Source organism: Streptomyces sp. APSN-46.1, assembly GCF_022815725.1.
In the GTDB taxonomy this organism is placed as follows: Bacteria; Actinomycetota; Actinomycetes; order Streptomycetales; family Streptomycetaceae; genus Streptomyces.
This window is the reverse complement of sequence record NZ_JALGRF010000004.1, coordinates 143416-258758: the sequence shown is the minus strand read 5'-3', so window position 1 is coordinate 258758 and position 115343 is coordinate 143416. Positions and strand designations below refer to the sequence as shown.

The following is a 115343-nucleotide window of genomic DNA, read 5'->3' as shown; positions in this document are numbered from 1 at the left end:
GGCCCGACCAGCTGGCGGCGTGGATCACCGACTTCGTCACCTCGCGGGAGGACCCGGCCACACGGGCACCGGAGCAGAAGGCACCGGGCAAGTACGCCGACCGGTTCGGCGGCCAATTGGTCCTGGTCACCGGCGCCGCCAGCGGCATCGGGCGGGCCACCGCCTTCGCCTTCGCCGAGGCCGGCGCCCGGGTGGTGTGCGTGGACCGGGACGCCGAGGGCGCGGCGCGCACCGCCGACATGGCCCGACTCGTCGGCGCGTCCGAGGCCTGGGGCGAGTACGTCGACGTCAGCGACGAGCAGGCCATGGAGAAGCTCGCGGCGAAGGTCGCCGCCGAGTACGGGATCGTGGACGTGCTGGTCAACAACGCCGGGATCGGGCTGTCGGGGCCGTTCCTGGAAACCACGTCCGAGGACTGGAAGAAGGTCCTCGACGTCAACCTGTGGGGCGTCATCCACGGCTGCCGGATCTTCGGGAAGCAGATGGCCGAGCGCGGTCAGGGCGGGCACATCGTCAACACCGCCTCCGCGGCCGCCTACCTGCCGTCCAGGACCCTGCCCGCGTACAGCACCTCCAAGGCGGCGGTGCTGATGCTGTCCGAGTGCCTGCGCGCCGAGCTGGCGTCGAAGTCGATCGGCGTCTCCGCGATCTGCCCGGGGATCGTCAACACCAACATCACCACCACGTCCCGGTTCGCCGGGGTGGACGCGGCCGAGGAGAAGCGCCGCCAGGACCGCTCGTCGAGGCTCTACGGGCTGCGCAACTTCCCGCCGGAGAAGGTAGCCGACGCGATCGTGCTGGCCGTGGTGAGGAACCAGGCCGTGGTGCCGGTGACGCCGGAGTCCAAGGGCGCGCTGTGGATGTCCCGCTTCACACCGGGCACCCTGCGCCGGCTCGCGAGGCTGGAGCCCAGGCTGTGAGCGGGAGGGCGGCGCGGAGAGAGCTCGGCACGGCCATACCCCGCTCCTTCCGGCGGTCGTACCATCCCTCGCAGGAGGGCTCGCCGCGCAAGGCTGTCGAGTACCTGGCGGCGTCACCTGCCGCCCGGGCCGCGGCGGGCGCGGTCGGCCGAGCCGCCATGTCGTAGGGAGCCGGGATTGTCCGATCAGGCGGTAGCCGAGTACCGGATCGAGGATCTGGCCCACCACAGCGGGGCCACGGTGCGCACGATCCGGGCGTACCAGGACCGCGGTCTGCTGCCGAAGCCCGAGCGGCGGGGCCGCTCCAATGTCTACCGGGACACGCATCTGGCGCGGCTGCGGCAGATCGCGGACCTGCTAGACCGCGGCTACACCCTGGCCTCCATCAAGGAATTGCTGGAGGCCTGGGACGCGGGGCGCGGGCTGGGCGGTGTACTGGGACTGGTCGCGGAGGTGCACGGCCCGTGGACCGACGAGGAGGCCGCCCGGATCAGCCGGGCCGAGCTGAACGAACGGTTCGGCGGCAAGCCCGACGACGGCGCGGTGCGCGAGGCGTGCGAACTGGGGGTGCTGGAGCCGATACCCGGGCGCCCGGACGAGTTCCTGGTGCCCTCGCCGCAGGAACTGGCCGTGGCCGCCGAGCTGTACGCGGCCGGGGTGCCCCTCCCCGCGATCACCGGGCATCTGCGCGAGCTGCGCGGGCAGGTGGAGCACATCGCCTCGCGGTTCCTGGAGTTCACCACCGAGTACGTCTTCGCGCGCTACCTCGGGCATGTCCCGCCGACGGACGCGGACGCGGCGGAGGCGGCGACGATGGTACGGAGACTGCGGCCGCTGGCGCAGCAGACAGTGGACGCCGAGCTCGCCCGGGCGATGCGGCTGTTCGCGACCCGGCATCTGCAGAGGCACCTGGGCGCCGCCGGGGCCCCACAGCCGTCCGGGCCGTCGCCGGTGGCACTGCCGGCCGAGACGGTGCGGGCGGTGCAGGAGCTGGTGGGCCCCGAACATGTGGCGGAGTTCGTCCGGGCGGCGACGGAGCGGGAGCTTCAGGCCCGGACGATGAATGACCTGGCGCGCCGGGGCGGCCGGTAGTGCTCGCTCAGTAGTCCACAGGGCGGATCATGCTTTTGGCGCCAAAACCGACCCAAACGGCTGTGGACAACTCGGGGCTCCTTGTGGGCAACCCACGGGGACGTCTCAACTGATGATCTCGTAGGCCGGTTCGGTGCGCGGTATTTCGGCCACGGGTCCGGACTCAGACGAGGGCGGGGTCTGGGGGGCTGCCCCGTAGAGGAGGCCGGCGAGGAGCAGCCCGACGGCGCCGCCGACCAGCTGGGCCGCCACGAATCCGGGCAGCGACTGCGGGGCGATTCCGGTGAAGGAGTCGCTGAACGCGCGCCCGATGGTGCCGGCCGGATTGGCGAAGGAACCCGAGGACGTGAACCAGATCGCGGCGGCGATGTACGCGGAGACGGCGGCCGGGATCAGCCCCGGCCGCCCGATACGGCCGAGGCCCTGGATGACCAGGACGAGCCCGGCGGTGGCGACGACCTCGCCGACCAGCAGATGGCCGCCCCCGCGCACCTGGGTGGCGAAGGCTCCGGGGACGCGCCCGAACATGACCTCGGCGAGTACGGCTCCGCCGATGGCCCCGAGGGTCTGGGCCGCCGCGTAGACGAGGGCCTCCCGGCCGCCGAGCCCCTCCCCGCCGGTCCGCCGCCCCCACCAGGAGGTGAGGGTGACGACCGGGTTGAGGTGGGCGCCGGACAGCGGGCCGAACAGGGTGATGATCAGCCCGAGGCCGATCGCGGACGCGAGCGAATTGGCGACGAGGGCGACACCGGTGTCACGGCTGAGGGCCGTGGCCTGGATTCCGGATCCGATCACCACCACGAGAAGGCCGGCGGTACCGACGAACTCGGCGGCCGCACGGCGCGGCAGAGATGCTGGGACTGTCATGGTTTCTCCCCCTGGGAAGCAGTTCAGCGGAAAATGTATTCCGTATCTTGGAAGTGCGATAGAGGGGTCCAGCCCTCGGCGACGGGCGAAATTCCCTGCCGGAAGCCCCGGCGACCCGGCACGCTGGGGCCATGGATGAAAGGCGCACCGTGAAGGTGTCCAAATACGTCTCGAAACACCTGCGGCATCAGCCGGAACGCATCGGACTGGTGCTCGACCCGCAGGGCTGGGTGGAGATCGACGACCTGCTGCGGGCAGCCGCCTCCCACGGCTTCCCCTTCAGCCGCGCCGAGCTCGACCACGTCGTCGCCACCAACGACAAGAAGCGGTTCGCCGTCGACGGCACCCGCATCCGGGCCAGCCAGGGGCACACGGTCGCCGTGGACCTGGACCTCCCGGAGGCCGAACCGCCCGCGTACCTGTACCACGGCACCGTCTCCGCCGCCCTGGACGCGATCCGCGCCGAGGGGCTGCGCCCCATGAACCGCCACCATGTGCACCTGTCCCCCGACCGGGAGACCGCGACGCGCGTCGGCGCGCGGCGCGGCCGACCCGTCGTGCTCGGCGTGGACGCGGGGGCGATGCGGGCAGACGGGCACGTCTTCCGGATCAGCGCCAACGGGGTGTGGCTGGTGGATGCCGTACCGCCGGAATTCCTGCGGTTCTCTTAGGTCCGCCGGCGAGCGCCTCCCGCAGCGGAGGAATTCACGGGGAGATTGTCAGATCATCGCCCTACCCTGTCCTCACTCCGGGATCCGTGAGGGGGGGGTACCTCGCGATCGCCGAACCATCCATGCGAGCACGCGAGGTGACGCCCCATGACGTCCACATCCCCGAAGGCGAAGTCCGAGACCTCCGAAGCCGCGGGACGACCGGAAGCCCCCAACAGCTTCCAGGTCGATCTGCGCGGCCTGGTCGATCTGCTCTCCCACCACCTCTACTCCAGCCCGCGCGTCTACGTCCGCGAGCTGCTGCAGAACGCCGTGGACGCCGTCACCGCCCGGCAGGCGCACGAGCCCGGCGCGCCGATCCGCATCCGGCTGTCCGCCTCCGCCGGCCGCGTCACCATCGAGGACTCGGGCATCGGCCTGACCGCCACCGAGGCCCATACCTTCCTGGCCACCATCGGCCGCAGCTCCAAGCGCGGCGGAGACCGTGGCCTGGGAGAACCCGACTTGGGAGACCGTGGCCGGGGAGACGGTGGTGGCCTGGGAAACCGTGGCCTGGGAGACGGCGGCCTGGGAGACCGCTCCCGCGCCCGTGACTTGGCCGAACGTGACGTGGCAGAGCGTGGCCTGGAGACCACCCGCCAGGAGTTCCTCGGCCAGTTCGGCATCGGCCTGCTCGCCTGCTTCGTCGTGGCCCGCCAGATCCGCGTCGTCACCCGCTCCGCCCGCGACCCCCAGGCCCTGCCCGTCGAATGGCTGGCCACGGACGACGGCTCGTACACTGTCCGCGAACTTCCCCACGACGCCCGCCCGGAGCCCGGCACCACCGTCATCCTGGAGGCCCGCCCGGGCGCCGAGGAGTGGAGCGCCCCCGCCAAGGTCGAGCGACTGGCCCGCGACTACGGCTCCCTGCTCCCGTACGACATCACCTTCGACGACGGCGAGGGCGGCGAACCCCGCGCGATCACCGACCGGCCGGCCATATGGGACCGCCCCTACCCCACCCCCGCCGCCCGCCGGGTCGCGCTCGCGGGCCACTGTGCGCAGCTCTTCGGCTTCACCCCGCTCGACAGCATCGACCTCGACCTGCCGGTCGCCGGGGTGCGCGGCGTGGCGTACGTCCTGCCCGAGCCGACGAGCCCCGCCCACCGGGCCGGACACCGCGTCCACCTCAAGGGCATGCTGCTGACCGACCAGGGCGACAACCTGCTGCCGGACTGGGCGTTCTTCGTCCGCGCGGTCCTCGACACCGACACCCTGCGGCCCACCGCCTCCCGCGAGAACCTGTACGACGACGAGACCCTGGCCGCCGTGCGGGAGGCCCTCGGCACCCGCGTCCGGGGCTGGCTCGCCGAGCTCGCCGCGAGCGAACCGGAGCGCCTGGCCGCGTTCCTGAGTGTCCACCACCTCGGGGTGAAGTCGCTGGCCCGGCACGACGCGGAACTGCTCGGCCTGATGCTGCCCTGGCTGCCGTTCGAGACCAGCGACGGCTCGATGAGCCTGCAGGAGTTCGCGGCCGCCCACACCGAGATCCACTTCACGCGCACCGTCGAGGAGTTCCGCCAGATCGCCCCGATCGCGGCGGCCCACGGACTCGGCGTCATCAACGCCGGCTACACCTACGACGCGGACCTGCTGGCACTGCTGCCCGCCGTACGGCCCGACATCAAGGTGGCGGAGCTGGACGCGGGAGCCGTCACCGAGCGCCTCGACCCCGTCCCGAGCTCCGCCGAACTGGCCCTCGCCGCCTTCCTGTCCACCGCGCGCACCCGGCTGGAACCGCAGGGATGCGACGTGGTGCTGCGCGCCTTCCAGCCCGTCTCCGTCCCGGCCCTCTACCTGGACGACCGCCAGGCCCGGCAGGAGCGCGACCGTACCGCCGCACTGGAGAGCGCCGACTCGTTGTGGAGCGGCATCCTCGGCGCGCTGCGCGGCTCGGCACCGCGCGCCCGCCTGGTCCTCAACCACAACAACCCCCTGATCCGGCGGATCGCGAGCCTTCCCGACGAGACACTGACCGGCACCGCCGTCGAATCCCTCTACGGGCAGGCCCTGCTGATGTCCCAGCGGCCGCTGCGCCCGGCCGACTCCGCCCTGCTCAACCGGGCCTTCCTCGGGCTCCTGGAATGGGCGACCCACCCCGCCGGGGCCCAGGAGGACCAGAAGTGACGACGATGACTCGCGAGGAGATCGAGCGGGGCCTGAACGAGAACCGCCAGGCGCCGGGCGGGGCCGCCCGCAACGCCCACGCGGAGGCGCTGGCCTCGGCCGCCGAGGCCGTCGGTGACCGCGCCCTGTTCCGCGCGGCCCTGGACAACCTGATCAACGCCTATCTGTACAGCGCCGAGTCGACGAAGATGCTGGTGCCCTTCGCCCGGCTGCTCCAGGAGTACGACAACGACCCCGGCGCGTTCTCCAAGTGGGACGCGCACTCGTTGTTCTGGCAGTTCAAGTGGGTGGCCACCGCCATCAGCGAGTCCCCCGAGATCCCGCTGGAGTCCGCCACCGGCTGGCTGGACGAGATGGAGCGCCGCTACCGGATCGCGGGCTACAGCGAGCGGCCCGTGCGCGAGTCCGAGCTGTGGTTCGCCGACGTGATCGGCGACGACGAGCGGGCCGAGCGGGCCTTTGAGCGCTGGCTGGCGGCCGACCGCGACGACATGAGCGACTGCCACGCCTGCGAGCTCAACGGGCAGGGCCACTACGCGATGCTGCGCGGCGACGACGCCAGGGCCCTGGAGGTCTGGCAGCCGGTGCTGGCGGGCGACAAGACCTGTGCCGAGGAGCCCCACCGGGTGCTGGCCACCGCGCTGCTTCCGCTGCTGCGGCTCGGCCGGTTCGAGGAGGCCCGTGCGCGGCACCTGCGCGGCTACCGCCTGGCCCGGGGCAAGGAGAGCCTGCTGCCGTCGATCGGCAAGCACATCGAGTTCTGCGCGCTCACCGGCAACGAGCCGCGAGGCCTGGAGATCCTCACCGAGCACGCCGCTCATGTGGGACCGCTCGCCAATGTCGACGACCAGATGGCCTTCCACGGCGGCATCCTCGTACTGCTGCGCCGGCTGAGGGAGCTGGGGCACGGCCACATGCCGGCCGTCCCCTACGAGGGTGTGCCGCGCACCGTGTCCGAGCTGTACGAGGTGCTGCGCGCGGGCTCGCTCGACATCGCCCGGCGGTTCGACGCGCGCAACGGCACGGCCCGGGTCTCGGAGCGGTTCCTCGCCCGGATCGACCGGGCGCCGCTGGTCGGCGTACTTCCGCTGGGGGTGCGCAGCCCGGCCCTGCCGCAGACGGCGCCCGCCGTGCCGGGGGCCGCGGCTGCGGCTGCGGCTGCGGCTGCGGCCGTTCCGGCGCCGGACGGGGTCGGCTTCGCCGAGCTGGTGGAGCGCGCCCGGGCGGCGCGCGACCTGGGGCATCCGGGGTCGGACGCCCTCTGGGAGGAGGTGGCCGTACACCTGGCCGCGCGGCCCGAGGACACGGTGGACCCGCTGGTCTCCGCCGATGTGGCAGACCATCGGGCCCTGGCGGCCGCGCGGGGCGGGGCCGCGGACGCGGCGGCACTGCTGGCGGCGGCCCGCGACGGCTACCGGGCGCTCGGCCGGGCCGAACGAGCCGCTCTGGCGGAACTGCGGCTGGCGAGCGCGGCCGCGCAGGCGGGGGCCGAACCGGGGGAGATCCGGGAGCAGCTGAGGGTGGCCACGCGGGCCGCCGAGGCGCTGGACGCGGGCGAACCGCTGCGGACCCGCCGGATCGCGCTCGCGGAAATGTCGGTGATCCGCCTGGAGTCGTACCTGCGCTCGGTCGAGGCCAACCACGAGCACGGACATGATCACGCGCATGACCACGGCCGTGGGGAGGGGCACGGGGAGGGGCACGGGCACGGGGAGCTGGCGGCCGAACTCACCGCCTTCGTCGCCGCGTACGCGCAGACGGTGCCCGACCTGGTGGCGGAGGCCGAAGAGATGCTCGGCCGGGTGGCCCTGTCGCAGGGCGACCCGGAAGGGGCCGTGCCGCTGCTGGCCTCGGCGGCGGCGCGGGCGATCGCGGCGGGCCGGCCGTGGCAGGCGGTGGACCCCCTGGTGCTGCGGGCCGGTGTGCTCATGTCGCTGGGCCGGCCCGAGGAGGCGGAGGAGGCGGCACGCTCCGGGCTGGAGCATGCCGAGCAGGTGACCGACGCCGAGCAGCAGGCCGTCGTACGGCTCACCCTCGCGGACATCGTGCTGCGTCGGGCCGACGCGGCGGGCGAGGCGGGCGAGGCGGCCGAGCACGCGCTCACGGCGGCGCACTGGTTCGACCAGGCCGGTCTCAGCGCCGACGGCGGAGCGCAGGCGCGGCTGCTGCTGGCGCGGGCGTACGCGCATGAGGGCCGCAACGCGGACGCGGCCGAGGTGCTCCGGTCGACGCTGCCCGATCTGCTGGAACACGGCGAGCAGCAGGCCGTGGCCGTACGGGAGTTCCTCGGAGATCTGCTGCGGGGGCTTCGAGAACCGCGCGAGGCGGCGGAGCAGTATCTGCTGGCCGCAGAGCTGGTCAAGGGCTGGGAGGACCCCCGTCCGCAGGCGAGCCTGGCCCAGTCGGCCGCCGACCAGCTCTTCGACGCGGGGCTGACGCAGGAGGCGGGCGCCGCGTATGAGCGGGCCCTGGAGCTGCACCGGCTGACGGGGGACGCACCGGTCGCCGAGGTACGGATCCTGCGGTCGCTGGCCTGGCTGGCGGTGCGCGACGAGGTCACCAACGCGACGGTGGCGCGGGCCCGGGCCCTGATGGACGAGGCGGCCGGGGTGCTTGAGGAGGCTCTGGCCGAGGCCGGGGGCTCGCCGGAGCTCCGGTCGGAACTCGCACAGACCTGGCATCAGCTGGCGCAGGTCCTGGACCGGCGGGTGGGCGTCGAGGGGCAGGCCTACGACGAGGACGCGGGTGACGACGAGGACGACGGCGAGGATTCCGGGCCCGCCGAGTCGCTGAGCGAGGCGGAGATCGAGGCACTGCGCCGGGAAGAGGTCCTGTTGTGGGACCGGGCGGCCGGCCTATACGCCGACCTCGGCCCGGACCATCTGCGGGACCGGTTCCAGTGCCTGAACAACGCGGCCTGGACCGAGCGTGAGCGGGGCCGTGCCGGGGCGGGCGCCGCCCGGATCTCGGCGCTGATCGACGAGTTCCGGACCTGGCCCGAAGGGACCGTGCCGGAGTGGTTCCTGCCCCGCGCGCAACAGATCGTCGAGAATCTGACGGCCTGATCCGAAAGGCGACCCTTCTTGCCCGGCTTGGTCCCCGCCACCGGACGGTGGCGGGGACCGGTCGTCAGCCGTCAGCCCAGCTGGGCGAGCCCATCGGTGGCGATCTTCTCAAAGACGCTCTCGTCGGCCGCGAACTCGGAGTCCGGGATCGGCGCGTGGATCACCAGCTCGGTGAATCCGAGCTCGCGGTGGCGTCCCGCGAAGTCCACGAAGGCGTCCACGGACTCCAACATGGTGCTGCGCTCCGGGGTGAACCCGGTCAGCAGGATCTTCTCCATGGGCTCGGGATTCCGCCCGATGTCCGCGAATGCCTTGTCGAGCTTGGCGAGCTGGCCGCGCATGGCCTCCAGCGACTGCTCGGGAGTACCGCTCGCGAAGAGCTTCGGGTCGCCGGTGGTCACCCAGGCCTGGCCGTGCGCGGCGGCGAGCTTGAGTCCGCGCGGTCCGTTGGCCGCGACGGCGAACGGCAGGCGCGGCCGCTGCACGCAGCCCGGGATGTTGCGGGCTTCCTCAGCGGAGTAGAACGTGCCCTGGCTGCTCACCGCGCCCTCGGTCAGCAGCCGGTCCAGCAGCGGCACGAACTCGGCGAAGCGGTCGGCCCGCTCGCGCGGGGTCCACGCCTCCTGACCCAGCACGGTCGCGTCCAAGCCGTCACCGCCCGCGCCGATGCCGAGGGTGACACGCCCGCCGGAGATGTCGTCCAGGGTGATGAGGTCCTTGGCGAGCGTCACCGGGTGCCGGAAGTTCGGCGAGGTCACCAGCGTGCCCAGGCGCATCCGCTCGGTGGCGGCGGCCGCGGCGGTGAGGGTCGGCATCGCCCCGAACCACGGGCCGTCGCGGAAGGTCCGCCAGGAGAGGTGGTCGTAGGTGTAGGCGGCGTGGAAGCCGAGCCGCTCGGCCCGCAGCCACTGGTCGCGGCCTCCTTCTCGCCACGGACGTACCGGAAGGATCACAGTGCTCAGACGCAGACTCATGACGTCGAGCGTACGGCGACTCCCGTGTGGACCACGCGTCCCCCTTGCGATGTTTCACGTGAAACGTCCTCCCCGAGGCCGATGTTTCACGTGAAACACGGTCCTCGGGCAGGGATCTTCCCGACACTGGTCCGGGCGCCCCGGGCCCATGGGCGAAGATGGAGCTGTGACCTCGGCTCCTCAGCGCCCGGAAGGGCCACCCCCCGCGCCCCGGCTCATCGCCACCGACCTCGACGGCACCCTGCTCCGCGACGACAAATCCGTCTCGCCCCGCACCGTCGCCGCGCTCGCCGCCGCCGAGGAGGCCGGGATCGAGGTCTTCTTCGTCACCGGTCGCCCGGCGCGCTGGATGGACGTGGTCGCCGACCACGTGCACGGCCACGGCCTCGCGATCTGCGCGAACGGTGCGGCGGTCGTCGATCTGCACGCCGGACGCGAGTTCGTGCAGGTCCGGGCGTTGCCTCGGGACACCGCGCTGACCGTCGTGGCCGCACTGCGGGCGGCGGCCCCGGGTACGTCCTTCGCCGTGGAGCGGACGACCGGCATCAACTACGAGCCGACGTATCCGCCCTTCTTCCTGGATCCGGGCGCCACGGTCGCGACCGCCGAAAAGCTGCTGCGCGAGGAACCCGACGGCAGCGCCGCGCCCGTGCTGAAGCTGCTCGCGCACCACCCCGAGCTGTCCCCGGACGAGTTCCTGACGCTGGCCCGGGCCGCAGCGGGTACGCACGCGTCCATCACCCGGTCCAGCCCGACCGCCCTGCTGGAGATCAGTGGGCTCGGGGTCTCCAAGGCCAGCACCCTGGAGCTGTGCTGTGCCGAGCGCGGTATCTCCCCGGCCGAGGTCGTCGCCTTCGGGGACATGCCGAACGACGTGGAGATGCTCCGCTGGGCGGGCACCTCGTACGCGATGGGCAATGCCCACCCGGACGTGATCGCGGCCGCGTCCGGCCGTACGGTCGCCAACAACGAGGACGGGGTCGCGGTCGTCATCGAGCGCATCATCGCCGAGCGGGCTGCGGCCCGGCAGTAGACGGCCCACGTGAGGCGCCTCCAGAGCGGCACCTTCTAGAGCGGCGCCTCCCACACCACGGTGGTCCCGCCGCCGTTCTCCCCGATGCCGGGGCCGTACGAACTCGCGCCGCCCAGGGACTCCGCCCGTCGGCGCAGATTCCGCAGCCCGCTGCGCCGGCCGCCCTCCATGATGCCCACCCCGTCGTCGGCGACCTCCAGCCGTACTCCCGGCCGCCCGTCGGGCAGGGTGACCGTGGCGTCCAGCACCACCTCGATCCTGGACGCGTCCGCGTGCCGGAACGCGTTCGACAGGGCCTCGCGCAGTGCGGCGATCAGGTTCTTGCCCACCAGCTCGCCGACGACCGCGTCGATCGGCCCGAGGAACCGGTGCGCGGGTTTGAAGCCCAGCGGTACGGCAGCCATGTTGATCTCCCGCAGCACCCGGGTGCGCAGCCCCGACGGGGCTTCCGCCGGTCCCTGCTGAAGCGCGAAGATCGCGGTCCGGATCTCCTGGATCGTCACGTCCAGCTCGTCCACGGCCTTGCCGACCCCTTCGCGGACCTCGGGGACGATGGACCGGCGCTGGGCGCCCTCCAGCATCATGCCGGTGGCGAACAACCGCTGGATGACCAGATCGTGCAGGTCACGGGCGATGCGGTCGCGGTCCTCGAACACCGCGAGCCGCTCCCGGTCGCGCTGTGCCTCGGCCATCATCAGCGCGAGCGCCGCCTGCGAGGCGAACTGCGTGGCCAGGGTCCGCTCGGACTCGCTGAACGGCCGCTCGCCCCGGGCCCGAGGGGTGACGAGCGCGCCCAGCACCCGTCCGCCGCTCTGCAGAGGAAGCATCATGCAGGGCCCGTACTGGCTGGTGAGCCGACTCGCCATGCGGGGGTCCGAGGCGGCATCGTCCACGAAGACCGGCTCGCCCTGGAGCAGCCTTTCCACCACCGGGCTCCCGGCCGGGATCACCACACCCAGGGAGGTGGCCGGGTTGTCGGCGGAGACGGCCACGATTTCCATCCCGCCCTCCTCGGCGGGCAGCATCACGATCCCGGCGGAGGAATCGGCCAGGTGGCGAGCTTGCTCGGCCACGACCGCGAGTGCGTCGTCCGCGTCCCCGCCCGACAGCAGGGCGGTGGTGACGGCCACCGAGCCGTCGATCCACCGCTCGCGCTGGGTGGCGGCCTCGTACAGGCGGGCGTTGCCGATGGCGATGCCGGCCTCAGTGGCCAGCACCCTGACCATGTGGACGTCGTAGTCGTTGAACTCGCCGCCGTTCTTCTCCGCGAGGTAGAGATTGCCGAAGATCTCCCCCTGCACCCGGATGGGGACGCCGAGGAAGGTCTTCATGGGCGGGTGGTGCGCGGGGAAGCCGGCCGAGCGCGGGTCCTTCGTCAGATCGGTGAGCCGCACCGTGTCCGTGTGTGAGATCAACGCGCCGAGCAGGCCCCGCTTCCCGTCGGGCCGGTGACCGATCTTCTCGGCCACCTCGGCGCTGATGCCGTAGGTGACGAAGTCGGAGAGTCCCCGGCCCTCCGTGTCCACGACACCGATCGCCGCGTAGCGGGCGTCCGCGAGCTCGGCCGCGGTCTCGCAGATGCGGTCCAGCGTGGAGTGCAGTTCGAGGCCCGTGCCGACCGACCGCATGGCCTCCAGCAGCTGCGGTACCCGGGCGGTGAGCTCGGTGGACAGCCCGTGCAGGCTGCGGGTGGCCTGACTGACGGCCTCCGGCACCTCCGGGCTATTCGGGGTGTCCGGGATGTCCGGCGCATCCGGGTTGCCCGGTGAGGGCTCCGGCGGTTCCTGCGACTCCTGCACTGGCATGCCCTTGAGCGTAGTTAGTCCCTTTTACCGGGGAAAGTCAGCTTTACCGGGGAAAGTCAGCCAAAGACCTGTCCGCGGCGCGTTCCCGCTCCAGCAGTCGCCGCAGCGGGCCCTCCACGACCGCCAGCTCCCCGTACGCGCCCTGCTGCACTACCTCACCATGATCCAGTACGACCACCTCGTCCACCGCCTCCAGCCCGGCCAGCCGGTGTGTGATCAGTACGGTGGTACGGCCCTCGGTGGCGGCCAGCAGATCCGCCGTCAGAGCGTCGGCAGTGGCCAGCTCCAAGTGCTCGGCCGGCTCGTCCAGGACGAGGACGGGGAAATCGGCGAGCAGCGCCCGGGCCAGGGCCAGACGCTGGCGCTGACCCCCGGAGATGCGTGCGCCGTGTTCGCCGACCAGGGTGTCCAGCCCGTCCGGGAGCCCGTCGGCCCATTCCAGCAGCCGGGCCGCGGCCAGCGCGTCCCGCAGCTGCCGCTCGCTCGCGTCGGGCCGGGCGAGGCGCAGGTTCTCCCGTACCGAGCTGTCGAAGATGTGCGCGTCCTGGGCGCAGAGCCCCACACAGCGGCGTACGTCGTCGCTGTCGAGCTCCCGTGTCTCGGCCCCGCCCAGGCTGTACGTGCCTTCGTGCGGGTCCAGGAAGCGCAGCAGGAGCTGCGCCAGCGTGGTCTTGCCCGAGCCCGAAGGGCCCACGACGGCGATGCGCCGCCCGGCCTCCAGCGTCAGGTCCAGCCCGTGCAGCGCGTCGCGTTCCTGGCCGGGGTGCCGGACGGCGATCCCGCTCAGCCGCAGCGGGAACGGCGTACCGGGCACCTCCCGGGCGTGGTCCGGCTCGGCGACGGGTACCGGGGCGTCGATGACCTCGTAGACCCGCTCGGCGCTGCGGCGCACCCGCTGCCGGTACTGGACGGCCAGCGGAAGCCCGTTGACCGCTTCGAAGGCCGCGAGCGGAGTCAGTACGACCACCGCCATGGCCACCCCGGAGAGCCGGCCGCCGACCACGGCGCCCGCCCCGGCGGCCGCGGCGAGCACCACGGTCAGCCCGCACACCAAGGCGGCGAGTCCGCTGCCGAGCCCGGTCGCGGCGGCCCCGTGCGCGGCGATGGCGGTCAGTGTGCGGTCGCTCTCGCGGGCCCGGCCCTTCCTGTCGTCCAGGGCGCCGGCGACGGTCAGCTCGGCGGTCCCGGTCAGCAGATCGGCCACCCGGGTGGCGAGTTCACCGCGGGCGGGCGCCAGCCTCCGCTCCGCACGTCGGGCGCAGGCCCCGCTGACGAGCGGCACCCCGACGCCTGCGGCGAGCAGCCCGACGGCGAGGACGGCCCCGGCCTCGGGCAGCAGCCAGGTGGTGAAGGCGACCGAGCCGGTTCCGACGATCACCGCGGTACCCACCGGCAACAGCCAGCGGAGCCAGTAGTCCTGGAGGGCGTCGACATCGGCCACCAGCCGGGCCAGCAGATCGCCGCGCCGCTGTTCGCGCAGCCCCGCGGGCGCGATCCGCTCCAGCCGGCGGAACACGGAGACGCGCACGTCGGCGAGCATCCGCAGCACGGCGTCGTGTGAGACGAGCCGCTCGGCGTAGCGGAAGACCGCCCGCCCGATGCCGAAGGTCCGGGTGGCGGTGACCGCCATCATCAGATAGAGCACCGGGGGTTGTTCGGAGGCCCGCGAGATCAGCCACCCGGACACGGCCATCAGTCCGACGCCGCATCCGACGGCCAAAGCCCCGAGCAGCAGTCCGAGCCGGAACCGCCCCTGCCAGGCCCTGGCCACGTCCCTGACCCGCCTGAGCGGATCCCCGGCACCCGAGATGGTCCCGGCGGCCCGCGCCGCCCGCTCCGGCGCCGCCCCGAGAATCCATTCCCCGGGGTCGGAGACGGCATCCGCGCCGGGGGTCCGGGACCCGGTGCCCGGGGTCCGGGACGCGGTGCCGGGGCCGGGAACGGGCGCGGTGCCGGGGCCGGGAACGGGCGCGGTGCCGGGGCCGGGAACGGCTGCGGCGCCGGGGCCGGGAACGGCTGCGGCGCCGGGGCCGGGAACGGGCGCGGCGCCGGGGCCGGGAACGGCTGCGGCGCCGGGGCCGGGAACGGGCGCGGCGGGGAAGAGCCCCGCGGCGGCCACCCCGAATCCGGACAGACCCACCGTCACCACCCGGTCGGCGACGGCCAGCAGCGCCGGCCGGTGTACGACCAGCAGCACGGTCCGCCCCACGGCGAGCCGCCGGACGGCGTCCACCACGCCGGCCTCGGTCTCCCCGTCGAGCGCCGCCGTCGGCTCGTCCAGCAACAGCACGGGCCGGTCCGCGAGGAACGCCCTTGCCAGGGCCAGCCGCTGCCGCTGTCCGGCGGACAGCCCGACGCCGCCCTCACCCAGCGGTGTGTCAACGCCCCCGGGCAGCGCGTCCACGAACTCCCAGGCCCCGGCGTCCTTCAGTGCCTCGACCACGGCGTCCTCGGCCGCCTCGGGCCTGGCCAGCCGTACGTTCTCGGCGATCGTCCCCGCGAAGACGTGCGGCCGCTGCGGCACCCAGGCGATCCGCTCCCGCCACTGCTCCGGCGACAGCTCCGCCAGGTCCACGCCCCCGACCCGGATCCGGCCCGCCGTCGGCGTCACGAACCCCAGCAGCACGTGCAGCAGTGTGGACTTGCCCGCCCCGCTCGGACCCGTCAGTGCCACGCATTCTCCCGGCTCCACCGACAGCGACACCGGCCCGGGCGAGTCCTCCCCGCGACCCGGGTACCGGACGGCGACCCCGTCCAGCTCGATGCTCAGCGGCGTCCCGGCCGGCAGGACGGCGCCGCCGCCCACGCGCCCGACCGGAGTCTCCAGCACCTCGAAGATCTCTTCGGCGGCCGCCAGGCCCTCGGCCGCCGCGTGGTACTGGGCCCCCACCTGCCGCAGCGGCAGATAGGCCTCGGGCGCCAGGATCAGGATGACCAGGCCCGTGTACAGGTCCAGGTCCCCGTGGACGAGCCGCATGCCGATGGTCACCGCCACCAGCGCCACCGACAGGGTGGCCAGCAGTTCCAGCGCGAACGACGACAGGAACGCGATGCGAAGGGTCCGCATCGTGGCCTGCCGGTAGTCATCGGTGATCTTGCGGATCGACTCGGCCTGCGCCTTGGCCCGCCCGAACACCTTCAGCGTCGGCAGCCCGGCCACCACGTCCAGGAAGTGCCCCGACAGCCGCGACAACAGCCGCCACTGCTTGTCCATCCGGGACTGGGTGGCCATGCCGATCAGCGCCATGAACAGGGGAATGAGCGGCAGCGTGACGACGATGATGGCCGCCGACACCCAGTCCTCGGTGACGATCCTGGCGAGTACCGCCAGGGGCACGACCACCGCCAGCCCCAGCTGGGGCAGATAGCGGGAGAAGTAGTCGTCGAGCGCGTCCACACCCCGGGTGGCCAGGGCCACCAGCGATCCAGTCCGCTGCCCGCTCAGCCAGCCGGGCCCCAGCTCCGCGGCCCGGTCGAGCAGCCTGCCCCGTAGCTCCGACTTGACCGCCGCGCCGGCCCGGTGTGCTGCCAGCTCGGTCACCCACGCGACCAGGCCCCGACCCAGCGCCACCGCCGCGAGGAGCAGCAGTGGCGTCCGGAGCGCCGCCCCGTCCAGCCCCTTCTCGAAGGCGCCGACCACGATCTCGGCTATGAGCATCGCCTGGCCGACGACCAGCCCCGCCCCGGCGAGCCCGAGGGCCACCACCGCCCCCAGGAAGAGGCGCGTGGAGCGGGCGTACCGAAGCAGGCGCGGGTCGATCGGTTTCACGTGAAACATCCCCCAAGACAGGGTCAGGCGGGCGAGTGGGGCACGGCCTCAGGCGTGCTCAGTGCGCATCGGCGATGTGCTGCGTCCCGATCCGCTTGCGGAACACCCAGTACGTCCAGCCCTGGTAGAGCATGACGAGCGGGGTCGCCACGCCCGCGCACCAGGTCATGATCTTCAGGGTGTACGGGCTGGACGAGGCGTTGGTGACCGTGAGGCTCCAGGCGTCGTTCAGCGAGGACGGCATGACGTTCGGGAAGAGCGTCAGGAACAGCATCGCGACGGCGGCCGCGATGGTGACCCCGGACAGGGCGAACGACCAGCCCTCACGGCCCGCCAGGTTGAAGCCGAGGGCGCCGAGCAGGGCCAGCACCGCGACGATCATCGCGATCAGGCTCCAGCCGTCGCCGCGCGAGACCTGGGTCCAGATCAGGAAGCCGAGCGCCAGCACCGCGGTGACCACTCCCAGTCGGGTGGCCAGGGTGCGCGAGCGGTCCCGGATCCCACCGACCGTCTTGAGCGAGGTGAACACCGCGCCGTGGAAGGTGAAGAGGGTGAGGGTGACCAGGCCGCCGAGAATCGCGTACGGGTTCAGCAGGTCGAGGAGACTGCCGACGTACTCCTTGTCCGCGTCGATCTTCACACCGCGCGTGATGTTGGCGAAGGCCACGCCCCACATGAACGCGGGGATCAGCGAGGTCCAGAAGATCGCGTGTTCCCAGTTGGTCTGCCACTTGTCCTCGGGCCGCTTGTGCCGGTACTCGAAGGCGACACCGCGGACGATGAGGCAGACCAGGATGAGCAGCAGCGGCAGGTAGAACCCGGAGAAGAGAGTGGCGTACCACTCGGGGAAGGCGGCGAAGGTCGCACCGCCGGCGGTGAGCAGCCAGACCTCGTTGCCGTCCCACACGGGTCCGATCGTGTTGATCAGGACCCGCTTCTCGGTGCGGTCGCGGGCGAGCAGCTTGGTCAGGACTCCGACTCCGAAGTCGAAGCCCTCCAGGAAGAAGTAGCCGATCCACAGGACGGCGATGAGTACGAACCAGACGTCGTGGAGTTGCATGGTGCGGTCTCCTCAGCCTCAGTACGAGAAGGCCATCGGCCGGTCGGCGTTGTTGTCATCGCCGCCGATCTTGGTGGGCGGGTTGAGGTCGGCCTCCGTGAGCTCCGGCGGGCCGGACTTGACGTACTTCACGAGGAGCTTGACCTCGATCACGGCGAGCACGGCGTACAGCAGGGTGAAGACGGCCATCGAGGTGATGACCTCGCCCTGGGTGACGCCGGGCGAGACCGCGTCCCGGGTGCGCAGGACCCCGTAGACGACCCACGGCTGCCGGCCCATCTCAGTGAAGATCCAGCCCCAGGAGTTGGCGATCAGCGGGAAGCCGAGGGTCCAGATCGCGGTCAGCCAGTACAGCCGCGTCAGGCGCGGGCCGAGGGCCGTGCGGAACGGGACCAGGTGCGGCCGTTCGTCCTCACCGGTCCGCAGCGCCCGGGGCAGCAGGAACCTGCGCCGGGTCAGCCACAGCCCGATGGCGCCGATGGTGAAGGACGCCATGCCGAAGCCGATCATCCAGCGGAAGCCCCAGTACGCGACGGGGACGTTGGGCCGGTAGTCGCCGGGACCGAAGGTCTCCTGCTCTGACTCGTTGACGTCGTTGATGCCCGGCACGTACGAGTCGAACGTGTTGTCGGCGAGGAAGGACAGCAGGCCGGGCACCTCTATGGCGACCTTGTTGTGGCCCTTGTCCACGTCCCCGTAGGCGAAGACGGAGAAGGGTGCGCCCTTCTCGCCGTCCCACAGCGCCTCGGCCGCGGCCATCTTCATCGGCTGCTGCTTGTACATGATCTTGGCGAGGGTGTCGCCGCTGATCGCGGTGAGCAGGCCACCGAGGACCACCGCGATCAGGCCCAGCCGCAGCGAGGTCCGCATCACCGGGATGTGCCTCTTGCGCAGCAGGTGGTAGGCGGCGATGCCGACCATGAAGGCACCGCCGGTGAGCAGGGCCGCCGTGAGGGTGTGGAACGCCTGGGCGAGGGCCGTGTTCTGGGTGAGTACGTGCCAGAAGTCGGTCAGCTCGGCGCGCCCGGTCTCCTTGTTGATCCGGTACCCGACCGGGTGCTGCATCCAGGAGTTCGCCGCGAGGATGAAGTACGCGGAGAGGATGGTGCCGATCGAGACCATCCATATGCAGGCCAGGTGGATCTTCTTCGGCAGTTTGTCCCAGCCGAAGATCCACAGCCCGATGAAGGTCGATTCGAAGAAGAACGCGATCAGCGCCTCGAAGGCCAGGGGCGCCCCGAAGATGTCGCCGACGAACCGCGAGTAGTCGGACCAGTTCATGCCGAACTGGAACTCCTGGACGATGCCGGTGACGACACCCATCGCGATGTTGATCAGGAAGAGCTTGCCCCAGAACTTCGTCGCCTTGAGGTACTTCTCCTTCTCGGTCCTCACCCACGCGGTCTGCAAGATCGCGACAAGCGCGGCGAGCGAGATCGTCAAGGGGACGAAGAGGAAGTGATAGACGGTCGTAATGCCGAACTGCCATCGCGCCAGAGTCTCCGGCGCCAAAGCCAGGTCCACGTCGTCGTCTCCTTCGGGTCGCCGTGGTCACAGCCGAAGTTGCCTGTGATGCCCCGCCCATAGCCCGCCCATACGGGTTAAAGCAGGGCACGCTTGTGAACGCGTTCACATTCACAAGGATTATGTCGCACGAGCTTCCGGACCCTTCAGGCGGGGCCCCCCTAGCCAAGAATTTCAACAGATTGTTGAATATGGGCATGCAGATACGAATCTCCTGGCCCTCCGGCCAGCTCACCGCAACTCTCGACGAGACTCCGACCAGTAAGGCCCTGGCCGAAGCACTCCCCCTCTCCGCCTCCGCCAGCACCTGGGGCGAGGAGGTGTACTTCGACACCGGCGTCTCCGTCGCGCTGGAGCACGACGCCCGGCAGGTCGTGGACCCGGGCACGGTCGCGTTCTGGACCGAGGGGGACGCGCTCGCGCTCCCCTACGGCCCGACGCCCATCTCACGCGGAGGCGAGAGCCGCCTGGCGAGCCCCTGCAACGTGCTCGGCTCGTTCGACGGCGACCCCCGCCTGCTGTCCACCGTCCGCGACGGCGACCCCGTCCGCGTGGAGCTGATGTAGCCCTTCCTCCGGGCTGCACCCACGCCCCGCAGGCCCCACGGGTGACACCGCGGGCGCGCTACGGCCGCTCACCGCTCCCTCTCACAGCTCCTTGAAGAACGCCGCCGCCGTGTGCAGGAAGAGGTCGTTCGCCTCGGTCTCACCGATCGTGACCCGCAGGCCCTCACCCGCGAAGGGCCGGACCACCACACCGGCCTTCTCGCAGAGCGCCGCGAACTCGGCGGTCCGCTCCCCCAGCCGCATCCACACGAAGTTCGCCTGCGTGTCGGGAACCACCGTCCAGCCCTGGGTGAGCAGGGTCGCGTGGACCCGCGCGCGCTCACACACCAGCGACCCGACCCGGCCCATCAGCTCGTCCTCGGCACGCAGCGAGGCGACCGCCGCGTCCTGGGCGAGCTGGCTGACGCCGAAGGGAACCGCCGTCTTGCGCAGCGCCGCGGCCACCGGCTCGTGCGCCACCGCGAAACCGACCCGCAGGCCGGCCAGCCCGTACGCCTTGGAGAACGTACGCAGCACGCAGACGTTCGGGCGGGTGCGGTAGAGCTCGATGCCGTCCGGTACGTCGGTGTCGCGGACGAATTCGCGGTACGCCTCGTCCAGCACCACCAGGACGTCCGACGGCACGCGGTCCAGGAACCGCTCCAGCTCGGCGCGGCGCACCGCGGTACCGGTGGGGTTGTTGGGGTTGCAGACGAAGATCAGCCGGGTCCGGTCGGTGATCGCTTCGGCCATCGCGTCCAGGTCGTGCACATCCCCGTCCGTCAGGGGGACCTGAACGGACGTCGCACCCGAGATCTGCGTGATGATCGGGTAAGCCTCAAAAGACCGCCAGGCGTAGATGACCTCGTCGCCCGGGCCGGCCGTCGACTGGATCAGCGACTGGGCCACACCCACCGAACCGGTTCCGGTGGCGATGTGCTCGACCGGCACCCCGAACCGCTCGGCGAGCTCGGTCACCAGACCGGTGCAGGCCATGTCGGGGTAGCGGTTGAAGCGGCCGGCCGCGGCCACCGCGGTCTCCAGCACCCCCGGCAGCGGCGGGTAAGGGTTCTCGTTCGAGGACAGCTTGTATGCCACGGCCCCGCCCGCAGCCGCGGGCTTGCCCGGCTTGTAGGTGGGGATACCGTCCAGCTCGGCGCGCAGCTTCGGGCTCTTCTCGCTCACCGCAGGTCCTCCTCGACCGTCCCGTCCGACGTCGCCGTCGACTCAATACTGCTCACCTTATGAGGATTCCGCCGTTCCGAGAATGGAGGGCGCCAGGAATGCGGGGGAGCGCACGCATATATGCGCACGCCGGTGGCCTGCGCCGTGGCGCGCATCCCTCGTACAGGTGAGTTGAGAACGGCCCGAGACCACTCCGTTTTGGCATGCCCGAACCCGCCGACAAGCGCCCCGATCATCCTGGACCTACCAAACACCTCAGTTTCCAAGGTCATTGGGGGTGGCGAACCATGCAGAAACGTGCCTGTCAACGCGTGCATATGCACACGGACCACCCACCCCCCCGAGCCCTACTATCGGCTCGCCATGACAGCAGCAGGGAAGCATCAGGTGAGCCGGACCGAGACCACCCGGCGGGCCGCCGGCCGACAGGGCCGGGCAGGCATCAGGGACGTGGCCGCCGCAGCGGGCGTCTCGATCACAACCGTCTCCGACGCGCTCAATGGCAAGGGGCGACTGCCGGACGCCACCCGCCGCCACGTTCGCGAGGTCGCCGACCGACTGGGCTACCGCCCGTCCGCCGCGGCCCGCACCCTCCGTACCGGCAAGTCGGGCCTCATCGGCCTGACCGTGACGACGTACGGGGATGAACCTTTCACCTTCACCGAATTCGCGTACTTCGCCGAGATGGCCAGGGCCGCCACCTCGGCGGCACTCGCCCGCGGGTACGCCCTCGTCATCCTCCCCGCCACCTCACGACACGACGTCTGGTCCAACGTGGCCCTCGACGGCACCGTCGTCATCGACCCCTCCGACCATGATCCCGTCGTCACCGAACTGGTCCGCCAAGGCCTGCCCGTGGTCTCCGACGGCCGCCCGGCCGGCTCCCTCCCCGTCACCGCCTGGGTCGACAACGACCACGAGGCCGCCGTTCTCAACCTGCTCGACCACCTCGCCGCCGCCGGCGCCCGCCGCATCGGGCTGCTGACCGGCAATACCACCGACACCTACACCCGGCTCTCCACCACCGCCTACCTCAACTGGTGCGAGCGCGTCGGCCAGGACCCCGTCTACGAGTCCTATCCCGCCCACGACCCGTGCGCGGGCGCCGTCGCCGCCGACCGGCTGCTCGCCCGCCCCGACCGGCCCGACGCCGTCTACGGGCTCTTCGACCCCAACGGCACCGATCTGCTCGCCGCCGCCCGGCGCTACGGCCTGCGCGTCCCCGAGGACTTGCTGCTCGTCTGCTGCAGCGAGTCCACCGTGTACGCCAACACCGAACCGCCCATCACCACCCTCTCCCTCAAACCCCGCCGCATCGGCACCGCCGTCGTCCAACTGCTGATCGACGCCATCGAGGGAGTGGACACCGGACGCCCCGTCGAACAGGTCGTCCCGACCGAGCTGATCATCCGTACCTCCTCCCAGCGCAGGCAGCCCCGTACGACCGTCAGCCCGCCCCGCTCCCCGGCGCAGGACTGACCGCCAGACCGGCCCCTCGGCAGGGCCGACCACCCCGCCGAGGATTTCCGCAATACCGATATCGGGAGAAAAGGGCAGGAACGATCGGCTCCGGCCAGGATTCACCACCCCTGGTGCGTCACAGAGCGCGAGCCGCATTCCTATGATGGGCGCACGACATCACGGACCCTCCGCCCCGGAGGTCAGGAGGGTCCGCAGGTGTACGGCAGCGCGACGGTGGTGGAGGGGTCGATGACTCAGGGGGCCGGTCAGGGACCCGCGATGCGGACGGAGACGCTGCGGGACTTCCGGGTTCCGGTCACCGAACCCGCCCCGTACGCCGTGTCGGCCGGCCTGGACGGGGCTGCTCCCGTGTACGGCGCGTACCCCGCGTACTACGACGAGGGCGCCGCCGTCCCGCCCCGGCCCGACTACGCGCCGGATCCGGAGCCCGAGGAGGAAGACCCCGAGGGCTACACGCCCACCCACCGCGACCTCCCGATCATCGGCCGCAGCGGTCCCGGTGACACCGTCCAGGTCCAGTACGTCCCCCAGGACACCGCGGCGGCCGGCCCCGGCCCGCTCTACGTCGTCGGTGACGTGCACGGCTATCTGGACGAACTCGTCACCGAGCTTCAGGCCCAGAACCTCATCGACGCCGACCACCACTGGTCGGCCGGCAATGCCCGCCTCTGGTTCCTCGGCGACTTCACCGACCGCGGACCCGACGGCATCGGCGTCATCGACCTGGTCATGCGGCTGTCCGCGGAGGCCGCCGCCTCCGGCGGCTACTGCAAGGCCCTCATGGGCAACCACGAGCTGCTCCTCATCGGCGCCAAGCGGTTCGGCGACACACCCGTGTCCTCCGGAGCGGGCACCGCCACCTTCCAGGCCGCCTGGCTCCTCAACGGCGGTCAGCGCACCGACATGGAGCGCCTGGAGGACGTACACCTGCAGTGGATGTCGCGGCTCGACGCGGCCGTACTGGAGGACGGGCACCTGCTGCTGCACTCCGACACCACGGCCTACCTCGACTACGGCGACTCCATCGAGGACGTCAACGACACCGTTCACGAGTTGCTCAACCGCAACGACGCCGACATCACCTGGGACCTGTTCCGCAAGTTCACCAAGCGGTTCGCCTTCCGCGACGAGGAAACCGGCCCGCAGGCCGTACGGGAACTCCTCGACACCTACGGCGGCGGCCGCGTCGTGCACGGCCACAGCCCCATCCCCTACCTGCTGGGCGAAGTGGGCACCGAGGACGGCGACGAGCCGCGCGGGCCGGAGTCCGTGGACGGCCCGCACGTGTACGCGCAGGGCCTCGCCATCGCGATGGACGGCGGCGTGACGATGGCCGGCAAGCTGCTCGTCGTACAACTCCCGCTGAACGACTGAGCGTCACCGGAGCGGGCTATTTCCGGAAAGCCCCTGTCACCTGGTGGCATGGTCGCTCTACCATCGCTCTATCCGTAGCAGGCTCTCCTCCGTTTGTGCCGGCGCCCGGGTTCTACGCGGGCATACCGGCTTCTACGGAGCATCGGGGGATGCACATGACCAGCGCTCCGCACCTGCTGTCCGAAGACCGACCGGAGTTCGATCGGCTCCTCGACGAGGCGCTGCGCACCGCGCAGGACCGGCCCGAGCTCGCCACCCTCGGCGAACACCTGAACGCCGAACAGCTGCGCACCATGGCCTTGAGTGCCCGTGCGCTGCTGACCGCCGCCGCCTCGGCCGAGTACGACCACTACGTGAAGGTCCGCGAGGAACTGCGCGAGGAGGTCCTCTCGACCCCCGGAACGGCGTGGGAGGGGGACTTCGGCCAGGACACCGGCGGCGGCGCGGGCGTCAGCGCCGTGATCGCGGTCCTCGCACCGGTGCTGGCCGGCACCGCCATGCTGATCTTCCTGCTGGTGGGCTACAGCCTGAAGATGATCGACCCCGAACCCGCTTTCGCGCAGACGATGCTGACGGCGGGTTGGCTCTTCGGCGGGCTCACCGTGGCCGCGTTGCTCTTCGCCGTGATCGGGCTGCTGGTGACGGCCGTCCGCAACAGCGCGACCGAGGTCGGACCGGACGAGGCGGTGTCCATACCCGACGAGCTCTCGCGCGCCCGGGAGGCGTGGCGCAACGCCCTGCTGGAGCGCGGCATCATGCCGTTCCTGCGGGACGCGCTCGCCGATCCGGGCGGGGGGCCGGGATACCCGGTTCCGCGTACGCCGAGGGCCGGGCGCATCCCCGATCTGGGATACACCCGGCCCCATTTCACCAGCCCGGGATCCGCGTCGCGGGAGTCCCGGCCCGGCTATACGCCCCCGGACTTCACGAGCCCGGACTTCGGCGGCCCGGAGCACGGTCCGGACCGAGGTCCAGAGCGCGGTCCGGAGTAGTCGCCCGGCCTCGCGTCGTTACTTCAGCGCCTTCGGCAGGTGGTGGTGGTCGACCGGGCGGATCGGCGCGCCGGCAAACCGGCGGAGGTCCGGGTCACCGGCGTCGGGCTGCGGATTCGCCGGGTTCCACAGGCCGTTGCACGTCAGCGTGTTGTTACCCGTGACGACGTCGCAGAAGGTCTCCCAGATGACGCCGCCGACGGTCACGACGTCGATCGCCAGCCGGTTGGCCTGGTGGCCGATGGAGATCGCGCAGGCGTCGGCCGGGAAGCGGCCCCTCGGATTGAGGGTGAGGTCGTACCAGGTGTAGGGCCCCACCGTCGGCAGACCGTTCGTGACCGTGAGCTCACGGATGCCGGCGTACGCGTTGCCGTCGCCCGGGAGCGCCGCCCTGAACTCACGGTCGTTGTTGTCCCGGACGGCGTCGATGTCCGCGCAGACGGCCGGACCGGTGTCGCCCGTGTCACCCTTCGGGCCCCTGTCACCCGTGTCACCCTTCGGGCCTCTGTCGCCCGTGTCACCCTGCGGACCCCTGTCGCCCGTGTCACCCTTCGGGCCCCTGTCACCCGTGTCACCCTTCGGGCCGGTGTCGCCCGTATCGCCCGTGTCGCCCGTGTCACCCTTCGGGCCACGCGGTCCCCTGTCGCCCTTGGGACCCTTCTCGCCCTGACACTTGTCGTGGTCCCCCGCCTTCGCCGCCTTCTCGTGAGGCTTCTTCTTCTGCGTCTTGCACTGGTCGCCCAGGGATGACGACTCCGCCGACACCCTGGGGGCCGGAGCCGCCACGGCAGGGCTGGCGATACCGCCCAGCACCAGCGCGATGGTGGCGAGCGTCCCGCCTGTCAGCCAGGCACTGCGCCTGGGCAGGGGGCCCAGGAGGGATCGGGGGCTGTCCACAGAACTCATACGCCGCTCCTCGTCGAAATGGATCGAACCGTGCTCCGAAGCCCGTAGATACTCCCGAGCGTCCGCAGACATCGTGCGGATCCGACACGACGGGATCGATCTGCCCCGCCCGCATGTCAGCGGAACGGACCAGCCGGAGCCGCCACCCGGGTGTGTGTCCAGCAGCGACTCGGCATGGCTCCGGCGTGCCGCGCCGGGCCCGACGGGAGGGCTCCCTAGGGTCACCCGCCGTGAAGCCGACCATTTGCCTCTGCATGATCGTGAAGAACGAAGCCGCCGTCATCGAGCGGTGCCTCTCCTCCGTACGCGACCTCATCGACACCTGGGTCATCTCCGACACCGGTTCCACTGACGGCACCCAGCAGCTGATCCGCACCGCGCTGGACGGCATCCCGGGCGAGCTCCACGAGGAGCCCTGGGTCAACTTCGGCCACAACCGGAGCCTCAACATCGCCCACGCCCACGGCAAGGCCGACTACCTGCTGCTGCTCGACGCCGATCTGGTACTCCGCCGCGACGCCCCCCTGCCCCGCCTGACCGCGGACGCGTACATGCTGCGCCACGAGGGCGAGACCGAGTACCGCATCAGGCGGCTGGTGCGGGGCAGCCTGCCCTGGCGGTACGAGGGCGTCACGCACGAATACATCACCTGCGACCGTCGCGAGACGGAGAAGCCCTTGGACGCCCTGGTGATCGAGGACCACCGGGACGGCGGCTCCAAGCACGACAAGTTCGAACGGGACGCCCGCCTGCTGAGCGCCGAGATGGAACGGGACCCGTCCAACCCCCGTACGGTCTTCTACCTCGCGCAGACCATGCGCGACATGGACAACCGCGCCGAGGCCATCCGCTTGTACGAGCGGCGCGCGGCCATGGGCGGATGGGCGGAGGAGGTGTACCACTCCCTCCTCCAGGTCGGCATGCTGCACGGCGACAGCGGCGACCCCGACGACTGGCCGGCCGCCATGGACGCCTTCACCCGCGCTTGGGAGTCCCGTCCCCAGCGGCTGGAGGCCTGCTACGAACTGGCCTCACGACTGCGACTGCTGGGCCGGTACCACTCGGCCCACACCATCACCCGGGCCGTGCTGGGCCGGCCGGCCCCGGACGACATCTTGTTCACCCGGCCCTGGGTGTACCGCTGGGGACTGCTCTTCGAGTTCTCGATCACCGCGTACTGGGTCGGCGACACGGTCGGATCACTTGAGGCGTGTGACCGCCTGCTGGCGTTGCCGGACCTGCCGGAGAAGTACCGCCGACAGACCATGGCCAACCGGGAGTTCTCCGTACGACGGCTGTCGACCGTTCCTGTTTCACGTGAAACATCGAAGCGGAAGGCCTCCAGGAACGCCTCCAGGAGGCCTTCCAGGAAGACCTAGCCGGCAGCCCGGTCGCCGAGCGGCCGCCGCCGCTGCACGAGGTCCGTCAGAGCCGGCGGCCGCCACGCCCCGTCCGGGTGGTAGAGGTTCGTGCCGGGCGGCACGATCTCGTCGATGCGATCGAGCACGTCGTCGTCGAGGACCAGGTCGGCGCTCTTGAGCAGCGACTCCAGCTGCTCCATGGTCCGCGGGCCGATGATCACCGAGGTGACGGCGGGGTGGGCCACCGGGAAGGCGACGGCCAGCTCCGGCAGCGTGCGGCCCATGGAGTCGGCGAGTTCGACGAGTTGCTCCACCGCCTCCAGCTTCGCGACGTTGCCCGGAATCGCCGGGTCGAACCGGGCGGGCGTCAGCGCCGCCCGCCCCGAGGTCAGGTCCACGGGCCCGCCGAGCCGGTACCTGCCGCTCAGGAAGCCGGAGGCGAGCGGGCTCCAGGTCAGCACGCCCATCCCGTACCGCCGGGCGACCGGCAGCACACCGGCTTCGATCCCGCGTGCCAGGATCGAGTACGGCGGCTGCTCGGTGCGGAAGCGCGGCAGCGCCCGCCGCTCGGCGACATGGTGTGCCTCGACGATCTCCTCGGCGGGGAAGGTTGAGCACCCGAAGGCGCGTATCTTCCCCTCGCGCACCAGATCACCGAGGACGGAGAGGGTCTCCTCGACGTCGGTCGAGTGGTCCGGCCGGTGCACCTGGTAGAGGTCGATCCACTCGGTGTCCAGCCGCCGCAGGCTGTCTTCGACGGCCCGAACGATCCACCGCCGCGAGTTGCCGCTGCGGTTGCGCCCCTCCCCCATCTGGAAGTGGACCTTGGTCGCGAGGACGACGTCGTCCCGGCGTCCCTTGAGCGCCTTCCCCACGATCTCCTCGGACTCACCGGCGGAGTACATGTCCGCGGTGTCGACGAAGTTGATCCCCTGATCGAGCGCGGCGTGGATGATCCGCGCGCACTCCTCATGGTCCGGGTTTCCCACCGCCCCGAACATCATCGTGCCGAGGCAGTGCGCGCTCACCTCTATGCCGGTCCCGCCGAGACTTCTGTATCGCATGGTCATGGGCCCGCACTCTAGGAGTTGGAGCGCACTCCAGCGCAAGCACCGAAGTACCCACTACCCACGTGCGGAAGCGTCGCTCTGGAGAGGCCCCTCCTCCCCCCAGAGCGACGCGACCGCGGCGGCCGGCGGTCAGTCGGCCAGCGGCAGGTACACCCGGTTCCCGCTCGCCGCGAACTCGGCGGACTTCTCCGCCATGCCGGCCTGGATCTCGTCGGCCTTCAGGTCACCACCGTGCTCACGGCGGATGTCCTGGGAGATCTTCATCGAGCAGAACTTCGGACCGCACATGGAGCAGAAGTGCGCGGTCTTCGCCGGCTCGGCCGGGAGCGTCTCGTCGTGGAACTCACGAGCCGTGTCCGGGTCGAGGGCCAGGTTGAACTGGTCCTCCCAGCGGAACTCGAACCGCGCGTCCGACAGGGCGTCGTCCCACTCCTGCGCGCCCGGGTGGCCCTTGGCCAGGTCCGCCGCGTGGGCCGCGATCTTGTACGTGATGACGCCGGTCTTCACGTCGTCACGGTTGGGCAGGCCCAGGTGCTCCTTGGGCGTGACGTAGCAGAGCATCGCGGTGCCCCACCAGGCGATCATCGCGGCGCCGATCCCCGAGGTGATGTGGTCGTATGCGGGCGCCACGTCCGTGGTCAGCGGGCCGAGCGTGTAGAACGGCGCCTCCTCGCAGATCTCCTGCTGGAGGTCGATGTTCTCCTTGATCTTGTGCATCGGGACGTGGCCCGGGCCCTCGATCATGGTCTGCACGTTGTGCCGCTTGGCGATCGTGTTCAGCTCGCCCAGCGTCTTCAGCTCAGCGAATTGGGCCGCGTCGTTGGCGTCCGCGATGGAACCGGGGCGCAGGCCGTCACCCAGCGAGTAGGTGACGTCGTAGGACGCCAGAATCTCGCAGAGCTCCTCGAAGTTCGTGTAGAGGAAGTTCTCCTTGTGGTGCGCCAGGCACCACGCGGCCATGATCGAGCCACCGCGCGAGACGATGCCGGTCTTGCGGCGGGCGGTCAGCGGCACGTACGGCAGCAGCACGCCGGCGTGGACCGTCATGTAGTCGACGCCCTGCTCGGCCTGCTCGATGACCGTGTCCTTGTAGATCTCCCAGGTCAGCTCCTCGGCACGGCCGTCGACCTTCTCCAGCGCCTGGTACAGCGGCACGGTGCCGATCGGCACGGGAGAGTTGCGCAGTACCCACTCACGCGTGGTGTGGATGTTGCGGCCGGTCGAGAGGTCCATGACCGTGTCGGCGCCCCACTTCGTCGCCCAGGTCATCTTGTCGACCTCCTCCTCGATGGAGGAGGTGACCGCGGAGTTGCCGATGTTGGCGTTGACCTTCACCAGGAAGCGCTTGCCGATGATCATCGGCTCGATCTCCGGGTGGTTCACGTTCGCGGGAAGCACCGCGCGACCTGCGGCGATCTCCTCGCGGACGACCTCGGGAGAGACGTTCTCGCGGATCGCGACGTACTCCATCTCCGGAGTGATCTCACCGCGGCGGGCGTACGCGAGCTGCGTGACGGCGGCGCCGCCACGTCCCCGGCGGGGCTGCCGGGGACGCCCCGGGAAGACCGCGTCGAGGTTCTTGAGGCCACCGCGCGGCGAGGTGTGCTTGATGCCGTCGTCCTCGGGACGCACGGGACGGCCCGCGTACTCCTCGGTGTCGCCGCGGCCGATGATCCAGTTCTCGCGCAGCGGCGCGAGACCGCGGCGCACATCGGTCTCGATCTGCGGGTCGGTGTACGGCCCGGACGTGTCGTAGAGCGTCACGTCCTTGCCGTTGGTGAGGTGGACCTGGCGGACCGGCACCCGGATGTCGGGGCGGGAGCCCGCCACGTACCCCTTGTGCCAGCCCGGCTGGCGCTCGGTCTGGCCGTCGGTGTCCTGGCTGACGGCAGGCGTGCGTGCGTCCTGAATGGTCATGAGACCTATCTCCCTACGCCGGCATTACCCGGTAACAGGTTCGGCGGTCGGCGCAGCCTCTTCCCGTTTGCGTCTTTCGACGCGCGTACGGTGATCAGCGCCCTCTCAGCCCGGTGCTCCGAGCTCCCGCGTTGTGCAAAGGTGCCCCCACGCTAGCGTCATCTATGGCGTGCTGAACAGTGGGCCCCCTCATCTCTTGCGATGATCTGCTAGTGATGTCCTCGCCGCAGCCCCCCAACGAACCCACCGAGCACACCGAGCCCTCCGGTCACTCAGGCCACGCGGACTCGGGTGCGGGACATGGCCACGGGCATTCCCACAGCCACAGCCACGGCCCGGCGGCTCCCGTCTCGAAGCACCTGCGCAAGGTCATCGCGGCCGTGCTGATCCCCTTCGCCACCGCCGTCGTCGTCGGCCTGGTGGTGCTCTGGCCCGGCGGTGTTCCCGCCCACGAGCGCTCCGGGGTGGGTTTCGACCGCCAGACCCAGCAGGGCACGGTCACGGCCCTCGTTCGTGTCGACTGCAAATCCGTGAACGCCGCGCAGGTGCCGCCCACGGGTGACACCTCCACTCCCGAGGGGCGTGAGGCGCAGGCCGCGCAGACCGGCGAGTGCAAGAAGGCCACCGTCGAGGTCGGCACCGGCCCGGACAAGGGCCGCACCTTCTTCGAGATCGTCCAGCCGGGCGCACCACGGCAGTTGGAGGAGGGCCAGGGGGTGGTGGTGGCGTACGCGCCGGACGCGCCCCGGGACCTCCAGTACTCCGTGATCGACCTGAACCGGAAGTTCCCGCTGGCGCTACTGGCCGGCATCTTCGCCATCGCGGTGATCCTGGTCGGCCGGATGCGCGGGCTTTTCGCGCTGATCGCGCTCGTCGTCAGCTTCGGGGTGCTGACCTTCTTCATCCTCCCGGCGATCCTGCAGGGCTCGAATCCGCTGGTCGTCGCGATCGTCGGGGCCAGCGCCATCATGCTGATCGCGCTCTACATGTGCCACGGGCTGACCGCGCGTACGTCGGTCGCCGTCCTCGGCACACTCGTCTCGCTGCTGCTGATCGGCCTGCTGGGCTCGGTGTTCATCGACTGGGCGTTCCTCAGTGGGAACACCGACGACAACACCGGTCTGATCCACGGTCTCTACCCGAACATCGACATGAGCGGTTTGCTGCTCGCGGGTGTGATCATCGGATCTCTGGGTGTCCTCGACGATGTGACGGTCACCCAGACTTCGGCGGTCTGGGAACTTCGCCAGGCCGACCCGTCGATGGGACCGAGCGCCCTGTACCGGGCGGCCATCCGGATCGGCCGGGACCACATCGCGTCGGTGGTCAACACACTGGTACTGGCCTACGCGGGCGCCGCACTGCCCCTGCTACTGCTGTTCTCGATCGCGAACAGCAGCATGGGTTCGGTGGCCAACAGCGAGCTCGTCGCGGAGGAGATCGTACGGACGCTCGTGGGCTCCATCGGTCTGGTGGCCTCGGTCCCGCTGACAACGGCACTGGCCGCACTGGTGGTTTCCGCCGACCGGCCCGGATCCCCGAACGCCGCGCCGGCCTCGGGACCGGTCCGCGGCGGCCGGGGCCGGCGGCGCAAGCGCTGATCAGCCGGCGCCTCAGCGGGTGCGTCAGCGGGTGCGTCAGCGGGTGCGTCAGCGGGTGCCTCAGCCGGCGGCCCCGGCCAGTGCCTCAGCCCGCGTTCTGCTCGTTCTGCCGCGACTCGGCGAGGATCTTGCCGAGCGCCGCGTCCAGCAGCCCCTCGAAGTCTCCGAGGTTGCGCTCCTGACCGAGCGGAACCAACCGGTCGGTGCGGTCGAGGAACGCGACGAGCGGCGCCGCGCTCACACGGAACAACGCCCGGTCGCCGCCCACCTGGAGGCGGATGTGGACATCGGACAGCTCCTCGGGGGTGGTGGGTGCGATGTGCACATCGCCGTCACCACACGGTTTGTTGATGCCGTCGAGGAGAAGCTCCCGGCCGAACGCCCAGGTCACGGGCGCATCTCCGGGAAGGTGGAAGGTAAGACGGACTGCGTAGGGGTCACGAGCGTCGTATCCGAGCTCCACCGGAATCCGGAACGCGAGCTCCTCGGAAACGAGGAAGCTCATCATGACCTCTGCCTGTACCGACTCGCGCATTGCCTACCCCGCTGTAGTGGAAGTGGCCAGGAATGGTCCCCCCAGGCTCTCTTGACAAGAGTGGTGGAACCGCCAGCAGATCACAAGGAGTGAGTTTTCAGATACTGATAGAGAAGGAGAGGGTGTTCAACAGCGCGCCTACTTCACTCCGTAGTCGGTCAACTACACAAAGCAACCGACCTTCCAGGTGCAAGGGTAGAGAAATGGCCATCGTCGCGATGGTGTCCCCGGCGGTGATCGGGATGGCCGCGCACACCGTGCCCAAGGCGTACTCCTGCCGCTCGATCACGGGCTGCATCCGCCTCTTGGCGGCGATGCGTTGCTCCAGGGATCGCAGGTCCGGCACGGTATGGGGCGTGATGGCCTCGACCGGATGACGGTCGTAGTGGTCCTTGCGCGCCTTCTCGTCGAGCTGGCCCAGCAGGCACTGGCCGATGGCGTGCGCGTGGCCGGTCGCGCGGAAATCGGCCCACTCCTCGCAGGCCGGATCGGCCGGAGTGTCCGCGACACCCACGACCTCGATCTCACCCTCGCGGTACACCGCGAAGTAGACGGGGGCCCCGACGGCGTCGCGGAAGTGCGTGAGCGAATCGACGATCATGCTGCGACGTTTCTGCTGGAGTCCCCCGTCGGCCAGTCGCGCCGCCGCGGGGCCCAGCACGAAGACCCCGCCCTGCCGACGCAAGTAGCCCTCGTGCGTCAGGGTGCGCAGCAGGTGGTACGCGGTGGGGAGCGGGAGCCCGGCCTCGCGCGCCAGCTGTTTCGCCGGGGCTCCCCCGCTGTGGGAGCCCGCCGCTTCGAGCAGCCTCAGTGCCCTCTGCACCGAACCGATCAGTGTCGGCACACCGGCATTGTGAACCGAAGACAAGAGCTCACCCCCAGGCGTGGCGGCGGGCCTTGGGGCCCGCCCCGCGGGGGCCGCCCCCGCGTGCGCCGTGGCTCCTGGGGTCGTTCTCGGCAGCTTCTTCGTACAACCGCAGGTCAGGGCGGTGTTACCGACTTCTCCGGTGCCCAGGGAACGGCACAGAATACGACTCTATCCACCGGTTCCCGGCCTGTGAGAGGTTTCGCCGCTCACGTTCCCTCACCTGGGTCAATCCCGCCACCGCTCGCGCGGGGCCGGTCTACCAATCCCCGGAGGAGGACTTCGTGCCGCCGCCGGTGAACTTCTTCACGACGAAGATCAGACCGCCGACGAGGGCGACGAGCAGCAGCAGCTTGAAGAGGAACCCGATCAGGGCGCCGAGGATGCTGGTGATCACGCCGCCGAACACGAAGAGCACGAGCAGCGGAACGGCGACCCACTTCACCCACCAGGGCATGCCTGCGAATGTCTCTCGGATCCCGTCCATGTCCTCAACCTCTTCCTCGTCCGTGACTTCCTGCTCTCGATGCTAGGAGGCCACGGGCCCGAGCGGGGACCCGCGAGCCCCCGGAGTCCCCTGACCCGCCCCCTAGGGGGATCAGGGGCCGGCTCTCAGTCCCAGGTCTGCCCGCTCAGCTCTCCGGCGGGGAGAAGACCACCATCACCTTCAAGTTCTCGGTGATGTGGTGGAACTTGTGGGGCACTCCGGCCGGGACGTAGACCACGCTCCCGTTCGCCACCGTCGTCGTCTCCTCCCCGACCGTGATCGAGGCGCGCCCGCTCACGACGAAGTACACCTCGTCCTGTCCGTGCGGCTGCTGAGGGTCGGTCTGCCCCGCGTCGAGCGCGTACAGCCCGACCGACATGTTCCGCTCCCGCAAGAACTGCAGATAGGCGCCGTCATGGGCGGCCCGCTCCGCTTCGAGTTCGTCCAGCCGGAAGGCTTTCATCGTCGTTTGTGCCCCTTGTGTTCTCTTGCGCGGCGCCATCCGCAGATCTGCTGATGTCCCACCGGGATCTTCTCTGCCACGATCAGACACATGACGAATTTCGTAGTCAAGACGCTCGCCAACGCGGCGGCCCTGGCCGTCGCCATCTGGCTGCTCGCCGGCATCACCCTCGACGACGGCAGCAGCATGGGACGCCGGACCCTCACGCTGATCCTGGTCGCGCTGGTCTTCGGTCTGGTGAACTTCATCGTCAAGCCCGTGGTGAAGCTGCTCTCGCTGCCGCTGTTCATCCTCACCCTCGGGCTGTTCACCCTCGTGGTGAACGCGCTGATGCTGCTCCTGACTTCCTGGCTCGCGACGCAGTTCGACCTCAGCTTCCACGTCGACGGCTTCTGGACCGCGGTCCTCGGCGGCCTGATCATCTCCATCGTCTCCTGGGCCGTGAACATGGTCCTGCCCGAGAAGAACTGAGCGGGTCAACGCATGGACCACACCCCCGAATCAGCCGGGGCAGACCGGATCGGCGACGGCACACGCGCCGTCCGCGCCGGACTGCCCGAGCCCGTCAAGAACGAGCCGCCCCTGCCCGGGCCGGTCTTCGCCGCGCACTTCCACCTCCCGGGCGAGGTCGAAGGCCCGTACACCTACGGCCGCGACACCAACCCGACCTGGACCCTGCTGGAGCGGGCCATCGGCGAGCTGGAGGCCCCCGGCGAGGACGGTGTGGAGACCATCGTCTTCGCCTCCGGGATGGCCGCGATCTCCGCCGTGCTCCTCTCCCAGACGCGCAGCGGCGACACCGTCGTCCTGCCCGACGACGGCTACCAGGCACTGCCCCTGGTCCGGGAGCAACTGGAGGCGTACGGGGTGGTCGTGCGCACCGCCCCGACCGGCGCGGAAGCCCAGCTCGCGGTCCTCGACGGGGCCCGGCTGCTGTGGATCGAAACCCCGTCCAACCCCGGGCTCGACGTGTGCGACGTACGGCGCCTGGTCGAGGCCGCCCACGCCGGCGGCACCCTCGTCGCCGTCGACAACACCCTCGCCACCCCGCTCGGGCAGCGGCCCCTGGCACTCGGAGCCGATTTCTCCGTCGCCAGCGGCACCAAAGGCCTGACCGGCCACGGCGATCTGCTGCTCGGCTACGTCGTCTGCCGCGACCCGGAGCTCGCCGCCGCCGTCCGCCGGTGGCGGAAGGTCGTCGGCGCGATCCCCGGGCCCATGGAGGCCTGGCTCGCCCACCGTTCCCTGGCCACCATCCAGCTTCGCGCCCAGCGCCAGTGGGCCAACGCCCTCGCCGTCGCCGAAGCGCTGGCCGACCGCGCCGAGGTCACCGGGCTGCGCTACCCGGGGCTGCCCTCGGACGCCTCCCACAAGACCGCCGCGCGGCAGATGGCGGGCTTCGGGTCGGTCGTCTCCTTCACCCTGCCCGACCGCGGCCACGCGGAAAGGTTCATGACCGCCCTGCACCTGGTCGAGGACGCCACCAGCTTCGGCGGCGTACGGTCCACCGCGGAGCGGCGCGGGCGGTGGGGCGGCGATGCCGTGCCGGAGGGGTTCATCCGCTTTTCCGCCGGCGTCGAGGACACGGAGGACCTGGTCAGGGACGTGCTGCGGGCCCTGGACACTGCGGGCCCGGCCCTCTGAAGCTGCTGTGCGCCGCCGTGCACTGGTGAGCCCCCCGGATTCCGCGGCCTGACGCGTTTCAGAACCGGAGTCCTGGGCCACTCTTCTCCCATGACCGAACGTCCCGTGGTCAAACGCACCGCCCGCGCGATCTTGCTCGACGGTGACGACCTGATCCTCATCAAGCGCACCAAGCCCGGCGTCGATCCCTACTGGCTCACCCCCGGCGGGGGAGTGGAGCCTTCGGACGCCACCGTCATCGACGCCCTCCACCGGGAGGTCCACGAAGAACTCGGCGCGAAGATCACCGATGTGGTGCCCTGCTTCGTCGATACCGTCGAGCACATCGCCGCCGGCGGAGTGACCGGCGTGAAGGTGCAGCACTTCTTCGTCTGTCACCTGGAATCGATGGACCCCGGCCAACGGCACGGACCCGAAGTGGACCATCCGGAGGGGGAGTACGAGATCGTCCGCGTGCCGTTCAGCCGGGTCGGCATCGCCGCTGTCCATCTCGTCCCGCTGTCGCTGCGCCATTACCTCGACGGCAATATCGAGGGCGTTCGGGCCATGCACGCTCCCGACCTGGGCTGATCCGCGCCCCGTTCGCTGTCCCGGTCGCTGTCCCGATCCCCGTGCGCCTGAGGCCGGCGGAAGCCCGTCGGCCTCAGCCCGCGACGCCCGCCAGCTCTTCCACGGCATCGTGCCGGATCCGGTTCCCGGGGATCCCGATCCGCTTGAGAGCGTCCACGCCGCTACGGATCATCGCCGGCGGCCCCGAGATGAACGCGTCGTACGAGCTCCACGGGCCGTACTCACCGACCGCCTGCGGCAGCTGCCCGGCCAGCCCCTCGCCGATCACCGGCCGCACCGACAGCCACGGATACGAGCGCTGCAACCCCAGCAGGGTGTCCTTGTCGTACAGGTCGTTGTCGCTGCGCGCCCCGAAGAACACCTCCACCGGGCGCCGCTCGCCATGCTCGGCGACATCCTCGATCAGGGCCTTGATCGGGGCGATGCCGGTACCGCCGCCCAGGCAGAGCATCCCGTTGTCGGTGCTGTGGTCCACCACCATCGACCCGGCCGGTGGACCCAGCCGCAGCACGTCGCCCGGCCGGGCATGCCGCACCAGCGCGTTGGAGACCCAGCCGGCCGGGACCGCCTTGACGTGGAAGGACAGCAGTCCGTCGGCGCGCGGCGCCGACGCGAAGGAGTAGTGCCGCCACACGCGCGGCCACCACGGGGTCTCCAGGCTCGTGTACTGGCCCGCGAGAAACGTGTACGGCTGGTCCGGGCGCACCGTCAGCACGGCGATGTCCGGGGTGCGCAGGTCGTGGGAGACCACCTCCGCGCGCCACCACGCCGGGGCCCTGCGGCCGTCTTCCGCCGCGGCGTCGATCATGATCTGGGAGATCGCGGTGTACGCGCGGACCCACGCGGCCTCCGTCTCGGGCCCCCAGGTCAGCTCCGCGTACCGGGCCAGCGCGCCGATCAAGGCCTCACCGACCACCGGATAGTGGCCCGGCACGGTGCCGTACTTGCGGTGGCCGGTGCCCAGTCGGCGCAGATAGGGGACGAGCACGTCCGGGTTGTCGATGTGCTCGGCGGCGGTGAGCAGGGCCTTCAGCAGCCGGTCACGCTGCGCGTCCATGGCCGCCGGGAACATGGCCCGCACTTCGGGGTGCCCGGTGAACACCAGGGCGTAGAAGTACGAGGTCACCTTGTCGGCGACGGGTCCGATCTCCGCCAGGGTCCGGCGGATGAGCAAGGCATCCGGGGAGGGGTCGTCCGCACCGCCCCCGGAGGGTATCCGGCCCGTCCTCGGTCTTGCCGATCTGGGGGGCGGAGCGTCCATGCGGTGCCTCGCTTCGAACATCTCGGTCGGGTCTGCACACGCCACGGCCTCGAATCCGTGGTTCCGGGTTTCACAGCGTGCCAGCCGACCGAGGGGCTTGCGGGGGAATGCGGAAATTCCGGGTTTCGAACCCCCCTTCCCCTTAAGATGCCTCAACTCCCGGGCGCGCCAACCCCAATAGCTGGTATGCCTCTCGAAGGTCGCGTCCTTCGTAGACGTGGGTCGCGCGCTCCGCCAGATACGGCCGCGCGTTGACCGCCACCGACCGCGGAACCGCTTCAAAGAGCACCGCGTCGGTCAGCGAATCCCCGTACGCGACGCAGTCTGACCGGGTCACCCCGAACCGTGCGCACAGCTGGTCCGCCACATCGACCTTGCCCTCTGGCGTCAGGATCCCCGCCACGTCGAGAGGACCGGTGAACGGCACGGCCGGGTAGACCGAGCCGTGGGCGGCGTGCGCCCCCCACTCCATCAGCAGCTCCACGAAGAACGACGGCGACAGCGAGATCACCGCGCAGTAGTCCCCGCGTTCGTGGATCTCTCGCCACACCTCGCGGATCCCCGACAGCCACGGAGCCCCCTCGAACGCCGCCCGGACATGCGCGGGTGTCAGTTCCACCCACAGCGCGTGCGCGGCGATCGAAAACTCCTGCGGCGTGAGCTCCCGCGCGGCGAACGCGCGCTCCAGCTCACCGATCTCGGTGCTCACGCCAAGCTGCCGGGAGATCTCAACCGGCGCCGCCGAGCCGTACATCAGCGTCCCGTCGAGATCAAAGAGGTGCAGGAGAGTCATAGCACTGGAGGCTAGCCCGTTGGTTTCACGTGAAACAGGAGCGCCTCCCCGCTGTTTCACGTGAAACATCCACCCGCAAATCCCTGGACGACCTCCAGCTGGTGATCCACTCTGGGCCCGTGACACGACCACAGCTCACCGACCTGCCGATCCGCACGCTGACCGCGGAGGACCTCCGCCACTGCGCCGACCTCTCCCAAGACCGCGGCTGGCCGCGCGAAGACCACAAATGGGGACTGCTGCTCGCCGCCGGTGACGGCTACGGCATCGACGCCCCCGATGGGCAGGGTCTCGCGGCGGCCTGCGTCGTCACCCGGTACGGGCACCACGAGGGCACGCCGGATCTCGCCGCCATCGGCATGGTCCTCGTCGCCGACCGGTACGCCCGCCAAGGCCTGGGGCGCCGTCTGATGACGCACGTCTGCGACGACGTCCTCAAGGGCATTCCTCTCACCCTGCACGCCACTCCCTACGGCCGGCCCCTCTACGAGGAACTCGGGTTCGACACCACGGGCCGGGCGGAAATGCTCCGAGGCGTGTTCCGCCCCGACCACGGGGCCACCACCCCCGCGCCCGGCCCCGCCCCGGTGCGACCGGCCACCGCGGACGACCTCCCCGGGATCCTCCGCCTGGACGCCGAGGTCTTCGGCGCCGACCGGACCCACATGATCACGCGACTTCCCGCCTTCTCGGACCGTTTCCTCGTCGCCGAGGACGCGACCGGGGAGCTCATCGGCTACGCCGCCATCTGGCCCAACATGGAGACCCATGTCATCGGCCCGTTGATCGCCACCGACACCGCCGGAGCCCAGGCACTCGTGACCGCCCTCGCCGCTCTCACCGAACGGCCCCTGCGCACCGATGTCGATGTACGCCACGAGGAACTCCTCGCCTGGCTCAAGGAACGCGGCCTCGAGTCCGTCGCCTTCAACGCCGTCATGACCCGCGACATCCCCGGCCTCCCCGGTGACTGGACACGCCGCTGGGCGCCACTCACCGTGGCAGCGGGCTGAAAGAGGAACCCCACCATGACCGACACCCTTGAGCCGGCCATCCGACCCGCCACCGAGGACGATCTGCCGGCCATCGTCGCCATGCTCGCCGACGACCCCCTCGGCGCCGCCCGCGAATCCCCGGACGACCTCACCCCGTACCGCGCGGCCTTCAAGCGGCTGGCCGGAGACCCCTGCCAGCACCTGGTCGTCGCCGTCCGAGCGGACCGTGTCGTCGGCACCCTCCAGCTCACGATCGTCCCCGGCCTGTCCCGCAAGGGAGCCACCCGCTCCATCATCGAAGGCGTCCGCGTCCACGCCGATGAACGCGGCAGCGGCCTGGGCACCCGGTTCATCGAATGGGCCATCGACCAGTCCCGGCGGGAGAACTGCCAACTCGTGCAGCTCACTTCGGACGCGACCCGGACCGACGCCCACCGCTTCTACGAGCGGCTCGGGTTCACCGCCTCGCACGTCGGCTTCAAGCTGCAGCTCTGACCACGAGTGCCCGGAGGGCCGGGCCGCTGTCGGCAGCCCGGCCTACGATCAGGAGGATGAGCCCCAGCCTCCCCCTCATCACCGCCGCCGAACGCCGCCACCGGCTCGGGCGCCGACACCGCCTGGCTCCTTCGGCCCGTGCCACCACCGCGGCCCAGGCGGCGGACGCCGTCGTCGGCCTGCACGCCACGGACGCCGCGACCGTCTTCCTCTCCGTACGCGCCCGCCTCACCGAGAGCAGCCCTGCCACCATCGAGCGGGCCCTGTACGAGGACGTCAGCCTCGTCCGGCTGCTCAGCATGCGCAACACGCTCTTCGCCGTCTCCACCGAACTCGCCCCCTACGTGGACGCGTCCACCGCCCGGGGCATCGCCACCAAGGAACGTCGCACCCTCCTCAAACACCTCGCCGAGGACGGCCAGGGCCTCGACGCCGACTGGCTCGCCCAGGCGGAAGCCGCCGCGCTCAAGGCCCTCGACGCCCATGGCGCCTCCACCGGGAGCCAGATCTCCGCCGCCGTACCCGCGCTGCGCCAGAAGATCACCGTGGGCCGCGGCAAGAAGTACGAGACGGAGACGGGCGTCGCCACCCGCGTCATCCGCCTCTTGGCCGCCGACGGCCGGATCCGCCGCGAGCGGCCCCGCGGATCGTGGACCTCCAGCCAGTTCCGCTGGGTCCATACCGAACCCTGGCCCGCCCTGCCGGCCGCGGAAGCCCGCGCCGAGATCGCCCGCCGCTGGCTGTACGCCTACGGCCCCGCCACCGAGGCCGACCTCAAGTGGTGGACCGGTTGGACCCTCACCGACGTACGCAAGGCCCTCGCCGCGGTCGGCCCCGACCAGGTACTCCTCGACGACGGCAGCACCGCGCTCGTGAGCCCCGGGGACACCGCACCCGAAGCCGCCCCCGGGCCCTGGGCCGCTCTCCTGCCCGGCCTCGATCCGAGCGCCATGGGCTGGGCCGATCGCGGCTTCCACCTCGACCCCGCGTACAAGCCAGGCCTCTTCGACTACGCCGGCAACATCGGCCCGACCGTGTGGTGGAACGGCGAAATCGTCGGCGGCTGGGCACAGCGCCCCGACGGCGAGATCGTCTGGCGCCTGCTGGGAGACCCCGGCCGCGACGCCGGGCAGGCGATCGCCGCCGAGGCCGCCCGCCTCGCCCAGTGGGTGGGTGGCGCCCGCATCACCCCGCGCTTCCGTACCCCGCTGGAACGCGAACTCGGCGCCTGAACGGGCGGGGCCGGCTAACCGATGCCCCGCCAGCCCTGCGGGTCCACGCCGCCGGGCAGGGGCGCCTTCGCGTCGTACGGCTCACGCGTGAACATGAACGAGCCCAGGTCGAGATGGCTCACCGAACCGTCCGCCCGCCGCACGGCGCGCAGTGTCTCGCCCGCGTAGTAGCCGGACAGGCCCGTCCAACTGCCGTCCGCCTCCGCGCGGAAGCGGGCCGCTCGACCCGTCGCGCCCATCGGGCCGAGCTCCAGCAGCCCGTCCGCCGTGAGCCGCAGCACGTACGCCGACGTACCCCAGTACCAGGGGCCGCACAGCTCCAGCGCCACGGGATCCGCCTCCCGGAACGGCCGCCACGGTTCCGGGAACCGCGGCTCCGCCTCCGCGACGATCCTCACCAGGTCGGCGGCCAGCGTCGTGGCGGGCAGTCCCGACGTACAGTTCGCCAGCACCACCGCCGCCACATCGTCCGCCTCGCTGAACCAGATTCCCGCGACGAACCCCGGCAGCGAGCCGCTGTGTCCCACGAGCCTGCGCCCGCCGCTGTCCATCAGCTGCATGCCGAGCCCGTAGCCGAGGTCGGCGAAGCCAGGCTCCGGCGGAGCCGCCGGCGTTCGCATCTCCCGTACCGACTCCGCACTCAGCACCCGTTCGTCGCCGCGCGCGAGGAACACCGCGAAGCGCGCCAAGTCCCTCGTCGTGGACCACAGCTGACCTGCCGGGGCCATCAGTCCCAGGTCCTCCAGCGGCTCCGGCATCATCACGTCCGCCCACGGATGCACGGCCCACCCGCCCGCGTGCGGCGCCTGCGGCAGCAGGCTCGTGCGTTCGAGCCCCAGCGGCTCCAGCACCTCGGCCCGCAGCACCTCACCCCACGGCCTCCCGCGCAGGGCTTCGATGAGCGAACCCAGAAGCGTGTACCCGGGATTGGAGTAGTGGTGGCGTCGCCCGGGCTCGTGCCGGAGCGGCCTGTCCCCCAGCACGTCCGAGAGCTCCGGCCGCAGTGACGCCGGGGACCGCTCCCACCACTCGCCCGGCGTCTCCGCCGCCAACCCGGCGGTGTGCGCCAGCAGCTGGGCGATGGTCGCCTCGCCGGCGCCGGTCCCGGGCACGTATTTCTCCAGCGGATCCCCGAGCGCCAGCAGGCCCTCGTCCCGCAGCCGCATCACCAGCACAGCGGTGAAGGTCTTGCTGATCGACCCGATTCGGTACTGAACGTTCCCGTCGGGCCCGTGCCCGTCGACGCAGGTCCGCGAGCCCTCCCAGACCACCTCGGCGCCGCGCACGATGGCCGCGACCACCGAAGGAGCGCGTCCTTCGCTCTGCGCGACGGCGATCCGGTGCCTCAGCGCACGCCGGGTCGCGGGGAGCAGATCCAGATCTTCAGTTACGGCATCCATGATCGGATGCTACGTGTTGGCCATGTCCACGAACCGCGAATAATGGCCCTGGAAGGCCACCGTGATCGTCGCCGTGGGGCCGTTACGGTGCTTCGCCACGATCAGGTCCGCCTCGCCCGCGCGGGGCGACTCCTTCTCGTAGGCGTCCTCACGGTGCAGCAGGATCACCATGTCGGCGTCCTGCTCGATCGATCCGGATTCACGCAGGTCGGAGACCATCGGCTTCTTGTCGGTGCGCTGCTCGGGACCACGGTTCAGCTGGGACAGCGCGATCACCGGGACCTCCAGCTCCTTCGCCAGCAGCTTGAGGTTTCGCGACATGTCCGAGACCTCCTGCTGGCGGCTCTCGGGACGGCGCGAGCCGCCCGACTGCATGAGCTGGAGGTAGTCGATGACGACGAGCGAGAGATCGTTTCGCTGCTTGAGCCGGCGGCACTTCGCCCGGATCTCCATCATCGACAGGTTGGGCGAGTCGTCGATGTACAGCGGGGCCGCGGAGACGTCCGGCATCCGGCGGGCCAGCCGGGTCCAGTCGTCGTCCGTCATCGTGCCGGAGCGCATGTGGTGCAGCGCCACCCGGGCCTCCGCCGACAACAGGCGCATCGCGATCTCGTTGCGGCCCATTTCGAGGGAGAAGATGACGCTCGGCAGGTTGCTCTTGATGGAGCAGGCCCGTGCGAAGTCCAGCGCGAGGGTGGACTTACCCATGGCGGGGCGGGCCGCGATGACGATCATCTGGCCCGGGTGCAGGCCGTTGGTGAGCGAGTCGAGGTCGGTGAACCCGGTCGGAACTCCCGACATCTGGCCGCTGCGCGAGCCGATCGCCTCGATCTCGTCGAGGGCGCCTTCCATGATGTCGCCGAGCGGCAGGTAGTCCTCGGAGGTCCGCTGCTCTGTGACGGCGTAGATCTCGGCCTGGGCGCTGTTGACGATCTCGTCGACGTCGCCGTCCGCCGCGTATCCCATCTGCGTGATCTTCGTGCCGGCCGCGACCAGCCGGCGCAGCACCGCGCGCTCGTGGACGATCTCCGCGTAGTACTCGGCGTTCGCCGCCGTGGGCACCGACTGGACCAGGGTGTGCAGGTACGAAGCCCCGCCGACCTTGCTGATCTCGCCGCGCCGGGTCAGCTCGGCGCCGACCGTGATCGGGTCGGCCGGCTCGCCCTTGGCGTACAGGTCGAGGATGGCCTGGTAGATCGTCTCGTGCGAGGGACGGTAGAAGTCGTGGCCCTTGAGGACCTCGACGACGTCGGCGATCGCGTCCTTCGACAGCAGCATGCCGCCGAGCACGGACTGCTCGGCGTCCAGGTCCTGCGGCGGGACGCGTTCGAAGCCGCCGCCCCCACCGTCCCAGGAGCCTCCCTCGCGGCCCCGGTCCTGCTGGTCGTCCCCGCGGCCCCGGCCTTCACTGTTACGGCGCGGACGGGCGGGCAGACGGTCACCCGGACCGCTGTCGGCCCAGGGGTCGTCCATGGGCTCGGGCATACTCACCGGGCCGCCTCCTCCCGTCCGCAACGCGGACCTCGCCGTGCCACTCTTTCTACGACACGGCTCTGACATTTGGGGCACCCGAATCGGCTCTCGGCACGTCGGGCAACGCCCAACGGTAGGGCCGTATGCGACGTCAGCCAATCTTGTTATCCACAGGCTGTGTGGATGAGATGTGGATGACGGCGCCAATGCTGTGGGTAACTCCCTCGAAGCTGTGCACGGACCGGGGGACGGGGCTGTGGACAAAATCACCTGCCCCACCTCTGCACGGATCTGACCTGCGGTTTCTTCCTCCACCGGCTGTGGGGAAGAAAATTCTTGGGCACCGTTTCGAGATCGCCTCCAACGGGGTGTGACGAACGCCCGAGTCAACGCGACGGTAAGGACCAAAAGACCCTTGTATCTATTACCTGTGGAAGATTAGATTGAGCGCATGACACAGGCCCCCGCAGCACCGAAGGCTGCCCCGAGACGGCACGACCGCGAGATCTTCGCACTCGCCGTCCCCGCCTTCGGCGCCCTCGTCGCCGAACCCCTCTTCGTGATGGCCGACAGCGCCATCGTGGGACATCTCGGCACCCCGCAGCTCGCCGGCCTCGGCATCGCCGCCGCCCTGCTCACCACCGCCGTGAGCGTCTTCGTCTTCCTCGCCTACGCCACCACCGCGGCCGTCGCCCGCCGCGTCGGCGCGGGCGACCTCCAGGCGGCCATCCGGCAGGGCATGGACGGCGTCTGGCTCGCCCTCCTCCTCGGCGTGGCCGTCATCGCCGTCGTCATGCCTGCCGCGCCTTGGCTGATCTCCCTCTTCGGGGCCTCCGACACGGTCGCCCCGCACGCGATCACCTACCTGAGGATCTCCTCCCTCGGGATCCCGGCCATGCTCATGGTGCTCGCCGCCACGGGTGTCATCCGCGGCCTCCAGGACACCCGGACCCCGCTCTACGTCGCCGTCGGCGGCTTCACCCTCAACGGCGCCCTGAACGTCGCCCTGGTCTACGGCGCGGGCCTCGGCATCGCCGGCTCCGCCTGGGGCACCGTCCTCGCCCAGTGCGCCATGGCCGCCGTCTACCTCCTCGTGGTCGTCCGGGGCGCGCGCCGGCACGGTGCCTCGCTGCGCCCGGACGCGGCGGGGATCCGGGCCTGCGCCCAGGCCGGCGTACCGCTCCTGGTCCGGACGTTGTCCCTGCGCGCCGTACTCATCATCGCCACCGCCGTCGCCGCCCGGCTGGGCGATGCCGATATCGCCGCCCACCAGATCCTGCTCTCCCTGTGGAGCCTGCTGGCCTTCGCCCTGGACGCGATCGCCATCGCGGGACAGGCCATCATCGGCCGCTACCTGGGAGCGGGGGACACCGACGGCGCCCGGGCCGTCTGCCGGCGCATGGTGCAGTGGGGGATCGTCGCGGGCATCGTGCTCGGCTTCCTGGTCGTGCTGGCCCGCCCGGTGTTCATCCCGCTGTTCACCAGCGATCCGGTGGTCGAGGACGCCCTGCTGCCCGCCCTGCTGGTCGTGGCGATCTCCCAGCCCGTCTGCGGCGTCGTCTTCGTCCTCGACGGGGTCCTGATGGGCGCCGGCGACGGCCGCTACCTCGCCTGGGCGATGCTGCTCACCCTCGCCGTGTTCACTCCGGCGGCGCTGCTCGTCCCGACCGTGGGCGGCGGCCTGACCACACTCTGGTGGGCCATGACGCTGATGATGCTGGTCAGAATGGCCACGCTCCAGCTGCGCTCCCGCTCGGGCCGCTGGCTCATCGCGGGGGCCACCCGCTGAGGCACTCGTGAAACACGACGGGGGCCCGCTCGTGTTTCACGTGAAACGTCCGGCGTGTTTCACGTGAAACGTCCGGCGTGTTTCACGTGAAACATCCGGAAACGACGAAGGGCCGCACCCCTCGGGGTGCGGCCCTTCACGCGCAGCCCTTAGGCGGCGACGACCTCGATGCCCACGTTCGCGGCGACCTCGGCGTGCAGACGCACGGAGACCTGATACGAACCGAGGGTCTTGATCGGGGAGCCCAGCTCGACGCGGCGCTTGTCGACCTTCGGGCCACCGGACGCCTCGATCGCCGAAGCGATGTCGGACGGCGTCACGGAGCCGAAGAGACGACCGGCGTCACCCGCGCGGGTGGCCAGACGGACCTTGACACCCTCGAGCTTGGCCTTGACCTCGTTGGCCTGCTCGATGGTCGCGATCTCGTGGATCTTGCGGGCGCGGCGGATCTGCGCCACGTCCTTCTCGCCACCCTTGGTCCAGCGGATCGCGAAACCACGCGGGACCAGGTAGTTGCGAGCGTAACCGTCCTTGACGTCGACGACATCGCCGGCGGTGCCGAGGCCAGTGACCTCGTGGGTCAGGATGATCTTCATTAGTCGGTCACCCTTTCCTTATCGCGCGGTGGACGTGTAGGGCAGCAGCGCCATCTCACGGCTGTTCTTCACAGCCGTGGCGACGTCACGCTGGTGCTGCGTGCAGTTGCCGGTAACGCGGCGGGCACGGATCTTGCCGCGGTCGGAAATGAACTTCCGCAGCATGTTCGTGTCCTTGTAGTCCACGTACGCGGTCTTGTCCTTGCAGAACGCGCAGACCTTCTTCTTAGGCTTGCGCACAGGCGGCTTCGCCATTGTGTCTCTCCTGTGTGATCAAGAAGTGGGGATGCGAGCTGCCCTAGAAGGGCGGCTCGTCCGAGTAGCCACCGCCGGAGCCACCGGAGCTTCCGCCCCAGCCTCCCCCGCCGCCGCCCTGCTGCTGGCCACCGGCCGGCGCGCCGGACGCCCACGGGTCGTCGGAGGGAGCTCCGCCGCCCTGGGGAGCGCCACCGCTGGGGGCTCCGCCCCAGCCGCCGCCGCCACCCTGCTGCTGACCGCCGCCGCCGTAGCCACCCTGACCGCCGCGACCGGTGGTCTTGGCGACCTTGGCCGTGGCGTTCTTCAGGCTGGGGCCGACTTCCTCGACGTCCAGCTCGTAGACCGTGCGCTTGACACCCTCACGGTCCTCGTACGACCGCTGCTTCAGCCGGCCCTGCACGATGACGCGCATGCCCCGCTGAAGGGACTCGGCGACGTTCTCCGCCGCCTGACGCCAGACCGAGCAGGTCAGGAACAGGCCTTCGCCGTCCTTCCACTCATTGGTCTGCTTGTCGAAGATGCGGGGAGTGGACGCGACACGGAACTTCGCGACCGCCGCACCCGAGGGGGTGAAGCGCAGCTCGGGGTCGTCGACGAGATTGCCGACGACCGTGATGACGGTCTCGCCTGCCATGGATGAACCTCTCGGCGGGGATTTGCTCTGGGCTGCTGTGCTACTCGATCCCGATTACCGCTGAACCGAAGTTCAGTGGGTCTCGGGGCGAAGGACCTTGGTCCGGAGAACCGACTCGTTCAGGTTCATCTGTCGGTCAAGCTCCTTGACGACCGCAGGCTCGGCCTGAAGGTCGATGACCGAGTAGATGCCCTCGGGCTTCTTCTTGATCTCGTAAGCGAGACGACGACGGCCCCAGGTGTCGACCTTCTCGACCTTTCCGTTGCCCTCACGGACGACAGAAAGGAAGTTCTCGATCAGCGGGGAGACAGCGCGCTCCTCGAGATCGGGGTCGAGGATGACCATCACTTCGTAGTGACGCATGTGGAACCCACCTCCTTTGGACTCAGCGGCCACGGTCGTTCCGTGGCAGGAGGGTCGTGATGCGTGGCACGGCGACTGAGAACAGACACCGCGCAGACCGTACAGACTACCTGCTCGACTCCTTCCGGTTGAAATCCGGCAGCAGGGGGCCACAATCTGTACTCAACGGGTGTGCTCGGTGCTATGCCCCCGGCCCCTTCGGAGGCGGCCCGGCGCACCGCTCTGCTTCAGCCAGGAGGTGCCTTCCGATGGCACAGGCCATGCAACGCCAGCCCATCTCGCTCCTTTCGACCGACGGCAAGCCCCACCCGCTGCAGGACATCCTGGTGGCGGCCACCCTGATCCTCGGCGCCGTGGCGTTCGTCACGGGCTTCTTCGAGAATCTGCACCTGCTGAGCTCGTGGACCGGGCTGGTCGGAATCCTGACCGGCGCGTACGGACAGTTCATCTCCGAGACGACACGCGAGCGCTTCGCACTGATCGTCGGGCTTGGCGCCGCAGCCGTGGGCTTCTACCTCGGCATGTTCTACGGCGGCCTCTTCGGCGGCTGGCTGGGCTGACCGGCGTACCTCCGCGACAGGGCGCCGGCCTCCCACCGGCCCGGGCACGGCCCGTCCCCCAGATGGGTGGCGCCCTTGTCGCAGTAGGCTTCGCGCCATAGCCAGCGAAGCCGCCGGAGGAGACGCCCCGCATGAGCCTGTCCCTGAGGACCATCAGCCGAGAGCAGCATCTGGATTTCCTCCAGAGTCTGCCCTCGGCTAGCCACTGCCAGGTTCCGGCGTGGGCCGACGTGAAGAACGAGTGGCGCTCCGAGAACCTCGGATGGTTCAACGAGTCGGAAGAACTCGTCGGCGCCGCCCTCGTGTTGTACCGCCAGCTGCCCAAGGTGAAGCGCTACCTCGCGTACCTGCCCGAGGGCCCCGTCATCAACTGGTACGCCCCGAATCTGGAGGAGTGGCTCCAGCCGATGCTGGCGCACCTCAAGCACCAGGGCGCCTTCACGGTGAAGATGGGCCCGCCCGTCGTCATCCGCCGCTGGAACTCGGCCGCGATCAAGGCGGGCATCCAGGACCCCAACGTCAAGCGCCTGCGTGACGTGGAGGCTTCGGTCATCGAGCCGCGCGCGTTCGAGGTGTCCGACAAGCTCCGCCGGATGGGCTGGCAGCAGGGCGATGACGGCGGCGCCGGATTCGGCGACGTCCAGCCCCGCTACGTGTTCCAGGTGCCGCTCGCCAACCGCTCGCTGGACGATGTCCTCAAGGGCTTCAACCAGCTGTGGCGCCGCAACATCAAGAAGGCCGAGAAGGCCGGCGTCGAGGTCGTCCAGGGCGGCTACGAGGACCTGCCGACCTGGCAGCACCTGTACGAGATCACGGCCGAGCGCGACAAGTTCCGCCCGCGCCCACTCAGCTACTTCCAGCGCCAGTGGACGGCCCTCAACTCCGAGGACCCCAACCGGATGCGGCTGTACATCGCCACGCACGAGGGGGAGCCGCTGGCCGCCGCCACGATGCTCACCGTCGGCCAGCACGTCTGGTACTCGTACGGCGCGTCGGCCAACCACAAGCGCGAGGTGCGGCCCTCGAACGCGATGCAGTGGCGCATGCTGCGCGACTCGTACGCGCTCGGCGCGAGCGTCTACGACCTGCGCGGCATCAGTGACACCCTGGACGAGAACGACCACCTGTTCGGCCTCATCCAGTTCAAGGTCGGTACGGGCGGCGAAGCCGTCGAGTACGTCGGCGAGTGGGACTTCCCGCTGAACAAGGTGCTGCACAAGGCTCTCGACATCTACATGTCGCGGCGCTGAACCACAGCCGCCCCACCCACACACCGCACCGCTGCACAGGCGGTTTTCCAGAGAGGCTCCGGACGGGCATGGCGCTCACGCTCTACGTCGACACCGCGCGCTGGCGTGCGCACCAGAAGCAGATCCAGGACCAGTTCCCCGGGCTGGTCCCCGTCTGCAAGGGCAACGGCTACGGCTTCGGCCACGACCGGCTGTGCGAGGAGGCGACCCGGATGGGCGCCGACATCCTGGCCGTCGGGACCACGTACGAGGCCGCCAGCATCAAGGACAGGTTCGGCGGCGACCTCCTCGTCCTCACCCCGTTCCGGCGGGGCGAGGACCCGGTACCGCTGCCGGACCGGGTCATCCGCTCGGTGGCGTCGGTGGACGGGGTCCGCGGTCTGGTCGGCGCCAGGGTGGTCATCGAGTGCATGAGCTCGATGCGCCGTCACGGCATCTCCGAGCAGGAGCTGGGGCAGCTGCACGCGGCGATCGAGGACGTCCGCCTGGAGGGCTTCGCCCTGCACCTGCCGCTCGACCGCCCGGACGGCTCGGACGCCGTCGAGGAGGTCATCGGGTGGATGGACCGGCTGCGCGCGGCCCGGCTGCCGCTGCACACGATGTTCGTCAGCCACCTGAAGTCCCAGGAGCTGATCCGGCTCCAGCAGCAGTTCCCGCAGACCCGCTTCCGGGCCCGGATCGGCACCCGGCTGTGGCTGGGCGACCACGACGCGACCCAGTACCGCGGCGGGATCCTCGACGTCACGCGCGTTTCGAAGGGCGACCGGTTCGGCTACCGCCAGCAGAAGGCCGCGTCCGACGGCTGGCTCGTCGTGGTCGCGGGCGGCACCTCGCACGGTGTGGGCCTGGAGGCTCCCAAGGCACTGCACGGCGTGATGCCGCGCGCCAAGGGTGTGGCCCGGGCCGGTCTGGCCACCGTGAACCGGAACCTGTCCCCGTTCGTATGGGCGGGCAAGCAGCGCTGGTTCGCGGAGCCGCCGCACATGCAGGTGTCGATCCTGTTCGTGCCCTCGGACGCGACCGAGCCGAAGGTCGGCGACGAGCTGGTCGCGTACCTGAGGCACACGACCACGCAGTTCGACCGGGTGCTCGACGCCTGATCCGCCGGAGTCGGTGAGGGGGCCGGTCAGTCCTTGAGCGCCGCGCCCCACTCGACCCGCTGACCCTCCGAAGGCGCCGCGTAATGCGGCGCCTTCGCCGTGGGCGCCAGCGTGAACACGTCCTCGGCCCCGTCCAGGACGCCGCCGGACGGGTCGTCCGAACCGTCCTGGCGCACCACGTCCCGCTCGGGCAGCAGGATGTCGCGGATGACGACGGCGCACAGGTAGAGCGTCGCGAGCAGGTGCGCGGCGATCGCCAGCTGGTAGCCCTCGACGGGCAGGCCCTGGTGCTTGTCCCCGCTGGTCGTGTACGCGAGGTAGAACCAGATCCCGAGGAAGTACAGGACCTCGCCCGCCTGCCAGATCAGGAAGTCGCGCCAGCGCGGCCGGGCCAGCGCCGCGAGCGGGATGAGCCACAGCACGTACTGCGGCGAGTAGACCTTGTTGGCCAGGATGAAGGCGGCGACGACGAGGAAGGCCAGCTGCGCGAAGCGGGGCCGCCGGGGCGCCGTCAGCGTGAGCAGACCGATGGCCGCGCACAGCAGCAGCGTCAGGATCGTGGCGTAGGTGTTGGCGCCGTCGAGGGGGTTGCCGGAGCGCTGGGAGATCAGCAGCCACACCGAGCCGAAGTCGATCGGCCGTTCCTGGCTGAAGACGTAGAACCGCTTCCAGCCGTCCCAGGCGAAGTACATGACGGGTCCGTTGACCAGGAGCCAGGACCCGGCCGCGCTGAGGACGGCGGCGCCGAAGGCGCGCCACTTCCCCGCCCTCCAGCAGAGCACGAACAGCACGCCGAGCAGCAGGACGGGGTAGAGCTTGGCGGCGGTGGCCAGGCCGATGAGGACGCCGAAGAGCACCGTGCGGCCGCGGGACCACATGAGCATCGCGGCGGCGGTCAGGGCGATGGCGAGCAGATCCCAGTTGATCGTCGCGTTGAGGGCGAAGGCGGGCGCGAGGGCGAAGAGCAGGGCGTCCCACGGCCGGCGGCGGTGGGTGCGGGCGGTGCAGTAGGCGATGACCGCGGCGCAGACCATGAGCATGCCCGCGTTGACCATCCAGTACATCTGCTCGCGGTGCTGGAGGGAACCGCCGCTGGGGGTGAGCCAGGAGGCGACCTGCATGAAGGCCCCCGTGAGGACGGGGTACTCGACGTACTGCATGTCGCCGTACTTCGGGTCGTCGGCGGGGAACCGGTCCCAGTAGGGGATGAGGCCGTCGGCGAAGCCGCGGGCGGAGTACAGGTGCGGAATATCCGAGTAGCAGGCGTGGGTGTACTGCGAGCCGGCTCCCTGGAACCACGCCCAGTCGTAGCAGGGCAGCTTCTGCACCATGCCGAGCGCGAACATGCCGAGGGCAACGAGGATGACGACGCGGACGGGTCCCAGCCAGTGGCCGCCCAGCCGGGCATGGCGGCCGAGCGGGCCGCCGATGAATGCGCTGCCCGCCGCGGCGACCTCGTCCTGCTGGGTGGGCAGTACGGGCCGTTCCTCGTGCACCTTCGTCATGCGGACATCCTGCCGTACGGGGCCGGACATGAGGGAGGGCCGTCGCACGCGGTGCGACGGCCCTCGTCGGTGGCGGGGCGGGCCGGGTCAGCCCGTGGTGTCGGCGGTGGTGCCCGTGGTGGTGCCGCCCCAGCCGGTGATTCCGCCCGGACGGCCCGGCTTGGCGGTGGTGGTCGGTGACGGCGACCCGGAGGTCCCGCCGTCGGGGATGCCCCCGTTGACGCCGCCGCTGTCCGTACCGGTCGTGGTGCCGCCGGTGGTCGTCGGGTCGCAGTACAGCTTCCACGGCTTGCACGAGGGCTTGCCCTGGGACGGAGTCGGGGTGACCGGGGGCGGGGAGCTCGCCGGGGGCGGCGACACGGACGTCGAGGGCGAGGGGATGACCGACGGGCTGGGTGAAGGGGCACCGGAGGCGTCCGCGGTGACGCCGATCTCGTCGGGCTCCGGGAAGTCCTTGACCGGGGCTCCCTTGAGCGCGTCGCGCATGTACTCGGTCCAGATCACGGCCGGGATGTCACCACCGTGGATGGAGTCGACACCGCCCACGTGGTTCATGGACAGCAGCTTCTTGTCCGCCGAGGTCGGGTCGGTACGGAACAGGGTGACCGCGGTGGACAGCTCCGGGGTGTAGCCGACGAACCAGGCCGACTTGTTCTGGTCGGTGGTACCGGTCTTGCCCGCGGCGGGCCGGGTGAAGCCCAGCTTCCTGACCTTGGTGCCGGTGCCGTTCTCGACGACGTTCTCCAGCACCTTGGTGACGTTGTCCGCGATGGAGTTGTCCATGGCGCGCTCGGCCTTGGGGGCCTCGAAGCCGGTGAGCTCCTTGCCGTCCTTCTCGACCTTGGTCACGGAGTACGGCTCGTGGTGCGTGCCGGAGGCGGCGAAGGTCGCGTACGAGTCGGCCATCCGGATGGCGCTGGGGGTGGAGGTTCCGAGCGCGAAGGACGCGTCGTTGTTCGGGTTCATCGACTCGGTGAGGATGCCCGTGGACTTGGCCACCTCGCGCACCTTGCTGTGGCCGACGTCGAAGACGAGCTGGGCGAACGGCACGTTGATGGACTTCTCCATCGCCTCGTTCAAGGTCACGTAGCCGTAGCGGGTCGTGCTCTCGTTCTTCTGCTTGAACGGCTCGCCGGAGCTGTCGCGCAGCGGCTTGCCGTCACGGTTGTTGATCACGGTGAGGTCGTTGGCCGGGTACTTGCTGTCGACCGCCAGGCCCTCGCCGTTCGAGTTCTTGGTGCCGTACTGCATCGCCGCGGCCAGCACGTACGGCTTCCAGGTCGAGCCGACCGGGACACCGATGGTGTTGGCGTTGTTGGTGAAGTGCTTCTTGTCCCAGCCCGGGCCGCCGTACAGGGCCCGGATCGCCCCGGTCTTCACGTCCACGGAGGCGGCGCCGAACTGGACGAAGGTGTCGTATTCGGGCCGCTTCTTCTCGTCGAGGAAGTCGTCGCGGGTCTCCTCGACGGCCTTGACCAGGGCGTCCACCTTCGGCTTCTGGAAGGTGGTGTGGATCTGGTAGCCGCCCAGGGCCATCTTCTCGGCGGTGATGTCCTTGGTCTTCATCACGTACTGCTTGGCCGTCTCGACCAGGTAGCCGGTCTGGCCGGACATGCCGCGGGCCAGTTCGGAGTCGACCAGCTTGGGGAATTCCTTGATCTGGTCCCGGTCGGATTTCTGCAGCCGGCCGACCTCGACCTCGCGGTCCAGTACCCAGGCCCAGCGCTTCATGGCGCGCTCGGTGTTGGCCTGGGGAGTGGCGGCGGTGCCGATGCCGCCATCCGGGTTGTAGAGGTTGGGGCCCTTGAGCACGGAGGCCAGGAAGGCGCTCTCCGACGCCGTGAGGTCCTCGCAGTCCTTGCCGAAGTAGGCCCGCGCCGCCGCCTGGATGCCGTAGGCGTCCCGACCGTAGTAGGCGGTGTTGAGGTACCCCGCGAGGACCTCGTCCTTCTCCTCGCTCACACCCAGTTTTATCGCGATGAAGAGCTCCGTGACCTTGCGCTTGAGCGTCTGGTCGGAGTCCAGGTAGGTGTTCTTCACGTACTGCTGGGTGATCGTCGAGCCGCCCTGGGTCGAGCCGCCCTTGGCCATGTTCCACACGGCGCGGGCGATGCCCATGGGGTCGACGCCCTTGTCCGTCTCGAAGGACTCGTTCTCCGCCGAGATCACGGCGTCCTGCATCGACCGGGGGATCTTGGAGATGGGGACGATCTGCCGGTTCATCGAACCGCCGGTCGCGACCATCTGGGTGCCGTCCTCCCAGAAGAAGACGTTGTTCTGCGCCTTGGCCGCCAGGTTCGGGTTCGGTGTGTTCACCATGGCGATGCCGATACCGGCCCCGGCCGTGATGACCGCGAAGACGCCCAGGGTCGTGCCGCTGACGAGCTTCCAGGACGGTACGAAACGCTGCCACCCGTCCTTGTCGGACCGTGGGTAGTTGACGAGCCGCTTGTCCGGGCGTCCCGCGCCCTTGCCCGCCTTGCCGGCGCCGCGGCCGCGCCCTCCGGATCCGCGCTGGGCGGATCTGCGGGCGTCGGCCCGGCTGACATGGCCGGGCTGCTCGGGGTAAGGGACGCTCGCGGACGCGGTGGGTACGTCGCGTCCGGCGCCGGGGGCGCCCCGGCCGGGACGCTGGGCGGCCCGGCGGGCCGCGGCGCGTCCGCCACCCTGGGGCTGGGGCTGGGGCGGTTTGCGGCGGTGCTCGCTCATCGAACGACTACTCCTCGGGCAGGCGAGTGGCCTGGAAGCGGCAGGTGAGTTCCGGTCCCCCCGGTGTCATCGCTCCACAGACTACGCACGCTCAAAAGCCAACCAGTGCCGAAGGTCACCCCAAATCAGGCAACTTGCCCCGTACGAATTGGTGATGTGATGCCGGTCACCATGTCGCCCCTTGTCGCCGAGGGCGGCTCGTTCTATCGTCTGGATGTATCGAGTCGATACATCAGCTCGACATAATGACTCAGGGGCGGAGGAGAGGCAGGCTGATGAGCAGACGCTCAGGCATCCTCGAATTCGCCGTCCTCGGCCTGCTTCGCGAATCCCCCATGCACGGCTACGAGCTGCGCAAACGGCTCAACACCTCGCTGGGAGTATTCAGGGCCTTCAGCTACGGGACGCTCTATCCCTGCCTCAAGACGCTGGTCGCCAACGGCTGGTTGATCGAGGAACCGGGGAACGCCCCGGAAGACGCTCTCGCCGCTTCACTCGCAGGGCGCCGCGCCAAGATCGTCTATCGGTTGACGGCGGCAGGTAAGGAGCACTTCGAGGAGCTCCTTTCCCACACCGGACCGGACGCCTGGGAAGACGAGTCCTTCGCCGCCCGCTTCGCCTTCTTCGGCCAGACCGAACGTGAAGTGCGCATGCGGGTGCTGGAGGGCCGCCGCAGCCGGCTGGAAGAGCGCCTCGAGAAGATGCGGGCGTCCCTCGCCCGCACGCGGGAGCGCCTCGATGACTACACGCTTGAACTGCAGCGTCACGGAATGGAATCCGTGGAACGCGAAGTCCGCTGGCTGAACGAGCTGATCGAGAGCGAGCGGGCGGGACGGGACAAGAGACGACCCGGTCCGCCCGACGAAACTGCAAAGTGAGGCCTGCATCTCGCAGGCCTCGTCCGAGAACAAACAGGGAGCAACCGGAATGGGTTCGGTTCGCGTAGCCATCGTCGGCGTGGGCAACTGCGCCGCCTCGCTGGTGCAGGGCGTCGAGTACTACAAGGACGCCGACCCGGCGGCCAAGGTCCCCGGTCTGATGCACGTCCAGTTCGGCGACTACCACGTGCGTGACATCGAGTTCGTCGCCGCGTTCGACGTCGACGCGAAGAAGGTCGGCCTCGACCTTTCGGACGCCATCGGCGCCAGCGAGAACAACACCATCAAGATCTGCGACGTCCCGAACGCAGGTGTGACCGTGCAGCGCGGCCACACCCTGGACGGCCTGGGCAAGTACTACCGCATGACGATCGAGGAGTCCGCCGAGACTCCGGTCGACGTGGTCCAGATCCTCAAGGACCGCCAGGTCGACGTCCTGATCTGCTACCTGCCCGTCGGCTCCGAGGACGCGGCGAAGTTCTACGCCCAGTGCGCCATCGACGCCAAGGTCGCGTTCGTCAACGCCCTCCCGGTGTTCATCGCCGGCACCAAGGAGTGGGCGGACAAGTTCACCGAGGCCGGCGTCCCGATCGTCGGCGACGACATCAAGTCGCAGGTCGGCGCCACCATCACGCACCGCGTGATGGCGAAGCTGTTCGAGGACCGCGGTGTCCGTCTTGAGCGCACCATGCAGCTCAACGTCGGCGGCAACATGGACTTCAAGAACATGCTCGAGCGCGACCGCCTCGAGTCGAAGAAGATCTCCAAGACGCAGGCCGTCACCTCGCAGATCCCCGACCGTGAGCTCGGCGAGAAGAACGTCCACATCGGCCCGTCCGACTACGTCCAGTGGCTCGACGACCGCAAGTGGGCCTACGTCCGCCTTGAGGGCCGCGCCTTCGGCGATGTCCCGCTGAACCTCGAGTACAAGCTTGAGGTGTGGGACTCCCCGAACTCCGCCGGTGTCATCATCGACGCCCTGCGCGCCGCGAAGATCGCCAAGGACCGCGGTATCGGCGGCCCGATCCTGTCGGCGTCCAGCTACTTCATGAAGTCCCCGCCGGTGCAGTACTTCGACGACGAGGCCCTGGTCAACGTCGAGAAGTTCATCAAGGGCGAGGTCGAGCGCTAGTCGATCGCCAAGGGTCCTCTCAGGACACCTGAACTTCGGCTGATCTTCCGCGGAGGCTCCCCGGGCAATGCGCCCCGGGGAGCCTCCGCGTATGTGACCCTTGCCCTCATGCCTGTCGTACGTGATCTGCGCGTACTCCTGCGCTTGAGGGATTTCCGCAACCTGCTCGCCGTACGGCTGCTCTCCCAGGCCGCGGACGGCGTCTACCAGGTCGCGCTCGCCGCCTACGTGGTCTTCTCCCCGGAGAAGCATGCCTCGCCCGCGGCCATCGCCTCGGCCATGGCCGTCCTGCTCCTGCCCTACTCCGCGATCGGTCCCTTCGTCGGCGTGCTCCTGGACCGCTGGCGGCGCCGCCAGGTCTTCCTCTACGGCAACCTGCTGCGGGCCTTCCTCGCCTGCATCACCGGCGTGCTGATCGTCGTGGGCGTCCCCACCTGGCTGTTCTACGCCTCGGCCCTGTCCGTGACCGCCGTCAACCGCTTCGTACTGGCCGGGCTCGCCGCGTCTCTGCCCCGGGTCGTCGGCCCGGACCAGCTGGTCACCGCGAACGCCCTCTCGCCCACCGCCGGGACCATCGCGGCGACCGCCGGCGGGGGACTGGCCTTCCTCGTACGGCTGCTGGCCTCCGACTCTGATGCCCTCGTCGTTCTGCTGGGCGCCGCGCTCTACCTGTCCGCGGCCCTGGTCTCCCTCCGCCTGGCCATCGGGCTCCTCGGGCCCGAGCACCCGCCTGGCCGGCCTTACCCGTCCCTCGCCGAGGGGGTCGCCCTCACCGTCCGGGGCATGGTGGAGGGCCTGCGGCACCTGTCCGCCCGGCGGGATGCCGCCGAGGCGCTCGCCGCGATGACCATGATGCGGTTCTGCTACGGGGCCCTGACGGTCATGCTGCTCATGCTGTGCCGCTACTCCTGGTCGGACAACGAGGCCGAAGGCCTCGCCCTGCTGGGCCTCGCGGTCGGCGTCTCCGGCGCCGGGTTCCTCGCCGCCGCCGTCGTCACACCCTGGTTCGTGGGCCGCCTGGGCACCCGTGGCTGGATCACGGTCTGCTCCGCCGCCGCCGCGGTCCTGGTCCCCGCACTCGGCCTGTTCTTCGCACCCGGACCGATGCTGGCCGCCGCCTTCTTCCTGGCCCTCGCCACACAGGGCGCCAAGATCTCCACCGACACCGTCGTGCAGTCCCGGGTGGACGACGACTTCCGCGGCCGTGTCTTCTCCGTCTACGACGTGCTCTTCAACGTCGCGTTCGTCGGCGCCGCCGCGGTCGCCTCCCTCATGCTCCCCCCCGACGGGCAGTCCGTCGTTCTACTCATGAGCGTGGCCGTGCTCTACGCGGCGACCGCGGCGTTCCTGAAGCGGTAACGGACGGGAGCACCACCTACCGGCGGCATGAAACGGGGTCGATGTTTCACGTGAAACATCGACCCCGACCACGCCACGGCCTCGCGTCAGGCCTGCGCGTCCCACCACTCCCGCAGGGCCGCGACCGCCGCGTCATGCCCCATCGGGCCGTTCTCCAGCCGCAGGTCCAGCAGGAACGCGTAGGCCCTGCCGATCGCCGGACCGGGGCCGACCCCCAGCACCTGCTGGATCTCGTTGCCGTCCAGGTCGGGCCGGATCGCGTCCAGCTGCTCCTGCTCCTTGAGCTGCGCGATGCGCTCCTCCAGACCGTCATAGGTCCGGGAGAGCGCGCTGGCCTTGCGCTTGTTGCGGGTGGTGCAGTCCGAGCGGGTCAGCTTGTGCAGGCGCTCCAGCAGCGGACCGGCGTCACGGACGTAGCGCCGCACTGCGGAGTCCGTCCACTCGCCGTCCCCGTAGCCGTGGAAGCGCAGGTGCAGTTCCACCAGGCGCGACACGTCCTTGATCATGTCGTTGGAGTACTTCAGCGCGGTCATGCGCTTCTTGGTCATCTTCGCGCCCACCACCTCGTGGTGGTGGAAGGAGACCCGGCCGTCGCTCTCGAACCGGCGGGTACGGGGCTTGCCGATGTCGTGGAGCAGGGCGGCCAGCCGCAGCACCAGGTCCGGGCCGTCCTCCTCCAGAGCGATCGCCTGCTCCAGCACGATCAGCGAGTGGTCGTAGACGTCCTTGTGCCGGTGATGTTCGTCGCTCTCCAGCCGCAGCGCCGGCAGCTCGGGGAGCACGTGGTCGGCCAGCCCGGTGTCCACGAGCAGGCCGAGGCCCTTGCGGGGGTTGCCCGACAGCACCAGCTTGTTCAGCTCGCCCTGCACCCGCTCCGCGGACACGATCTCGATCCGGTCGGCCATCGCCTTCATGGCGGCCACGACCTCGGGAGCCACCTCGAAGTCCAGCTGCGCGGCGAACCGCGCCGCGCGCAGCATGCGCAGCGGATCGTCGGAGAACGAGTCCTCCGGCGTGCCGGGGGTGCGCAGGATGCCCGCCTGGAGGTCCTCCAAGCCGCTGTACGGGTCCACGAACTCCTTCTCGGGCAGCGCGACGGCCATCGCGTTCACCGTGAAGTCGCGGCGGACCAGGTCCTCGTCGATCGAGTCGCCGTAGGAGACCTCGGGCTTGCGCGAGGTCCGGTCGTAGGACTCCGATCGGTAGGTGGTCACCTCGATCTGGAAGCCCAGCTTCTGCACGCCGACGGTTCCGAAGGCGATCCCCACGTCCCACACCGAGTCGGCCCACGGCCGGACGATCTTCAGGACGTCCTCGGGGCGTGCGTCGGTGGTGAAGTCGAGGTCGTTGCCGAGCCGCCCGAGCAGCGCGTCGCGGACGGACCCGCCGACCAGGGCAAGGCGGAATCCCGCCTCCTGGAAGCGGCGGCCGAGGTCGTCGGCGACAGGCGCGACCCGCAGCAGTTCACTCACCGCGCGGCGCTGCACCTGACTCAGGGCACTGGGGTTGTCTTCATTGGCGTTCGGCACAACAGAAAAGGGTACGTGCCCGGCCCGGCGAGGGCTCCCCCGTTTGTGGCCACCCCCGCCCACGGCGGCGGCGGAGCGGACCCGATCATGTGGGGCAAGGCGCGGCACTCGTGCCCGGCGGGTCTCGTTACCATGCGTGGACGCACAAACGACGACCACTGACACTTCGAGGACGGGCGGGCGCGTGGCCGAGGCGGCAGACAACCAGGGGGCAGTACCCGCCCCTGCCCGGCGGCGCTGGCTGCGGCGCGCGGTCGTCCTGCTCGCCGGGACGCCGGTGCTCGCCGCCCTGGTCTATGCCCCGGCCCCCTCGGCGCAGGCAGCCGAGGCCCCCGTCGATGTTCAATTGGACACACTGACCCCCACGGCTCCGGTCAAGGGCGACACGCTGACGATCTCGGGCACGGTGGTCAACAACGGCCGCGAGACGATCAGTGCCGCGCACGTGGGGCTGCGGGTCGGGTCGGCGCTGGGGGACCGGGCCGCCATCGACGAGGTCGCGGAGCGCACTGGCTTCCGGCCCGGCACGGACCCCGGCGAGATCGACTCCGCATACTCCGTGAAGATCGACTCACTGCCCGCGAAGGCGGGCCAGGCGTTCACCATCAAGGTCCCGGTGAACAAGCTGCAGCTGGACAAGGACGGCGTCTACCAGCTCGGCGTCTCCCTGTCCGGGGAGACCGCGAGCCGCCCGTACGAGCAGGTCCTCGGCATGGAGCGGACCTTCCTGCCGTGGCAGCCGGAGGCCGCGTCCAAGCGCTCTCACCTCGCCTACGTGTGGCCGCTGATCTCCACCACGCACCTGACCGCCGAGACCGGCTCGGACGAGACGCAGACCCCCGTCTTCCTCGACGACAACCTCGCCGACGAGCTGAAGCCCGGTGGCCGGCTGGAGCAGATGGTCACGCTCGGCAAGGAGCTGCCCATCACCTGGGTCATCGATCCCGACCTGCTCTACACGGTCGACGCGATGACCAAGGGCTACCGGGTCCGCACCCCCGACGGCCGGACCGTCCAGGGCAAGAACAAGGCCGTGGCCGAACAGTGGCTCAGCTCCCTGGAAGCCGCCGTACAGGGCAAGAAGGTCGTGGCCCTGCCCTTCGCCGACCCCGACATCGCCTCCCTCGCCCACCAGGGCAAGGACGTGTCGGGCACCCTGGGCCAGCTGCGGCCGGCCACCGACAAGGCGAAGCAGGCCGTCGAGGTGGTTCTGCACGTGCCCGCCTCCACCGGTTTCTCCTGGCCGGTGGAGGGCGCGATCGACCCGTCGATCGTCAACGTCGCCACCTCGGCCGGCGCCCACAACGTCCTCACCCGCAGCGACAGCCTCAGGGAGACGGGCTCCCTCGGCTACACCCCGTCGGCGGCCCGCCCCATCGGCGCGGGCAACACGGCCGTCGTGGCCGACGCCGAACTCTCCACCGCCTTCGAGGGCGACATGCTCAGCGCCGGGAACTCCACGCTCGCCGTGCAGCAGTTCCTGGCCCACAGCCTCGCGCTCAACCTGCAGAACACCGGTGAGCAGCGCAGCTTCGTCGTCGCACCGCAGCGGATGCCGTCCTCCAGCCAGGTACAGACGATGGCCGCCGCCCTGCGGGGGCTCCAGGCAGGCCGCTGGACGCAGGCCACCGACCTGGAGGCCGCGGCGGCGGCGAAGCCCGACCCGGGCGCGGCCACCCAGGTACCGGGGGCCGGCCAGTACCCGGAGGCCCTGCGCAAGCGGGAACTGCCGGTGTCCGCGTTCGAGAAGATCCGCACCACCCAGAACCGCCTCGACCACTTCAAGGTGATCCTCTCCGCGCCGGACCGTGTGGAGATCCCCTTCGGCAACACCACCAACCGGGAGATGTCCGCCACGTGGCGCGGCCGCCCCGAGGAGGCCAAGGTCTACCGGGACCAGGTCCAGGCGTACTTGATCGGCCTCACCGAGAAGGTCAAGGTCATCCCGAAGTCGGACGCCACCCTGTCCGGGCACAGCGCGACCATCCCGGTCACCGTGCAGAACAGCCTCGTCCAGGACGTCCACGACCTCGTCCTACGGGTGAAGTCCGCCAACCCGACCCGCCTGATGTTCGGCGACAGCGGCACGGCGCAACAGGAAGTCACCGTCCAGGCCGACCACAGCCAGACCCTGAAGTTCACCGCCAACGCCACGGCGAGCGGTCCTGTCGAGGTCACGGCGCAGCTGTTCACCAAGGACGGCGTGCCCTACGGCAAGGAACGCAAGTTCACCGTCGAGGCCACCGAGATCACGCCCACCGTCATGCTGGTGATCGCCGGCGGCGTCCTCCTCCTCGTCCTGGCGGGCATCAAGATGTACGCCAGCCGCAAGCGTGTCGCCGCCCTCGCGGCCGCCGAGGAGAGCACGCAGCCGAGTGACGAAGCCCCGGACACCGGACCGCAAAGCACGAGCGGGTCCGACACGAGTGAGACAGTGGACCGTTGAGCGAGCCGTGGCCGGTCGGGCCTGGGGACGATGAGGTGGGGTTTCGATGAACGCGCCGTACAACGGTGACCGCGCGCAGGGCACTGGCGGGCCTGCGCCCTCCCAGGGCACTGCCCCGGGCACACCGGTGCCCGGGCAGGTTCCCGCGCCTGCGCCCGCGCCGGACCACGACCCTTATGTCCAGGATGCCTACGACTACGACCCGTACCGGTCGCAGGACCTGTCGGCTCAGGACCCGGTGGCAGAGGTGCTCTATGACCGCGCCTCCCACCCGCCGCCGCCGCCCGGCACCTACCAGGAGGCCGGTCCGCTCTACGGGGCCCCGGCGGCGCACTCGAACGGCCCCGACCCGCGGGTGTGGGCCCAGACCCCGCCGCCCGAGCCCGACGGCCCGTCCCGCCACCTGCCGTACGGGGACCACGCCGCCACGACCCAGTACGTCGGTGTGGACTCCCTCGTGACCAGTGCCGCCGAGGAGCCCGAGCCCGACGCCTTCGCGCACCTCTACCGGGACCAGCAGGCAGCACCCGGCACCCCGGCCGAGCAGGCCCCCGTCGCCGCCCCGGCACCGAGCAAGCCCGCCGGGCGCGCCGCCAGCCTGCTCAAGTCCAGCGCCCTCATGGCCGCCGGCACGATCGTCTCCCGCATCACCGGCTTCGCCCGCACCCTGGTGATCGCCGGGGCCATCGGCGTCGCCACCCTCAACGACAGCTACCAGGTCGCCAACACCCTCCCGACGATGATCTACGTGCTGGTCGGCGGCGGTGCCCTCAACTCCGTGTTCATCCCGCAGCTCGTGCGTGCGATGAAGAACGACGACGACGGCGGAGAGGCCTACGCCAACCGGTTGCTGACGCTCGTCGTCGTCCTGCTCGGCGCGGTCACCACCCTGTGTGTCCTCGCGGCGCCCCTGCTCATCGGGATGATGTCGCAGAAGATCGCGGACGATCCGCAGCGGCTCGACGTCGCGGTCGCCTTCGCCCAGTACTGCCTGCCCACGATGTTCTTCATGGGCGTCCATGTGGTCCTCGGTCAGATCCTCAACGCCCGGGGCCGGTTCGGCGCGATGATGTGGACCCCGGTCCTCAACAACATCGTCGTCATCGCCACCTTCGGCGCCTTCATCTGGGCTTTCGGCAGCTTCACCACCACCGGAGTGGCGGAGTCGACCATCACCCCCGAGGGCGTCCGCCTGCTGGGCATCGGCACCCTGCTCGGCCTCGTCGTGCAATCCCTCGCGATGCTGCCCTACCTGCGCGACGCCGGCTTCAGGCCGCGCCTGCGCTTCGACTGGAAGGGCCACGGCCTCGGCAAGGCCGCCGGCCTGGCGAAGTGGACGTTCTTCTTCGTCCTCGCCAACCAGATCGGTCTGGTCGTCGTCACCCAGCTCGCCACCTGGGCGGGTACCGTCGCCGAGAAGCAGGGCCACGACGGTACCGGCATCACCGCCTACAACTACGCGCTGCTGCTGTGGCAGATGCCGCAGGCCATCATCACCGTGTCCGTCATGACGGCCGTGCTGCCCCGCATCTCCCGCTCCGCCCACGACGGGGACGCCGCCGCCGTCCGCGACGACATCTCCTACGGGCTGCGCACCTCGGCCGTCGCGATCGTGCCCTGCGCCTTCGCGTTCCTCGCCCTCGGCGTCCCGATGGCCACCCTGCTCTACGCCAGCTCCGGCGCAGGCGCTCAGAACATCGGCTACGTCCTGATGGCCTTCGGCCTCGGACTGATCCCGTACTCCGTCCAGTACGTCGTCCTGCGCGGTTTCTACGCCTACGAGGACACCCGGACGCCCTTCTACAACACCGTGATCGTCGCCGCCGTCAACGCGGCGGTCTCCGCAGTCGCGTTCTTCGTCCTCCCCGCCCGCTGGGCGGTCGTCGGCATGGCCTTCGCCTACGGCCTCGGCTACACCGTCGGCGTGGGCGTCGCCTGGCGCCGACTGCGCTCGCGGCTCGGCGGTGACCTCGACGGCGCCCACGTGATGCGCACCTACGCCCGCCTCGTCGGCGCCTGCGTCCCGGCCGCCGCCGTGGCCGGCGGCATCGCCTACGCGGTCACCCAGTGGCTGGGCAGCGGAGCCCTCGGTTCCCTCGCCGCCCTGGTCTCGGGCGGCATCGCACTCGCCGCCGTCTTCCTCGCCGCCGCCAAGCGGATGCGGATCGAGGAGCTCAACGCGATGGTCGGAATGGTCCGCGGGCGTATGGGGCGCTGATGCGCACAACCGTTGCCCTCCTTCGCGTGTCGTGCATAGCGCCAGACTGTGGGCACAATTGGCATGGCTTCGCAGACTGGCCGACAGCGCGCAACGGATGGGGAGGCAGGGACGACGGTGGCGGAACGTAGCACGGCTGCCGTCGACGTGGCCGACAACAGCGGCGACGAGCCGCTGGCCGCGAAAGCGGCCCAGGCCACGGCCGACGGGGTGGACACCCAGAACGGACGAGCCGCGGACGGACCCATGCCCGAGAAGGACGGCGAACGCGCAAGCGCGGCCCCCTCGGCTGCGCCCGAACTCCACAGCGGCCACAAGCTCGCCAGACGCTACCGACTCGAGGAGTGCGTCACCCGTCTGGACGGATTCAGCAGCTGGCGCGCGATGGACGAGAAGCTGCGCCGCGCCGTGGGCGTCCACCTGCTACCCGCCGACCACCCACGGGGCCGCTCGGTCCTGGCCGCCGCCCGGTCCTCCGCCCTCCTCGGCGACCCCCGGTTCGTCCAGGTCCTCGACGCGGTCGAGGAGAACGACCTCGTCTACGTCGTCCACGAATGGCTGCCCGACGCCACCGAGCTCACCGCACTCCTCGCGGCGGGCCCGCTGGAGCACCACGAGGCCTACCAGCTCGTCAGCCAGATCTCCCAGGCGATGGCCGCGGCCCACCGCGAGGGCCTGGCCCACCTGCGCCTGACACCCAGCGCGATACTGCGCACCTCCACGGGCCAGTACCGCATCCGCGGCCTCGCCGTGAACGCCGCCCTGCGCGGCATCACCAGCGAGACCCCGCAGCGCGCCGACACCGAGGCCATCGGCGCGCTCCTGTACGCCGCCCTCACCCAGCGCTGGCCGTACGAGAACGACGCCTACGGCCTCACCGGCCTGCCCAAGGGCGTCGGCCTGATCGCTCCCGACCAGGTCCGCGCCGGCGTGCACCGGGGCCTGGGCGAGCTCGCCATGCGCGCCCTCGCCAACGACGGTGCCACCGCCTCCCGCCAGGAACCCGCCTGCACCACTCCCGAGGAACTGGCCAAGGCCGTCGCCGCGATGCCCCGCATCCGGCCGCCGGAGCCCGTCTTCACCGCCCCGCCCGAGTACCAGCACACCACCTACCAGCAGGGCAGCTACGGCAGGCCCACGCCTCCCGGCGGCCCGGCCGTCCAGAACCTCGCCGTCACGCCCCCGCCGCCGCTGCAGAGCCGCACCGGCCGGGTCCTCAAGTGGGGTGTCGCGGCCCTGCTGATCGCCGCCCTCGGACTCGGCAGCTGGCAGCTGGCCGACGCCCTCCTGGGCCGCAACAACCAGAGCGACGACCAGCAACAGCAGACCCACCACGGCGACAACGCACCGGAGAAGAAGGACCCCGCGCCGATCGCCATCAAGCGGGCCGAGGAGTACTACCCCGACGGCACGCCCCAGGACCTCGACGGCGTCCCCAACACCTACGACGGGGACGACTCCACCTACTGGCGCACCCGGACCTTCTACGACGGCCCCGAGGTGAAGGTCAAGGCGGGCCTCGGCGTCGTCTACGACCTCGGCTCCGAGCAGGAGGTCAGCGCCGCCTCGATAGCGCTGAAGTTCGCCGGCAACCACACCACCGTCACGCTCTACGCGACCAAGAACATGTCCTCGCAGACCCCGGTCGCCTCCATGAAGAAGATCGTCGGCGCCACCACCTCGGACAGCGCGCTCAAGCTGACCGCCGAGACACCGGTCAAGACGCGCTACGTCCTCCTGTGGATCACCGCCATGCCGCAGGCCGGCGCGGACGACTACACCAAAGCCGGCTACAAGCAGGCCATCACGGATGTGACGTTCGCGGGCTGACACACCAGGGGAGGGGCTCACCGTTGGACGACGCCGCAACCGGCGGCCACAGCGACCAGGAACTCCTGGCCCTGCACGCCGCCGGAGACCCCGACGCCTTCGGTGAGCTCGTACGCCGCCACCGGGACAGGCTGTGGGCCGTCGCCCTGCGCACCCTGGGCGACCGCGAGGAAGCGGCCGACGCCGTTCAGGACGCCCTCGTCTCCGCCTACCGGGCCGCCCACAGCTTCCGCGGCGAATCCGCCGTCACCACGTGGCTGCACCGCATCACCGTCAACGCCTGCCTCGACCGGGCCCGCAAGACGGCCTCCCGCAAGACCTCGCCCCTGGACGACACAGAGCGCCTGGAGCGCCTCCTGGAGCCTCACGAATCCGCGGAGGCGCCCGCGGAACGCCAGGACCTCCACCGCCAGCTCCTGGCCGCCCTCGGCACCCTGCCGGCCGAGCAGCGGGCCGCGCTCATCCTCGTCGACATGCAGGGGTACCCCGTCGCCGAAGCGGCCCGCGTCCTCGATGTGCCCGTCGGAACCGTGAAGAGCCGGTGCGCGCGAGGCCGGGCGAAGCTCCTCCCGATGCTCACCCATCTACGCACGAATGCCGGGGATAACACCGCCACCGAGCGGGGAAGGAACCGGACGCCGGGGACGTCCGTCCCATCAGCGGAAAGCGCCATGCATGCGGCCCCGTTCCCGGCCCCAGACCCAGACGCTGTGAAGGGCGGAGGTGGACGAACGTGACTCCCACAACCGGCACGATCCGGCACCCGGACGTCTCGGAAATCTCCGAACTGACCGAGGGGCTCCTCTCCCCCGTCCGCACGGCCGAAGTGCGCCGCCACCTCGGCGACTGCGCCCTGTGCGCCGACGTCCAGGCCTCCCTCGAAGAGATCCGCGCGCTCCTCGGCACCCTCCCGGGCCCGCCGCGGATGCCCGCCGACATCGCCGGGCGCATCGACGCGGCTCTCGCCGCCGAGGCACTCCTCGACGCCACCACCCACCGTGCCGAGACCGCACCCGCCGGGCAGCCCGCCGTCGGTGGCACGGGATCCGCTGGATCCGGCGTCCACCGGCCCGCCGGTCACCCGGTCGGAGCAACCGGCCCTGGCCGCCGCCGCGCCCGCCGCCGTATCGCCCTCGCCACCGGCCTCGCCGGCGCCGCGGCCTTCGCCCTGGCCGTCTTCCTGCTCAACGGCCCCTCCGGCCCGCCCGCCCACGACACCGCCACCCGGGGCAGATCCGACAGCGGCGCCGCCCAGCCCTCGGCCGACACGTACAGCGCCCAGGGTCTGCGGAGCAGCGTCCAGCAGCTGCTCGCCTCCGCGGAAGGCGCCAAGACCACCACCACAGAGGGCAACAACACGTACGGGATGGAGAACACCCCACCCGCTGCCGGGATCGCGCCCCAAGACCGCCTGGCCTCCGCGCTGCCACCCTGCGTGCAAGAGGCCACCGGCCGTCCGGACACACCGCTCGCCACCGAACGCGGCGGCTACCAGGGCATCCCCGTATACCTCGTCGTCCTCCCCCACCCCGGCGACCCCGCCCGTGTGGACGCCTACCTCGTCGACGCCGACTGTGTGAACAGCACCACGACGGCCCCCGGAAAGCCTCTGCTGACCAGCACCTACCCGCGAAGCTGACCCGATCGGGGCCGCACGCGGACAAGTGGGGAATGTGCGCGCCGTAGGATCCGTTGGGTGGGGTGAGAGTCCGCACCGGCCTCCGATAGGCAGCACGCAGTCCGCAGAGACGAGGAAAAAACCCGTGAGCGACGTACGAAACGTGATCATCATCGGCTCCGGGCCGGCCGGTTACACGGCCGCCCTGTACACCGCACGCGCTTCGCTCAAGCCCCTGGTCTTCGAAGGTGCCGTCACCGCCGGCGGCGCGCTGATGAACACCACCGAGGTCGAGAACTTCCCCGGGTTCCAGGACGGCATCATGGGTCCGGACCTCATGGACAACATGCGCGGCCAGGCCGAGCGTTTCGGTGCGGAGCTGATCCCTGACGACGTCGTCTCCGTGGACCTCACCGGCGACATCAAGACCGTCACCGACACCGCCGGCACCGTGCACCGCGCCAAGGCCGTCATCATCACCACCGGCTCCCAGCACCGCAAGCTCGGCCTGCCCAACGAGGACGCCCTCTCCGGCCGCGGCGTCTCCTGGTGCGCGACCTGCGACGGGTTCTTCTTCAAGGACCAGGACATCGCCGTGGTCGGCGGCGGCGACACCGCCATGGAAGAGGCGACCTTCCTCTCCCGGTTCGCCAAGAGCGTCACCATCGTCCACCGCCGCGACAGCCTTCGCGCCTCCAAGGCCATGCAGGACCGCGCCTTCGCCGACCCGAAGATCAAGTTCGCCTGGGACAGCGAGGTCGCCGAGATCCACGGCGAGCAGAAGCTCACCGGTCTCACCCTGCGCAACACCAAGACCGGCGAAACCTCCGCGCTGCCCGTGACCGGCCTCTTCATCGCCGTCGGCCACGACCCGCGCACGGAGCTGTTCACCGGCCAGCTGCAGCTGGACGAGGAGGGCTACCTCAAGGTCGACGCCCCCTCCACCCGCACCAACCTCACCGGTGTCTTCGGCGCCGGCGACGTCGTCGACCACACCTACCGTCAGGCCATCACCGCCGCCGGCACCGGCTGCTCCGCCGCCCTGGACGCGGAGCGTTTCCTCGCCGCCCTCGCGGACGCCGAGCACGCCCACGCGACTGTCTGACCCCCCAGATCCCCACACCACACCCCGCAGGAAGAAGGAGGCCGCTGTGGCCGGCACCCTCAAGAACGTGACCGACGCTGACTTCGACACCGAGGTCCTCGCCAGCGACAAGCCCGTGCTGGTGGACTTCTGGGCCGAATGGTGCGGCCCGTGCCGCCAGATCGCGCCGTCCCTGGAGGCCATCGCGGCCGAGTACGGCGACCAGATCGAGATCGTCAAGCTCAACATCGACCAGAACCCGGCCACGGCTGCCAAGTACGGCGTCATGTCCATCCCGACCCTGAACGTGTACCAGGGCGGAGAGGTCACCAAGACCATCGTCGGTGCCAAGCCGAAGGCTGCCATCCTGCGCGACCTCGCGGGCTTCGTCGAGGTCAAGACCGCCTGACGAACCTGCGGTTGTTTCACGTAAAACGGGGCCACCCCATCCCGGGGCGGCCCCGTTCGCGCATCCCGCTCACAGCGGACGCAGCGCCGGTTCCTTCCGCGCCGCGCCCAGCAGCCGGTCCAGCGCCAGCTCCACGTCTTCCTTCCACGACAGCGTCGACCGCAACTCCAGCCGCAACCGCGGATGCACCGGATGGGGCCGCACCGTCTTGAAGCCCACCGACAGCAGGTGGTCCGCCGGCAGCAGACACGCCGGGCCCTCCCACCGTGCGTCGCCGAACGCCTCGATTGCGCGGAAGCCGCGCCTCAGCAGATCCTTCGCCACCGTCTGGACCATCACCCGCCCCAGTCCCTGGCCCTGATAGCCCGGCATGATCCATGCCGTGATCAGCTGCACCGCGTCAGGAGAGACCGGGCTGGTCGGAAACGCCGTCGACCGGGGCACGTACGCGGGCGGCGCGTAGAGGACGAACCCCACCGGGACCTCGTCCACATAGACCACCCGGCCGCACGAGCCCCACTCCAGAAGGACGGCGGAGATCCACGCCTCCTTCTCCAGCTCCGAAGTACCCGCCTTCACGGCGGCCTCTCCACTGACGGGATCCAGCTCCCAGAACACACAGGAGCGGCAACGCCGAGGCAGGTCCTGGAGGTTGTCCAGCGTGAGTGGTACCAGCCGACGACCCATGACCGCATCGTATCCAGAGCTCGAATCAGGCGAAACCGCAGCACGGCAAAGGGGCGGACCGTACCGGCTCCCACCGGCACGACCCGCCCCTCGGGCCGGCACTTCCAGGCGTCACTCCCCGGAAAGACCCTGTTCCAGCACCCTGCCCTCGCCCGGCGCCAGGGTTCCCAGAATCCGTTCCAGATCCTCCATCGACGCGAACTCGACGGTGATCTTGCCCTTCTTCTGGCCCAGATCCACCTTCACCCGCGTCTCGAACCGGTCGGACAGCCGGGTCGCCAGCTGGCTGAGCGCCGGGGCCACCCGGGCACCCGCCCGCGGGCCCTTCGGCTTCACCACACTCGAAGGCTCCGACGCCATCAGCGCCACGATCTCCTCGACCGCACGCACCGACAGCCCCTCGGCCACGATCCGGTGCGCCAGCTTGTCCTGCGCCTCGGAATCATCGACCGACAGCAGCGCCCTCGCGTGCCCCGCCGACAGCACACCCGCCGCCACCCGCCGCTGCACCGACGCGGACAGCTTCAGCAGGCGCAAGGTGTTCGACACCTGCGGGCGCGAACGCCCGATCCGGTCGGCCAGCTGGTCATGCGTGCAGTTGAAGTCCCGCAGCAGCTGGTCGTACGCGGCCGCCTCCTCCAGCGGATTCAGCTGTGCCCGGTGCAGGTTCTCCAAGAGCGCGTCCAGCAGCAGCTTCTCGTCGTCCGTGGCACGGATGATCGCCGGAATTCGCTCCAGCCCGACCTCCCGGCACGCACGCCACCGCCGCTCGCCCATGATGAGCTCATAGCGACCCGGCGCCGACTGCCGCACCACCACCGGCTGAAGCAGACCCACCTCCTGGATGGAGGTCACCAGCTCCGCCAGCGCGTCTTCGTCGAACACCTCTCGCGGCTGCCGCGGGTTCGGCGTGATCGCGTCCATCGGAAGCTCCGCGAACGTCGCTCCCGCCACCTCGTTGACCTCCGGCGCGGCCGGCTCCGGCTCGCCCACCGCCGCGTCCCCGGTCAATGTTTCACGTGAAACACTGCCGGCAACCGCTGGGGATGCCCCCAGCTGCGCCAGCGAAGCGAGCTTCGCCGCCGCGATCCCACGCTCCGACGTCAACACCGGCACCGCCGACGGGGACGTGGATGCCGCACCCATCGTCTGCGGCGTCTGCTCCTGGGGAGCGGCGGGAATCAGCGCGCCGAGCCCCCGCCCCAGACCCCTACGTCGCTCACTCACTGGATCCCCTCCGCCATACTCTGCGTGCTGTTCACGCCCGCGCCCAGATGGGCCTGCGAGGCGTCGTACGAAATTCCGGCCCCCCGCAGCGCGATCTCCCGCGCCGCTTCGAGGTAGGACAGGGAACCACTGGAACCCGGGTCATAGGTGAGCACCGTCTGCCCGTAGCTCGGCGCCTCCGAGATGCGCACCGACCGCGGAATGCTCGTGCGCAGCACCTCCTTGCCGAAGTGGGTGCGCACCTCCTCCGCCACCTGGGAGGCCAGCCGCGTCCTGCCGTCGTACATCGTCAGCAGGATCGTCGAGACGTGCAGCGTCGGGTTCAGGTGCGCCCGCACCAGATCGACGTTGCGCAGCAGCTGTCCCAGACCTTCCAGCGCGTAGTACTCGCACTGGATCGGGATCAGCACTTCCGCGCCCGCCACGAGAGCGTTCACCGTCAGCAGCCCCAGCGAAGGCGGGCAGTCGATCAGGATGTAGTCCAGCGGCTGCTGATACGCCTGGATCGCCCGCTGCAGCCGGCTCTCCCGCGCCACCAGCGACACCAGCTCGATCTCCGCACCCGCCAGATCGATCGTGGCCGGAGCGCAGAACAGGCCTTCCACATCCACTACTGGCTGGACGACCTCCAGGAGCGGACGACTGTCCACGAGCACGTCGTAGATCGACGGCACATCCGCGTGGTGGTCGATACCCAGCGCCGTGGAGGCGTTGCCCTGCGGGTCGAGGTCGACCACCAGGACCCGCGCCCCGTGCAGGGCCAGCGAGGCCGCCAGATTCACGGTCGTCGTGGTCTTGCCCACGCCGCCCTTCTGGTTGGCCACCACGATGACCCGGGTTGCCGCCGGTCGTGGCAGGCCCTCGCCGGCACGGCCCAGCGCCTCGACCGCCACCTGGGCGGCTCGGCCGATCGGGGTGTCATTGTCTACAAGGGGTTCCACAAGGGGCGGAGACGATGTTTCACGTGAAACATCGTCTCCCGCCGATTCAGAGCGGGGACCGGGGACCGGATCGGCCATCGGCCCCGCGAGGTTGGCGTCGGACCGCACGGTGTCACTCTCCTCGACAGCAGGCTCGCGATGAACAGAGCCTGCCATGTCACCGGGGTCGCGAACCAGCGGGGCCCGTACTCCTGTGGATGAATCCACCGATGTGGACAACTCCGTCCCCCCTGTCTCCTTGTGGTGACGCGGGGACGCAGCCACGCGACCGCGGCTGATGATTCCGTGCAGCAGAGAGCGACGTTTCACGTGAAACACGATGCCCGGGCGGAGTCATCCGCCCGCTACGACACTCCGAAATCCATACCTATAGGGCGCAACAGGCCCCTCGTCCCAAGGGAACAGGGGTGTCAACGGCGTCGGCGCGTACGGCTCACCCGAGCCGCCTTGGCCCGCTTCGCCGCGAAGCGCACGCCGCCGGGGCTCTCGCCGACCTCGACCCGCACCACCGTGGACAGCGGGTCCACGACGCCCTCGCCCACATGCAGCACCGAGGTCTTCACCACACCGAGCTTCGTCAGCGCGGCCTTCGCCGCCACCAGCTCCTCCTCGGCGGTGTCGCCCTTCAGAGCCAGCATCTCGCCGTAAGGACGCAGCAGCGGCACACCCCAGCCGGCCAGCCGGTCCAGCGGGGCCACGGCCCGCGCCGTGACCACGTGCACCGGCGGCAGCGTGCCCAGGACCTCCTCGGCACGACCACGCACCACCGTGACATGGTCCAGGCCCAGCAGCTCCACGACCTCCTGGAGGAAATTCGTCCGCCGCAGCAGCGGTTCCAGCAGCGTGATCTTCAGATCGCGTCGCACCAGGGCCAGCGGGATGCCGGGCAGGCCGGCGCCCGAGCCCACATCGCACACGGTGACGCCCTCGGGCACCACCTCCGACAGCACCGCGCAATTCAGCAGGTGCCGCTCCCACAGGCGCGGAACCTCACGCGGCCCGATCAGGCCCCGCTGGACTCCCGCATCCGCCAGCAGCTCCGCGTACCGCACAGCTTCCGGGAAAAATTCACCGAACACCGCGCGCGCCTCGTCAGGCGCCGGGGGAAGCTCTGCTGCCTCCGTCACGGGGACCGTCCTTCCGTACAGAACCGATGGTGTCGTCAAGCCAGGCTTACAAACATCGGCCCCGCCTGCGATCCAGACGGGGCCGACCACACACACGTCCGGTCAGGCCGGGAGCACCACGACGAAGCGCTGCGGCTCCTCGCCCTCGGACTCGCTCTTCAGACCGGCGGCCGCCACGGCGTCGTGGACGACCTTGCGCTCGAACGGCGTCATCGGAGCGAGCTTCAGCGGCTCACCCGAGGCCTTCACGTCCGCCGCGGCCTGGGTGCCCAGCGCCGTCAGCTCCTCGCGCTTCTTGGCGCGGAACCCGGCGATGTCCAGCATCAGGCGGCTGCGGTCCCCGGTCTCCCGGTGCACGGCGAGGCGGGTCAGCTCCTGCAGAGCCTCCAGAACCTCGCCGTCGCGGCCCACGAGCTTCTGCAGGTCGCGGCCGGCGGAGTCACTGACGATCGACACCGCGGCCCGGTCGGCCTCGACGTCCATGTCGATGTCGCCGTCCAGGTCGGCGATGTCCAGCAGACCCTCGAGGTAGTCGGCCGCGATCTCGCCCTCCTGCTCGAGGCGGGTCAGGGTGTCGCCACTCTCAGCGGCGGCGGTGGTGGTGCCTTCCGTCACGGGAGGGACTCCTTCTTACTTCTTGGAGGGCTTGCTGGGGGGCGTCTGACGCTTCGACTTCGACTGCCGCTTGGGCTGCTGCCGCTTCGTGGCGACACCACCGCTCGCCGCGTCGGCGTCGGCGGTGGCCTCAGAACTCTTGGTCACGGAACCGTCCGCCTGGGCGGCCATACCCTGCTTCGCCAGCGACGTGATGAACTTGCGCTCGTTGTCGTTGCGGTCCGGACCCTTGGCCACGATCGCGGCGACGATCTTCTTCTTGCCCCGGCCCTTCAGCTCACCGTGCGAGGTGATCGACTTCAGGAGGCGGGTCAGGTACTGGTCCTGCGCCTTGCTGCCCGGCGTCGGGTTCTGGTTGATCACGTACATCTGCTGGCCCATGGTCCACACGTTCGTGGTCAGCCAGTAGACGAGGACACCGACGGGGAAGTTGATGCCCATGACCGCGAAGATCACGGGGAAGATGTACATCAGCATCTTCTGCTGCTGCATGAACGGCGTCTTGACCGACAGGTCGACGTTCTTCTGCATCAGCTGACGCTGGGTGTAGAACTGCGACAGCGACATCAGAATGATCATGACGGCGGTCACGATGCGCACATCGGTGATCGAGGCGCCCAGGGCGGCGACCTCCGCGGCGCTGTCCATGAACTTGGAGGCCAGCGGGGCCCCGAAGATGTGGGCCTCACGCGCGCTGGCCAGCAGCGGACCGTCGATGTAGCCGATCTCTTTGCCGCTGGCGATGCTCGCCAGCACGCTGTAGAGCGCGAAGAAGAACGGGGACTGCGCCAGGATGGGAAGACACGAGGAGAGCGGGTTGGTACCCGTCTCCTTGTACAGCTTCATCATCTCTTCGGACTGACGCTGCTTGTCGTTCTTGTAGCGCTCCTGGATCACCTTCATCTTCGGCTGGAGCGCCTGCATACCCCGCGTCGCCTTGATCTGCTTCACGAAGAGCGGGATCAGACAGATACGGATAAGGATCACCAGGGACACGATGGACAGGCCCCAGGCCCACCCACTGTCCGCCCCGAAGATCGCCCCGTACAGCGTGTGGAACTGGACGATGATCCACGAGACGGGTGTGGTGATAAAGCTGAACAGACTGGCAATCGTGTCCACTAATCAGGCTCCTTGAGCATTGCGAGATCTACGCAACGCACTGCGCAGCTGCTCGTGCCAACGCGGGCGTTTCCGGGGTGGGACATGATCCACACCACCCGGGGACCACGGATTGCACCGCAGGATCCGCCAGGCGGTCAGAACCGTCCCCTTCACCGCACCATGCCGGTCGATGGCCGTGTACCCGTAGTGCGAGCACGACGGGTAGTAGCGGCACACCGGGCCGAGCAGCGGACTGATCGTCCACTGGTACAGCTTGATCAAAGCGAGCAGCGGGTACTTCATCGAGCCGGGCCTCCCAGCAGCCGCGCCAAGGCGGCGTCCAGGTCACGGGCCAGCTCGTCGAGGCCGGCATCACCCGCTCCGGGCAGAGCCCGCACCACCACCAGGCTACCGGCGGGCAGCTGAGGCAGCCGCTCCCGGACGAGATGCCGCAAGCGGCGCTTCACCCGGTTACGTACGACAGCGATGCCGACAGCCTTGCTGACGACGAAACCCGCACGCGTCGAGGGATCGATCTCCCCCGACTCGTGCGGGTCCGTTGCACCGCTTGTACGTAGGTGGACGACGAGGAGCGGGCGACCTGCCCGCCGGCCTCGGCGTACCGCACTCGCGAAGTCCTCGCGCCGCCTCAGCCGATTCTCGGGAGACAGCACGACGTCACGACCTGCGCGTGGTTACGCGGAAAGGGCGGCGCGGCCCTTGCCACGACGGTTCGCGAGAATCGCGCGACCGGCACGGGTACGCATCCGCAGGCGGAAGCCGTGGGTCTTGGCACGACGGCGGTTGTTCGGCTGGAAGGTGCGCTTGCTCACTCGGGGGCTCCAGAGAATGAATCGTTGTGGCGGGACATCGCCTGGCTGTCACCGTGCGCCCACGAGGAAACTCGCGTGTTCGCCCGAGTGGCACCGCTAAACGATCACTAATAGTGATCTTCGCCCATCGGTAGGCAGGCGGCAGCAGCCATCGACAACTCGACCTCGTTACGGTACGCGCGGCTACGCCATCCGGTCAAACCGAGCCCTGCGTGCCCCACACTGTGCACAGGCTGTGGACAACGACTTGAACCGTACCCGCCAGCCTGACTACCGTTGCCTGATCCCGGATTCTTTTGTCCCGACCGTCCCAAAGAACCACACATTCGTGGGACGGGACCTGTGAGAGAGCGTGCTCTGTGGCTGACGTACCTGCCGATCTTGCCGCAGTGTGGCCACGGGTGCTGGAAAAGCTCCTCGGGGAGGGCCAGCAAGGGATCGAGCCCAAGGACAAGCAGTGGGTCGAACGCTGCCAGCCCCTGGCCCTCGTCGCCGACACCGCACTGCTCGCCGTCCCCAATGAATGGGGCAAGCGCGTCCTCGAAGGCCGCCTCGCCCCCCTCATCAGCGACGCCCTCAGCCGGGAATGCGGACGCCCCATCCGGATCGCCATCACGGTGGACGACTCCGCCGGCGAACCCGCGCACCCGGCCCCGCCCGCCCCCTCACAGCGCGACGCCTACGAGACGTACGGCGGCCAGCGCCCCGGCCACACGGGCCCCACGGACGACCAGCTCCCCACGGCGCGCCCCGCCTACCCGGACTACCAGCAGCCGCGCCCCGAGCCCGGCGCCTGGCCCCGCGGCGGCCAGCAGGACGACTACGGCTGGCAGCAGCCCCGCCTCGGCGGCTTCCCCGAGCGTGACCCCTACGCCTCCCCGGCGCCGGGCTACCTCCAGCAGCCCGAGCCGGGCGGCTACGACCAGGGCGGCTACGAGCAGCAGTACGAGCAGTCCGGGTACGAACCCCAGCAGTCCCGCCCGTACGAACAGCAGCAGTACGAGCAGCCGGCCCCGCGCCCCGCGCCCGGCCGGCCCGGGCCGCCCCCGGCCCCCTCCGGCGGCTCCACCTCGGGCCCGCTGGAGCCGACCGCCCGGCTGAACCCCAAGTACCTCTTCGACACCTTCGTCATCGGCGCCTCCAACCGCTTCGCGCACGCCGCCGCGGTGGCCGTCGCCGAGGCGCCCGCGAAGGCGTACAACCCCCTCTTCATCTATGGGGAGTCGGGCCTCGGCAAGACGCACCTGCTGCACGCCATCGGGCACTACGCGCGGAGCCTCTACCCCGGCACCCGCGTGCGGTACGTGAGCTCCGAGGAGTTCACCAACGAGTTCATCAACTCCATCCGCGACGGCAAGGGCGACGCGTTCCGCAAGCGCTACCGCGAGATGGACATCCTGCTCGTCGACGACATCCAGTTCCTCGCGAGCAAGGAGTCGACGCAGGAGGAGTTCTTCCACACCTTCAATACGCTCCACAACGCCAACAAGCAGATCGTGCTCTCCTCCGACCGGCCGCCCAAGCAGCTCGTCACCCTGGAGGACCGGCTCCGCAACCGCTTCGAGTGGGGCCTGATCACCGACGTCCAGCCGCCCGAGCTGGAGACGCGTATCGCGATCCTGCGCAAGAAGGCCGTGCAGGAGCAGCTCAACGCCCCGCCGGAGGTACTGGAGTTCATCGCCTCCCGCATCTCGCGCAACATCCGCGAGCTGGAGGGGGCGCTGATCCGGGTCACGGCCTTCGCGAGCCTGAACCGGCAGCCGGTCGACCTGGGCCTGACCGAGGACGTCCTCAAGAACCTGATCCCGGGCGGCGAGGACAGCGCTCCCGAGATCACCGCCTCGGACATCATGGCCGCGACCGCCGACTACTTCGGACTGACGGTGGACGACCTGTGCGGCTCCTCGCGCAGCCGGGTCCTGGTCACCGCGCGGCAGATCGCCATGTACCTCTGCCGTGAGCTGACCGACCTCTCCCTGCCCAAGATCGGGGCGCAGTTCGGCGGTCGCGACCACACGACCGTCATGCACGCGGATCGCAAGATCCGCGCCCTGATGGCGGAACGCCGCTCCATCTACAACCAGGTCACGGAGCTCACCAACCGCATCAAGAACGGCTGACGCGGGCCGCGCGAGGGCCGTTGGGGGCCTTCAGCGGCCCCTTCAAAACGCTTCTCACAGGGCGCCCCCGGAGCACTTCGGGGGCGCCCTTCTTCGTCCTCACGCCCCTGACCTGTTCGAATACGCCCCCTGCGGAGCAACTCATCCACAGATTCGCCGACTTTCTTCCGTCCACAGCCTGGGGACGGGTTCCCTCACCCACAATCTGTCCACAGGCTTAAGGCTTGAGCTCCCATCAGACCTGGTCACCCCCCTGTGGAATTGTGCGCAAGCCTCATCCACAGCCTGTGGACAGAGAAAGTATCCACAGGCTCATCCACTCCTCTGTCCACCGCCGACCCACAGGTTCCCGCACCCTGTGCACAGGATCAGACGGCTTACCCACACCGTTGTCCACTGTTCGGCAACGATCCACCTCCTCTCACCGCCCCGAGTGAAAGCCGTCACACGGAAGTCGACGTTTGGGCTGTGGAGCACTGGGGAAAAGCTGGGGACGCAGCTGTGGAGTAACCCGGGTCACCTGGGGACAGCCTGTGCAGAACTTTTCGTTCTCCACAGGACACCCCGGTTGTCCACCGGTCCCACCCACAGGGTGTGGGGATAAAAAACGCGAGTTGACCTGCGAGAACGGGCTTATCCACCGTTTCCACAGGCCCTACTACTACCCCCATAGATAGTGAGACCGGTTTCGGTTTTAAAGCAGGTCCTGTGCACAACCCGGTGGGCAGCCCTCCCTGACACCTCGCTCCCGACTTGACCGCCGACAGCGACGACTGTCGGCGCCGTACGTCAGACTGGTCCCCGGCATCGAGGCCCGAGCCGGTTCCGGCACCGAGGCCCCGAGCCGACGACGAAGGCCGGCAGACGAGCGAGCAACAGCAGGAGGCGGTTCCGGTGAAGATCCGGGTGGAGCGCGACGTACTCGCGGAGGCGGTGGCCTGGACGGCCCGTAGCCTCCCGGCCCGGCCGCCGGTGCCCGTCCTCGCGGGCCTGCTGCTCAAGGCCGAGGACGGCCTGCTGAGCCTCTCCGGCTTCGACTACGAGGTCTCGGCCCGTGTCTCCGTCGAGGCGGACGTCGAGGAGGACGGCACGGTCCTGGTCTCCGGCCGGCTGCTCGCCGACATCTGCCGCGCCCTCCCCAACCGCCCCGTGGAGATTTCCACAGAGGGTGTACGGGTCGTCGTGGTCTGCGGCTCCTCGCGATTCACACTCCACACCCTGCCTGTGGAGGAATACCCGGCGCTGCCCCAGATGCCGACCGCGACCGGCACCGTGCCCGGCGAGGTCTTCGCCTCCGCCGCCGCCCAGGTCGCCATCGCCGCCGGTCGCGACGACACGCTGCCCGTGCTGACCGGTGTCCGCATCGAGATCGAGGGCGACCGCGTCACCCTCGCCTCCACCGACCGCTACCGCTTCGCGGTCCGCGAGTTCCTGTGGAAGCCGGAGAACCCGGACGCGTCCGCCGTGGCCCTGGTCCCCGCCAAGACGCTCCTGGACACCGCCAAGTCCCTGACCAGCGGTGACACCGTCACCCTGGCGCTTTCCGGCTCCGGCGCCGGTGAGGGACTCATCGGTTTCGAGGGCGCGGGCCGCCGCACCACCACCCGCCTCCTCGAAGGCGACCTGCCGAAGTACCGCACGCTCTTCCCGACGGAGTTCAACTCCATCGCCGTGATCGAGACCGCCCCGTTCGTCGAGGCCGTCAAGCGCGTGGCCCTCGTCGCCGAGCGCAACACCCCGGTCCGCCTGAGCTTCGAGCAGGGCGTGCTGATCCTGGAGGCCGGTTCCTCCGACGACGCACAGGCTGTGGAGCGCGTCGACGCCAAGCTGGAGGGCGACGACATCTCGATCGCCTTCAACCCGACCTTCCTGCTGGACGGCCTGAGCGCGATCGACTCGCCGGCCGCGCAGCTCAGCTTCACCAGCTCCACCAAGCCGGCGCTGCTCAGCGGCCGCCCGGCGGTCGACGCGGAGGCGGACGAGTCGTACAAGTACCTGATCATGCCGGTGCGCCTCTCCGGCTGACGCCTTCCCGTCGGGCCCGGTCTCGCAGGCTGCGGGCCGGGCCCGACGGCGTTCGCTCCCGGCCCGCGGATCCGCGGAGGAACGGCTCTGGAGCGCCCGTGGGGCCAGGCCCGGCAGCCGGGCGTAGTCTCGGGGGTCGGGGGTGTCCCCGGGTAGCAGGGGAACCCCGGCACAGACGGCCACAACGCTTAAGGAACCACCTGATGGAGCTTGGTCTCGTCGGTCTCGGCAAGATGGGCGGCAACATGCGCGAGCGCATCCGCCGCGCCGGCCACACCGTCATCGGATACGACCGCAACCCGGACCTCGCCGACGTCCACAGCCTTTCGGAGCTTGTGGACAGCCTGCAGGCCCCCCGCGTGGTGTGGGTGATGGTCCCGGCGGGTGCGGCGACGCAGTCCACCGTCGACGAGCTCGCGGAGCTGCTGTCCCCTGGCGACATCGTCGTCGACGGCGGCAACTCGCGCTGGACGGACGACGAGAAGCACGCGGCGGAGCTGGCGGCCAAGGGCATCGGCTTCGTCGACTGCGGTGTCTCCGGCGGCGTGTGGGGCCTGGAGAACGGCTACGCGCTGATGTACGGCGGCGAGAAGGAGCACGTCGCGGCCGTGCAGCCGGTCTTCGACGCCCTCAAGCCGGAGGGCGAGTTCGGCGCCGTGCACGCGGGCAAGGTCGGCGCCGGCCACTTCGCGAAGATGGTCCACAACGGCATCGAGTACGCCATGATGCAGGCCTACGCCGAGGGCTGGGAGCTTCTGGAGAAGGTGGACTCGGTCACCGACGTGCGCGAGGTGTTCCGGTCCTGGCAGGAGGGCACGGTCATCCGCTCCTGGCTGCTGGACCTCGCCGTGAACGCGCTGGACGAGGACGAGCACCTGGAGCAGCTGCGGGGCTTCGCGCAGGACTCGGGCGAGGGCCGCTGGACGGTGGAGGCGGCGATCGACAACGCCGTGCCGCTGCCCGCGATCACCGCTTCGCTGTTCGCGCGGTTCGCGTCCCGTCAGGACGACTCCCCGCAGATGAAGATGATCGCCGCACTGCGCAACCAGTTCGGCGGCCACGCGGTGGAGAAGAAGTAGCCGCCGCCCTCGGCGGCCGCACAGCGGTAGCGCAGTACAGCAGTACGGAAAAAGAGCAGCAGGAAGCCGGGGGAGGTCGGCGCCGTATGCATGTTTCGCATCTCTCACTGGCCGACTTCCGCTCGTACGCCCGGGCCGAGGTTCCCCTCGCCCCGGGCGTCACGGCTTTCGTGGGTCCGAACGGCCAGGGGAAGACGAACCTGGTCGAGGCCATCGGGTATCTGGCGACGCTGGGAAGCCACCGGGTGTCCTCGGACGCCCCCCTGGTACGGATGGGCGCGGACCGGGCGGTCATCCGCGCGGCCGTCACCCAGGGCGAGCGCCAGCAGCTGGTGGAGCTGGAGCTGAATCCGGGGCGGGCGAACCGCGCCCGGATCAACCGGTCGTCGCAGGTCAGGCCCAGGGACGTGCTGGGGATCATACGGACGGTGCTGTTCGCGCCGGAGGATCTGGCGCTGGTGAAGGGGGATCCGGGGGAACGGCGGCGGTTCCTCGACGAGCTGGTCACGGCGCGCTCGCCGCGGATGGCGGCGGTGCGCTCGGACTACGAGCGGGTGCTGAAGCAGCGGAACACGCTGCTGAAGTCGGCGGCGATGGCGCGCCGGCACGGCGGCCGCTCCATGGACCTCTCCACCCTCGACGTGTGGGACCAGCACCTCGCGCGCGTGGGCGCGGAGCTGCTGGCGCAGCGCCTCGACCTGATCGCGACGCTGCTGCCGCTCGCGGACAAGGCGTACGAGCAGCTCGCGCCCGGGGGCGGCCCGCTGGGGCTGGTGTACAAGTCGTCCGCGGGCGAGCCGGTGGACAGCGGCGCGGCGCGGACCCGGGAGGCGCTGTACGAGGCGCTGCTGGCGGCGCTGGCGGAGGTGCGCAAGCAGGAGATCGAGCGCGGTGTGACCCTGGTGGGTCCGCACCGGGACGATGTGCTGCTGCGGCTCGGGGAGCTGCCGGCGAAGGGGTACGCGAGCCACGGGGAGTCGTGGTCGTACGCGCTGGCGCTGCGGCTGGCCTCGTACGAGCTGCTGCGCTCGGAGGGCTCGGAGCCGGTGCTGATCCTGGACGACGTGTTCGCGGAGCTGGACGCGCGGCGCCGGGAGCGGCTGGCGGAGCTGGTGGCGCCGGGTGAGCAGGTACTGGTGACGGCGGCGGTGGACGATGACGTTCCGGCTGTGCTGGCGGGGGCGCGGTTCGGGGTGTCCGGCGGTGAGGTGACCCGGCTGTGAACGACAACGAGCGGGACCCGCGCACGGCCCCACAGGTTCCCCAGGCCCCCCAGGTTCCTCCGGCCACCGGCCGGGAGCCGTCCGGGGTCGATCTGGCCCGGCAGGCGCTGGCGGCCGCGCGGGAGCAGGCGCGGGCCCGGGGCAACGCGGCGAGCGGGAAGAAGCGGCAGCAGCACCCCGGGCTGCGTTCGGGCGCGCGCGCGGACGGCCGGGATCCGATGCCGTTGATGGCCGCGCTGGACCGGCTGCGGACGGAGCGCGGCTGGGAGATGCCGATGGCGGTGGCCGGTGTGATGGAGCGCTGGCCGGAGATCGTCGGCCCGGAGATCGCGGCGCACTGTGAACCGGACCGCTACGAGGACCGTGAGTTGGTCGTGCGGTGTGATTCCTCGGCGTGGGCGGCGCAGCTGAAGCTGCTGGCTCCGCAGCTGGTGGCGCGGCTGAACGCGGATCTGGGGCAGGGCACGGTACGGCTGATCAAGGTGCGGGGCCCTGGGGGCGGGCGGCCGAAGGGGTATGGGCCTTGGCGGGCGCCTGGGAGTACGGGGCCGGGGGACACGTACGGGTAGCAGCCCGGCTCCGCCGGGACCTGGGGCTCCGCCCCAGACCCCGCGCCTCAAACGCCGGCGAGGCTAGGAGCGGGTGGCGTCCCTCACCGTAGCCGGAGGTTGACAGGCCGAAGCGCTGGATGCCCGCGTGAGCCTCTTTGAGCCCCGCCCCGGATATGGGGAGTCGGAGAGTGCGGGTTCAGGGCGGCACATGCGGACTCAGGTACCGGCAAACCCCCATTCATGTCGGTGGTACCGGTAGACTGGAGGAAATCCCGCCCGTTCGCGGGATCACGCAGACAACGCAGATCGACGCGGCCGCTCCTCCGGCGCACACGCTGGTCCGGAGTACGGGCTGCGCTGTGCCAGAAAGGGCGCTTCGTGGCCGATTCCGGCGACTCCAACGAGAAGAATTACGACGCCAGTGCCATCCAGGTCCTCGAGGGCCTGGATGCCGTCCGCAAGCGGCCCGGTATGTACATCGGATCGACCGGCGAGCGCGGCCTGCACCACCTCGTGCAGGAGGTCGTGGACAACTCCGTCGACGAGGCCATGGCCGGGCACGCGGACACGATCGACGTGACGATCCTGGCCGACGGCGGCGTGCGCGTGGTCGACAACGGCCGAGGCATCCCGGTCGACATCGTGCCGTCCGAGGGCAAGCCGGCGGTCGAGGTCGTGCTCACGGTCCTGCACGCGGGCGGCAAGTTCGGCGGTGGCGGCTACGCCGTCTCCGGCGGTCTGCACGGTGTGGGCGTGTCCGTGGTGAACGCGCTGTCGTCGAGGGTCGCGGTCGAGGTCAAGCGTGACGGCCACCGCTGGACCCAGGACTACAAGCTGGGCGTCCCGACGGCCCCGCTGGCGAAGAACGAGGAGACCGACGAGCACGGCACGACCGTGACGTTCTGGGCCGACCCCGATGTCTTCGAGACCACCGAGTACTCCTTCGAGACGCTCTCGCGGCGCTTCCAGGAGATGGCCTTCCTGAACAAGGGCCTGACCCTGACGCTGACCGACGAGCGCGAGTCGGCGAAGGCCACGGTCGGCGCGGACGACCCGGACGCCGAGGCGGCCGAGCCCGCGGCGCGGACGGTCACGTACCACTACGAGGGCGGCATCGTCGACTTCGTGAAGTACCTCAACTCGCGCAAGGGCGAGATGATCCACCCGACCGTCATCGACGTCGAGACCGAGGACAAGGAGCGCCAGCTCTCGGTCGAGATCGCGATGCAGTGGAACTCGCAGTACACGGAGGGTGTCTACTCCTTCGCGAACACGATCCACACGCACGAGGGCGGCACCCACGAGGAGGGCTTCCGCGCGGCGCTGACCGGTCTGGTCAACCGCTACGCGCGCGACAAGAAGCTGCTGCGCGAGAAGGACGACAACCTCGCCGGCGAGGACATCCGCGAGGGTCTGACGGCGATCATCTCGATCAAGCTGGGCGAGCCGCAGTTCGAGGGCCAGACGAAGACCAAGCTGGGCAACACGGAGGCCAAGACCTTCGTGCAGAAGGTCGTCCACGAGCACCTCAACGACTGGTTCGACCGCAACCCGGTCGAGGCCGCGGACATCGTCCGCAAGTCGATCAACGCGGCCACGGCGCGCGTCGCGGCCCGCAAGGCCCGTGACCTCACCCGCCGCAAGGGTCTGCTGGAGAGCGCCTCGCTGCCGGGCAAGCTGTCCGACTGCCAGTCGAATGACCCGACGAAGTGCGAGATCTTCATCGTCGAGGGCGACTCGGCCGGTGGCTCCGCCAAGTCCGGCCGTAACCCGATGTACCAGGCCATCCTGCCCATCCGCGGCAAGATCCTGAACGTCGAGAAGGCGCGCATCGACAAGATCCTCCAGAACACCGAGGTCCAGGCGCTGATCAGTGCCTTCGGAACCGGTGTGCACGAGGACTTCAACATCGAGAAGCTCCGCTATCACAAGATCATCCTGATGGCGGACGCCGACGTCGACGGCCAGCACATCAACACCCTGCTGCTGACCTTCCTGTTCCGCTTCATGCGGCCGCTGGTCGAGGCGGGTCACGTCTACCTGTCGCGCCCGCCGCTCTACAAGATCAAGTGGGGCCGCGACGACTTCGAGTACGCGTACTCGGACCGTGAGCGCGACGCCCTGGTCGAGCTCGGCAAGCAGAACGGCAAGCGGATCAAGGACGACTCGGTCCAGCGCTTCAAGGGTCTGGGCGAGATGAACGCCGAGGAACTGCGCGTCACCACCATGGACGTGGACCACCGCGTGCTCGGCCAGGTCACCCTGGACGACGCGGCGCAGGCCGACGACCTGTTCTCGGTGCTGATGGGTGAGGACGTCGAGGCACGGCGCTCCTTCATCCAGCGCAACGCCAAGGACGTTCGCTTCCTCGACATCTGAGTCGGCTCAGCTGACCGCCTGAAAGGACTTCTGACCAGCAATGGCCGACGAAACCACCCAACCCGCCGAGAACGCTGAGAACTCCGCGGAGGAGCAGCCCGTACTGCGGATCGAGCCCGTCGGGCTCGAGACGGAGATGCAGCGCTCCTACCTCGACTACGCGATGTCCGTCATCGTCTCGCGCGCGCTGCCCGACGTACGGGACGGCCTCAAGCCGGTCCACCGCCGTGTGCTGTACGCGATGTACGACGGCGGCTACCGGCCCGAGAAGGGCTTCTACAAGTGCGCCCGCGTCGTCGGTGACGTCATGGGTACGTACCACCCGCACGGCGACTCCTCGATCTACGACGCCCTGGTCCGCCTGGCGCAGCCGTGGTCGATGCGGATGCCGCTGGTGGACTCGAACGGCAACTTCGGCTCTCCGGGCAACGACCCGGCGGCCGCGATGCGCTACACCGAGTGCAAGCTGATGCCGCTGGCCATGGAGATGCTCCGGGACATCGACGAGGAGACCGTCGACTTCACGGACAACTACGACGGCCGCAACCAGGAGCCGACGGTTCTGCCGGCGCGCTTCCCGAACCTGCTGGTGAACGGCTCGGCCGGTATCGCGGTCGGCATGGCCACCAACATCCCGCCGCACAACCTGCGCGAGGTCGCGGCCGGCGCGCAGTGGGCGCTGGAGCACCCGGAGGCCTCGCACGAGGAGCTCCTGGACGCGCTCCTGGAGCGGATCAAGGGCCCGGACTTCCCGTCGGGCGCTCTGGTCGTGGGCCGCAAGGGCATCGAGGAGGCCTACCGGACCGGGCGCGGCTCCATCACGATGCGCGCGGTGGTGGAGGTCGAGGAGATCCAGAACCGCCAGTGCCTGGTGGTGACGGAGCTTCCGTACCAGACCAACCCGGACAACCTGGCGCAGAAGATCGCCGACCTGGTGAAGGACGGCAAGATCGGCGGCATCGCCGACGTGCGTGACGAGACCTCGTCGCGGACGGGTCAGCGCCTGGTGATCGTGCTGAAGCGCGACGCGGTCGCGAAGGTCGTGCTGAACAACCTGTACAAGCACACCGACCTCCAGACGAACTTCGGCGCGAACATGCTGGCGCTGGTGGACGGCGTGCCGCGCACGCTGTCGATCGACGCCTTCATCCGCCACTGGGTGACGCACCAGATCGAGGTCGTCGTCCGGCGTACGAAGTTCCGCCTGCGCAAGGCGGAGGAGCGGGCGCACATCCTGCGCGGTCTGCTCAAGGCGCTGGACGCGATCGACGAGGTCATCGCGTTGATCCGGCGCAGCAACACGGTCGAGATCGCGCGTGAGGGCCTGATGGGCCTGCTGGAGATCGACGAGATCCAGGCCAACGCGATCCTGGAGATGCAGCTGCGGCGCCTGGCGGCCCTGGAGCGGCAGAAGATCGTCGCCGAGCACGACGAGCTTCAGGCCAAGATCAACGAGTACAACGAGATCCTGCGCTCGGAGCACAAGCAGCGCTCGATCGTCAGCGAGGAACTGGCCGCGATCGTCGAGAAGTTCGGCGACGACCGGCGGTCCAAGCTGGTGCCCTTCGACGGTGACATGTCCATCGAGGACCTGATCGCCGAAGAGGACATCGTCGTCACGATCACGCACGGCGGGTACGTCAAGCGCACCAAGACCGAGGACTACCGCTCGCAGAAGCGCGGCGGCAAGGGCGTGCGCGGCACGAAGCTGAAGCAGGACGACCTCGTCGACCACTTCTTCGTCTCCACCACGCACCACTGGCTGCTGTTCTTCACGAACAAGGGCAGGGTCTACCGGTCCAAGGCGTACGAACTCCCGGACGCCGGGCGCGACGCGCGCGGGCAGCACGTGGCGAACCTGCTGGCCTTCCAGCCGGACGAGAAGATCGCGCAGATCCTCGCGATCCGCGACTACGAGGCCGCCCCGTACCTGATCCTGGCCACCAAGGGCGGCCTGGTGAAGAAGACGGCGCTGAAGGACTACGACTCGCCCCGCGCGGGTGGTGTCATCGCCATCAACCTCCGGGAGACGGGCGCCGACGGCGCCGACGGCACCGCCGACGAGCTGATCGGCGCGGAGCTGGTGTCCGCCGAGGACGACCTGCTGCTGATCAGCAAGAAGGCGCAGTCGATCCGCTTCACGGCGACCGATGAGGCGCTGCGCCCGATGGGGCGCGCGACCTCGGGTGTGAAGGGCATGAGTTTCCGCGAGGGTGACGAACTGCTCTCCATGAACGTCGTGCGGCCCGGTACGTTCGTCTTCACCGCGACCAACGGCGGTTACGCCAAGCGGACGCCGGTGGACGAGTACCGCGTCCAGGGACGTGGTGGTCTTGGTATCAAGGCCGCGAAGATCGTCGAGGACCGCGGGTCGCTCGTCGGGGCGCTCGTCGTGCACGAAACGGACGAGATTCTCGCCATCACGCTCAGCGGTGGTGTGATCCGTACGCGCGTCAACGAAGTCAGGGAGACCGGCCGTGACACCATGGGCGTCCAGCTGATCAACCTGGGCAAGCGGGATGCCGTGGTAGGTATCGCGCGTAACGCCGAGGCCGGTCAGGAAGCTGACGAGATCGACGAGGTCGATGAGGCCGACGAGGCCGGCATCGAGACCGAGACGACCGAGGCAGCGGTCGAAGGACAGGCCGTCGAGGCCGCCGAGGGCACGTCGCCTTCGGCAGGGGAGCACGAGGAGTAAGCGTGAGTGGAGCCACGGGCGCCGGACCGGCAAAGACTGGAGAGGACGGTGCCCGTGGCCCCGCCGCGGACTCTCAGGGTGGGGGCACCACCGCCGAAGGCAGGGGGACAACCGTGACGGATACCCGAGGACCGCAGTCGAAGCCGTCGAAGGCCGACGCGAAGGCGGGTGCGGGCGGCGCGGGCACGGGCGCGGAGGCCAGTGCCGGCAAGAACGGCAAGGGTCAGGGCCAAGGCCCGGGCCCGGGCGGACAGCCGTACCAGCCGCCGCAGGCCTACACCGCGCCCTCGGGTCCGGGTGCGCAGCGCGGCGGCGCGAACGCCGCCGCGGCGCAGCAGAAGGCCCGTGCGGCGGTGCGTACGGCGCCCAGGACGCGCAAGGCGCGGCTGCGGGTGGCGAAGGCCGACCCGTGGTCGGTGATGAAGGTCAGCTTCCTGCTGTCGATCGCGCTGGGCGTGTGCACCATCGTGGCGGCGGCGGTGCTGTGGATGGTCATGGACGCCATGGGCGTGTTCTCGACCGTCGGCGGCACCATCAGCGAGGCCACCGGGTCGAACGAGAGCAACGGCTTCGACCTCCAGTCGTTCCTGTCGCTGCCGCGCGTGCTGATCTTCACGTCGGTGATCTCGGTCATCGACGTGGTGCTCGCGACGGCACTGGCGACGCTGGGCGCGTTCATCTACAACCTGTCGGCCGGCTTCGTCGGCGGTGTGGAGCTCACCCTCGCCGAGGACGAGTGACGCGCTGACTGACCTGCGGGGACGTCACCGAACAGGGTCCATTGGGGCTTCGCCCCGGGGGATTTTGGCGGGACCGCGTCTGTGCGCTAACCTTCAGGAGTCAGCGCGCAGCGCGGATGGGGCTATAGCTCAGTTGGTTAGAGCGCATCCCTGATAAGGATGAGGCCACAGGTTCAAATCCTGTTAGCCCCACAGTGTCGAAGACCCCCAGGCCCACCGGCCCGGGGGTCTTCGTCGTTGGGCCGGTTGGTGGCTTCCCAGATCACCGAACGGTATCGGTCGGTGTGTATTGTTGGCCGCCAGAAGTCCCCAACGTCAATGAAAGACGAGGTCGCGCGGTGAAGAAGCTGCTCCTGGTCGCACTGGCCGCCATCGGCGGGCTCCTCGTGTACCGCCAGATCCAGGCGGACCGCGCCGAGCAGGACCTGTGGACGGAGGCAACCGACTCCGTGCCTTCTGGTTCCGGTGTGTGAGACCCGAGATTGATCTCATGGAGCCCCGGTTGCCGCTGCGGCCGGGGCTTTGTGCTGTTCTGTGACGAAAACTTGCGGTTTGCAAAGATTTGGCTTGCGCGGGCAAATGCGGGGTGGGGTGTGAGGGGTCTCGTACGTCGGTGTCGGCGGGTACGGGCGATCGTGCTGGTGGGAGCGGTGGCCGCGGGCCTGGTCGGTGGGCTTCCGGGCGGTGCCGTGCACGCGGCGGATGCGGCGTCCGCGGCGTCTGCGGCGGAGCGGGCCGTGCAGCCGCAGCCGGTCCCGACCTACCGCGCGGCCGAGGGCGCCAGGACCATCGAGGGCAAGCTCACCACGGCCGAGGCCCCGCTCCTGGACGCCGGGGCGGTCTACTCGGACACCATCGCCCCGGGCGAGCGCTTCTACCGGCTCAACCTGGACGACAGGTCCAGCGTGTACGTCTCCGCCGTGGTCCAGCCGCCGCCGGAGGCGAAGGTCGGCTACAGCGACGGCATCGAGGTGGAGATCATCACCACCGAGGGGCGGCGCTGCCAGAGCAACTCCGGCCGGGCCGACTTCGGTTACGACCCCGTCCCGCTCAGCGCCGTGGCCGTACGGCGGCTGGAGGAGGACGCCGAATGCCAGGGCCAGGGCACCTACTTCGCGAAGGTCACCCGCACCGCCGCCAAGGACTCCGACCAGCGGCCGTGGCCGGTGGAACTGCGGCTCCAGCGCGAACCCGGCCTCGGCACCGGCAGCGCCCCGACCACCGCGCCCAGCGTCTGGCCCTCGGCCTCCCCCGCGCTGCCCGGCACCGACCCCGTGGCCCGCACCGGCGGCACCGGCTTCAACGACGCCCGGGCCCTGGACAGCGGGGTGTGGCGTGACGACCTGCGGCCCGGGCAGACCCGCTACTACCGGGTCCCGCTCGACTGGGGCCAGCAGCTCGGGCTCAGCGCGGAGATCTCGGCCGCCAGGATGACCAAGCAGTACGGCTCGGCCTCCAACGGGCTCTCCGTCTCGCTGTACAGCCCGTACCGGGGCCTGGTCGACTCGAAGGACACCTCGTACGACGGCAAGCAGGCGGGCGTGACCCTGCCGAAGACGGCGCCGGTGGCGTACGAGAACCGCTTCTCGGACGCCACCGAGGTGCGCGGGGCGCGGCTGGCCGGCTGGTACTACGTCGCGGTGACGCTGGGCGGGAAGGTCGCGGAGTTCACCGAGGACGCGACGCCGGTCCCGCTGACGGTGCGCGTGCAGGTCAGCGGCAGCCCGGCCAAGGCACCCGCGTACAAGGAGAGTCTGAGCGCGGCCGGGTTCGGGGTCGGCGCCGACGAGCGGGCCGCCGCCAAGGGCGGGCTGACCGCGCCGGAGGCCGACGCCGCCGCCGAGAACCACTCGGCGATGCGGATCGTGGCCGGTGCCGGATTCGGCACCGGGACGCTGCTGCTGCTCGTGCTGGGCGGGTGGATCCTGCTCGCCCGGCGGGGGGGCGAGACCGCTTAGGGCCGTCCCGGCTACATCCGGGTCAGGGCCCAGACGCCGACGGCGAAGCAGATCAGGGCCACGGCGAGGATGCCGGCGGTGACCTTCGCCGGAGGCGGGGCGATCCCGCCGGGGCGGGCCGGCGGCTCCGACGGGTGCGGCACCGGCTGTGGCGCGGTGTCCGGGCGGGACGGCGGCGGGAGATGGAAACTGCCCGTCCGGGAGGGCTCGTACGCCGCGACCGGCGGCGGGCCGAAGCCCGCGGGTGCGGGTGCGGCGGGCGGGGTGGAGTAGGCCGCCGTCGCGGCGGTTCCGCGCGGATCGGTCCGGGTGGGTTCGGCGGCAACGAAACCGGCGGCGGTCGGCGCGGTCGGCGTCGCGGCCGCCGTGGCCGCAGGTCCGGTCGGGGCGCCGGTGGGCTGCGCGGGCATGGTCGCCGCCGCTGCCGCGGTCGGGGCCTGCGGAGTCACCGCGGCGGTGCTCGACGGCCCCTGCGGGCCGAAACCGGCCGGGAGCGGCCCGAGTTGGTCGAACACCTCCACCGGGTCTGCCTCCGGCGGCGCCGGGGGCAGCAGCTCCACGGCCTCGGCGAGGGCCTTGCGGGCCCCTGTGGCCGTCCGGAACCGGCTCTGGGGGTCCGGCTGCAAGAGGTTCGCGATGACGTCCCACAGGGGCGCTGGGACGCCTTCGGGGGCGCCGGGGGTGCCATGGGCGAGGTAATACTCCACCAGGGCCTGGGAATCGGGCTTGCGGCCCTGCAAGAGGTAGAGGGCGACCAGCCCGACGGCGAAGAGGTCGGCGGGGAAGTCCGGCTCCGCGCCCATCATTTGCTCGGGCGCGAAATAACCGGGGGTGCCCACCACGTAGTTGGTCTCGGTCAGCCGGGGCTCGCCCTTGCGCATCGAGATGCCGAAGTCGGACAGCCGCAGGTGCGGCCGCCCGGCTCCGGTGGCCTCCATCAGGATGTTGGCCGGTTTGATGTCGCGGTGGACGACGCCTTCCGCGTGCACCGCCGCCAGCCCCGACAGGAGCTGGTCGAGCAGGGTGCAGACGAACCGAGGCGGCAGCGGCCCGTAGTCCCCGATCACATGGGCGAGGGAACCGCCGGAGACGAGGTCCATGGTGAACAGGACCTTGTCGTCGTCGGCCGCCCAGCTGGCGGGGGCCAGGACGTGCGGGTGGTCGATCCGCAGCGCCTGCTCGCGGACGAACCGGAGCAGGGTGTGGGCGTCGCTCTGCAGCAGCACCTTCGCGGCGACGTACCGGCGCCGCCGGTGGTCCCAGGCGCGCCAGACGGCACCCGCGCCACCGCGCCCGATCGGATCCACCAACTCGTACCGACCGGCGAAGATCTCACCCATCGCTGCGCCCGTCCCCCGTTGTCTCGGCTGTCGTCGCTGTTGTCGCCGGCTTCGTAGCCCGCGTCAGTTCTGGTGGGCCTCGTAGTGGGCCACCGCGTCCGAGGTGCGGCCCGCGCCGTACACCCGGAGGAACTCTGCCAGTTCCGGGTGGCTGGGAGCGAGGGTGTCCGCCGCGTCGATGATGTCGCCGGCCGCCGAGACCGAGCGGAGCAGCGACTGGATCTCCCGGACGACCCGCTTGACGGTCGGTGCGCCGCCGTTCGTGGCGGTCTGACCGCTGTTGCTGAGGACCGAGCCTCCCTGGGTCTTCTTGATCTCGTCCATCCGGTCGGTCGCCTCCACCGCGCTGACGCTCCCGTCGGCCACCTGACTGGCGAGAATTTGGAGGGCCTGGACCCGCTGGACCACGGCCGGGTTACCGATCTTGGCGCGCTGGCCGCTCATCAGCTGGGACAGCATCGGCGCCGACAGCCCGAGGACGGCAGCGAGGCGAGCCTGGTTCAGACCGAGGTCATCTATGAGCCGGCGGAAAAGCGCGCCCAGGGGCTCCCCGTACCAACTGCGCTGAAGCTCCCTGGCTCTGGCTGTGGCCTCTTGCTGTACTGCGTCCACTCTTACTACTCCCCTTCGCTGGTGCGAACCTCGCGAGCATCTTACGGAGAGTGGTCGCAGCGCGGGAGTCCCTATCATTTTGCGGGATGAGGGGGTACACCCGGTACTCTGTTCTGCGGAACGGCCACTCTCTTCCGAGGGACGGTCGCGTCCGGTTCCACGGGGCTTTAGCTCAGTTGGTAGAGCGCTGCCTTTGCAAGGCAGATGTCAGGAGTTCGAATCTCCTAAGCTCCACAAGAAAAGGTCCCCTGACCTGCGGAAACGCTGCTCGGGGGACCTTTCGTGTTTCACGTGGAACATCAGCTGCGGCGGGTGCTGGGCAGCAGGGTCGCGGTCAGGGCGGCTGGGAGTGTCGCCCGGATGGGTCGGTCGCGGGGCCTGTCGGCGGCTCGTGTCCGACAGTGGGGGGAGGCACCCAGCCCAGGGGGGCCACACCACGCCGGAGGCGTATACGCATGGGACTCTTCGACTTTCTGAAGTCCGACAAGAAGAAGGCACACGAGGCGGCCGCCGAGAAGGCGAAGGAGCAGCGGGAGCAGCAGTCCGCGGCCCCGGCGGGTCCGCCCTCCACCATGGGCGGGAAGTACGTGGACACCGCCGATGGCGGCAAGGCGGCCGCCGATCGCATGGGCGGCCCGGCGTCGCGGCAGAGGCCCGTGACGCACACCCCTACCCCCGGGTCCGCCGCGCACAAGTCCGTCCCCGCGGCCCCCGAACCCCCGGTCGCGCGGTCCAAGCCGGCGCCGCCGCCGGTCACGCACGCGCCCCACACCCCCACCCCCGCGTCCGCCGCGCACAAGTCGGTCCCGGCGGCGCCCGCCAGGCCCGCGGCCTCCGCCAAGAAGCGCACGTACACCGTCCAGCCCGGTGACTCGCTCTCCGCGATCGCCCGTCGCGAGCTCGGCAACGAGGACCGCTGGCGCGAGCTCTACGCCATGAACCAGGCCGTCATCGGCGCCAACCCCGACCTCATCCGGCCGGGCATGATCCTTACCCTCCCCAACTGACCCAACTGACCCAACTGACAAGTGACGAAGGGGCCCGGATCCGCACTGGATCCGGGCCCCTTCAGGCGTCATGCGTCAGCGGTTCTCGTCATCCGGGGCCGCCCGCGCATCGCGTTCCTTCTCCGCCAGCTCGTCGTCGAAGCTCGCCGGCTCGGCGTCCTCCGGCGAGAGCTCCGTCGCCGCCGACGGTTCGACGAGCCAGTCCGGGTTCGACTGCTGGTCCCACCACTTCCACGCCGCGAAGGCGACGCCCGCCAGTACGCCGACCACCGCCACGCCCTTGAACAGTCGGCCCGCGCGCGCCCGCCGCTCCTGGCGCCGCACCAGCCGCCGTACCTCCTCGGCCGTCACCTGGCCGCGCAGGGCCGCCAGCGCCGCCACCGACCGCGACGCGGCTTCCTCGGCCACCGGCTGGGCCGCCGCGAGCGCGCTCTCGATGCGCGGCTGCGTGTACTCGGCCGCCTGCCGGGCCGCCCGACGCGTCTGCCGCACCGCCTTCGTCGCCGCCCGGTCCACGTTCGCCGGCACGTGCGCACGTGCCGCGTGCATCCGGGGCTGTAGATGGTTGTCGTACGTCGTACGCGCGTGCCGCGAGGCCTCCAGGGCCGCATGCGACACCATCGGCGCCAGCCGCTCATTCGCCTCGTGCGCGTAGTGCACAGCCGCGTCCTTGGCGGTTTCTGCGTACGGCGCCACCACTTCCGCCGCGTGCTTCACGGTGTCCCTGGCGCTCTCGGCGGCCAGGCGCACGCTGTCCTTGCGGGTCACGGGATCCTCCTCCTCGGTGGCGGACACAGTTCACCTTTCCACCCTTTGTCGGATCATGCCTGCCATATCGCCGAGAGGCATGCGCGACAGGGCATACGGGTGGAGGAATTTCTGTGACGTGATGCGCTCCGTGGGAGTATTTGAAACCGACAGCGATGACTATGGAAGGCAGATCCGTGGCCGAGAAGCTCTACGCCACCCTGAAGACCAATCACGGCGACATCGAGATCGAGCTGCTGCCGAATTTCGCGCCGAAGACGGTCCGCAACTTCGTGGAGCTCGCCACCGGCGCCCGCGAGTGGACGCGTCCCACCGACGGCCAGAAGACCACGGACCCGCTGTACGACGGCACCCTCTTCCACCGTGTCATCTCGGGCTTCATGATCCAGGGCGGTGACCCGCTCGGAAACGGCACCGGCGGCCCCGGCTACCAGTTCGCCGACGAGTTCCACCCCGACCTGGCCTTCACCAAGCCCTACCTGGTGGCCATGGCCAACGCCGGCCCGGGTACGAACGGCTCGCAGTTCTTCATCACCGTCGCCCCCACCGCCTGGCTGACCCGCAAGCACTCCATCTTCGGCGAGGTCACCGACAAGGCCAGCCAGAAGATCGTCGACGCGATCGCCGCGGCCCCGACCAACCCGCGTACCGAGCGCCCCCTCGACGACGTGATCATCCAGTCCGTCGTCATCGAGAAGCGCTGACGCGCCAGGGCCACCGCCCCACCGCCCCACGGCCCCACCGCTCCACGTCCCCGCCGCCCCGCGGGACGCCGCCCGGGAACCTTTCCGCCCCGCCCGTCCGTCCTCCATGCGTACGCATTGTGGGGTCATACCGGACCGGCGGGGCGGCCCTGTATCCCGCGTATCCCGCGCATCCCGCCGCCGATCGAGGGGACCGATGGACACCGACCGCCTGCCGGGCTGCTATCGCCACCCGGACCGCGACACGGGGATTCGCTGCACCCGCTGCGAGCGCCCCATCTGCCCGGAGTGCATGATCAGCGCCTCGGTCGGCTTCCAGTGCCCCGACTGCGTCCGTGAGGGCTCCGGCACCGGCCACCGGCCGCCCGCCAACGCCCCGCGCACGGTCGCGGGCGGGACGGTCGCCGCCGATCCCCACCTCGTCACCAAGATCCTGATCGGGATCAACGCGGCGGTGTTCCTGCTGGGCCTCGCCGTGCCCGAGCTCGTCGTCCGGCTGGAGCTGCTCGGCCGCTACGTCCTGTTCCCGGGCGCCCCCGTCGAAGGGGTCTCCACCGGCGAGTACCACCGGCTGCTGACCTCGGTGTTCCTGCATGTGGAGTGGTGGCACATCGTCGGCAACATGCTCGCCCTGTGGGTGATCGGCGGCCCGCTGGAGGCGGCGCTCGGCCGGGCCCGCTATCTCGCCGTGTACCTGCTGGCGGGCCTGGGCGGCAGCGCGCTCGTCTACCTGCTGAACGCCCCGAACGTCCCGACCGTCGGCGCGTCGGGCGCCGTCTTCGGCCTGCTCGGCGCCACCGTGGTGCTGGTGCGCCGGCTGCGGTACGAGATGCGGCCGGTGATGACCATGGTCGTACTCATGCTGGTACTGACCTTCGTGCCGTTCGGCGGTATGCGCGTGTCCTGGGAGGCCCATGTGGGCGGCCTGATCACCGGCGCACTGGTCGGCCTGGGCCTGCTCCTGCCCGCCGCGGGCCGCAAGCGCACCCTCGTCCAATGGAGTACCTGTGTGGGGGTATTCCTGCTGGCAGCCGCCGTGGTCCTACTCCGGACGGCCGAACTCACCTGATCACACCGGCGTCAACTCTCCACAGAGTTATCCACAGATCTTCTGTCTTTTCCTCAGGTGTGGATGACGCTGTGGATAACTCATGGGGAGAGCTTTCCCGGCCGGTGTTCCTGCGCTACAGGGACGCCGTTACTTCCACTGAGTGGAGACGCCGAATCCCGCTGCGATGAATCCGAAACCGACTACAATGTTCCAATTGCCCAGTGCCTCGATCGGCAGCTGGGTGTCGGTCACGTAAAAGATGACAATCCAGGCGAGACCGATCAGGAAGAAGGCCAGCATCACCGGGGCGACCCAGCTGCGGTTGGTCAGCCTGATGGTCTGCGACTGCTTCGCCGGCGGCGGCGTGTAGTCGTCCTTCTTGCGGATACGTGACTTCGGCACGAGGGGCTCTCCTGTCGATGCGCTGGGGGACCTTGCCTGCCCCGGGCGTCCGTTAGCGTAGTGGACCTGTGGCGTAGAAGGAGAAGGGTACGTTGAGCAATTCCGACGACTCCTCCGCGGGTCCCCGTCGCCGGGTCAGAGCGGTCCGGTTGCTGACGGCCGCCATTTTCGCCCTGGCGGGCCTGATTTTCGTCACCAGCTTCAACACGTCCAAGGGTACGAACATCCGGACGGACGCGTCCCTCCTGAAACTCTCCGACCTCATCCACGAGCGCAGCCAGGACAACGCCGAGCTGGAGAAGACCACCGCGGCCGCACGCGGCCGGGTGGACGCCCTCGCGGACCGCGACGACGGCAGCACCAAGGCCGAGGACGCCAGACTGGCCGCCCTGCGGACCGCGTCCGGCACCGAGCCGCTCACCGGCAAGGGCCTGACCGTCACCCTCAACGACGCGCCGCCGGGCGCCACCGCCCGCATCCCCAACGTGCCCGAGCCCCAGCCCAACGACCTGGTGATCCACCAGCAGGACCTCCAGGCCGTGGTGAACGCCCTCTGGGAGGGCGGCGCCCAGGGCATCCAGGTCATGGACCAGCGCCTCATCTCCACCAGCGCCGTGCGCTGCGTGGGCAACACCCTGATCCTCCAGGGCCGGGTGTACTCGCCCCCGTACAAGGTGTCGGCGGTCGGCGATCCGGCGGCGCTGCGCAAGGCCCTCGCGGCCTCCCCGGCGCTGCAGAACTACCAGCTGTACGTGAACGCGTACGGGCTCGGCTGGAAAGTCGACGAGCACAAGACGCTGACACTGCCCGGCTACTCCGGCACAGTGGACCTCCACTATGCGAAGCCGGTGGTCCCCTCGTCCGCGACGAGTACGCCTTGACGTCGTACTGCGCCTGGTGGTACGGACGTTCAGCGAGGTGTGCCTGACCGTCGGCACCCTGATCGTGCTGTTCGTGGCGTACGTACTGCTGTGGACCGGGGTCAAGGCCGACCGGGCCATGGACGGGGAGATGGCGCGGCTGCGCGCCGGCTGGTCGCAGGCCCGGGAGCAGGCCCCCGCACCGGTTCCGGCACCCGCCGCCTCGGCCCCGCTCGCCTCGGCACCCGCCACGTCGGCCCCCGCGCCCAGCCCCGGCGAACCGGCGGCCGGCTACCCGCCCGGGCGCGCCTTCGCCGAGATGTACATCCCGCGCTTCGGCCCCGACTGGAACAAGCCGGTGCTGGAGGGCACGGGCACCGAGCCGCTGAAGAAGGGCCTCGGCCACTACACGGGCACGGCCCGCCTCGGCGGCACCGGGAACTTCTCCGTCGCCGGCCACCGGCGGACGTACGGGGACCCCTTCAAGGACTTCCCCGAGCTGCGCCCCGGGGACGCCGTGATCCTCAAGGACGCGACGAGCTGGTACACGTACACCGTCCGCGACGAGCCGCTGCGCGTCCTGCCGACCGAGACCGGCGTGGTGGACCCGGTGCCCCGCCGCTCGCCGTTCACGGCCCCGGGCCGGTACCTGACGCTGACGACCTGCGATCCGGAATGGGGACACAGCCACCGGCTGGTCGTCTGGGCGGAACTGACCGGTACGCGGCCCGTCTCACAGGGCGGACCGGAGGGATCGCGCAGCTGACCCCCCACCCCGGGCCGCTGCCTTTAGTCTGTTGCGGTACCGCCCCCGCGGTGCGTGGGACGAACGTGGAACGGAAGGCAATCAGACGGCATGTACGGCTGGATCTGGCGGCATCTGCCGGGCAACGCGTGGGTGCGCGCGCTGATCTCCCTCGTACTGGTCCTCGCGGTGGTGTTCGTGCTGTTCCAGTACGTCTTCCCGTGGGCCGAGCCGCTGCTCCCGTTCAACGACGTGACGGTGGACGAGGGATCGGGAGCCACTCCGTGAGCGCGCGCATTCTGGTTGTAGACAACTACGACAGCTTTGTCTTCAACCTGGTCCAGTACCTGTATCAGCTCGGCGCGGAATGCGAGGTGCTGCGCAACGACGAGGTCGCGCTCGCGCACGCGCAGGACGGCTTCGACGGCGTCCTCCTCTCGCCCGGTCCGGGCACCCCGGAAGAGGCCGGCGTCTGCGTCGACATGGTCCGGCACTGCGCGGACACGGGTGTCCCGGTCTTCGGCGTCTGCCTGGGCATGCAGTCGATGGCGGTCGCCTACGGCGGGGTCGTCGGCCGGGCTCCCGAGCTGCTGCACGGCAAGACCTCGCCGGTGGTGCACCAGGGGCTGGGCGTCTTCGAGGGACTGCCCTCGCCGTTCACCGCCACCCGGTACCACTCCCTCGCCGCCGAGCCCGAGACCCTCCCCGACACGCTGGAGGTCACGGCGCGCACGGAGGACGGGATCATCATGGGGCTGCGGCACCGGGAGCACGACGTGGAGGGTGTGCAGTTCCACCCCGAGTCGGTGCTGACCGAGTGGGGCCACCGGATGCTCGCCAACTGGCTGGTGCGGTGCGGTGACGCGGGTGCCGTGGAGCGCTCGGTGGGGCTGGCCCCGGTGGTGGGCAAGGCCGTCGCGTGACCGCGCTCGCGCCGTCCGCGCCCACGGAGGGGCGGGCCGCGCGGCGCAGGGCAGCGCAGGAGGCCGCGAAGCGCACGCGGAGGCGGGGCGGGCGGCGGCGGCGCCGCCCGCGCTCGGGCGGCCCGGTGGTGGTCGTCAGCCGGCTGGCCGGGGAGCTGTTCATCACACTGGGCCTGGTGATGCTGCTGTTCGTCGCCTACCAGCTCTGGTACACGAACCTGCTGGCGCAGCGGACGGCGGACGGAGCCGCGGGCTCGCTGCTCAAGGACTGGGAGCGGCCCGCCCCGGGCGGGGCCGCCGCGCCGCCGGTGACGGCGTTCGAGCCGGGGCAGGGGTTCGCGATCCTGCACATCCCGAAGCTGGACGTGAAGGTGCCGGTGGCGGAGGGGATCAGCAAGCCGAAGGTGCTCGACAAGGGGATGGTCGGGCACTACGCCGAGGGCGCGCTGAAGACGGCGATGCCGGCGGACGAGCAGGGCAACTTCGCGGTGGCCGGGCACCGGAACACGCATGGTGAACCGTTCCGGTACATCAACCGGCTGGTGCCGGGTGACCCGATCGTGGTCGAGACGCGGGACGCGTACTACACCTATGAGATGACCTCGGTGCTGCCGCAGACGCCGCCGACGAACGTCTCGGTGCTGAAGCCGGTGCCGCAGGGGTCGGGCTTCACTTCCGCGGGCCGGTACATCACGCTGACGACCTGCACGCCCGAGTTCACGAGCACCTTCAGGATGATCGTATGGGGCAGGATGACCGACGAACGCCCCCGCAGCCAGGGTGCCCCACCCGCGCTGGCCAGCCCGTAAGGACGGATCCGCAGTGTCTCGTTCCCGCCGCCGCGCCGCGGCACCGACCGGCAACCGCGGCGTGCTCGCGGGGTTCCTGAGCCTGCTGGGCGAGTTCCTGATCACGGCGGGCCTGGTGCTCGGCCTGTTCGTGGCGTACTCGCTGTGGTGGACGAACGTCCTCGCGGACCGGCAGGCGTCGGCGCGGGGTGACGAGATCCGCCGGCAGTGGCAGCGGTCGGAGCCGGCCGGCGGGGCGCCGGCGGAGCCGGGGGCGCTGGACACGCGGGGCGGGATCGGGTTCCTGCACGTGCCGGCGATGAAGAACGGCGAGGTCCTGGTCAAGCGGGGCACGGCGCCGGACGTCCTGAACGACGGGGTGGCGGGGTACTACACGGAGCCGGTGAAGGCGGGGCTGCCGTGGGAGAAGTCGGGGAACTTCTCGCTGGCGGCGCACCGGGACGGCCACGGGGCGAAGTTCCACAACATCGACAAGGTGGGGAACGGCGACGCCGTCGTCTTCGAGACCCGCGACACCTGGTACGTGTACAAGGTCTTCGCGGAGCTGCGGCAGACGTCGAAGTACAACGTGGACGTGATCTCCCCGGTCCCGAAGGAATCGGGCAGGACGGCCCCGGGCCGGTACATCACGCTGACGACCTGCACGCCGGTGTACACGTCGAAGTACCGGTACATCGTCTGGGGCGAGCTGGTGCGGACGGAGAAGGTGGACGCGAAGCGCACCCTGCCGGTGGAGCTGCGCTGACGCCCCGGCCGTCCCGGCTGCACCGGCCGTCCCGGCCGTCCGGGCCACCCCGGCCGCCCCGCGCGGCGCACCGGCCCCAGGAAGGCCCCTGTGTCCCGCTGTGACGCGATGCCGGGGCGTTCGGGCAGTCGGTGGCCAAGGCGTCGCGTCGGACGGCGTACGCGGTCGTGTGGGGCTTCGCGTGGCGGCCGCGGACGGTTGCCGCCGCCGGTTCGGGCAAGCGAAGAGCCCGGCCCCTCTCACCGAGAGGGGCCGGGCTCTTCGCTGTCACACCCGCCGGAGGCTAGTCGCGGTCGCCGCCGAGGCCGCCGAAGAGGCCGCCGCCGTCCTGCTGACCGTTGCCGGCCACCGTGGTCACGTTGACCACCCGGCCCGGCTCGACCAGCGTGCCGGCCGGCGGGTCGGAGAACATGATCTTGGCGTTCTCGTCCCCGGGGCCCGCGACGACCGCCCCGAAGGCCAGGCCCTTGGCGGCCAGGATGGCCCGGGCCTCGGCAACCTTCTTGCCCGTCAGGTTCGGGACATCGGTCTGCTGGGCGGCCTTGGAGATCGTGATGTTGACCGAGCTGCCCGGCTTGAGCGGCTCACCCGCGGGGAACTGCTGCTGGAAGACCGTCTTCGGAGGCACTCCCGGGTTGTCGGCCTCGGTGACGCTGCCGAGCTTGAGGTTGGCCTGCTGGAGGAGCTTGGAGGCCTCCTCCTTGGTCTTGCCGTTGAGGTCGGGGACCTGGGTCTTCGAGACTTCCTTGGCGACGGTCAGCGTGATGACCGAGTTCTTCTCGGCCTCGCCGCCGCTCTTGGGGTTCTGTTCGAGGACCGTGCCGGCCGTGCGCTCGGACTCCACGAGCTTCTTCTCGACCTGGAAGCCCTTCTCCTTGAGCGCCTTCTCCGCGTTGTCGTACGTCAAGTTGACGACGTCGATCACCGGCACCTTGGGGGCGCCCGAGGAGATCTTGACCTTGATGGTGGAGTCCTTCTCCGCCTTGGTGTCGGGCGCCGGGTTCTGCGAGCAGACCTTGCCCTTGGGCTGGTTGTCGCAGGGTTCGTCGGCTTCCTTCACGACCTTGAGGCCGACGTTGTCGGCGTTCTTCTGCGCCGACTCCAGCGTTTCGCCGATCAGCTTGGGCACGACGGGCCGGTTGTCGGCCTTGCTGCTGAAGAGGGCTTGGCCGATCAGGATGGCGCCGACCAGGACGAGGACGCAGGCGACGGCCAGCAGTATCGTCGAGGCCCTGCTCTTCTTCTGGCGGCGGCCGTGGCCCTGGTCGTAGCCGCCCTGGCCGCCCTGGTCGCCGTATCCGTAGCCGCCGCCGTCGCCCGGGGGCATCGGCGGGAGCATGGCGGTCTGGCCGCCCGGGTCGGCGGCGCGCAGGGCGGTGGTGGGCTGGTCGTAGCCCTGGTGTCCGTAACCGCCCTGGTCGGGGTAGCCGTATCCGGCGGCTCCCATGGCAGCGGCGGCGGCGACGGGCTGGCCGTCGAGGCAGGCCTCGATGTCGGCGCGCATCTCATCGGCGGACTGGTAGCGGTAGTCGGGGTCCTTGACCAGCGCCTTCAGCACGATCGCGTCCATTTCGGGCGTGATCTCGGGGTCGAAGTTCGACGGCGGCTGGGGCTCTTCCCGTACGTGCTGGTAGGCGACGGCCACCGGGGAGTCCCCGACGAACGGCGGCCGGACGCAGAGCAGCTCGTAGAGCAGGCAGCCGGCGGAGTACAGGTCCGAGCGCGCGTCCACCTGCTCGCCCTTGGCCTGCTCCGGGGAGAGGTACTGGGCGGTGCCGATCACGGCGGCCGTCTGCGTCATCGTCATGCCGGAGTCGCCCATGGCGCGGGCGATGCCGAAGTCCATGACCTTGACCTGGCCGGTCCGGGTCAGCATGACGTTGGCGGGCTTGATGTCGCGGTGCACGATGCCGGCGCGGTGCGAGTACTCAAGGGCCTGGAGGATGCCGATGCACATCTCGAGGGTGCGCTCGGGCAGCAGCTTGCGGCCCGAGTGCAGCAGCTCACGCAGGGTCGAGCCGTCGACGTACTCCATCACGATGTACGGGATGGAGATGTTGTCGACGTAGTCCTCGCCGGTGTCGTAGACCGCGACGATCGCCGGGTGGTTGAGCGACGCGGCCGACTGGGCCTCGCGCCGGAACCGGGCCTGGAAGGACGGGTCGCGGGCGAGATCGGCGCGCAGGGTCTTGACGGCGACGGTACGGCCGAGCCGGGTGTCGTGACCGAGGTAGACCTCGGCCATGCCACCGCGGCCGAGCACGTGGCTCAGCTCGTACCGGCCGCCGAGGCGACGCGGCTCTTCCATAACGTTGCAGCCCTCTCCGTCAGTCCCGACCGCACCCTCGTGTGGTCCGGCGGTGTGCTGTTCGCGCAAAGGCTACCGGCCGATCGTCGGTGATCGGTTCGCGGCCACAGGCTGATACCGGACCGGTACCGTACGCTCCGATCCGGGCCCGCTTCAGTGGTCTGGGTCACTCCGGCGGGTGGTTCAGCCCTTGCTCTTGAGTACGGCCTCCATGACCGCCTTGGCGACCGGGGCGGCGAGGCCGCCGCCGCTGATGTCCTCGCGGCTGGCGTCGCTGTCCTCGATGACGACGGCGACGGCGACGGGGGAGGTTCCGTCGGGGTTCTCGGCGTAGGAGATGAACCAGGCGTACGGACGCTTGGCGTTCTTCTCGCCGTGCTGGGCGGTGCCGGTCTTGCCGCCGACGGTGACGCCGTTGATCTTGGCCTTGCCGCCGGTGCCGTTATCGATGACGTTGACCATCATCTGCTGGAGCTTCTGCGCGTTGGCGGCGGAGAGGGGCCGGCTCATTTCCTGCGGCTCGTGCTTCTCGATGACGTCGAGGTTGGGCGCGGTGAGCTGGTCCACCATGTACGGCTTCATCAGCTTGCCGTCGTTGGCGATGGCGGCGGTGACCATGGCCATCTGGAGCGGGGTGGCGGCGGTGTTGAACTGGCCGATGGCGCTCTGGGCGTTGCCGTCCTTGCCCATGGTCTTGTCGTAGACGCTGGCGAAGGCGCGCACCGGGGTGTCGATCTTGTCGTTGTTGAAACCGAACTTCTCGGCCGTCTTCACCATGTTGTCGCGGCCGACCTTGTCGCCGAGGTTGGCGAACACGGAGTTGCAGGAGACCCGGAGCGCGTTGTTCAGGCTGGCCTTCTCGCAGCCGCTGGCGTGGTTGACCATCGGGGTCTTGGTGCCGGGCAGGATGTACGGCTCGGGGGTGTCGGTCGGCGCCTCGATGTCGGTGACGACGCCGTGCTCCAGGGCCGCGGCGGCGGTCACCACCTTGAAGGTGGAGCCGGGCGGGTAGGTCTCGCGCAGGGCGCGGTTGACGAGCTTCTTGTCCTCGCTGTCCTTGAGGGAGACCCAGGCCTTCTCGTCGGTCTTGGAGTTGCCCGCGAAGCTGGAGGGGTCGTACGAGGGGGTGCTGACGAGGGCGAGGATGGCACCGGTGCGCGGGTCGATGGCCGCGACGGCGCCCTTCTTGTCGCCGAGCTTGTCGAACGCGGCCTTCTGGGCGGCGGCCTTGAGGGTGGTGACGACGTTGCCGCCGGCCTTCTTCTCGCCGGTGAACATGCCCACGGTGCGGTCGAAGAAGAGCCGGTCGTCGTTGCCGGTGAGGATGCCGTCTTCGAGGGATTCCAGCTGGGTGGAGCCGAAGGCCTGCGAGGCGTAGCCGGTGACGGGCGCCCACAGGGGGCCGTCGAGGTAGGTCCGCTTGTACTTGTAGTCGCTGCCGTCGGTGGTGGCGGAGCCCGTGATGGGGTTGCCCTCGACGATGATGTTGCCGCGTTCGGTGGCGTACTGGGCGATCTGGACCCGGCGGTTTTCCTTGCGGGTGCTGAGTTCCTCGGCCTGGACGTACTGCAGCCAGTTGGTCCGGATCAGCAGCGCGAGGACGAGCAGCCCGCAGAACAGCGAGATGCGGCGCAGGGGCTTGTTCATGACGGGCGGACCACCTGGGTCATCTCGGAGTCGGGGGACGGGGCGGGAGCCGGGGCGGGGCGGCGTGCGGTGTCGCTGATCCGGATGAGGATGGCGATGAGCACCCAGTTCGCGAGGACGGAGGAGCCGCCGGACGCGAGGAAGGGCATGGTCATGCCGGTGAGGGGGATGAGGCCCATGACTCCGCCGGCGACGACGAAGATCTGGAGCGCGAAGGCGCCGGAGAGGCCGATGGCGAAGAGCTTGCCGAAGGGGTCGCGGGCGGCGAGGGCGGTGCGTACGCCGCGCTCGATGATCAGGCCGTAGAGCAGGAGGAAGGCCATGACCCCGGCGAGACCGAGCTCTTCGCCGACGGTGGAGAAGATGAAGTCGGAGTTCGCGGCGAAGCCGATGAGGTCGGAGTTGCCCTGGCCCCAGCCGGTGCCGAGGACGCCGCCGGAGCCGAAGCTCATGATCGACTGGCCGACCTGCTCGCAGGCTCCGGACGTCCTGTAGCACTCGAAGGGGTCGAGCCAGGCGGTGACGCGGGCCTTGACGTGGCTGGCGGTGGCGCCGACCACGGCGGCCCCGCCCACGCTCATGAGCAGGCCGATGACGATCCAGCTCGTCCGCTCGGTAGCCACGTACAGCATGATCACGAACATGCCGAAGAAGAGCAGCGAGGTGCCGAGGTCGTTCTCGAAGACCAGGACGAGCAGGCTCATCGCCCAGATCATCAGGATCGGGCCGAGGTCGCGGCCGCGCGGCAGGTAGAGGCCCATGAAGCGGCGGCTGGCGAGCGCCAGGGCGTCGCGCTTGACCATGAGGTAGCCGGCGAAGAAGACGGCGATGACGATCTTCGCGAACTCGCCGGGCTGGATCGAGAACCCGCCGACGCTGATCCAGATCTTGGCACCGAAGACATCGGCTCCCAGACCCGGGATCACGGGCAGGATCAGCAGCACGAGCGAGGCGGCCATGGAGATGTACGTGAACCGCTGGAGCACGCGGTGGTCCTTGAGGACCAGCAGGACGACGGCGAACAGGGCGATGGCGAGGGCCGTGTACATCATCTGCCGGGGCGCGGACTCGGAGAAGGCGCCGAACTGGATCTTCGCGAGGTTCTGCAGCCGCTCGGACTGGTCCAGACGCCAGATCAGGACGAGGCCGAGCCCGTTGAGGAGCGTGGCGATCGGCAGCAGCAGCGGGTCGGCGTACTTGGCGTAGCGGCGTACGACGAGGTGGGCCAGCCCCGCGAGAACGCCGAGGCCGAGCCCGTAGGTGAGCATGCCCGGGGGCAGCTTCCCGTGGATCGACAGGCCCGCGTTGGCGTAGGCGAAGATCGGAATGACCACGGCGAAGCCGAGCAGCAGGAGCTCGGTGTTCCGCCGGCTCGGCAGCTCGATGGCGCCGATGGTGGTCGTGTTGGTGACAACGCTCATGGTGTGGCAGGCCCCCTGCGCCCGCGTGTGACTACTGCTCTACTGCTGGCCGCAGATGCCGACCAGCGCTTGCTCCGCGGGAGTCAGGCTGGGGCTGGGTGTCTGGGTGTTCTGCGTCTCGGCGTTGCGGCGTTCTTCGTCCTTCTTGCAGGCGGAGACCTGGAGGCCGAGTTCGTCGATCTTCCGTCGGGCCCCGTCGAGGGTGCTCTCGGTGATGGTGGCCTCGACCTGCTTGCGCTTGTAGGGCGGCAGGTACTTCAGCTCGATGTCGGGGTGGTCCGTCTCGACCTGGGAGAGGTGGATCCAGCCGAGGTTCTGGCTGATGCCCCGGTAGAGCGCGACGTGTTCGCCCTTGACGCCCACGTAGTACTGGGTCTGCGTCCAGCGGTGGGCGGCGTAGAGGCCGCCTCCGATGGCTCCGGCGACGAGCAGGAGGAGCAGCGTACGCACGGTCCACTTGCGCCCTTTGCCGCGGCGCCTGCGGGGGTGGTCGTACGTGTCGTCGTAGCGTGGATCGGCGTCGTAGGCGTTCGCGTCGGCTTCGCCGAAGCCGCCGTACCCGCCGCCGCCCTGGCCCTGGTCGGGGTATCCGTAGCCGGGGTTGTCGCCGCTGCCGGGCGGGCCGAAGGCGCCGGCGGGCGGGGCGGCCTGGCGGCCCAGACCCGCGGCGCGCCCGGCCGGGGTCTGCATGGCGTTGCCGTCGAAGAGCTGGTGCTGGTTCTCCGCGACCGCGCCGACGACGACCGGGGTGTCGCTCAGCTGGGCGGCGAGGGTGTCGCCGCTGTCGGTGTCGAGGACGTCGGCGACGATGCAGGTGATGTTGTCGGGGCCGCCGCCGCGCAGCGCGAGCTGGATGAGGGCCTGCACCGTCTCGTGGGGGCCGTGGTAGTCGGCGAGCGTCTCTTCCAGGGTCTGGTGGGAGACGACGCCGGAGAGCCCGTCGGAGCAGATGAGGTAGCGGTCGCCGGCCCGGACCTCGCGGATGGAGAGGTCGGGTTCGACGGTGTCACCGCTGCCGAGCGCCCGCATGAGGAGGGAGCGCTGGGGGTGGGTGGTGGCTTCCTCTTCGGTGATGCGGCCCTCGTCTACGAGGCGCTGCACCCAGGTGTGGTCCTGGGTGATCTGCGTGAGGAGGCCGTCGCGCAGCAGGTAGGCGCGGGAGTCGCCGACGTGGACGAGGCCGAGGCGCTGGCCGGTCCACAGGAGGGCGGTGAGCGTGGTGCCCATGCCTTCGAGCTGGGGGTCCTCCTCGACCATGACGCGCAGCTGGTCGTTGGCGCGCTGCACTGCGGTGGCGAGGGAGGTGAGGATGTCGGAGCCCGGGACGTCGTCGTCGAGCTGTACGAGTGTGGAGATCACCTCGGAGCTGGCGACCTCGCCGGCGGCCTGGCCTCCCATGCCGTCGGCGATCGCGAGGAGACGGGGGCCGGCGTAGCCGGAGTCCTCGTTCCCCTCACGGATCATGCCCTTGTGCGATCCGGCGGCGAACCGCAGGGACAGACTCATGCGCACCTGCCCAGTCGACGCAGCCTCCGGGTACAACCGGTCTCGAGCCACACTGCCCACCCTCCGGTCGGGAGCGCGCGCGGATCCGTGTCCTCGGGGGGACGGACCGTCGCGGCTCGCTCGCTCCGCTCGCTCATTCTCGTACTACTTCCGCAGCTCGATGACGGTCTTGCCGATGCGGATCGGGGCGCCCGGCGGAATGGGCGTCGGGGTGGTCAGTCGGGTCCGGTCGAGATACGTGCCGTTGGTGGACCCGAGATCCTCGACGATCCACTGGCCGTCACGGTCGGGATAGATCCTGGCATGGCGGCTGGAGGCGTAGTCGTCGTCCAGCACGATGGTGGAGTCGTGCGCCCGGCCGAGCGTGATCGTCTGGCCGGCGAGGGCCACCGTGGTGCCCGTGAGGGTGCCCTCGGAGACGACGAGCTTGGTGGGTGCCCCGCGGCGCTGGCGCTGCTGTGGCGGCGCGCTCTGCCGGCCACCCGCCTGCTGCGGCGCGCTGCCCGCCCCGCCGCTGCGGCGGGAGCCGCGCTGCGTGACGCGCGTACCGAAGAGGTCGCTGCGGATGACCTGGACGGCCACGATGACGAACAGCCACAGAACGGCCAGGAAACCCAACCGCATGACCGTCAGGGTCAGCTCTGACATTGCCCCCGCTTCACCCTTCGGCTTGCCGGTAAATGATGGTGGTGCTGCCCACGACGATCCGCGAGCCGTCGCGGAGCGTAGCGCGGGTGGTGTGCTGCCCGTCCACCACGATGCCGTTGGTGGACCCGAGATCCTGGATCGTCGGAGGCGTTCCGGTCCGGATCTCACAGTGCCGGCGGGATACGCCGGGGTCGTCGATCCGCACGTCGGCTTCGGTGCTTCGGCCGAGTACGAGCGTGGGGCGCGAGATCTGGTGGCGGGTGCCGTTGATCTCGATCCAGCGGCGCGTGGTGCCGGGTGCGCCGGGAGGTACGGGTGCCGGTCCGCCGGTGGCGGGCCTGCGCGGGGCGCCGCCGGGGGGCGGGCCCGCGGGCATGGGGGGGACGGCGGCCGGGGGGTAGCCGTAACCGCCGGGCTGCTGGCCCTGGGGGGCCTGCGGCTGGGCTTGGGAGGTGCTGGAGGCGAGGGTGCGACTGCGGACCCGGTAGAGCCCGGTGTCGAGGTCGTCGGCCTTCTCCAGGTGGACCTTGATGGGGCCCATGAAGCTGTAGCGCTGCTGCTTGGCGTAGTCGCGGACGAGGCCCGCGAGCTCGTCGCCGAGCTGGCCGGAGTAGGGGCTCAGGCGCTCGTAGTCGCCGGCGCTGAGCTCGACGATGAAGTCGTTCGGGACGACGGTCCGCTCGCGGTTCCAGATGGTGGCGTTGTTGTCGCACTCCCGCTGGAGGGCACCGGCGATCTCCACCGGCTGGACCTCGGACTTGAACACCTTGGCGAAGGTGCCGTTCACCAGACCTTCAAGTCGCTGCTCGAACCGCTTCAGGACTCCCATGGGGCACCTCCTCCGTCGTTGTCGCCCTGTACTGCTTACTGATCGTATCCACGCGTGGCGGATTCGGCTGGTTCCCCATCGGTCCTGTGGCGAGGAGTGTTGGTCCTCACAAGGGATGGTAGGGGCGCTACTGGGACAGTGTCCCGCACCGGGAGCGGAGTGCGGGAGGGGCCCGTCGCGGCGGGTGGGACGGGGGCGGGGAAAGCGATGTGAATCCACCCCTTCCGACGTGCTAATGTTCCGATGTCGCCAGGGGAACGGCCCGCAAGGGAAGAGCCACTGGGACGCTGCTCGGGCGAGTGGCGGAACGGCAGACGCGCTGGCTTCAGGTGCCAGTGTCCTTCGGGACGTGGGGGTTCAAATCCCCCCTCGCCCACTTCGACGAACGGTCGTCACCACGAAAGTGGTGGCGGCCGTTTCGCGTTTCCCGCCGATGAGTCGGCGGTTTGAGTTGGCCGGTTGAGTTGGCGGTTCGAGTTGGCGGGTGATCCAGGCCACATCCGGAACGGTGCGGGCTGCTGACGGAGCGTCGGCTGTCCTACTTTCGTCGCGGCGGGCGCGACGAAAGAGGGCGGCCGGGGGCGGGGGCGGATGTCTAGGGTCGGGCGCGTGGATGTGACGGCGAGGATGCGTGCGGGCCGGGACTGGCTGAAGGGGCCCGAGCCCTGGTCGTGGCGGATGGTGGCGGGCGATCTGGCGCTCGCGACGGTTCTGGCGGTGCTGGGTCTCGGGGTCGAGGAGCTGGACCAGGGTTCCGGGCGGCGGATGCTGGCCAGTGTCGTGCTCGTCGTGGCGCTGACGCTGCTGCGGCGCAGGCTGCCGGCGGCCACGCTCGTGGTGGGCTCGGCGCTGACCGCGTTCTTCCCCGGGGCGTTGTTCGTGACGGGCCTGCTCGGCTGGTCGGCGGGGCGGCGGATCGTGGGCGTGGGCCGGGCGCTCGCCGCGTTCATCGTGGCGTTCGTCGCGGCGGTCGGCCTCGGCGTGGTCAGCGAGTGGTCGCAGATGCGGCCGCTGCTGGTGATCGTGTTCACCACGCTCCTGTTCCTTGTGACGACCGTCATGCCGGGTCTGGCCAGCCGGTACTGGTCGCAGCGCCGGACGCTGCTGCGCGCGCTCCAGGAGCGCAACGCCCAGCTGATGCGGGAGCGGGCGATGGTCGCCGGGCAGGCCAGGCTGCGGGAGCGGCAGCGGATCGCCCAGGACATGCACGACAGCCTGGGCCACCAGCTGGCGCTGATCTCGGTGCACACCGGGGCGCTGGAGGTGGACCCGAAGCTCACCGACCGCCAGCGGGAGGCGGTGGGCGTGCTGCGGAACGCGTCGGTGGCGGCGATGCACGAGCTGCGCGAGGTCGTCGGGATCCTGCGGGACGGGGTGGAGGCGCCGGTCCCGGTGGAGGAGGCGGCGCAGCCCGCGGCGCGCGGGGTGGCCGGGATCGCGGGGGTCGTGGAGGCGGCGCGGGGCGCGGGGACCGACGTACGGCTGACCACGGCGGGGCAGCCTCGGCCGCTGGCCGCCGCGTGCGATCACGCGGCGTACCGGATCGTGCAGGAGGCGCTGACGAACGCGTACAAGCACGCCCCGGGTGCGCCGATCGCGGTGGAGCTGAGGTACGAGGACGATTCGCTGGTGGTGGAGATCGCCAACGGGCCGGCGGCCGGGACGGGTGCGGGCGAGGTGGTGTCCGGCGGGCAGGGGCTGACGGGGCTGCGCGAACGGGCCCGGCTGGTCGGCGGGATGGTGCACGCGGGCACGACCGAGGACGGCGGTTTCCGGGTGGCCGGGGTGCTGCCCTACGGCGCGGAACCGGCCGGGGTGGTGGACGCGGCCGACGACTTCGGGCAGCAGCTGCAGGCGCACATGCTGGACGGGGTGCCGCCGATGGACTGGGCGGCTGTGAACCGTGAGCTGACGGTGCCCACGCGCAGCAGGACCGGTGGTGTCGCGATGGGCTGCGGGATCGCGTTCGCGGCGGCGGTGGTGCTGGTGATCGTGCTCGTGGTCGGTGTGGTGCTGCTGATGGGCTCCGTGAACGACGCGATGATCGACGAGGCCGAGTACGACTCCGTACAGGTGGGTGCCTCGGAGCAGGAGGTCCGTGACCGGCTGCCGAGCGGGGACTCCATCCTGACGTCGGGGCTGGACCGGAAGGGGCCCGCGAGGCCGGCGGGCACGGAGTGTCTGGCGCTGCTGGCGACGGACCAGCCGCCGGAGCTGGGGACGGACATGGTTTTCCGGTTCTGCTTCAAGGACGGCAAGCTCGTGGAAAAGCAGGCGTACGAGGTCAAGCAGTAGGAGCGCGGGTGACAGCCAAGGTGATCCGAGTGGTGATCGCTGACGATGAGCCGCTGATCCGGGCCGGGATCAGGATGATCCTGACCTCGGCGCCGGACATCGAGGTCGTCGCGGAGGCGGCGAACGGCCGGGAGGCGGTGGAGCTGGCGCGGGCGCACAAGCCGGACGTGATGCTGCTGGACATCCAGATGCCGGTGATGGACGGGCTGACCGCGCTGGGTGAGCTGGGGCGGGCGGCGCCGGAGGTGCGGGCGCTGATCCTGACCACCTTCGGGGAGAAGGAGAACGTGCTGCGGGCGTTGGGCGAGGGCGGTGCGGGGTTCCTGCTGAAGGACTCGGCGCCGGGCGAGCTGATCGGCGCGGTGCGGGCGGCCGCGGCCGGTGACGCCTACCTGTCGCCCGCCGCGACCCGGCACGTGGTGGACCAGCTGGCGTCGGGGCGGGCCGCGGGGCGCGGCGAGGCGGCCCGGCGACGGGTGGCCGAGCTGAGCGAGCGGGAGCGCGGGGTGCTGGCGCTGCTGGGCGAGGGGCTGTCGAACGCGGACGCGGGCCGGCGGCTGCACATGAGCGAGGCGACGGTGAAGACGTACGTGAGCCGGATCCTGTCGAAGCTGGGGTGCGAGAACCGGGTACAGGCGGCCCTGCTGGCCAGGGACGCCGGGCTGTAGATACCGTCAGCCCGAATTGATGATGTTGGCCGGACGGGCCGGGACGGGCCGGGACAGTCCGACGGGTACGGGTGGGGGCGGCGCGCATGGTGGCGGTACCGGAGCAGCGGGTGGCGGAGCCGGTCGGGACGACGGACGGGACCAGGGGCGGGACCAGGGGCGGCGGGAGGATACCGGCCGTCGAGGGGTTCGCTCCCCGGATCGTGGCCGGATCGCCCCGGGCGGCGGGCAAGGCGCTGCGGGCCCGCGTACCGCGCGCGGCGCACGCGTTCTTCGAGGCACCGGCCGGCAGGCCGGACGCCGTGCGGGCGGTGGAGGAGTCCAACGTCGGACGGGTCCCCGAGCTGGCGCCGATCCGGGTGGGCCGGATGGCCGCGAACCCGTTCGCGTTCCTGCGCGGGTCGGCCGGGCTGATGGCGCACGACCTGTCCGGCGGTCCGGTGACCGGGGTGGGCGCGCAGATCTGCGGTGACGCCCACGCGGCGAACTTCGGCCTGTACGGCGACGCGCGCGGCCGGCTCGTCATCGACCTGAACGACTTCGACGAGACCGTGTTCGGTCCGTGGGAGTGGGACGTGAAGCGGCTGGCGACCTCGCTGGTGCTGGCCGGGCGGGTGGCCGGTGCGGACGAGGACACCTGCCGGGCGGCGGCGCTGGACGCGGTGGGCGCGTACCGGCGGACCATGCGGCTGCTGGCGAAGCTGCCGGCCCTGGACGCGTGGAACGCCATCGCGGACGAGGAGCTGGTCTCGCACACCGACGCCCGGGATCTGCTGGGCACGCTGGAGCGGGTCTCGGAGAAGGCCCGCAACAACACCTCCGCCCGGTTCGCAGCCAAGTCGACGGAGTCCGGGGCGGACGGCGTGCGCCGCTTCGTCGACGCCCTCCCGGTGCTGCGCCGCGTCGGGGACGGCGAGGCGGCGGCCGTGGCGGCCTCGCTGGGCCCGTACCTGAAGACCCTCCAGGGGGACCGGCTGCCGCTGCTGGCCCGGTACGCGATCCACGACGTGGCTTTCCGGGTGGTGGGGACCGGGAGCGTCGGCACCCGCTCGTACGTGGTGCTGCTGCTGGACCACCGGGGCGAGCCGCTGGTGCTCCAGGTGAAGGAGGCGCGGCCCTCGGTGCTGCTGCCGCACCTGCCGGCGCTGGGCTTCGAGTCCGCGCCGGAGGACCACGAGGGGCGGCGGGTGGTGGCCGGCCAGAAGCGGATGCAGGTGGTGTCGGACATCCTGCTGGGCTGGACCACGGTGGAGGGGCGGCCGTACCAGGTCCGCCAGTTCCGCAACCGCAAGGGCAGCGTGGACCCGGCGGCGCTGACCCCGGACCAGATCGACGACTACGGGCGGATGACCGGTGCGCTGCTGGCCCGGGCGCACGCGCACAGCGCCGATCCGCGGGTGCTGGCCGGGTACTGCGGCAAGAACGACGAGCTGGACGAGGCGATGGCCACCTTCGCCGTGGCCTACGCCGACCGGAGCGAGGCCGACCACGCGGATCTGGTGGCGGCGGTCCGAGCCGGGCGGATCGCGGCGGAGGCCGGGGTCTGAGGCCGGGCCTGAGGCCGGGCCTGGGCCGGGCCTGGGCCGGGCCTGAGGGCGGGGTCCGGACCGGGCCTGAGGGCGGGGTCTGGACCGGCCTCGGACTCGGCCGGGTGGGTCACGGTCCCGGGTCGATGTTTCACGTGAAACTTCGGCCCGGGCGGACCGGCCTTAGGCTGGCCGGGTGAGCGAGCAGCAGACTGAACAGACAGTCCCCGGCGATTCCGGCGAAGAGCGTCCCGAGGCGCGCCTGGAGCGGGCCGTGCGGGCCGCCGAGCAGGCGCTGATCGAGTTCGAGATCGCGGTGGAGACCTTCCGGGTGGAGGTGGAGAACTTCTCCCGGCTGCACCACCAGAAGCTCGGCCCGATGTACTCGCGGCTCGACGAGCTGGACGCGCTGATCGCGGAGGCGAAGGCGGCCCGGACCGGCGATCCCGAGGACCTGCGGCGGGCCCGCGAGGCGCGCTCGCTGGTGATGCCGATGCCGGGCGTGGAGGAGCTGTTCCACGACTGGCTCGACTCGGACGGGATCTCCGACGACGCGGCCGCGATGCTCACCGAGCGGTCGGTACGGCCGCCGGAGCGGGTGCGCCCGACGGAGGAGGTACGCCGGCTCTACCGCGACCTGGTCCGCCAGGCGCACCCGGATCTCGCCCAGGACGAGGCCGAGCGGACCCGGCGCGACGCGTTCATCGCGCGGGTCAACGCGGCGTACGGGCGGGGCGACGAGCGGTTGCTGCGCGAGCTGGCGCAGGAGTGGGCGACCGGGCCGGCGGCGGAGACGGCGGGTCCGAGCGAGAGCGAGGAGCTGTACGCCCGGCTGGAGTGGCTGTCGCGGCGCAAGGAGCTGCTGGCGCTGGTGGCCAAGGAGCTGGAGGACAGCGCGATCGGGTCGATGCTGCGGATGGCGCCGGATGATCCGGACCGGCTGCTGGAGGAGATCGCGGAGCAGTTGCTGGCGCGGGTTTCCGAGCGGGAGGCGGAGCTGGCCGCCGTGTCCTGACGGGGTCGGGTGGGGCCCCGGGCTGCGCCCGGGCTTCTGGGGCTCCGCCCCGGGCCCCGCGCCTCAAACGCCGGCGGGGCTGGATTTGTGGGACCTCGGATAGGTTGGAGGTCAGATCTGTGATGAGAGAAGGCGACGTATGAACTTCGGACCGCTTCCCTCGGTGGACGCCGACGCGGTGCCCTCCGGAGGGTTTGTGCTGGACGTCCGTGAGGACGACGAATGGGCGGCCGGCCATGTGGACGGGGCGCTGCACATCCCGATGAGCGACTTCGTCTCCCGCTTCGGCGAGCTGACGGAGGCCATCGAGGACGGCCGCCGGGTCCACGTGATGTGCCGGGTGGGCGGGCGCTCCGCGCAGGTCACCCAGTACCTCGTGCGCCAGGAGATCGACGCCGTCAACATCGACGGCGGGATGCAGGCCTGGGAGCGTGCCGGGCGCCCGATGGTGGCGGACGGCGGGAACCCGGCCTTCGTGCTCTGAGGGTTCTTGGGGAAGTGGGGCCTCACCCGAGGGGGTGGGCCGCCAGCAGGTCGCCCAGTGCCTCCTCGTGTGCCGCGGCCGGGCCGAGCTGGAGCTCCAGCTGTTTGGCCCAGGCGTGGTAGCGGTGCAGCGGGTACTCGGTGTCGGCGCCGAAGCCGCCGTGCAGGTGCTGCGCGGTCTGTACGACCCGGCGTACGCCCTCCGAGGCCCAGATCTTGGCGACGGCGACATCACCCGCGCTCGGCAGCGGGCCCCCGGCCCCGCCGGTCGCGGCGTCCAGCCGCCAGGCGGCCTGCCACAGGGTGGCCTCCATGGCGCGCAGGTCGATGTAGCGGTCGGCGGCCTGGACCGCGACGGCCTGGAAGGTGGCCACCGGGAAGCCGAACTGCTCGCGCTTGCCGGTGTATTGGCTGGTCATGGCCAGGACACGGGTGCCGAGCCCCAGTGCGAGGGCGCAGGTCCCGGTGGCGAGGAGCTGGCGGAGCCGGTCCCAGGCGCCGGGGGTCTCGATGAGGTGCGTGGCGGGCACCCGTACGCCGTCCAGGGCGAGTTCGGCGAGCCGCTCGCCGGTGGTGGAGTACTGGTCGGCGAGTCCCAGCCCCTCGGCATCGCGCGGGATCAGCGCGAGGACGGCCTCTCCTTCGCCGGTGTGGGCGGGTACGGCGATCCAGTCGGCGCTGTGCGCCCAGGGCACGGAGGTCTGCATCCCGTCCAGGGTCCACCCGGTGCCGTCGCGGCGGGCGATGACGGCGAGTTCGGCCGGGTCGTGGCCGGTGCGGCCGTGGGCGGCGGCGGTGAGGACGAGGGTTCCGCGCCCGGCGTCCGGCAGCAGGGCGGCGGCCAGCTCGGGGCTGCCGTGGGCCT

General features: G+C 70.3%; 100 protein-coding genes, 3 tRNA genes, 1 pseudogene and 1 riboswitch (2 of these 105 only partly in view). Of the genes and pseudogenes, 59 read left to right on the top strand and 45 right to left on the bottom strand.

Annotation, left to right across the window (positions count from 1 at the left end; genetic code table 11):
- Positions 1 to 920: the 3' portion of an SDR family oxidoreductase gene (locus MTF65_RS15545; protein ID WP_243629279.1), read on the top strand. 853 nt of this gene lie to the left of the window's left edge; the window shows 920 of its 1773 coding nt (coding positions 854–1773); its start codon lies off the left edge, out of view; it ends in the stop codon at positions 918 to 920.
- 177 nt (positions 921 to 1097) lie between these two features.
- On the top strand, positions 1098 to 2012 hold the full coding sequence (locus MTF65_RS15540) for a MerR family transcriptional regulator (RefSeq protein ID WP_243629278.1): 915 nt from the start codon (positions 1098 to 1100) through the stop codon (positions 2010 to 2012).
- A gap of 105 nt (positions 2013 to 2117) precedes the next feature.
- On the opposite strand, the gene MTF65_RS15535 is transcribed toward MTF65_RS15540, so the two are convergent.
- Positions 2118 to 2879 (bottom strand): aquaporin, encoded by a 762-nt coding sequence (locus MTF65_RS15535; RefSeq protein WP_243629277.1) that lies wholly within the window; start codon positions 2877 to 2879, stop codon positions 2118 to 2120.
- Between the two features lie 131 nt (positions 2880 to 3010).
- On the opposite strand from MTF65_RS15535, the gene MTF65_RS15530 reads away from it, so the two are divergent.
- From MTF65_RS15530 to MTF65_RS30270, 3 genes are all read left to right on the top strand, one after another.
- Positions 3011 to 3550: an RNA 2'-phosphotransferase gene (locus tag MTF65_RS15530; protein ID WP_243629276.1), complete on the top strand. Its 540-nt coding sequence runs from the start codon at positions 3011 to 3013 to the stop codon at positions 3548 to 3550.
- Between the two features lie 147 nt (positions 3551 to 3697).
- A complete protein-coding gene (locus MTF65_RS15525) occupies positions 3698 to 5716 on the top strand; it encodes an HSP90 family protein (RefSeq protein ID WP_243629275.1) in 2019 nt (672 codons plus the stop codon).
- Positions 5713 to 8781 carry a tetratricopeptide repeat protein gene (locus tag MTF65_RS30270; RefSeq protein WP_279399099.1) on the top strand — a complete coding sequence of 1023 codons (3069 nt, stop codon included), beginning with the start codon at positions 5713 to 5715 and terminating at the stop codon, positions 8779 to 8781. The genes MTF65_RS15525 and MTF65_RS30270 overlap by 4 nt, the downstream gene beginning before the upstream one ends.
- Before the next feature lie 71 nt (positions 8782 to 8852).
- Here MTF65_RS30270 and MTF65_RS15515 read toward each other — a convergent pair whose 3' ends face one another.
- Positions 8853 to 9755, bottom strand: a complete 903-nt coding sequence (locus MTF65_RS15515) for an LLM class flavin-dependent oxidoreductase (RefSeq protein WP_243629274.1) — start codon at positions 9753 to 9755, stop codon at positions 8853 to 8855.
- A 148-nt stretch (positions 9756 to 9903) separates the two neighbouring features.
- Here MTF65_RS15515 and MTF65_RS15510 point away from each other — a divergent pair, with 148 nt between their 5' ends.
- On the top strand, positions 9904 to 10788 hold the full coding sequence (locus tag MTF65_RS15510; RefSeq protein WP_243629273.1) for a Cof-type HAD-IIB family hydrolase: 885 nt from the start codon (positions 9904 to 9906) through the stop codon (positions 10786 to 10788).
- A 35-nt stretch (positions 10789 to 10823) separates the two neighbouring features.
- On the opposite strand, the gene MTF65_RS15505 is transcribed toward MTF65_RS15510, so the two are convergent.
- From MTF65_RS15505 to MTF65_RS15490, 4 genes are read right to left on the bottom strand one after another with little or no spacing between them, the layout of a single operon-like run.
- The gene (locus MTF65_RS15505) at positions 10824 to 12593 is read right to left on the bottom strand and encodes a GAF domain-containing sensor histidine kinase (protein WP_243629272.1); all 1770 of its coding nucleotides are present in this window, start codon (positions 12591 to 12593) and stop codon (positions 10824 to 10826) included.
- Between the two features lie 43 nt (positions 12594 to 12636).
- Positions 12637 to 16362, bottom strand: a complete 3726-nt coding sequence (gene cydD / locus MTF65_RS15500) for a thiol reductant ABC exporter subunit CydD (protein ID WP_243629271.1) — start codon at positions 16360 to 16362, stop codon at positions 12637 to 12639.
- A 58-nt stretch (positions 16363 to 16420) separates the two neighbouring features.
- A complete protein-coding gene (gene cydB, locus MTF65_RS15495; protein ID WP_243629270.1) occupies positions 16421 to 17422 on the bottom strand; it encodes a cytochrome d ubiquinol oxidase subunit II in 1002 nt (333 codons plus the stop codon).
- An 18-nt stretch (positions 17423 to 17440) separates the two neighbouring features.
- Positions 17441 to 18946 carry a cytochrome ubiquinol oxidase subunit I gene (locus MTF65_RS15490; RefSeq protein WP_243629269.1) on the bottom strand — a complete coding sequence of 502 codons (1506 nt, stop codon included), beginning with the start codon at positions 18944 to 18946 and terminating at the stop codon, positions 17441 to 17443.
- Positions 18947 to 19143: 197 nt separating this feature from the next.
- Here MTF65_RS15490 and MTF65_RS15485 point away from each other — a divergent pair, with 197 nt between their 5' ends.
- Entirely contained in the window at positions 19144 to 19512 is a 369-nt protein-coding gene (locus MTF65_RS15485; protein ID WP_243629268.1) for a cyclophilin-like fold protein, read from the top strand.
- Between the two features lie 81 nt (positions 19513 to 19593).
- Here MTF65_RS15485 and hisC read toward each other — a convergent pair whose 3' ends face one another.
- On the bottom strand, positions 19594 to 20676 hold the full coding sequence (gene hisC / locus MTF65_RS15480; RefSeq protein WP_243629267.1) for a histidinol-phosphate transaminase: 1083 nt from the start codon (positions 20674 to 20676) through the stop codon (positions 19594 to 19596).
- Positions 20677 to 21039: 363 nt separating this feature from the next.
- Here hisC and MTF65_RS15475 point away from each other — a divergent pair, with 363 nt between their 5' ends.
- The 3 genes from MTF65_RS15475 (at position 21040) to MTF65_RS15465 (ending at position 24524) form a co-directional block, all read left to right on the top strand.
- A complete protein-coding gene (locus MTF65_RS15475; protein ID WP_243629266.1) occupies positions 21040 to 22155 on the top strand; it encodes a LacI family DNA-binding transcriptional regulator in 1116 nt (371 codons plus the stop codon).
- A 216-nt stretch (positions 22156 to 22371) separates the two neighbouring features.
- On the top strand, positions 22372 to 23532 hold the full coding sequence (locus MTF65_RS15470; RefSeq protein WP_243629419.1) for a metallophosphoesterase: 1161 nt from the start codon (positions 22372 to 22374) through the stop codon (positions 23530 to 23532).
- A gap of 149 nt (positions 23533 to 23681) precedes the next feature.
- Positions 23682 to 24524 carry a hypothetical protein gene (locus MTF65_RS15465; protein ID WP_243629265.1) on the top strand — a complete coding sequence of 281 codons (843 nt, stop codon included), beginning with the start codon at positions 23682 to 23684 and terminating at the stop codon, positions 24522 to 24524.
- 18 nt (positions 24525 to 24542) lie between these two features.
- Here MTF65_RS15465 and MTF65_RS30265 read toward each other — a convergent pair whose 3' ends face one another.
- Positions 24543 to 25430, bottom strand: a complete 888-nt coding sequence (locus MTF65_RS30265; RefSeq protein WP_279399096.1) for a hypothetical protein — start codon at positions 25428 to 25430, stop codon at positions 24543 to 24545.
- A 230-nt stretch (positions 25431 to 25660) separates the two neighbouring features.
- Here MTF65_RS30265 and MTF65_RS15455 point away from each other — a divergent pair, with 230 nt between their 5' ends.
- Complete coding sequence (locus tag MTF65_RS15455; RefSeq protein ID WP_243629264.1) at positions 25661 to 26809, top strand: glycosyltransferase; 1149 nt, start codon at positions 25661 to 25663, stop codon at positions 26807 to 26809.
- On the opposite strand, the gene MTF65_RS15450 is transcribed toward MTF65_RS15455, so the two are convergent.
- Positions 26806 to 27855 carry an aldo/keto reductase gene (locus tag MTF65_RS15450; protein ID WP_243629418.1) on the bottom strand — a complete coding sequence of 350 codons (1050 nt, stop codon included), beginning with the start codon at positions 27853 to 27855 and terminating at the stop codon, positions 26806 to 26808. The two genes, MTF65_RS15455 and MTF65_RS15450, sit on opposite strands and share 4 nt — an antisense overlap.
- Positions 27856 to 27990: 135 nt before the next feature.
- Positions 27991 to 29778, bottom strand: coding sequence for a phosphomethylpyrimidine synthase ThiC (thiC, locus tag MTF65_RS15445; RefSeq protein WP_243629263.1), 1788 nt, complete (start codon positions 29776 to 29778; stop codon positions 27991 to 27993).
- Positions 29772 to 29918: riboswitch (TPP riboswitch) on the bottom strand. (Overlaps the previous gene by 7 nt.)
- Before the next feature lie 75 nt (positions 29919 to 29993).
- Between thiC and MTF65_RS15440 the strand changes: the two genes are divergently transcribed.
- On the top strand, positions 29994 to 31379 hold the full coding sequence (locus tag MTF65_RS15440) for a YibE/F family protein (RefSeq protein WP_243629262.1): 1386 nt from the start codon (positions 29994 to 29996) through the stop codon (positions 31377 to 31379).
- An 85-nt stretch (positions 31380 to 31464) separates the two neighbouring features.
- Here MTF65_RS15440 and MTF65_RS15435 read toward each other — a convergent pair whose 3' ends face one another.
- The 4 genes from MTF65_RS15435 to MTF65_RS15420 form a co-directional block, all read right to left on the bottom strand.
- A complete protein-coding gene (locus MTF65_RS15435) occupies positions 31465 to 31914 on the bottom strand; it encodes an SsgA family sporulation/cell division regulator (RefSeq protein WP_243629261.1) in 450 nt (149 codons plus the stop codon).
- Between the two features lie 97 nt (positions 31915 to 32011).
- On the bottom strand, positions 32012 to 32758 hold the full coding sequence (locus MTF65_RS15430) for a helix-turn-helix domain-containing protein (protein WP_308407173.1): 747 nt from the start codon (positions 32756 to 32758) through the stop codon (positions 32012 to 32014).
- A 280-nt stretch (positions 32759 to 33038) separates the two neighbouring features.
- Complete coding sequence (locus tag MTF65_RS15425) at positions 33039 to 33266, bottom strand: DUF5326 family protein (protein WP_243629259.1); 228 nt, start codon at positions 33264 to 33266, stop codon at positions 33039 to 33041.
- Between the two features lie 145 nt (positions 33267 to 33411).
- Positions 33412 to 33729: a cupin domain-containing protein gene (locus MTF65_RS15420; RefSeq protein WP_243629258.1), complete on the bottom strand. Its 318-nt coding sequence runs from the start codon at positions 33727 to 33729 to the stop codon at positions 33412 to 33414.
- 90 nt (positions 33730 to 33819) lie between these two features.
- Here MTF65_RS15420 and MTF65_RS15415 point away from each other — a divergent pair, with 90 nt between their 5' ends.
- From MTF65_RS15415 to MTF65_RS15405, 3 genes are all read left to right on the top strand, one after another.
- Positions 33820 to 34200 carry a phage holin family protein gene (locus tag MTF65_RS15415; RefSeq protein WP_243629257.1) on the top strand — a complete coding sequence of 127 codons (381 nt, stop codon included), beginning with the start codon at positions 33820 to 33822 and terminating at the stop codon, positions 34198 to 34200.
- A gap of 12 nt (positions 34201 to 34212) precedes the next feature.
- Entirely contained in the window at positions 34213 to 35373 is a 1161-nt protein-coding gene (locus tag MTF65_RS15410) for a cystathionine gamma-lyase (RefSeq protein ID WP_243629256.1), read from the top strand.
- Positions 35374 to 35463: 90 nt separating this feature from the next.
- Positions 35464 to 35943, top strand: a complete 480-nt coding sequence (locus MTF65_RS15405) for an NUDIX domain-containing protein (RefSeq protein ID WP_243629255.1) — start codon at positions 35464 to 35466, stop codon at positions 35941 to 35943.
- 73 nt (positions 35944 to 36016) lie between these two features.
- Here MTF65_RS15405 and MTF65_RS15400 read toward each other — a convergent pair whose 3' ends face one another.
- Both MTF65_RS15400 and MTF65_RS15395 read right to left on the bottom strand, forming a co-directional pair.
- A complete protein-coding gene (locus MTF65_RS15400; RefSeq protein ID WP_279399095.1) occupies positions 36017 to 37360 on the bottom strand; it encodes a globin domain-containing protein in 1344 nt (447 codons plus the stop codon).
- Complete coding sequence (locus MTF65_RS15395; RefSeq protein WP_243629254.1) at positions 37347 to 37997, bottom strand: HAD family phosphatase; 651 nt, start codon at positions 37995 to 37997, stop codon at positions 37347 to 37349. Before MTF65_RS15395 ends, MTF65_RS15400 begins: the two co-directional genes overlap by 14 nt.
- A 119-nt stretch (positions 37998 to 38116) precedes the next feature.
- Between MTF65_RS15395 and MTF65_RS15390 the strand changes: the two genes are divergently transcribed.
- Genes MTF65_RS15390 through MTF65_RS15380 form a run of 3 tightly spaced genes read left to right on the top strand, consistent with a single transcriptional unit; the run spans position 38117 to position 40719 of the window.
- Complete coding sequence (locus MTF65_RS15390; protein ID WP_243629253.1) at positions 38117 to 39010, top strand: GNAT family N-acetyltransferase; 894 nt, start codon at positions 38117 to 38119, stop codon at positions 39008 to 39010.
- A 15-nt stretch (positions 39011 to 39025) separates the two neighbouring features.
- Entirely contained in the window at positions 39026 to 39487 is a 462-nt protein-coding gene (locus MTF65_RS15385; protein ID WP_243629252.1) for a GNAT family N-acetyltransferase, read from the top strand.
- Between the two features lie 56 nt (positions 39488 to 39543).
- Positions 39544 to 40719, top strand: coding sequence for a winged helix DNA-binding domain-containing protein (locus tag MTF65_RS15380; protein ID WP_243629251.1), 1176 nt, complete (start codon positions 39544 to 39546; stop codon positions 40717 to 40719).
- Positions 40720 to 40733: 14 nt separating this feature from the next.
- On the opposite strand, the gene MTF65_RS15375 is transcribed toward MTF65_RS15380, so the two are convergent.
- Both MTF65_RS15375 and dnaB read right to left on the bottom strand, forming a co-directional pair.
- Positions 40734 to 42119 (bottom strand): serine hydrolase, encoded by a 1386-nt coding sequence (locus tag MTF65_RS15375; RefSeq protein ID WP_243629250.1) that lies wholly within the window; start codon positions 42117 to 42119, stop codon positions 40734 to 40736.
- A 9-nt stretch (positions 42120 to 42128) separates the two neighbouring features.
- On the bottom strand, positions 42129 to 43592 hold the full coding sequence (gene dnaB, locus MTF65_RS15370; protein ID WP_243629416.1) for a replicative DNA helicase: 1464 nt from the start codon (positions 43590 to 43592) through the stop codon (positions 42129 to 42131).
- Between the two features lie 451 nt (positions 43593 to 44043).
- Here dnaB and MTF65_RS15365 point away from each other — a divergent pair, with 451 nt between their 5' ends.
- A complete protein-coding gene (locus MTF65_RS15365) occupies positions 44044 to 45381 on the top strand; it encodes an MATE family efflux transporter (protein ID WP_243629249.1) in 1338 nt (445 codons plus the stop codon).
- A gap of 149 nt (positions 45382 to 45530) precedes the next feature.
- Here the strand turns inward: MTF65_RS15365 and rplI are convergent, their stop codons facing one another.
- The 4 genes from rplI to rpsF form a co-directional block, all read right to left on the bottom strand.
- Positions 45531 to 45977, bottom strand: coding sequence for a 50S ribosomal protein L9 (rplI, locus tag MTF65_RS15360; protein ID WP_243629248.1), 447 nt, complete (start codon positions 45975 to 45977; stop codon positions 45531 to 45533).
- An 18-nt stretch (positions 45978 to 45995) separates the two neighbouring features.
- On the bottom strand, positions 45996 to 46232 hold the full coding sequence (gene rpsR / locus MTF65_RS15355) for a 30S ribosomal protein S18 (RefSeq protein ID WP_005315025.1): 237 nt from the start codon (positions 46230 to 46232) through the stop codon (positions 45996 to 45998).
- 43 nt (positions 46233 to 46275) lie between these two features.
- Complete coding sequence (locus tag MTF65_RS15350; protein ID WP_243629247.1) at positions 46276 to 46869, bottom strand: single-stranded DNA-binding protein; 594 nt, start codon at positions 46867 to 46869, stop codon at positions 46276 to 46278.
- Positions 46870 to 46941: 72 nt separating this feature from the next.
- Positions 46942 to 47232, bottom strand: coding sequence for a 30S ribosomal protein S6 (gene rpsF / locus MTF65_RS15345; protein WP_004950685.1), 291 nt, complete (start codon positions 47230 to 47232; stop codon positions 46942 to 46944).
- Between the two features lie 248 nt (positions 47233 to 47480).
- Here rpsF and MTF65_RS15340 point away from each other — a divergent pair, with 248 nt between their 5' ends.
- The 3 genes from MTF65_RS15340 to MTF65_RS15330 all read left to right on the top strand — a co-directional run bounded on the left by MTF65_RS15340 (position 47481) and on the right by MTF65_RS15330 (position 50142).
- On the top strand, positions 47481 to 47792 hold the full coding sequence (locus MTF65_RS15340; protein WP_243629246.1) for a hypothetical protein: 312 nt from the start codon (positions 47481 to 47483) through the stop codon (positions 47790 to 47792).
- Between the two features lie 131 nt (positions 47793 to 47923).
- Positions 47924 to 49042 (top strand): peptidoglycan bridge formation glycyltransferase FemA/FemB family protein, encoded by a 1119-nt coding sequence (locus MTF65_RS15335; RefSeq protein WP_243629245.1) that lies wholly within the window; start codon positions 47924 to 47926, stop codon positions 49040 to 49042.
- Positions 49043 to 49110: 68 nt separating this feature from the next.
- Entirely contained in the window at positions 49111 to 50142 is a 1032-nt protein-coding gene (locus MTF65_RS15330) for an alanine racemase (protein ID WP_243629244.1), read from the top strand.
- Between the two features lie 26 nt (positions 50143 to 50168).
- Here MTF65_RS15330 and MTF65_RS15325 read toward each other — a convergent pair whose 3' ends face one another.
- Together MTF65_RS15325 and MTF65_RS30260 are read right to left on the bottom strand one after the other, a co-directional pair.
- The gene (locus tag MTF65_RS15325; RefSeq protein WP_243629243.1) at positions 50169 to 51647 is read right to left on the bottom strand and encodes a glycosyltransferase family 87 protein; all 1479 of its coding nucleotides are present in this window, start codon (positions 51645 to 51647) and stop codon (positions 50169 to 50171) included.
- 87 nt (positions 51648 to 51734) lie between these two features.
- Positions 51735 to 54356, bottom strand: a complete 2622-nt coding sequence (locus tag MTF65_RS30260) for a transglycosylase domain-containing protein (RefSeq protein ID WP_279399094.1) — start codon at positions 54354 to 54356, stop codon at positions 51735 to 51737.
- Between the two features lie 275 nt (positions 54357 to 54631).
- Between MTF65_RS30260 and MTF65_RS15315 the strand changes: the two genes are divergently transcribed.
- The 3 genes from MTF65_RS15315 to MTF65_RS15305 all read left to right on the top strand — a co-directional run bounded on the left by MTF65_RS15315 (position 54632) and on the right by MTF65_RS15305 (position 57725).
- Entirely contained in the window at positions 54632 to 55234 is a 603-nt protein-coding gene (locus MTF65_RS15315) for a PadR family transcriptional regulator (RefSeq protein WP_243629242.1), read from the top strand.
- 49 nt (positions 55235 to 55283) lie between these two features.
- Positions 55284 to 56366 (top strand): inositol-3-phosphate synthase, encoded by a 1083-nt coding sequence (locus MTF65_RS15310; protein ID WP_243629241.1) that lies wholly within the window; start codon positions 55284 to 55286, stop codon positions 56364 to 56366.
- Positions 56367 to 56474: 108 nt separating this feature from the next.
- A complete protein-coding gene (locus MTF65_RS15305; protein ID WP_243629240.1) occupies positions 56475 to 57725 on the top strand; it encodes an MFS transporter in 1251 nt (416 codons plus the stop codon).
- Positions 57726 to 57811: 86 nt separating this feature from the next.
- Here MTF65_RS15305 and MTF65_RS15300 read toward each other — a convergent pair whose 3' ends face one another.
- Positions 57812 to 59254 carry a CCA tRNA nucleotidyltransferase gene (locus MTF65_RS15300; protein ID WP_243629239.1) on the bottom strand — a complete coding sequence of 481 codons (1443 nt, stop codon included), beginning with the start codon at positions 59252 to 59254 and terminating at the stop codon, positions 57812 to 57814.
- Positions 59255 to 59438: 184 nt separating this feature from the next.
- Here MTF65_RS15300 and MTF65_RS15295 point away from each other — a divergent pair, with 184 nt between their 5' ends.
- The 7 genes from MTF65_RS15295 to trxA all read left to right on the top strand — a co-directional run bounded on the left by MTF65_RS15295 (position 59439) and on the right by trxA (position 68859).
- A complete protein-coding gene (locus MTF65_RS15295) occupies positions 59439 to 61700 on the top strand; it encodes a DUF6049 family protein (RefSeq protein WP_243629238.1) in 2262 nt (753 codons plus the stop codon).
- Between the two features lie 46 nt (positions 61701 to 61746).
- Positions 61747 to 63918, top strand: a complete 2172-nt coding sequence (murJ, locus tag MTF65_RS15290; protein WP_243629237.1) for a murein biosynthesis integral membrane protein MurJ — start codon at positions 61747 to 61749, stop codon at positions 63916 to 63918.
- 117 nt (positions 63919 to 64035) lie between these two features.
- Complete coding sequence (locus MTF65_RS15285; protein ID WP_243629236.1) at positions 64036 to 65748, top strand: protein kinase family protein; 1713 nt, start codon at positions 64036 to 64038, stop codon at positions 65746 to 65748.
- A gap of 23 nt (positions 65749 to 65771) precedes the next feature.
- Positions 65772 to 66485, top strand: a complete 714-nt coding sequence (sigM, locus tag MTF65_RS15280) for an RNA polymerase sigma factor SigM (protein ID WP_243629235.1) — start codon at positions 65772 to 65774, stop codon at positions 66483 to 66485.
- On the top strand, positions 66482 to 67387 hold the full coding sequence (locus MTF65_RS15275) for an anti-sigma factor (protein ID WP_243629234.1): 906 nt from the start codon (positions 66482 to 66484) through the stop codon (positions 67385 to 67387). The genes sigM and MTF65_RS15275 overlap by 4 nt, the downstream gene beginning before the upstream one ends.
- Before the next feature lie 124 nt (positions 67388 to 67511).
- Positions 67512 to 68471 carry a thioredoxin-disulfide reductase gene (gene trxB / locus MTF65_RS15270; protein WP_243629233.1) on the top strand — a complete coding sequence of 320 codons (960 nt, stop codon included), beginning with the start codon at positions 67512 to 67514 and terminating at the stop codon, positions 68469 to 68471.
- 46 nt (positions 68472 to 68517) lie between these two features.
- Entirely contained in the window at positions 68518 to 68859 is a 342-nt protein-coding gene (gene trxA / locus MTF65_RS15265; RefSeq protein WP_243629232.1) for a thioredoxin, read from the top strand.
- A gap of 69 nt (positions 68860 to 68928) precedes the next feature.
- Here the strand turns inward: trxA and MTF65_RS15260 are convergent, their stop codons facing one another.
- The 9 genes from MTF65_RS15260 to rpmH all read right to left on the bottom strand — a co-directional run bounded on the left by MTF65_RS15260 (position 68929) and on the right by rpmH (position 75393).
- Entirely contained in the window at positions 68929 to 69546 is a 618-nt protein-coding gene (locus tag MTF65_RS15260) for a GNAT family N-acetyltransferase (protein ID WP_243629231.1), read from the bottom strand.
- A 111-nt stretch (positions 69547 to 69657) separates the two neighbouring features.
- Positions 69658 to 70773 (bottom strand): ParB/RepB/Spo0J family partition protein, encoded by a 1116-nt coding sequence (locus MTF65_RS15255; RefSeq protein WP_243629230.1) that lies wholly within the window; start codon positions 70771 to 70773, stop codon positions 69658 to 69660.
- Entirely contained in the window at positions 70770 to 71870 is a 1101-nt protein-coding gene (locus tag MTF65_RS15250; protein ID WP_279399091.1) for a ParA family protein, read from the bottom strand. Before MTF65_RS15250 ends, MTF65_RS15255 begins: the two co-directional genes overlap by 4 nt.
- A gap of 254 nt (positions 71871 to 72124) precedes the next feature.
- Complete coding sequence (gene rsmG, locus MTF65_RS15245; protein ID WP_243629229.1) at positions 72125 to 72841, bottom strand: 16S rRNA (guanine(527)-N(7))-methyltransferase RsmG; 717 nt, start codon at positions 72839 to 72841, stop codon at positions 72125 to 72127.
- 102 nt (positions 72842 to 72943) lie between these two features.
- On the bottom strand, positions 72944 to 73456 hold the full coding sequence (locus MTF65_RS15240; protein ID WP_243629228.1) for a R3H domain-containing nucleic acid-binding protein: 513 nt from the start codon (positions 73454 to 73456) through the stop codon (positions 72944 to 72946).
- Between the two features lie 15 nt (positions 73457 to 73471).
- Positions 73472 to 74578 carry a membrane protein insertase YidC gene (gene yidC, locus MTF65_RS15235; protein ID WP_243629227.1) on the bottom strand — a complete coding sequence of 369 codons (1107 nt, stop codon included), beginning with the start codon at positions 74576 to 74578 and terminating at the stop codon, positions 73472 to 73474.
- A gap of 3 nt (positions 74579 to 74581) precedes the next feature.
- The gene (yidD, locus tag MTF65_RS15230; RefSeq protein ID WP_075970728.1) at positions 74582 to 74863 is read right to left on the bottom strand and encodes a membrane protein insertion efficiency factor YidD; all 282 of its coding nucleotides are present in this window, start codon (positions 74861 to 74863) and stop codon (positions 74582 to 74584) included.
- Complete coding sequence (gene rnpA / locus MTF65_RS15225; protein WP_243629226.1) at positions 74860 to 75234, bottom strand: ribonuclease P protein component; 375 nt, start codon at positions 75232 to 75234, stop codon at positions 74860 to 74862. The genes yidD and rnpA overlap by 4 nt, the downstream gene beginning before the upstream one ends.
- A gap of 21 nt (positions 75235 to 75255) precedes the next feature.
- Complete coding sequence (gene rpmH, locus MTF65_RS15220) at positions 75256 to 75393, bottom strand: 50S ribosomal protein L34 (RefSeq protein WP_008741645.1); 138 nt, start codon at positions 75391 to 75393, stop codon at positions 75256 to 75258.
- 359 nt (positions 75394 to 75752) lie between these two features.
- On the opposite strand from rpmH, the gene dnaA reads away from it, so the two are divergent.
- From dnaA to MTF65_RS30255, 11 genes are all read left to right on the top strand, one after another.
- Positions 75753 to 77513 (top strand): chromosomal replication initiator protein DnaA, encoded by a 1761-nt coding sequence (dnaA, locus tag MTF65_RS15215; protein ID WP_243629225.1) that lies wholly within the window; start codon positions 75753 to 75755, stop codon positions 77511 to 77513.
- Between the two features lie 894 nt (positions 77514 to 78407).
- Positions 78408 to 79538, top strand: a complete 1131-nt coding sequence (dnaN, locus tag MTF65_RS15210; RefSeq protein WP_243629224.1) for a DNA polymerase III subunit beta — start codon at positions 78408 to 78410, stop codon at positions 79536 to 79538.
- A 203-nt stretch (positions 79539 to 79741) separates the two neighbouring features.
- Positions 79742 to 80617 (top strand): phosphogluconate dehydrogenase (NAD(+)-dependent, decarboxylating), encoded by an 876-nt coding sequence (gnd, locus tag MTF65_RS15205; RefSeq protein ID WP_243629223.1) that lies wholly within the window; start codon positions 79742 to 79744, stop codon positions 80615 to 80617.
- 86 nt (positions 80618 to 80703) lie between these two features.
- Positions 80704 to 81840 carry a DNA replication/repair protein RecF gene (recF, locus tag MTF65_RS15200; RefSeq protein WP_243629222.1) on the top strand — a complete coding sequence of 379 codons (1137 nt, stop codon included), beginning with the start codon at positions 80704 to 80706 and terminating at the stop codon, positions 81838 to 81840.
- Entirely contained in the window at positions 81837 to 82409 is a 573-nt protein-coding gene (locus tag MTF65_RS15195) for a DUF721 domain-containing protein (RefSeq protein ID WP_374207234.1), read from the top strand. Before recF ends, MTF65_RS15195 begins: the two co-directional genes overlap by 4 nt.
- Positions 82410 to 82748: 339 nt before the next feature.
- Entirely contained in the window at positions 82749 to 84770 is a 2022-nt protein-coding gene (gene gyrB / locus MTF65_RS15190; protein ID WP_243629413.1) for a DNA topoisomerase (ATP-hydrolyzing) subunit B, read from the top strand.
- A gap of 40 nt (positions 84771 to 84810) precedes the next feature.
- Positions 84811 to 87468, top strand: a complete 2658-nt coding sequence (gene gyrA, locus MTF65_RS15185; RefSeq protein WP_243629221.1) for a DNA gyrase subunit A — start codon at positions 84811 to 84813, stop codon at positions 87466 to 87468.
- Between the two features lie 2 nt (positions 87469 to 87470).
- Positions 87471 to 88208 (top strand): DUF3566 domain-containing protein, encoded by a 738-nt coding sequence (locus tag MTF65_RS15180; RefSeq protein WP_243629220.1) that lies wholly within the window; start codon positions 87471 to 87473, stop codon positions 88206 to 88208.
- 118 nt (positions 88209 to 88326) lie between these two features.
- A tRNA-Ile gene (locus tag MTF65_RS15175) sits at positions 88327 to 88400 on the top strand.
- Positions 88401 to 88546: 146 nt separating this feature from the next.
- Positions 88547 to 88681: a DLW-39 family protein gene (locus tag MTF65_RS15170; RefSeq protein ID WP_208809277.1), complete on the top strand. Its 135-nt coding sequence runs from the start codon at positions 88547 to 88549 to the stop codon at positions 88679 to 88681.
- Positions 88682 to 88801: 120 nt separating this feature from the next.
- Positions 88802 to 90166, top strand: a complete 1365-nt coding sequence (locus tag MTF65_RS30255; protein ID WP_308407171.1) for a hypothetical protein — start codon at positions 88802 to 88804, stop codon at positions 90164 to 90166.
- A gap of 11 nt (positions 90167 to 90177) precedes the next feature.
- Here MTF65_RS30255 and MTF65_RS15160 read toward each other — a convergent pair whose 3' ends face one another.
- Together MTF65_RS15160 and MTF65_RS15155 are read right to left on the bottom strand one after the other, a co-directional pair.
- On the bottom strand, positions 90178 to 91506 hold the full coding sequence (locus MTF65_RS15160) for a serine/threonine-protein kinase (RefSeq protein ID WP_243629219.1): 1329 nt from the start codon (positions 91504 to 91506) through the stop codon (positions 90178 to 90180).
- Between the two features lie 63 nt (positions 91507 to 91569).
- A complete protein-coding gene (locus MTF65_RS15155; RefSeq protein WP_243629218.1) occupies positions 91570 to 92118 on the bottom strand; it encodes a DNA-binding protein in 549 nt (182 codons plus the stop codon).
- Between the two features lie 161 nt (positions 92119 to 92279).
- On the opposite strand from MTF65_RS15155, the gene MTF65_RS15150 reads away from it, so the two are divergent.
- Both MTF65_RS15150 and MTF65_RS15145 read left to right on the top strand, forming a co-directional pair.
- Positions 92280 to 92352: transfer RNA gene (locus MTF65_RS15150), tRNA-Ala, on the top strand.
- Positions 92353 to 92573: 221 nt separating this feature from the next.
- Entirely contained in the window at positions 92574 to 93125 is a 552-nt protein-coding gene (locus tag MTF65_RS15145) for a LysM peptidoglycan-binding domain-containing protein (RefSeq protein ID WP_243629217.1), read from the top strand.
- Positions 93126 to 93200: 75 nt separating this feature from the next.
- Here MTF65_RS15145 and MTF65_RS15140 read toward each other — a convergent pair whose 3' ends face one another.
- On the bottom strand, positions 93201 to 93893 hold the full coding sequence (locus MTF65_RS15140; RefSeq protein ID WP_243629216.1) for a DUF5324 family protein: 693 nt from the start codon (positions 93891 to 93893) through the stop codon (positions 93201 to 93203).
- Between the two features lie 176 nt (positions 93894 to 94069).
- On the opposite strand from MTF65_RS15140, the gene MTF65_RS15135 reads away from it, so the two are divergent.
- A complete protein-coding gene (locus MTF65_RS15135; protein WP_243629215.1) occupies positions 94070 to 94597 on the top strand; it encodes a peptidylprolyl isomerase in 528 nt (175 codons plus the stop codon).
- Positions 94598 to 94793: 196 nt separating this feature from the next.
- Positions 94794 to 95666 carry a rhomboid family intramembrane serine protease gene (locus MTF65_RS15130; protein WP_243629214.1) on the top strand — a complete coding sequence of 291 codons (873 nt, stop codon included), beginning with the start codon at positions 94794 to 94796 and terminating at the stop codon, positions 95664 to 95666.
- A gap of 129 nt (positions 95667 to 95795) precedes the next feature.
- Here the strand turns inward: MTF65_RS15130 and crgA are convergent, their stop codons facing one another.
- Positions 95796 to 96050 carry a cell division protein CrgA gene (crgA, locus tag MTF65_RS15125; protein ID WP_243629213.1) on the bottom strand — a complete coding sequence of 85 codons (255 nt, stop codon included), beginning with the start codon at positions 96048 to 96050 and terminating at the stop codon, positions 95796 to 95798.
- A 92-nt stretch (positions 96051 to 96142) separates the two neighbouring features.
- On the opposite strand from crgA, the gene MTF65_RS15120 reads away from it, so the two are divergent.
- The 6 genes and pseudogenes from MTF65_RS15120 (at position 96143) to MTF65_RS15095 (ending at position 100132) form a co-directional block, all read left to right on the top strand.
- Entirely contained in the window at positions 96143 to 96931 is a 789-nt protein-coding gene (locus MTF65_RS15120) for a DUF881 domain-containing protein (RefSeq protein ID WP_243629212.1), read from the top strand.
- Positions 96888 to 97676, top strand: a complete 789-nt coding sequence (locus MTF65_RS15115) for a class E sortase (protein ID WP_243629211.1) — start codon at positions 96888 to 96890, stop codon at positions 97674 to 97676. Before MTF65_RS15120 ends, MTF65_RS15115 begins: the two co-directional genes overlap by 44 nt.
- Before the next feature lie 90 nt (positions 97677 to 97766).
- Positions 97767 to 97943, top strand: a complete 177-nt coding sequence (locus tag MTF65_RS15110; protein ID WP_030011120.1) for a hypothetical protein — start codon at positions 97767 to 97769, stop codon at positions 97941 to 97943.
- The gene (locus MTF65_RS15105) at positions 97940 to 98578 is read left to right on the top strand and encodes an aminodeoxychorismate/anthranilate synthase component II (protein ID WP_243629210.1); all 639 of its coding nucleotides are present in this window, start codon (positions 97940 to 97942) and stop codon (positions 98576 to 98578) included. Before MTF65_RS15110 ends, MTF65_RS15105 begins: the two co-directional genes overlap by 4 nt.
- Positions 98539 to 99387: pseudogene (locus tag MTF65_RS15100) on the top strand (class E sortase); the annotation flags it as partial. The gene MTF65_RS15105 and the pseudogene MTF65_RS15100, both read left to right, overlap by 40 nt.
- Positions 99388 to 99400: 13 nt before the next feature.
- Positions 99401 to 100132 (top strand): class E sortase, encoded by a 732-nt coding sequence (locus tag MTF65_RS15095; RefSeq protein ID WP_243629209.1) that lies wholly within the window; start codon positions 99401 to 99403, stop codon positions 100130 to 100132.
- Positions 100133 to 100415: 283 nt separating this feature from the next.
- On the opposite strand, the gene pknB is transcribed toward MTF65_RS15095, so the two are convergent.
- The 6 genes from pknB to MTF65_RS15065 all read right to left on the bottom strand — a co-directional run bounded on the left by pknB (position 100416) and on the right by MTF65_RS15065 (position 108491).
- Complete coding sequence (gene pknB / locus MTF65_RS15090; RefSeq protein ID WP_243629208.1) at positions 100416 to 102440, bottom strand: Stk1 family PASTA domain-containing Ser/Thr kinase; 2025 nt, start codon at positions 102438 to 102440, stop codon at positions 100416 to 100418.
- Positions 102441 to 102623: 183 nt separating this feature from the next.
- Positions 102624 to 104087, bottom strand: a complete 1464-nt coding sequence (locus tag MTF65_RS15085) for a penicillin-binding protein 2 (RefSeq protein ID WP_243629207.1) — start codon at positions 104085 to 104087, stop codon at positions 102624 to 102626.
- Positions 104084 to 105508 (bottom strand): FtsW/RodA/SpoVE family cell cycle protein, encoded by a 1425-nt coding sequence (locus MTF65_RS15080; RefSeq protein ID WP_243629206.1) that lies wholly within the window; start codon positions 105506 to 105508, stop codon positions 104084 to 104086. Before MTF65_RS15080 ends, MTF65_RS15085 begins: the two co-directional genes overlap by 4 nt.
- A gap of 39 nt (positions 105509 to 105547) precedes the next feature.
- Positions 105548 to 107014: a PP2C family serine/threonine-protein phosphatase gene (locus MTF65_RS15075; RefSeq protein ID WP_243629205.1), complete on the bottom strand. Its 1467-nt coding sequence runs from the start codon at positions 107012 to 107014 to the stop codon at positions 105548 to 105550.
- A 144-nt stretch (positions 107015 to 107158) separates the two neighbouring features.
- Complete coding sequence (locus MTF65_RS15070; protein WP_243629204.1) at positions 107159 to 107662, bottom strand: FHA domain-containing protein; 504 nt, start codon at positions 107660 to 107662, stop codon at positions 107159 to 107161.
- Between the two features lie 10 nt (positions 107663 to 107672).
- Positions 107673 to 108491: a DUF3662 and FHA domain-containing protein gene (locus MTF65_RS15065; protein ID WP_243629203.1), complete on the bottom strand. Its 819-nt coding sequence runs from the start codon at positions 108489 to 108491 to the stop codon at positions 107673 to 107675.
- A 293-nt stretch (positions 108492 to 108784) separates the two neighbouring features.
- Between MTF65_RS15065 and MTF65_RS15060 the strand changes: the two genes are divergently transcribed.
- From MTF65_RS15060 to MTF65_RS15035, 6 genes are all read left to right on the top strand, one after another.
- Positions 108785 to 108867 (top strand) — tRNA-Leu (locus MTF65_RS15060).
- Positions 108868 to 109118: 251 nt separating this feature from the next.
- On the top strand, positions 109119 to 110786 hold the full coding sequence (locus MTF65_RS15055) for a sensor histidine kinase (protein WP_243629412.1): 1668 nt from the start codon (positions 109119 to 109121) through the stop codon (positions 110784 to 110786).
- A 20-nt stretch (positions 110787 to 110806) separates the two neighbouring features.
- On the top strand, positions 110807 to 111454 hold the full coding sequence (locus MTF65_RS15050) for a response regulator transcription factor (protein ID WP_243629411.1): 648 nt from the start codon (positions 110807 to 110809) through the stop codon (positions 111452 to 111454).
- Between the two features lie 86 nt (positions 111455 to 111540).
- Complete coding sequence (locus MTF65_RS15045) at positions 111541 to 113001, top strand: DUF2252 domain-containing protein (protein WP_243629202.1); 1461 nt, start codon at positions 111541 to 111543, stop codon at positions 112999 to 113001.
- Positions 113002 to 113176: 175 nt separating this feature from the next.
- Complete coding sequence (locus tag MTF65_RS15040; RefSeq protein ID WP_243629201.1) at positions 113177 to 113995, top strand: J domain-containing protein; 819 nt, start codon at positions 113177 to 113179, stop codon at positions 113993 to 113995.
- 139 nt (positions 113996 to 114134) lie between these two features.
- Positions 114135 to 114479 (top strand): rhodanese-like domain-containing protein, encoded by a 345-nt coding sequence (locus tag MTF65_RS15035; protein ID WP_243629200.1) that lies wholly within the window; start codon positions 114135 to 114137, stop codon positions 114477 to 114479.
- A gap of 22 nt (positions 114480 to 114501) precedes the next feature.
- On the opposite strand, the gene MTF65_RS15030 is transcribed toward MTF65_RS15035, so the two are convergent.
- Positions 114502 to 115343: the 3' portion of an acyl-CoA dehydrogenase family protein gene (locus MTF65_RS15030; RefSeq protein WP_243629199.1), read on the bottom strand. The gene runs 301 nt beyond the window's last position; the window shows 842 of its 1143 coding nt (coding positions 302–1143); the start codon falls outside the window, past its right edge; the stop codon is at positions 114502 to 114504.

Excerpts from the sequence above, each read along its gene's own strand:
- MTF65_RS15085 (WP_243629207.1), bottom strand. The coding sequence starts at position 104,087 with ATGAACAAGCCCCTGCGCCGCATCTCGCTGTTCTGCGGGCTGCTCGTC.
- MTF65_RS15435 (WP_243629261.1), bottom strand. The coding sequence starts at position 31,914 with ATGCGCGAGTCGGTACAGGCAGAGGTCATGATGAGCTTCCTCGTTTCC.
- MTF65_RS15115 (WP_243629211.1), top strand. The coding sequence starts at position 96,888 with ATGCGAAGCCGGTGGTCCCCTCGTCCGCGACGAGTACGCCTTGACGTC.
- MTF65_RS15070 (WP_243629204.1), bottom strand. The coding sequence starts at position 107,662 with ATGTCAGAGCTGACCCTGACGGTCATGCGGTTGGGTTTCCTGGCCGTT.
- MTF65_RS15415 (WP_243629257.1), top strand. The coding sequence starts at position 33,820 with ATGACGAATTTCGTAGTCAAGACGCTCGCCAACGCGGCGGCCCTGGCC.
- MTF65_RS15250 (WP_279399091.1), bottom strand. The coding sequence starts at position 71,870 with ATGGCAGGCTCTGTTCATCGCGAGCCTGCTGTCGAGGAGAGTGACACC.
- MTF65_RS15420 (WP_243629258.1), bottom strand. The coding sequence starts at position 33,729 with ATGAAAGCCTTCCGGCTGGACGAACTCGAAGCGGAGCGGGCCGCCCAT.
- MTF65_RS15075 (WP_243629205.1), bottom strand. The coding sequence starts at position 107,014 with ATGAGTCTGTCCCTGCGGTTCGCCGCCGGATCGCACAAGGGCATGATC.
- dnaB (WP_243629416.1), bottom strand. The coding sequence starts at position 43,592 with ATGGACGACCCCTGGGCCGACAGCGGTCCGGGTGACCGTCTGCCCGCC.
- MTF65_RS15425 (WP_243629259.1), bottom strand. The coding sequence starts at position 33,266 with ATGGACGGGATCCGAGAGACATTCGCAGGCATGCCCTGGTGGGTGAAG.
- MTF65_RS30265 (WP_279399096.1), bottom strand. The coding sequence starts at position 25,430 with ATGAGTTCTGTGGACAGCCCCCGATCCCTCCTGGGCCCCCTGCCCAGG.
- MTF65_RS15045 (WP_243629202.1), top strand. The coding sequence starts at position 111,541 with ATGGTGGCGGTACCGGAGCAGCGGGTGGCGGAGCCGGTCGGGACGACG.
- MTF65_RS15365 (WP_243629249.1), top strand. The coding sequence starts at position 44,044 with ATGACACAGGCCCCCGCAGCACCGAAGGCTGCCCCGAGACGGCACGAC.
- MTF65_RS15035 (WP_243629200.1), top strand. The coding sequence starts at position 114,135 with ATGAACTTCGGACCGCTTCCCTCGGTGGACGCCGACGCGGTGCCCTCC.
- rpsR (WP_005315025.1), bottom strand. The coding sequence starts at position 46,232 with ATGGCGAAGCCGCCTGTGCGCAAGCCTAAGAAGAAGGTCTGCGCGTTC.
- MTF65_RS15475 (WP_243629266.1), top strand. The coding sequence starts at position 21,040 with ATGACAGCAGCAGGGAAGCATCAGGTGAGCCGGACCGAGACCACCCGG.
- MTF65_RS15080 (WP_243629206.1), bottom strand. The coding sequence starts at position 105,508 with ATGAGCGTTGTCACCAACACGACCACCATCGGCGCCATCGAGCTGCCG.
- MTF65_RS15375 (WP_243629250.1), bottom strand. The coding sequence starts at position 42,119 with ATGGATGCCGTAACTGAAGATCTGGATCTGCTCCCCGCGACCCGGCGT.
- MTF65_RS15380 (WP_243629251.1), top strand. The coding sequence starts at position 39,544 with ATGAGCCCCAGCCTCCCCCTCATCACCGCCGCCGAACGCCGCCACCGG.
- thiC (WP_243629263.1), bottom strand. The coding sequence starts at position 29,778 with ATGACCATTCAGGACGCACGCACGCCTGCCGTCAGCCAGGACACCGAC.
- MTF65_RS15535 (WP_243629277.1), bottom strand. The coding sequence starts at position 2,879 with ATGACAGTCCCAGCATCTCTGCCGCGCCGTGCGGCCGCCGAGTTCGTC.
- MTF65_RS15485 (WP_243629268.1), top strand. The coding sequence starts at position 19,144 with ATGCAGATACGAATCTCCTGGCCCTCCGGCCAGCTCACCGCAACTCTC.
- murJ (WP_243629237.1), top strand. The coding sequence starts at position 61,747 with ATGAACGCGCCGTACAACGGTGACCGCGCGCAGGGCACTGGCGGGCCT.
- yidD (WP_075970728.1), bottom strand. The coding sequence starts at position 74,863 with ATGAAGTACCCGCTGCTCGCTTTGATCAAGCTGTACCAGTGGACGATC.
- gnd (WP_243629223.1), top strand. The coding sequence starts at position 79,742 with ATGGAGCTTGGTCTCGTCGGTCTCGGCAAGATGGGCGGCAACATGCGC.
- MTF65_RS15525 (WP_243629275.1), top strand. The coding sequence starts at position 3,698 with ATGACGTCCACATCCCCGAAGGCGAAGTCCGAGACCTCCGAAGCCGCG.
- MTF65_RS15055 (WP_243629412.1), top strand. The coding sequence starts at position 109,119 with ATGCGTGCGGGCCGGGACTGGCTGAAGGGGCCCGAGCCCTGGTCGTGG.
- recF (WP_243629222.1), top strand. The coding sequence starts at position 80,704 with ATGCATGTTTCGCATCTCTCACTGGCCGACTTCCGCTCGTACGCCCGG.
- MTF65_RS15065 (WP_243629203.1), bottom strand. The coding sequence starts at position 108,491 with ATGGGAGTCCTGAAGCGGTTCGAGCAGCGACTTGAAGGTCTGGTGAAC.
- MTF65_RS15465 (WP_243629265.1), top strand. The coding sequence starts at position 23,682 with ATGCACATGACCAGCGCTCCGCACCTGCTGTCCGAAGACCGACCGGAG.
- MTF65_RS15410 (WP_243629256.1), top strand. The coding sequence starts at position 34,213 with ATGGACCACACCCCCGAATCAGCCGGGGCAGACCGGATCGGCGACGGC.
- MTF65_RS15340 (WP_243629246.1), top strand. The coding sequence starts at position 47,481 with ATGGCACAGGCCATGCAACGCCAGCCCATCTCGCTCCTTTCGACCGAC.
- rplI (WP_243629248.1), bottom strand. The coding sequence starts at position 45,977 with ATGAAGATCATCCTGACCCACGAGGTCACTGGCCTCGGCACCGCCGGC.
- MTF65_RS15515 (WP_243629274.1), bottom strand. The coding sequence starts at position 9,755 with ATGAGTCTGCGTCTGAGCACTGTGATCCTTCCGGTACGTCCGTGGCGA.
- MTF65_RS15395 (WP_243629254.1), bottom strand. The coding sequence starts at position 37,997 with ATGACTCTCCTGCACCTCTTTGATCTCGACGGGACGCTGATGTACGGC.
- MTF65_RS15450 (WP_243629418.1), bottom strand. The coding sequence starts at position 27,855 with ATGCGATACAGAAGTCTCGGCGGGACCGGCATAGAGGTGAGCGCGCAC.
- MTF65_RS15145 (WP_243629217.1), top strand. The coding sequence starts at position 92,574 with ATGGGACTCTTCGACTTTCTGAAGTCCGACAAGAAGAAGGCACACGAG.
- MTF65_RS15315 (WP_243629242.1), top strand. The coding sequence starts at position 54,632 with ATGAGCAGACGCTCAGGCATCCTCGAATTCGCCGTCCTCGGCCTGCTT.
- MTF65_RS15305 (WP_243629240.1), top strand. The coding sequence starts at position 56,475 with ATGCCTGTCGTACGTGATCTGCGCGTACTCCTGCGCTTGAGGGATTTC.
- MTF65_RS15505 (WP_243629272.1), bottom strand. The coding sequence starts at position 12,593 with ATGCCAGTGCAGGAGTCGCAGGAACCGCCGGAGCCCTCACCGGGCAAC.
- MTF65_RS15160 (WP_243629219.1), bottom strand. The coding sequence starts at position 91,506 with ATGGGTGAGATCTTCGCCGGTCGGTACGAGTTGGTGGATCCGATCGGG.
- gyrA (WP_243629221.1), top strand. The coding sequence starts at position 84,811 with ATGGCCGACGAAACCACCCAACCCGCCGAGAACGCTGAGAACTCCGCG.
- MTF65_RS15330 (WP_243629244.1), top strand. The coding sequence starts at position 49,111 with ATGGCGCTCACGCTCTACGTCGACACCGCGCGCTGGCGTGCGCACCAG.
- MTF65_RS15260 (WP_243629231.1), bottom strand. The coding sequence starts at position 69,546 with ATGGGTCGTCGGCTGGTACCACTCACGCTGGACAACCTCCAGGACCTG.
- MTF65_RS15310 (WP_243629241.1), top strand. The coding sequence starts at position 55,284 with ATGGGTTCGGTTCGCGTAGCCATCGTCGGCGTGGGCAACTGCGCCGCC.
- pknB (WP_243629208.1), bottom strand. The coding sequence starts at position 102,440 with ATGGAAGAGCCGCGTCGCCTCGGCGGCCGGTACGAGCTGAGCCACGTG.
- MTF65_RS15530 (WP_243629276.1), top strand. The coding sequence starts at position 3,011 with ATGGATGAAAGGCGCACCGTGAAGGTGTCCAAATACGTCTCGAAACAC.
- MTF65_RS15110 (WP_030011120.1), top strand. The coding sequence starts at position 97,767 with ATGTACGGCTGGATCTGGCGGCATCTGCCGGGCAACGCGTGGGTGCGC.
- MTF65_RS15350 (WP_243629247.1), bottom strand. The coding sequence starts at position 46,869 with ATGGCAGGCGAGACCGTCATCACGGTCGTCGGCAATCTCGTCGACGAC.
- MTF65_RS15405 (WP_243629255.1), top strand. The coding sequence starts at position 35,464 with ATGACCGAACGTCCCGTGGTCAAACGCACCGCCCGCGCGATCTTGCTC.
- MTF65_RS15440 (WP_243629262.1), top strand. The coding sequence starts at position 29,994 with ATGTCCTCGCCGCAGCCCCCCAACGAACCCACCGAGCACACCGAGCCC.
- rpsF (WP_004950685.1), bottom strand. The coding sequence starts at position 47,232 with ATGCGTCACTACGAAGTGATGGTCATCCTCGACCCCGATCTCGAGGAG.
- MTF65_RS15325 (WP_243629243.1), bottom strand. The coding sequence starts at position 51,647 with ATGACGAAGGTGCACGAGGAACGGCCCGTACTGCCCACCCAGCAGGAC.
- MTF65_RS15335 (WP_243629245.1), top strand. The coding sequence starts at position 47,924 with ATGAGCCTGTCCCTGAGGACCATCAGCCGAGAGCAGCATCTGGATTTC.
- cydB (WP_243629270.1), bottom strand. The coding sequence starts at position 17,422 with ATGCAACTCCACGACGTCTGGTTCGTACTCATCGCCGTCCTGTGGATC.
- MTF65_RS30260 (WP_279399094.1), bottom strand. The coding sequence starts at position 54,356 with ATGAGCGAGCACCGCCGCAAACCGCCCCAGCCCCAGCCCCAGGGTGGC.
- MTF65_RS15130 (WP_243629214.1), top strand. The coding sequence starts at position 94,794 with ATGGACACCGACCGCCTGCCGGGCTGCTATCGCCACCCGGACCGCGAC.
- MTF65_RS15385 (WP_243629252.1), top strand. The coding sequence starts at position 39,026 with ATGACCGACACCCTTGAGCCGGCCATCCGACCCGCCACCGAGGACGAT.
- MTF65_RS15510 (WP_243629273.1), top strand. The coding sequence starts at position 9,904 with ATGGGCGAAGATGGAGCTGTGACCTCGGCTCCTCAGCGCCCGGAAGGG.